We start from the raw sequence: 114,483 nt of genomic DNA, 5'->3' as shown, positions 1-114,483 counted from the left end.
AGTTGCGATACCTGCGCTTTCAAGCGGACACGGCGAAGGCGCCCGTGACCAGCCAGGGGATTGTCGCATGACGCATATGCATGGTGTCGCGCGCAATCCCCGTCTCCGTTCAAGCCTGCGGCGGATGGTTTGTCCGCCGCACACAGCATTTCGTGAGGAGTTCGATACATGACAGTCAACGGCGCCTTCGTCATGGGGCACCCGATCGCGCATTCCCGCTCGCCCATGCTGCATACCTACTGGCTCAAGCGCCTGGGGATCGAGGGGAGCTATGAGCGTCTCGACATTCCGCCCGAGCAACTGGGTGCGTTTTTCGCGGGCTTCAGGGAGGCGGGCTGGATCGGCGGCAATGTCACGGTTCCGCACAAGCTGGCCGTGATTCCCTATCTCGACGCGATCGATGACGACGCCAAGGCGATGGGCGCGGTCAACACGATCTGGTGGAACGACGGGGCTCTTACCGGCGGCAACACCGACTCGCTCGGCTTCATGGGAAACATCGACGAGCTGGTTCCCGGCTGGGACAGGACGGCGAAGCGCGCGGTGATCCTGGGCGCCGGCGGCGCCACGCGCGCGGCCGCCTACGGCCTGATGAAACGCGGACTGGACGTGGCGATCTGCAACCGCACGATATCCAAGGCGGAGGCGCTCGCGGAGCAATTCGGCAAGGGCGTCAGCGCGCACGGGCTTGATGCGGTGGGCGGCTTGCTGGCCGGTGCGGACTTGCTGGTCAACACCACGAGCCTCGGCATGATCGGTCAGCCGCCGCTCGAGATCGACCTGACGGGGCTTCAGGCCAGGACCGTCGTTTACGACGTGATCTACGCGCCGCTGGATACCGATCTCTTGAAGCAGGCCAAGGCGAAGGGCTGTCGCACCGTGGACGGATTGGGCATGCTGTTGCACCAGGGCGTGGAGGGGTTCCGCCGCTGGTTCAAGCAGACGCCTGAAATCACGGGCGAACTTCGGGCGCTGCTGATCGACGACATCCGCGCCAAGACACCTGGCGCGTAAACGATTTGAAGCGAAAAGCTTCGAACCCCCGGCTGTGCCGGGGACACTTGGGAGGAGAAAATGATGAACAGACGTACCATGCTCGCCGCTTCGGCGTTCTCGGTCCTGATGGCCGCGACCACCGTTCCTCAAATGACCGTCGCGCAGGAAACGGTCCTGCTGCCCTGCGTGTGCGAATTGTCCGGCGCGGGCGCCGTGTCCGGCACCAACTACCGTGACGGCGCGAAGCTCGCGGCCGCCGAGATCAATGCCGCCGGCGGCATTCTCGGCAAGCAGATCGATGTTCCGGACTACGACACGCAGACCGACCCGCAGACCTCGCGGGCTCTCGTTCAGAAGGCGATCGATGCCGGCGCCTACGCGATCATCGGCACGGTTTATTCCGGCTCGACCATCGTCAACATGATGGTGGCCAAACAGGCCGGCGTGCCGCAGATGACCGGCTCCGAGGCGCCGAACATCACCCAGCAGGGCAACCCCTACATCTTCCGCACGTCGTCGAGCTCGGCGCGCGGCATTCCCGCGCTGACCGCCTACTTCAAGGACACCCTCGGCGTGAAGACGATCGCCGTCTCATGGGTCAACAACGAGTTCGGCAAGGGCGGTCATGACGTCTTCATCGAGGAGATGAAGGACGCGGGCATCGAGGTCGTCGCCGACGTGCCGTCCGAACAGGGCCAGGCCGATTTCGCAGCCGACATTTCCCGGATCAAGGAGTCCGGTGCGGAAGCCGCCTTCGTCTATACCAACGAAGAGGAATCCGCCCGCCTGCTGCGCGAGGCGAAGAAGCAGGGCCTGGGCATACCGCTGGTAGGCGAAGTGACGCTGACCAGCCAGAAGGTCATCGACCTTGCCGGTGACGCCGCCAACGGCGCCTTCGCGCACGTCGGGCTCACCACGGAAGCCAGCGTCCCGTCGATCCAGGAATTCGCGAAGAAATTCAAGGATGCGTACGGCCGCGACACGGACCACAACGGTCTGAAGGGCTACATCGGCGTCTATGCGGTCAAATATGTGACCGAGATGAACGGCGCCTTCGATCAGGAAGCCTTCGCCAACAAGATGCACGGGCTGACCCTGGATGCCGCCGAGTATCCCGGCATGCTCCTGACCACGTCCTGGGACGACACCGGCGAGATGGCGCGCGAGAGCTTCATGACCGAGGTCCGCGAGGGCAAGCAGGTCGTGATCGGCACTGTGCCGGCCCGCTAGGTCGGCATGCCGCGGGGCGCCGGACGGGCCGGCGCCCCGCTTATACCAATGGGGCCGACAATCGCCGCCGCTGGTATTACTCTTTCAGGACGGAACGTATGGAACAATTCCTCCAGGTGATGCTGTCGGGTCTCTCGACGGGGTCGATCTATGCGCTTGTGGCGATCGGCTTCACCCTGATCTGGCAGGCCGCGCAGACGGTCAATTTCGGGCAGGGCGAATTCGTCATGCTGCCCGCCTTTTTCGTCCTGATCGCCATGAACCTCGGGCTGCCGTTTCCGCTCGCCATGCTGGCGGCGCTCGGCGTGTCCATGCTGGTGCTCGGCTATCTGTTCAAGCGCGTGATCGTCGAGCCGATGACGCGCGGCGGCCGTCCCGGCGGGCTGTCGCTGATCATTGCGACGATGGCGCTGGCGATCTTCCTCAAAGAGAGCGTCAAGGAATTCTATGGCGCCGAGGCCCAGCCCTACCCCGAGCTGGTGTCCGGCGGAACGCTCGATGTCTTCGGCGCCGTCGTGTCTCTGACGGATATCGCCCATCTCGTCATTTCGTTCGTGATCGTCGTGTCGCTGACACTGTTTCTCAATCGCACGCGGACCGGCCGCGCCATGCAGGCGACCGCGCAGAATCCCGGCGTGGCCGAGATTCTCGGCGTCGATACCAACCGCATGATCCTCTACACCTTCCTGATCAACGCCGCGCTCGCGGCGCTTGCGTCCTTCCTCATCACGCCCGTCTATCTCGCCAAATTCTCCAACGGCGAGTACCTCGGAATGATCGCCTTCATCGCGGCGATCGTCGGCGGCTTCAACCAGATCCGCGGCGCCATCGCCGGCGGGTTGCTGATCGGCCTGCTGGACAATTTCACAGCCACCTACATCACAGCCGAATACCGCGCCGCGGTGCCGCTGGTGCTGCTGATCGGCGTCATCATGTTCAAGCCCGAGGGCCTTCTGGGCACCGCGGAAGGAAGGGCGGTCTGATGCGCGCCGTTCCGAAATGGGTGTGGGTCCTTCTCGGTCTGTGCGTGCTGGTCGCCGCGCCGATCGGGCAGGGGAACTACATCAGCCTGATCCTGTGCTCCTGGCTGATCTTCACGATCGCGGCCATGGGGCTCAATCTCACTCTGGGCTATGCCGGCCAGATATCCCTGGCGCAGGCATCCTTCATGGCGATCGGCGCCTATATCACCGCGATCATGACGCTGAACGGCATTCCCTGGCTGATCGCCATGCCCGCGGCGGTGGCCGGCTGCTTTGTCGTGGGCCTGCTGGTCGGTTTTCCGGCGCTGCGGGTCAAGGGTCATTTTCTCGCCTTCGTCACGCTCGCCTTCAACACGCTGGTGGTGCTGGTGCTGCGCAATGAGGATTGGCTCACCGGCGGTTCCTACGGCAAGTTCAACATGCCGCGCCCGGACTTCTGGTTCGTCGACACCGCCTCGAAATCGACGTTTCTGTCCTTCCCCATCACCTCGAACCAGAAGATGTATTATCTCTGCCTGGCGGTCTTTGTGGTCTTCGCCGCGCTCATGTACGGGCTGGTCCGCTCGCCGTGGGGGCGCGCCTTCAAGGGGCTGCGCGAGAACCCGGTGCGCGCGGAGAGCCTCGGGCTCGACACGCGCCGCATCACCCTGCTGGCGTTCGCCATCGGCTCGGCCTCCGGTGGTCTCGCAGGGGCGCTTGTCTCTCCTGTCGTCCAGTTCATCGAACCGAACTCGTTTGCGTTGCTGCACTCGCTGCGCCTGCTGCTGATGGTGGTCGTCGGCGGCGCGGGCTATTTCTTCGGTCCGATGCTGGGGTCCGCGGTGGTGATCCTGCTGCCCGAGGTGCTGCGTTTCACGCAAGGCTACTATCTCATTCTCTATTCCGGCGCGGTGATCATCCTGATGGTCTATTCGCCGAGCGGCCTGATGGGGCTGGGCGACCGGCTCGTGTTGAAATTCCGGCCCGGCCGGGTTGCGCGGGCCGATCTCAAGGAAGGAGCGAAGCTATGAGCGACGTCGTTCTTTCCGTGCGCAACATCTCGAAATCCTTCGGCGGCATTCACGCCGTGCGTGACGTCAGCTTCGACGTTCGCAGGGGCGAGATCCTGGGACTGATCGGGCCCAACGGCTCGGGCAAGTCGACGCTGTTCAACTGCGTGCTTGGCCAGCTCAAGCCCAATCAGGGCGAGGTCTTCGTCAACGGCCGCCCGGTGGCGGGCATGCGCGCGTGCGATCTCAACAAGCTCGGTGTCGGGCGCACGTTCCAGCAGCTCTCGGTGTTCCCCGAGATGACGGTGCTCGACAACATCATCCTGGCCGGTCAGGAGCACCACGGCACCATGCTGTCGCGGCTGTTCGGCGCGCCTGATGCCGGGCTAACCGATGCGGCCGACCAGTTGATCGCGTTCTTCCGGCTCGGCCATTTGCGCAATGAGACGGCCGGATCGTTGTCCTACGGCCAGCAGAAACTGCTCGACGCCGCGATGGCCTTCATGGCCGGGCCGGACCTGGTGCTGCTCGACGAGCCCGCGGGGGCGTGAATCTCACGATGCTGGCCAACCTCAAGGACCGCCTGCTCACCTACAACCGCGAACACGGCAGCACCTTCGTGGTCATCGAGCACAATATGGAATTCGTCATGTCGCTGTGCACCCACATCATCGTGCTGGCCGAGGGCGCGATCATCGCCGAAGGCAGGCCCGAGGAGGTGCGCGCCAATCAGCAGGTCATCGATGCGTATCTTGGGGGCTGAACCATGCTGGAACTGAAAGACCTTTATGGCGGCTACGGCAAGATCACCATCCTCAACGGGGTCAGCTTCGAGATCCCGAAGGCCTCGATCACCACGGTGATCGGCCCCAACGGCGCCGGCAAGTCGACCGTGTTCAAGGCGATCTTCGGCCTGCTGAATATCAGTTCGGGAGAGGTCCTGCTCGACGGGCAGGCCGTGACGGGGCTCAAGCCGCGCGAGATGATCGCGCGCGGCGTCACCTATGTGCCGCAGGGACGCAACATCGTCCCCCAGCTCTCGGTCTATCACAACCTCGAACTCGGCGGGATCACGGCCCGCGACCAGACGAAGCTGCGCGACCGGATCGGGATCGTCATGGACCAGTTCCCGATGCTCAAGGAGCACAAGGACCGCAAGGCGATCGAACTGTCGGGCGGCCAGCAGAAGCAGCTCGAGGTCGCCCGCGCGCTGCTGCTCGATCCGAAGCTGATCCTGATCGACGAACCGTCGATCGGCCTGTCGCCGAACCTGGTGCAGGAAGTGTTCCGGACCTTGATCAGGCTGCGCGACCAGGGCGTCACCATCCTGATGGTCGAGCAGAACGCCAAGGCTGCGCTTGCGATGTCCGACTACGGGCTGGTGCTTGAGCTGGGCCAGACGCGCATGCACGACCGCGCCGACAAGCTCCTGGCGGATCCGCGTGTCGGACGCCTGTTCCTCGGCGGCCACATTGAGGAGGAGGTGGTGGAGTGATTCCGGATTTCCAAGTGTTCGCGAGTCGCACCTTGGCTGCGGACGCCTGAACCAGGTGCCATCCGAATTTGGCGCCGATCCTTCGAGACGGCCCTTCGGGCCTCCTCAGGATGACGTTATCGTGTTGATATTTTTATGAAATCACTACTCGCTCAACGTCGTCCTGAGGAGCCGCCGAAGACGGCGTCTCGAAGGATCGGCCCCTTGTTCGCAAGGGCCGCCGTCTCTTGAGGCGCGCGCCTCAGCTGCAGGCCGCGAGCATCTTCTGGCGAAGCCACATGTGTTTCGGGTCGGTGTCGAACCGCCGGTGCCAGATGAGGTCGTGCGAGATCGCTTCCATTTCCATCGGCACCGGATAGGTCGCCAGACCGAAATGGGAGGCGAAATAGTCGGCCGTGCGTTTCGTAAACACGCCGATCATGTCGCTGCGCTGGAGCAGGTTGGGTGCCATCGTGAAATTGGTCAGCGACATGGCCGACCGGCGCGTCAGGCCCTCGCGTTTCAGGATTGCGTCGAAGGCCGCCTGGCGGTCGCCGCTCGAGCTGACGACCAGATGCGGGAACGACAGGATCATCTCGATACTTGCGGGCTCCGACTGGTTGAGGATCGGATGATCCCTGCGGCACAGGCAGGTGAAGGCTTCGGTGTTGGCGTAGTGGCGGTTGATCGTTGGCGGCAGCTGGTCGAACCAGCCCAGCGCGACGTCGATCTCCTGATCCTCGATCAACTGGATGGCGTGGCCGCGGTCCGTTGTTCTCAGATCAATCGATATGCCGGGGGCGGTGTTCCGAATATCCTCGAGAAACGGCAGGATGACCGGGAGGCTCAGGCGGTCGGGAGCGCCGATCACGAAGCGGACGTTGGCGGTTTCCGGCGAGAAATCGGCTTCCTGGTAGAGGCAGTCCTGGGAAAGCCGGATGATCTCGGCGACCGACTTGTGCAGCTCGAGTGCCCGCGGTGTCGGCGCCAGTCCGTGCGGCGTGCGTACATAGAGCGGATCGTGGAACAATTCGCGCAGCCGTTTCAACGAGTTGGAAATGGCGGACTGGGTTCTGCCAAGGCGCTCGCCCGTTCGTGTCACACTGCGTTCGGCCATGAGCGTGTGGAAGACAACAAAGAGGTTCATGTCGAATGTGTGCAGGTTCATGCTTGAAACGTCCCAACATCATCTCTGATGATGTTTTAGAACACGAACATGAATTTGCATAATGTAATTCGTCTGATTAACGTTCGAGCGTCTCTTGCCGCCAGGAGGAGGATCGATGTCCGCATCGATCTCGGGCGGCGAGACGGGGAAGGCTGCCGAACAGCAAAAAGCCAAGAACAATCGGCGAGCGAGGGTGGAAATGCGCGGCTCTGCACACAATGGTTCACTGGTGAACGGCCTTGTCGCCGTTCTGGCGACGCTCATGTCCGTCGCCTGTATTCTCTGGAACATCGAGACTCCCACCCGGCTCGGTTTCGCGATTCTCGTTGAACAATATCTGGCGCTGCAACTCGGCCTCGCCCTGACGATCTGCTTCCTGCGTTTCGGCTGGAAGGGACAGGAAAAGACACAGCTCGGGCTGCTCGATGCGGCCATCGCCCTGACGTGTTTCGTGGTGCTGATGTATGCGGCCTGGGATTTCTCGTGGCTGTTGACCGAGCAATTCTACCGGCCCTGGCAGATCACCGTGATCGGCAGCGTCGTGACCATCGGGGTGATGGAGGGAATCCGCCGTCGCGCCGGATTGACGCTCTTCATCATCGTCGCGGTGTTCCTCGTCTACTCGCTTTTCGCCGACAAGATTCCCGGCGCCCTGATCGGCAAGGAACTGAGCCCGGTCCGGCTGGTGCAATATGTGGGCTTTGATCCGTCCGCGGTCTTCTCGACGCCGCTGCGGGTCGGCACCGTCATCGTCCTGCTGTTCGTCTTCTTCGGCAAGCTTCTCTTCGCCGCCGGCGGCGGCACGTTCTTCACCGATCTGGCGATGGCCGCGACCGGCCGCACGCGCGGCGGCAGCGCCAAGATCGCGGTGATGGGCTCCGCGCTCTTTGGCTCGATTTCAGGCTCCGCCGTCTCCAACGTGGTGACCACCGGCGTGGTGACGATCCCGCTCATGCAGCGCGGCGGCTATTCCAAAACCGATGCGGGCGCGGTGGAAGCGGTCGCCTCGACCGGCGGGCAGCTCATGCCGCCGATCATGGGCGCGGCCGCGTTCCTGATGGCCGAATTTCTCGATATCTCCTACATGACGGTGGCGGGCGCTGCGCTTGTTCCGGCGCTGCTCTACTACGTGTCGGTGTTCGTGCAGGTCGATCTGATCGCCGGCCGGGACAATGTTGCGCAGCCCGACGAAGAGCTGATGAGCGTCGGCGAGGTCATGCTGGCGGGCTGGCATTTCCTCATTCCGTTCGGTGTGCTGCTCGGCGCGCTGTTCTGGTGGCGCCTTGATCCCGAGGACTCCGCTCTTCTGGCGTCCATCGCCATCGTGGTCGTTGGTTTTGCGCGCGGCTATCGCGGCGACAGGCTGTCGTTCAAGACCCTGCGTCACGTGTTCGTGGACACGGGCATATCGATGGTCGATTTGATCCTCATTGTGGCGGCCGCGGGCTTTGTGATCGGAATTCTCAACATCACCGGTCTCGGCTTCGCCCTGACGCTGATGCTGGTCAATTCGATTGGTGAGAACGTGTTCCTGCTGCTGGCGACCTCGGCGATCATCTGCACCATTCTGGGCATGGGAATGCCGACGTCAGGCGTCTATGTGCTGCTCGCCGCGCTGGTCGCCCCGTCGCTCGTGCAAGCCGGGATCCCTCCTATCGCCGCGCATCTCTTCATTCTGTATTTCGGCATGATGTCGATGATCACCCCGCCGGTGGCGCTCGCCGCCTTTGCCGCGGCGACGATCACCAAGGCCGATCCTCTGGGAACGGGGCTCGCGGCGATGCGGATCGGCTGGGCCGCCTACATCATTCCGTTCATTTTCGTGGGCTCGCCGGCGCTCCTGCTGGAGGGAAGCCTTGTCGAGATCATCGCCGCCGCGGCGATGTCCGCTGTCGGAATCGCGGCGATCAGCGCGGCCATGGTGGGGTATCTGCACGAGCGGCTCGGCCTTGGGCTGCGCGTTGTCGTCGGCGTTCTGGGTTTCGGCGCCCTGCCGATCAGCTATCTGCCCGAAGAGCTCGAGTTGTTGCATCCCGCCTGCACGGTCGCGGTCGTGATGCTGACGATCGGATTGTTCGTTCTCAAGCGCGGTAGCGCACACAAGAAACAAGTCAACTAACGAAAACCAAGGGAGGAATTCTCATGAAACATGTCACGAAACTACTGATCGGCGGCCTGCTCGGCGGCCTGATGACAACCGGCATGGCCTCGGCGCAGGTCGTCTCCATCGCGACCGGCGCGCAGGGATCGCTTGCCTACAACTCCGGACAGGCCATTGCCAAGGTGGCCAATGACCACGGGATTACGGCCCGCACGCAGCCGCTCGTCGGCTATCTGCCGCTGATCGACAACGGCGAGGTCGATTTCGGCTTCTCCAACGGCGTCGAGGCGGAATTCGCGCTGACCGGCACCGGCAACTATGACCGCGCGCACCCGAACCTGCGGCTCGTTGGCGTGATGTTCCCGTTGACGACCGGCATCATGGTGCGTGCCGACAGCGGGATCCTGACCGTCGCGGACCTCAAGGCAAAGGCCTCGGAACTCAAGATAGCTTCGGAATACACCAAGTCCACGATCATTCCCTATTACATCGGCGGCGGCCTGGCCAACGGCGGCATGACCTATGACGACTTCCAGAAGGTCCCTGTGTCGAGCTTTGTCGCCGGCATCAACGCGCTCGGTGACGGGCTTGTGGACGTCGCGCTCGTCAGCCTCAACAATGGCGCAGGCAAGCAGGTCGAGGCCAAGCTCTCCGGCAGCGGTGGTCTGCAGTATGTCTCGCTGGACGACTCGCCCGAAGGCGTGGCTGCGTTCAAGAAGTTTCTGCCCGCCGGCAACATCATTGCCATGAAGGCCAACGAAAAGATTCCGGGCCTGAAGCAGCCCGCCAACATCATGCAGGTTCCGTGGATGATGCTGACGAGCGTCAATGCCTCGGATGAGCTGGTTTACAAGATGACCAAGATCGTTGCCGAGAACAATGATGCGCTGAAGGCGAGCTTTGGCGCTTTCGGAAACGCCAAGCCCGAGAAGATGGCGCCGGCCAACGGTGTGCCCTATCACCCCGGCGCGCTGAAGTACTACGAAGAGGCCGGAATCACCGTCGGCGAATGATCCACCGGGGCTGCCCGCGGTCGCGGGCAGCCCGATACCGTGCAACAAAGACAGGTAGCCTCATGAACGACACGCCCAAGGGAGACATGATCCGGATCACCGCCTCCGACGGCCATGAGTTTGATTGCTGGCTGGAGCCCGCGCGCGGCGAGCGCCGCGGCGGCATCGTGATCCTCCAGGAAATCTTCGGGGTCACCAATCAGCTCAAGGGCGTGGCCGCGCGTTACGCCGCCAAGGGCTATGACGTTGCGATTCCCGCGCTGTTCGACCGGCAAGCGCCGGGTACCGTGGTGCCTTTCGACAAGGGACTGATCGGCCGCGACCTGATGCTGACCGCTGATCTCGACAAGACGATGATGGACGTGGACGCCGCCGCGAAGATGCTCGCCTCCAGGGGCGGCAAGGTCGGCGTGATCGGATTCTGCTGGGGGGGCGGTCTCGCGCTGCGCGCAGCCCAGAAGCTCGACATCGGCGCGGCCGTGGCGTTCTACGGCACCCGGCTGCCGCAGTATCTCGACAGCCCGCTCAAGGCGCCGCTGCAGGGCCACTTCGGCATCAACGACAGCCATGTTACGCCCGAGATGCTGGCGGAAGCCCAGGCCTATCTTCCCGATTTCGAGGTCTACACCTACAAGGCCGGGCATGCCTTCGCCAATGACGCGCGTGCGGCTGAATATGTAGCCGATGTCGCGGAGCAGGCGCATGCGCGCACGGAAGAATTCTTCGCCAAGCACCTGGCCTGACCGCACGAGGCGGCCGGTCCCGCATGGGGGGCTCTGGCTGCTGCCCGGAAACACAACGGCGGACGATGAGATCCTCATCGTCCGCCGTATTGCGTTGCGATGTGGACGGGCAACCGCTCCCGCGCCGTGCTTCGTGCGCTCAGGCGAGGTCCGCGGCAAACGTCTGAAGAAGCGCGTGCTTGAGGATCTTCCCGGTCGAGGCGGCGGGAAGCGACGTGGTGAGGATGATGCGCGAAGGGCGCTTGTAGCTGGTCAGCCGTTGGTTGGCGAAGGCGCGGATGTCATCCAGATCGACCGCGTCCGGGTCCGCGCATTGCACAAACGCCAGGACCTCCTCGTTGCCGTCGTCCGTGCGGCGGCCGACAACCGCGCATTGCACCACATCGGGGTGGTCGTTGAAGGCGGCTTCGACTTCCGGCGGATAGACGTTGAAGCCCGAGCGGATGATCAGCTCCTTCGCGCGGCCGACGATGTGCAGGTTGCCGTCCTCGTCCAGGCGGCCGAGATCGCCTGTCCGCAGGAACCCGTCTTTGTCGAGCGCGCGGGCGGTCTCTTCCGGGTTGCGGAAATAACCGGCCATCACATGGGGGCCGCGGGTGAGCACCTCGCCCACGCCGTCCTGATTGCCGGCGGGCGTATCGATGCGCACCTCGACGCCGGGAAGCGGCTTGCCGACGCTGGTGTCCGGGGAGCCGATGGGATTCCTGGTGCTGCTGACGCCGGCCGTGGATTCGGTCATGCCGTAGCCGTTCTGCAGCGGCAGACCATAGAAGAGCTCCGCCTTGCGTTTCCATGCCGGGTCGAGCGGCGCGGCGCCGGAGGAGACGTAGCGCAGTTTCGATCCCGTCAGCCGGTCCTCGCCAAGGCTTGCCGTGTGCTGCATCAACAGCGCGTGCATCTGCGGAACGGCGGGGAACAGGGTCACGTCATGCTTGAGCGCGCTCAGCAGCTTGTCGGCCTTGAAGCGCGGCGCCAGTCGAACCGCCGTGCCCACGTGAGCGCTTGCCATCAGCATGGAGGCGAGGCCGAAAACATGGGTGAGCGGCAGCGCGCCGTAGATCACGTCATCGGGCAGCATGCCGCGCAGCCGGGCGGACGCGGCGCCGGCGAACAACAGGTTGCCGTGGGTCAGCATGACGCCTTTCGGCGTGCCCGTGGTGCCGGTGGTGTAGAGCAGTACCGCCACGTCGTCCGGGACGGTGTCGTCACTGTCCGCCGGGACGTCCCGCGCCAGGGCGATCCGGCCAAAACTGCACTCGACGGGCCTTGCTCCGGCATCATGCGCGCGTGCCTGAGCGTCGGCGGAGACATCGGTGGTCCAGATGGTCAACCGCGGCTCGGCGTGGCTTGAAATCCGCGCCAGTTCGGGCCCGCTCATGCGGGCGTTGACCGGGATCGCGACGGCTTTCACCGTGGTTGCAGCAAAGACGAAGGCCGCAAGTGCCGTGCAGTTCTCGCCGATGAGCATCACCCGGTCGCCGGGAAGAATGCCGTTTGAAGACAGGATGTCGGCTGCTTCGCGCACCGCGGTGGCATACTCCGTCCACGAAAACCCGCGCCCGTTGTGATCGACGATCGCGAGGCTGCCGCCGCGATCCTTCGCCGCCACCTGAACCAGGTCATGGATCCGCGCGATCGTCATGCCCTTACGTCTCCCTGTTCACCGTGAGTTGTTTGTAACTGGCGCAAGCGCTCGAGCGCGTGTTGCATCTCGTCTTCCAGAGCGCGGACGATCTCCGCGAGCGGGGCTATGGCATCCGTGAAGCCGAGCGCCTGGCCTGCGGAGAGCAGCCCATGCGACACGTCTCCCGTCTCATAAGCCTTGCGTCCAATCTTGCCGGACACAAGTGGCAGCAGGTCGTCGATCCCGATGTCGGGAGACGAAGCTTCCAGCTCCGTCACCAGACGCGTCGTTTCGTTGCGCAGGGTGCGAACGGTGTTGCGCACGCTCGCCATGGTCAGTTCCGTATCCGTCTCGCCGGCGGATATCAGCGCCTGTTTGTAACCGTCATGGGCCTGGATTTCCTCCGCCACGAGGAAGCGGGTTCCGATGACCACGCCGCTGGCGCCCGAGGCCAGCGCGCCGATGATCTGGCTGCCGCAGCCGATGCCGCCGCCGATCAGATAGGGAATGTCGAGGCGCCGCCCGGCCAAGGCCTGATTGACCATGCTGCCGATCAGCTCAAGCCCGGGATGGCCTCCGCATTCCGCGCCGACGATCGAGACCATATCGACGCCGGCTGTCTGCGCGCTCACGGCGTAGCGCACGCCGGGAACCTTGTGCAGCACGGTGATGCCGGCGTCTTTGAGTTGGTCCAGATAGGGCGCCGGATTGCGTCCCGATGTCTCCACGAAACGGATGCCTTCGTCGGCGATCAGCGCGAATGTGTCCGCGACCTTGTCGCCGGGCACGAGCTTGGGCAGCATCGACACATTGACGCCAAACGGATGTCCGTCGGCCAATGCGCGGCATTTTGCGATTTCGGCGCGCAAGGCGCGCGGTTCGGGAAAACTGGCGGCGGTGAGATACGACATGATGCCGGCGCGGGCGCCGGCCGCCACATAGGTGGCCTCCGACAGCCACATCAACCCGCCGGCGACGATCGGCAGGCGGGTGCCGAACATTCGGGTCACGGCGGTGTCAAACATTGGATCCGGACGCTTCGGCATCAGTCGTCCTGCGGGTTCTTGAAGTGGGGTCGGCGCTTTTCCAGAAACGCCTGTATGCCCTCGTGGGCTTCGGGTGCAGCAAATGCTGCGGCCATCGCATCGCGCTCCCGGTCAAGCTGGCTGGCGAAGTCCGCGTCCTGAGCGGCGTTCATCAGCGCCTTGATGCTGGCTTGCGCGGCGCGGGGGCCGGCGGCGAGGCGCCTGGCCAGACCTTCGGCGTGTGCGAGCGTTTCCCCGGTGCCACGCAATCGTTGATCAGCCCGAAACGGGCGAGCTCCCGCGCGTCGATGGGATCGCCGAAAAGCACGATCCGGCGGGCCGTCGCGGGCGGCAGGGATTTCGACAGGCTGTAGGTGAGGCCGCCGTCCGGCACCAGCCCCGCCTTCACGTAGGCGGCTGAAAACGTTGCCGTGTCGCTCGCGATCGCCAGATCGCAGGCAAGCGCCAGCGACAGGCCCGCGCCGGCGGCCCCGCCTTCAATCGCCGCGATGACGGGGCAGGGGCAGGCCTTGATGGCGCGCATGACGTCGTGCAGCGCCTCGATGCGGGCGCGCCGTTCGGCCTCCGGCAGATCGCGCCTATGGGCCAACTGGCCCAGGTCTCCGCCGGAACAGAAATAGCCGTCCGCCCCCCACAGGATCACCGCTGCGCAATCGCGGTTCGCGGCGGCCCGGGACAAGGCGCCCAGCAGGGTCTCGTAATACAGCGGAGAGAGGGCGTTGCGGCGGCCGGGATTGCGGTTGACGACGACGAGGTGATCGCCTGCGTCGCGCACATGCGGTCCGCGCGCGTCGCCCGCAATGATCGGATCTGACGGATCGGTCATTCCGTGCGGCCTTCCGGTTGCGTGCCGGGCAGGTGCTCCGCGGGGACGCGCTTGAAGACCCCTTGCGCTGTGGCGATCAGCCGGTCCTCGTTGTCGGTCAATCGGCCGTCCACAAACAGCAGAGACCTGCCGCCGCCGGTGATCCGTCCCGTCGCGGTGACGCGGCTGCCCTCGCGCGCGGGCGCGAGAAACTGCGTCGCCATCGAGATGGTCAGAAACGGACATTTTCCGGTCGCATCCACGCTCAAGCTGGCGGTCGCGCCCATGGCGTTGTCCAGCAACACCGCGCAGAAGCCGCCATGCAGAACGCCGTGCCGGTTGGTGTGCCGCGCATCGATATCCAGCGTGCAGCGCGCCGAGCCATCGGACCCGCTCACATCCAGCACGTAGCCGACCAGCCGTTGCGCGCCGGTCTCGCCTTCGATGATCCCGGTCTTGTCCAGCATGGTCAGGCCACCGCCTTGGCGATAAACCGGCCGAGGTGATACAGGCCGTCGCCGAAGCGGTGATCGACCATGGTCAGGCGCTTGGCGAGATGCCCGAGTTCGTACTCCATCGTCATGCCGATGCCGCCGTGCATCTGGATGCTCTCCTCCACGACGAGCTTGCCGGCGCGGGAGATAAGGTTTTTCGTCGCCGACACGTGAATGTCGCGCCGGGCGGCGGTACCATCCACGTGTCCGGCGAGGTTGATGACGGCAGAGCGGGCCTGTTCGATTTCGATCAGCATGTCCGCCATGCGGTGCTGCAGCGCCTGGAACTTGCCGATCGGCTGGCCGAACTGCTTGCGCGTCTTGAGGTACTCGGACGTCAGGTCGCGGATGGCGTCCATCAGTCCCACGGCCTCCGCGCAGATGGCGGTCGTCGCGCGCGCATGGGCGTGCACGAGCGCCTCGTAGGACTCGCCTTCCGCGCCGATGCGGCGGTCAGCCGCAACGGACATGTTCTCCAGGATCAGTTCCGCGCCGCGCCCGCCTCCCGACAGCGGATAGTCGCGCAGCTCGAGACCTTGCGTGGTGCGGTCCAGCCTGAACAGAGATATGCCGTCCGTATCGGCAGGCCCGCCGCCGGTTCTTGCGCTCACAAGGATGAAGTCCGCGGCGGCGGCATTGACGACGACGGATTTGCGGCCGTCGAGAACGTAGCCTTCGCCGGAACGCTTCGCGCGGGTTTCGATGCGGGCGAGGTCATAGCGGCTCGCGGGCTCCCCATGCGCCAGGGCGAGCTGGATGGAGCCTTCGATCACTTGTTCGATGAGGCTGCAGTGCTGCGCATCTCCCGCGAGAAGACCGCCCGCCAGCACGCCGGTGTCGAGAAGCGGCTCCGTGGCGCCGGCCCGGCCGAGTTCCTCGAACACCGTGGCAATATCGAACCCCGCGCCGCCGTATCCGCCCTGGTTCTCGCCAAACAGCGCGCCGATGACGCCGAGCTCCGCCAGCCCGGTCCAGATCCCGGGGAGAAGCCTGTCTCGGTCTGTTCGGCGGCTTCCCGGCTTGCGGGCGTGATGGAGTCGGCGAGGAAGCGGCGCAGCGAGTCCTGCATCATCCGCCGTTCTTCGGTGAGCTCGAAATTCATGATGCGCCTCAAAGACCCAGGATTGACTTGCTGATGATCGTGCGCTGGACCTCATTGGATCCGCCGTAGATCGACAGCTTGCGATTGTTGAAGTAGTTCGCGGTGGCCGGCATGGCGTATTCGGGGCCGATCGGCTCCTCGTTCCAGCCATCCTCCAGCGCCTCGGAAACAAACGGCATGGCGTAGCTGCCCACGGCCACGCGGGTGAGCGCGTTGATCTCCTGGCGGATCTGCGTGCCCTTGACCTTCAGCATGGAGCTTTCCGCGCCTGGCGCCTGTCCCGCGGCCGCTTGGGAGAGCACACGCAGGTTGGTCGTCGCCATGGCCATCAGATCGATCTCGACCTGGGCGATGCGGGCGGCGAAATGCGGGTTCTCGATGAGCGGACGGCCGTTGTCGAGTTCGCAGCGCGCGACATGCTTCAGGTGCTCCAGTCCGGCCTGCGCGAAGCCGACGCCGGCGATGTTGGTGCGTTCGTGGGTGAGCAGGTACTTGGCGTAGGTCCAGCCCTTGTTCTCCTCGCCGACGAGGTTGCCCACCGGCACGCGCACGTCGTCGAAGAAGACTTCGTTCACTTCCGGCTGGCCGTCGATGAGCACGACCGGGCGCACAGTGATGCCGGGCGACTGCATGTCCACCAGCAGGAAGGAAATGCCTTCCTGCGGCTTGCCGCCGGTCGCGGTGCGCACCAGGCAGAAGATCATGGTGGCGTGCTGGCCGAGCGTGGTCCAGGCCTTCTGCCCGTTGACCACATAGTGGTCGCCGTCGCGCACGGCCGAGGTGCGCACCGAGGCGAGATCGGATCCCGCGCCGGGCTCGGAATATCCCTGGCACCACCAGTCCTGGCCGTTGAGAATGCGCGGCAGATAGGTGTCCTTCTGGTCCTGGCTGCCGAAGGCCTGCAGGACGGGACCCAGCATGGCGACGCCGAAGGGCACGATCCGCGGCGCGTTGGCCCGGGTCATCTCTTCTTCGAAGATGTGTCGCTGCACGGCGTTCCATCCCGCCCCGCCGTATTCCTTGGGCCAGTTGCCAGCGAGCCAGCCCCTGTCGTTGAGAATGGCGTGCCATTCCTCGTGATCGGCCTTGGTCAGCGTCTTGCCGAGGCGGACCTTGTCCGAAAGGCGTTTGGGCAGGCGCTCATCCAGGAACGCGCGGACGTCGCTGCGGAACGCCTCCTGCTCGGGCGTGAAGGTCAGGTCCATCGGAAGTCTCCTCAGAATATCTCGAACAGGCCGGCGGCACCCTGGCCGCCACCGATGCACATGGTGACAACGCCCAGCTTGGCGCCGCGGCGGCGACCCTCAATCAGCAGGTGCCCTGTCATGCGGACCCCGGTCATGCCGAACGGGTGGCCCAGCGCAATCGAGCCGCCGTTGACGTTGCATTTCTCCGGGTCGATGCCCAGCTGGTCGCGGCAATAGAGCGCCTGGCTGGCGAAGGCCTCGTTCAGCTCCCACAGGTCGATGTCGTCGACCGTGAGCCCCTGCCGCTGCAGCAGCCGGGGAACCGCGAGAACGGGGCCGATGCCCATTTCGTCCGGCGCGCAACCGGCGACTGAAAATCCGCGAAAGCAGCCCAGCGGCTCCAGTCCGCGCCTTTCGGCCTCGCGCTCGCTCATGACGACCATCGCAGCCGCGCCGTCGCTGAGCTGCGAGGCATTGCCGGCGGTCACAGTTTCGCCCTCACCGCGCACCGGGGTGAGGGCCGCCAGCGCCTCAAGGGTGGTGGACGGCCTGTTGCATTCGTCGTTGGCGCAATGCGTCTCGAGCTGATGGATCTCGCCTGACGCATTGTCCTTGGAGGCCATGATCACGTCCAGGGGCACGATTTCCGCATCGAACAGCCCTTCGGACTGTGCCCTGGCGGTGCGCTGCTGGCTTTGAAGCGCCAGCGCGTCCTGCGCGTCGCGGCTGACGCCGTAACGCTTCGCCACGATGTCGGCGGTCTCGATCATCGTCATGTAGAGCGCGGGATTGTTCGCCTCGATCCATGCGTTGCGGGCGGGGCGGACCGGGGGTTGGACCATCGAGATGCTTTCGACGCCGCCCGCGATCGCGGCCAGAGCACCTTCGCTCGCCACCATGTGGCTGCTCATTGCGATGGCTTGAAGACCGGAGGCGCAGAAGCGGTTGACGGTCGTCCCCGCGATGCTGGCCGGCAATCCGGCGCGGATCACCGCCTGGCGCGCGATGTTGCCGCCGGTGACATATTCGGGATAGCCGCAGCCGAAAATGCTGTCCTCGATCAGATCCGGATCGATGCCCGCGCGCTTGACCGCATGCGAGACCACATGACCGGCCATGTCGGCGCCATGGGTCAGGTTCAGCGCGCCGCGATGCGCCTTGCCGACGGGGGTTCTCGCAACGGAGACGATGACGGCGCGGTTCATGCGGAGGCCTTTTCTTGAGCGACGGCGGTCTCGATGTCCGCGTCGAAGCGGGCGAAGCCGCGGCCTTCGTCGACGAGTTTTTCGAGCAGCGGCGCGGGGGACCAGTAATGGTCGTCCTCGCGCGCGAATTCGTTGATGTCGGCCAGCACCTTGTCGAGACCGTAGCTGTCGGCGAAATGCAGCGGGCCGCCGCGCCAGCGCGGAAATCCGTAACCCGAGAGGAACACGACGTCGATGTCGGAGGCGCGCTGGGCGATGCCGTCGTCGAGCACCCGCGCCGCCTCGTTGATCATCGCCGCCATGTAGCGGCGCTGGATCTCCTCGGCGGAGAAGGCGCGCGGGGTGATGCCGGCCCTGGTTCGTGCCTCCGACAGCAGCGCCAGTACCTCCGGATCCGGGCGGCCCTTCGGGCTGTCGGGATCGTAAATGTAGAAGCCGCGTCCGGTTTTCTGGCCGAGCCAGCCGTTGTGATAGAGCGTGTCGGCGACATCCACGACGCGCTCGCGCGGATGCCGCGAGGATGCCTTGCGCTGCCGGGCCGCATAGCCGATGTCGATGCCCGCGAGATCGGAAACCTGGAACGGTCCCATGGCGAAGCCGAAGTCGACCAGCGCCGCATCGATCTCGTAGGGGCTGGCGCCGTCCATCATCATGTAGTCGGCGGCGAGCTTGTAGTGGGCGAGGATGCGGTTGCCGATGAAGCCGTCGCAGACGCCGGCGGGCACCGCGATCTTGCCAAGCTTGCGCGCGAGCGAGAAGGCCCGGGCGACATGAATGGTGTCCGTCTTCTCCGCGATCACGACCTCGAGCAGGCGCATGACATGGGCGGGGGAGAAGAAGTGCAGGCCGATCACGTCCTGGGGACGGCCGGTGGCCCGTGCGATCTCGTTGATGTCGAGATACGATGTGTTGGTCGCGAGTGTCGCGCCCGGCTTGGCGATCCGGTCAAGCGTTTCGAAGACCTCCTTCTTGACGTCCATGCTCTCGAAAACGGCCTCGATGATCAGGTCGGCCTGCGCCAGGGACTCGTATCCGACGACAGTCGACAGGTTCTTCGCGAGAATGGCGTCGCGGTCGTCCGCGCTCAGTTTGCCGCGTTTGACGGCGCCCGCAAGATTGCGGGCAATCGTTTCCCACGCCTTTTCGGCGAAGGTTTCTTCCCGCTCCACCAGGGTGACCTTGAAGCCGGCCAGCAGCGCCGCGGTGGCGATGCCCGCGCCCATGGTGCCGCCGCCGATCACGCCGATCTCCTCGGTTGCCGGCGGTGTCACGCCCTTGATCTGCGGCAGGTGGCTGGCCTTGCGTTCGGCGAAAAACGCGTGGATGAGCGCCGCGCGCTGCGGCGTTTCCATCAGCGACAGGAACCCGTGGCGTTCCAGGACAAGACCCTCCGCCCGGTCGAGCCGGGTCGCGGCTTCCACCGTGTCGATGGCGCGAAGACGAGCGACGTCGCCGCGATGGCGGGCCTGAACCGTTGCGCGGGCGGTCTCGAACACCGCGGCATCGGCGTCCGGGCGCGGGCGCAGGCCGAGACGGTCCGGTGTGCCTCCGGCTTCCGCGAGCGCCCTGGCGCGGCTGATCGCCGTGGCGCGCAGGTCTTCGGGCGCGGTGATCCCGTCCATAATGCCAAGCTGGCGGGCTTCGTCGGCGGACAGGCGGCGCGCGCTGGTGATGATGTCGAGGGCTGCGGGTACACCGATGAGCCGCGGCAGCCGCTGCGTGCCGCCGGCGCCGGGCATCAGTCCCAGGGTGACCTCGGGAAGGCTCACGCTGGCGTTTGCCGAGGCAATCCGGGCATGCGCGCCAAGCGCGATCTCGAAGCCTCCGCCGATGGCCGCGCCGTTGACGGCGGCGACGACCGGTTTGTCGCAATCCTCGATGTGGTTGATCACATCCGGCAGCGACGGCGTCTGGGGCGGCTTGCCGAATTCCGTGATGTCCGCGCCTCCGACAAAGATCTTGCCGGCGCCGATGATCACGCCGGCGCGCGCGTCGGCGTCATCGGAAAGCCGGTCGACGGCCGCCTGCAGTCCGGCGCGGATGCTCTGCGAGAGCGCGTTGACGGGGGATTGTCGATGGTGATGACGGCCACGCCATCGCGAAGATCATAGCTCACGGATCCGGTCATCGGCCTGCTCCTCAGTTCCTGGCCGCACTGTGCAATGGGCCCTTGCATATTTCAATATGCAAAATTTAATTCCATTATGCGGAAATACGGCGCGCGCTATAGGCCGATCTGGCCGCGTCCCGGGCTTTGGCCCATGATCCGCTCCAGTTCCCTCACGGTGCTCTTCAACTGTGGTCCAACCTGCTCGATCATGCGCTCCATCGTGAGGTCGGCCGGGGTCGCGCCGCAGGTGAACATCACCGGCTCGCCCAGATCGCGTGAGTGGAAGGGCACCGATACGGCGTGGATATTGGGCGCGAAATAGGTGGCGGGATCCGCGATGACGAAACCGCGCGACATCAACTGGCTGTTGGCTTGCTTGCGGATCTCAAGGGCGCGGTCGTGCGCAAGTACGTCCTCTCCGGTTTCCGCGAGCAGCCGTTCGAAGGCTTCTTCCGACAGCGCCGCGAGAAGGGCGTGGCCGGAGGAGGAGCTTTCGAACGGCAGCCGGTGACCGACTTCCAGCCAGATCGAGGCGACGGTGCGCGGGCGCCAGGTTTTCACCAGCATCATCTTGTTCTGGTCTCTTACCGCTAGCAGCGCCAGGGTGCCCGTCTCATCGGCGAGCCGTTGCATCAGGGGCTCGGACAGATCCACGAAGGTGATCGCCGCGCTGGCGATGTTTCCAAGTGCCAGCAGGGCGGGGCCGGGGCGATAGCGGTCGTGGCGGCGGGTGTGGCTGAGGTAGCCGAGCGCCTGGAGCGTGAAGGTCAGCCGCGAGACGGTCGATTTCGGCAGGCCGGTGCGTTCCGAAATCTCCGCATTGCCCAGCCCGTCGTCGGAAACGCGGAACGCCCGCAGCACGCTGAGACCTCTGGAAAGGGTTGTGGCAAACCGGCGGTCGGTCTCGAATTCGCTCATTCTTCGATCCTCATGACAGACGACTCTCCTCTAGCGCATCGTTGCTGGAATGAGGATCGAAATGATCGGAAACAGAATAAGAAGCAGAAGGACGATCACATCCACCGCGAGAAACCGCATCACGCCCGCGAAGATCTTGTCGATGGACACTTCCTTGCCGACAACATTGCCGATGACGAAGACGTTGAGACCCACCGGCGGGGTTATCAGGCCGATCTCAAGCAGCTTGATCACCACGACGCCGAACCAGATCAGGTCGAATCCATAGCTCTCGACCAGCGGAATCATCAGCGGAAGCGTGAGCACCATGATGCCGATCGGGTCGAGGAACATGCCGAGCGCCAGATAGACCAGCGCGATCACCAGCAGCAGCACGCCGGGCGACAGGTTGGCAGCGGTGACGGTTTCGCCGATCGAGCCCGCGACACCGGTCAGCGCAACGAAGGCGACAAAGATCTTCGCGGACGCGGCGATGATGAAGATGGCGGCCGTCTGAAGCGCTGTTTCGCGCAGGCTGTCGATCAGGCCCTGGAGCGTCAGTTTCTTCTGCGCGAAGCCGAAAATCGTGGCCACGGCGACGCAGATGGCGGCGGCTTCCGTCGCGGTGAAGATGCCGCCGTAGATGCCGCCGATGATGATGGCGAAGAGGGCGAGGGCCGGCCATGCCTTGAACGCGGCGCGGCGCCTGTCGCCCCGGGCAAGCGTTCCCTTGAAGACGGGCGCCGCGGACGGATCGCGCTTCACCCAGACGAAGACCACGAACAGAAATCCAGCCAGGGTCAAAAGCCCCGGCAGGATGCCGGCGAGGAACAGCTTGCTGATCGAGGTCTCGGTGAAGATGCCATAGATGATGAACAGCACGGAGGGCGGGATCAGCGATCCCAGCGTGCCGCCGGCGGCGACGCTGGCCGTGGCCAGCCGCTTGTCGTAGCCCATGCGCAGCATTTCCGGCGAACAGATGCGTCCCATGGTCGAGGCGCAGGCGATCGAGGATCCGGTGATCGCCGAGAAGCCGCCGCAGCCGAGAATGGACGCCATGGCGACGCCACCGGGGACGTTCACCAGCCACACCCGGGCCGCGTCATAGATGCGGGTCGTGATCTCGGAGCGGTAGGCGATGTGTCCCAGAGCGACGAACAGCGGGATCATCGACAGATCGTAGGAATGGACCAGGTCGTAGAAGTTCGAAAACACCAGCGATGTGGTGGGATTGATGGCCCGCTCGGGGGTGAAGCTTCCCGTCCTGAACGCGAAGATCACGAAGGTGCCCACGGCGGCGACGCCCGCGAGCGCGAAGGCGATCGGCACCCGCAAGGCGAGAAGGCCCAGGACCGAGGCGAAAGCCACCAGGCCGACAGTGGTTCCGTCCATCAGTGCTCTCCCGAAGCGCCGGCCGCGCGGACGATATCGGCGAGGTTTTCTCCCCGGCGCAACCGGATGGCGTCGGTGATCACGAGATGGAGAAGCCGCAGCCAGCACACGGTGAGGCCGATGAAGAAGATGACGCGCCCGGGCCATTTCGGCAGTGAGAGCTGTCCGAAGTAGAAGGCGCCGTTGGTCAGCGTATGGGTCATCTCCCGCCAGCCGGAATAAAGCAGCGGAATCAGCGCCAGCAGACCGGCGATGCTGCCCAGCACGATCAACGCGCCCTGGGCCCGGGGAGACAGCATGTTGGCGACAAATTCAACGGCGATATGGCTGCGCGCGGCGGTTGCGGCGGCCAGCGGCAGGATGATCGCGAAGACCATGAGCTCGCGAACGATCACGACCGTGTCGGGGATGCCGGAGTTGAGGGTGGCCCTCAGGATCACGCTCGCGGTGATCAACAGGCACAGCCCGGCGATCGCGCAGACGGACAGGTCCAGCAGCAAACGTTCGATCCGTTGCAGCATCTGAAGCTCCGGAAAGTGAAGAAGAATATCTGGGAAAGGGCGTGGCGTCCCGGCCGGATGAACCGGCCGGAACGTTTCGGCGTCAGTGGCGGACGAAGACCGTCCGCGAAACCGTGCCTAGTTGCGCGTCCAGGGGTAGCCCTGTTCGGCTCTTTCGGTCTCGTACTTCTTCAAGAGTGCCCTGTACTGGTCCAGAAGCATCTTGCCATCGAGACCGGCCGCATCGGCGCGTTCGATCCAGGCGCTGACATACTTCTCACCGGCGGTGACGAGCTTGTCGCGTTCCTGCGCGGGAAGGGAGATGACCTCCACGCCGGCGGCCTTCATCTTCTCGATGGCCGCTTCGTTGTCGGCAGTGATCAGCTCGCCGAGCTTGTCGGCCATGGAGACGCCGGCCTTCGCCAGCGCTTCCTTCGCCGCGTCGTCGAGCGCGTCGTAGCTGTCCTTGTTCATGAACAGTCCAAGGCCGCCGACCTGACCCCAGTTCAACAGGGTGTAGCTGGTCATCACTTCCTGCTGCTTCAGGGCGGCAACCGCATAGGAATAGCCCTGCGAACAGTCGATGAGGCCCGTGTCGAGGCCCTGATAGGCGTCGTAGATCGACATGCTGACCAGATTTGCGTCGAAATCCTGGAAGGTCTTTCCGTAGGCGCCGACGCCGCGCACCTTGAGCCCGGCAATGTCGTCGACGGAGCGGATGGCCTTGCCCTTGCAGCCGATGTTGACCTGCGAGGTGGTGAACGTGCCCACGTAGACCAGGTTCTTGGCGGCGAGATCGGCCTGAATGGCGGGCGCGGTGCGCATGAGTTCGTCGGTGGCGCGCATGCCGACCCAGGGGTTCTCATTGAGAAGCGGCAGATCCGCGATGCCGTAGCCCAGCATTTCCTGCGGGAAGTAGACCGCGATCACCGTGCCGATGTCCGCGACACCGTCCGCGACGCCCTGAACCGCGCCGCCGGCCTTGAAGAGCGCGCCGCCCCACTGGACGTCGATCTTCAGCTCGCCTTTCGACTGGGTCTCGACTTCGCTGACAAAATGTTCGAGCGACTTGGCGCGGGCGCCGCGATTGGGGCCGGCTTCGCCGAGAATAAGCGTGGTTTCAGCGAAGGCTGCGCTGGCGGACAGGCTCAGCATCAGGGCTGTTGTAGCTGCGAGTATCTTTTTCATCGGGCCTCCCTTCCCATAATTCTACTATGCGGAACTATCGACCGCATGGCGAAATATATGCGAACGCACGCGGGCTGACAATCCCTCGCGTCCAAGTTTTCCGGGAGATCTGGCGCGGCCGGGCGATGACCGGGCCATGACCAAGGGGCATTCCCGCGGATATCGTCGGGTGGCGTCGCATGTGTCGCGGAACCGGGCGCGCGCCTTCACGGGTCTCGCTGTGGTGACCGGTCGTTGCAAGGGTGGCGTGTCGGGGGACCGCGTGACGCAGCAGCAATCCGCCCGGGTGGTGTGACCAGCGCGTGGCGGTCTTGGGTTATCGGAGGCGGGGCGCCCGCATCAATCCCGGATCATGTCACCATGAGGCGGGACACCGGCCCGGCGGACCCGAAGCCAGTTCTGTCCATCGAAGGCCGCACCGGGCACGAATGTCACACTGAGCGCGCGGCGCTCACACTGTTGCGAAATCCAGTCAAGGCTGTGGCGGATGACGCCGGCCTCTGACGATCTGTGGCTGGTGCCCACCCAGGTGTCGCCCTGGTAGTCATCCTCGGGCCCCGTCGCTGCCAGATAGGACGCGAGAAACGTGGCGTTTGGCGAAGCGTTGTCGACAAAGCCGTCAAGCATGGTTTCAATGTGCGCCTTGCTGCAGTGGGTCCAGATGGACCCGGCAAGAAACATGTCGAAGGTGGCTTGAAACACCGATGTGTCGAAGTCCTCGTTGAAGTCGAACCGCGGCGCCTTCTCCGCAAGCAGTTCTTTTGAGAACAGCGTTTCCAGGCCCCACTCGACGCGGCTGCGGAAGGGTTCGATCCCGCAATAGCCGTCCGCATCGAGGAACCGCACGAGCCAATACGCCGTGCGCAGGCAGCCGGATCCGATCTCGCAGACTTTCGTCTCGGGCGCCAGGCCTTCGCGCAACAGGGCGATGAATTGCCGCCGGCCGCCTTCATCAAAGGTCCCGGTCGGAACGCCCAGGAAGCCATGGGCCTCCGCCATCGCTTCGCCGAGGCTCTGTACCTTTGACATGGAATACGTCCCGAACTTCAATCATGCGGCAGTCCGCGCCGGGTCAGGCGCCGTTGTTGCCTTTATGGCCGCCCGGGACCGGGGATTGCAAGGTGCCACGCAACGCGCGCTGCTGGCGCAGTGGGGCTGGACCGGTCCATGCGCGGCTGCCGTGCGCGAGAGACATGGCCAGCGCCCGCTTTTCTCGCGCATCCGGGATCGAGGAATGGCGCGTTATGTCAGTGGCGCCGCGCAAGGCTTGATGATAGCTGCTATTGAAACGGGAAAATCGTTTCGACGCGCTGATTTGCCGATAGGGTGGGCGCGCGGTTCGCAATGCAAGGCGAGGATTTGATAATGCGGCTCGGCTTGACGGATCGGTTCCCCGACGTCGTGTTCTACAATCCCGACCTCACGGAGGTTCAGGACGACGTCGTGATCGGAGCGGGAGCCAGGGTCGGGTCGATGACGCTGATCCACGCCACGGCCCGCATCGGGTCCGGCACCACGATCGGCTCCCACTGCAACATCTGCGCCTGCGTCATTGGAAACAACGTCTCCATTCAGACCGGATGCCACATTACCCGTGGCGTCGTCGTGGAGGACGATGTGTTCATCGGACCGCACGTGGTGACCTTGAACGACAAGCTGAAGGGCGGTCCGCTGACCTTTCCCCACATCGGGAAGGGCGCGAAGATCGGTGGCGGCAGCCGCATCCTGCCCGGCGTGCGCATTGGCGCGGGCGCGGTCGTCGGCGCGGGCAGCGTGGTGGTCCGGGACGTTCCTCCCGGAGCGCTCGTCATGGGAAATCCGGCGCGGGTTCGCATGCCCGAGGACGCAGAGTAGGCCTGTCACATTGATGAAAGCAGTTTTGTTCTCCTATCGCGCAGTGCGGCCCCATAGTTTGCGACGAATACATGTCTGTGCCGCCGCCCTGGGGAGAATGCGGGCGATCTTGGTCCAAGCCGGTCCGGGAGCGCAAATTCATGGCTGATGCCGGGCGTCCACTGCGGATCCTGATGACCAACAATACGCTGGCATCGCGTGCCGGCTCCGAGCTTTACCTGCTCGATCTCGCGGTCGCGCTGATGAAAAAGGGTCATTTCCCGGTGGCCTATAGCCCCGAACTCGGCGAGGTGGCGGAGGAGCTGAGCAAACGCACCATCCCGGTGATTGACGATCTCCGCGAGATGACGGTCGCGCCTGACGTCATTCATGGCCAGCACCATCACGAAACCATGACCGCAGCGCTGCGCTATCCGCACGTCCCGGTTGTCTACATCTGTCATGGCTGGGCGCCATGGCAGGAAGCTCCGCCGGCCTATCCCACCATCATGAGCTACGTGGCGGTTGACGACCTGTGCCGCGAACGGCTGCTCACCACCCACGGTATTTCGCCTCAACGCATCACGACGCTCTACAACTTCGTCGATCTGCAGAAATTCCAGCGGATACGGACGCTGCCCGACAGGCCGAAATCGGCGTTGGTCTTCAGCAATCATGCATCGGAGGTTTCGGACGCGATCCGCTCCGCCTGTGAGCGATGCGGGATCGAGCGCATCGATGTCGTCGGCATCCGGTCCGGAAACCGGGTCGCCCACCCTGAGAAAATACTCGCTGACTACGACATTGTCTTCGCGAAGGCGCGGGCCGCGATCGAGGCCATGGCATCAGGTTGCGCGGTGATTGTGACGGACTATGCGGGTCTTGCCGGCATGGTGACGACAGACAACGTGGACCGGCTGCGCGGATTGAATTTTGGCGTGCGATCCATGCAGGCGAACGTATTGACGTCCGAAACCGTTCAGCGCGAGCTCGAGAGGTACGACGCGCGCGACGCGCGCCATGTCACGGACCGGATTCGCAAGGATGCTGATCTGGATCCGGTGGTCGATCGCTGGATCTCGATCTACCATCAGGTCGAAAGGACCTGGGCCGAGACGGGCGAATCCGTGACTGACGTCCGCAAGCTGCAGGCCGCCTCGGAGTATCTGCGTTCTCTCTCGCCGAGATTGAAATCGGCCATTCAGAATGAGCAGCTTCGGAACGCTCTGGAGAGCGAACGCAATTCCTTGACCCGTGAAGTGAAAGACTATCGCGCACGATCCGAGGCCCTCGCCGCCGAGATGCAGGCGTCGGCGCGGGGCGTTGTTGCCAGCATCAAGTCCTCCGCGCTTCGGGCGCCCGCCCGTTTTGTTCAAAGGTATAATCAGTGGTTTCGGAAGCAGTAGCCGGCAACAGCCAGCCGCGCAAAAGGGCGCTTGTGATCGGTCTGGGCAAAATGGGGCGGTTGCACTTGCGCACGCTCCTCGCCATGCCGTCGGTTCTGGTCACCGGGGTCGTGGATGTCGACGCAGCGGGGAAAGCCCTTGCGACTGCCCTGGGGCTTGATTTCGCCCATGCGGCGCGGGATTTCGCCACGCCGGTTGACTTCGCGATCGTCGCGACGCCGCCGGAAACCCATCGCGACGTCGCCGTGCCGCTCCTGGAGGCGGGCGTGCACTGCCTTGTCGAGAAACCCCTGGCGCTCCGGGCCCGCGATATCGAGGCGATGATCGCCGCGGCCGCATCCGGAGGGGCGGCGCTCGCGATTGGTCAGAACGAACGCTTCAACGCGAATATCGAACGCTGTGTTGCGATTCTCGATGGAGGCGCGGGCCATGTCGCCACCGAACGCGTGTCGCCGCTTTGGCCGGATGCCAATCAGCCCGACGCCATCGCGGATCTCATGGTCCATGATCTTGACTGGATCGTTCGAATGGAAGGACGCGCGGATTGCGACATCCGCATCCTTGAAAGCGAGTGGGTCGGGGAGAGGCTGCGCCACGTCACATGCCGCCTCGACTTCGGCGCGCGGCGCTTCGACCTCACGGCAAGCCAGTCCGGCCATGCGCGCAAGAGGACCATCGAAGTGGCCCCCCTTGGCGACGCGCTTCAGGCGTTCGACCTGACCGAAATGCCGACGGCTCCTGATGCCGATCCGTTGTCCCGCCAGGCGCAGTCCTTTCTGAACCTCTGCGACGGGCAGCCAGCCGGGGTATCGACCGGAGCCGAGGCGCTTCCGGTGTTTTGGCTGGCCGAGCGCATTCGCGGCTTCTGCATGCGTCCCGCGCTCGCCGCCCAAGGCGCCACATGACCAGGCCTGTGCCCTTTGTTGATCTGAAGGCCGAATGGGAGCCGTTGAAGCATAACGCACTGACGCGCATCGCGGCCGTGTTCGAACACGGGCAATTCGTGATGGGACCGGAGATCGCGGAGCTCGAAAGCCGGCTGGCGCGTGAAACGGGCGCCGCGCATGCCGTCTCCTGCGCCTCGGGAACGACCGCGCTGCTCATGGCCATGATCGCATTGGATATCGGTCCGGGCGACGAGGTTATCGTGCCGGCCTACACATTCGCCGCCCCCGTTGAATGCGCATTGCTCCTGGGCGCCGCGCCGGTCTTCGTGGATGTGTGCTGTCCCTCGGGGCTTGTCGATTCCCGGGCGCTGGACGCGGCGATATCGGCAAAGACCAAGGCCGTCGTCGCGGTGTCTCTCTACGGGCATCCTGCCGATTTCGCGGCGATCAATGCCTGCGCGTCACGCCATGGCGTTTCGGTCATCGAAGATGCGGCGCAGAGTTTCGGCGCGGAACGGAGCGGCAGGCGCAGCGGCTCCCTGGCGCGGATCGGGTGTACCAGCTTCTTTCCGACCAAGGTTCTGGGGGCGCGGGCGATGGCGGGGCGGTGTTCACCGATGACGCCGAACTGGCCCGCAGGTTGGCCGAAGTCCGCGACCACGGGCAAAGCGGCAAGTACCGGCACGAACGGCTGGGGCTGAACGGTCGCCTGAACTCCATTGCGGCGGCGGCCCTGCTGGCCCGTCTTGACGGACTGGACGCAGCGCTGTCGCAACGCCGTCGCATCGGCGCGACGTACGATGCGCTCCTGGAGGGCGCGCGGAGCGCCGGGCTGCTCGACTTTGCGACGGTTGTGGCGGACACGAAGAGCGCCCGCTCGCAATACGCCGTTCTCATTGAGGATCGCGATCGCGTCGCCGCGGATCTTCAACGCGCCGGCATTCATACCGCCGTTCACTATCCGGCCCCGCTGCATCTTCAGCCGGCCTATGCGCATCTCGCGAGATCGGGGCCGCTGTCGGGCGCGGTGGCGATGGCGGAGAAGGTTTTGTGCCTGCCGATCTATCCCCGCCTTGCGGACACGGACGTCCGGCGCGTGGCCGCGACGCTGTGCGATCGTCTGCGGCGCGCATGACGGCGATCGGGTCCGGAATCACGCAGCACCCCGCGACACCGCTGTTCGATGCGGAGGATAGGCAGCGCTCGGCGCCGTTTGCGCGCGCGGTTGCGAGCGGTGATTTCGCGGTGGCGATACGGATGCTTGGCAAACCGGTGCGAATTTGGTTTGGTGGATCAAGTCCCTTCCTCTTTTTCGCTTGTCCTGCATGAACCGGTCCGAAAAAATCTGCGCGGCCCTGCGCACCGCCATTCTCGAGCGGGCGCTGTCGCCGGGTATGAAGTTGCCCGAGGACTCGCTTGGCGAGCGCTTCGGCGCGAGCCGGACGATTGTGCGCCAGGCTCTGGAACGGCTGGCGGCGGAAGGGCTGGTGGAACTCCGGCGCAATCGCGGCGCGGTGGTGGCGACTCCCAGCCTGGAGGAGGCGCGGGACCTCTTCGAGCTGCGGTGTCAGATTGAGGATCTGGTGGTCAGCCGCCTGATCGCGGACTTCACGCCCGCGCATTTGAAGGCTCTGAACGCCCATCTGGACAAGGAAATCGCGGCGGAGGACGGCCCGGAGCCGGTGTCCATTCGGCTGGCCACCGAATTCCACATTCTGCTGGCGCAACTGACCGAGAGCCCTGTTCTGGCGCGCTATGTGGTGGAGGTGGGCTACCGGTGCGGCCTGACGCTGGCGCTTTATTCGCGGCCACATTCCGCCAATTGCGGCATCCAGGAACATCGCGAGATTATCGACGCCCTGTCCTCGGGAGACGAGACGCGGGCGCGGGATCTGATGCGCGGCCATCTTGGCGCGGTCGCGGACCGCGCCTTGATCAAGTCCGAAACCAAGGGCCAGTCGATCTATCTCGACGCGCTGGAGCCCTATGCCCGCTCGGTCCGCGAAGGCAAATAGCGCTCTACGCCTCGATATCCATGCGGATCAGAATGCGCTCGGCGCTGTCGTTCCACACGTCCATCTTGGTGATCTTGCCGTTCTCGACCTCGAAGCGGTCGACATAGCGGTTGCCTTCGAAGGGCGTTCCGTCCGGCCATTCGCCATAGAGTGTTCCCACGGAATAGACCACGGTGCCGTTCGGCCCTTCTGCCACGTCGAACGTGTCCATCCGTTTCTTCACCCACTTGTAGCGCTTGGCATTGAAGCCCGTCGGCCCGGACGGGTGGTCGAACGTGCGGCCGCCGGTGAAGGTGATCGTCACCGTGTCGGCGACATACGTGGCGGCCAGATCCGGGTCCGGCTTCATCGATGCTTCCAGATAGTCATAGACGATGCGCGCTTCCGGGCTGAGACGGTCGGTGGTGTTCGTCGCGGTCATGTAATCGGTGCCCCGTTCGTGATGAGATCGCTTTTGGCCATGATAGATGCCTGCCGGCAATTTTGTATGCAAATTTTGTATGCAATAATTGCATGCAATTTGGGCGAGGCAGGTGTTAAAGCGCCGGTGTGAGGCAGGCATTTTCATACAACGATTTGTTATTAAACGATTTTATGACTCTGGCATCCCGCTTGCTTTGACAAGGGTATCGGATCGATCGAGCTGAAATCCAGAGGAGCACAGCATGCAGTCTTCCCGTTCTTTTCCTAAAATGACGCGTCGCGTCCTGATGTCGGGCGTGGTCAGCCTCGCGGTTGCCACCGGCTTCCCCGCGCTGGCCGCGGACACCGTCAAGATCGGCCTGGTCGCGGCGCTGTCCGGCCAGTCCGCGAAGTCCGGCCAGGCGATCACCCGCGGCCTGACCATCGCCATCAATGAGATTAACGCAAAGGGCGGCGTGCTGGGCAAGCCGATCGAACTCGTCAGCCGCGACGACGAAAGCAATCCGGGCAAGGGCCTAGTCGCCGCGCGCGAGCTGGTGCAGCGCGAAGGCGTCGCGGCCCTGATCGGCGGTCTCGACACGCCTGTGTCCTTCGCCATCGTGCCGTTCGCCAACCAGTCGAAAGTGCCCTTCGTCGGTCCTTGGGCGGCAGGCACCGGCATCACCAAGAACGGTGCGGAGGAAAACTACATCTTCCGCGTCTCCGCGGTGGACGAATACGTGGATGAGGCGATCACCGAGTATCTGGTCTCCAACTACGGCTCCAAGAAGCCGGGCATGATCCTCATCAACAACCCTTGGGGCGAGTCCAACGAAAAGGGTCTGATCAAGGCGCTGGAGAAGCGCGGCATGGAACACGCCGGCATCGAGAAGTTCGAATCCAACGATGTGGACGTGGTGCCGCAGCTGACCCGGCTGAAGGAAAACGGCGCGGACGGCCTGTTCGTCGTCGCGAATGTGGCGCCCACCGCCCAGGTGGTGAAGTCGCTCGACCGCATGGCCTGGGACGTGCCGATGGCGTCGCACTGGGGTCCGGCCGGCGGCCGCTTCACCGAGCTGGCGGGCAAGAGCGGCGAGAAGCTGCATTTCATCCAGACCTATCTCTTCACGGAAGGCGACGCGAAGGGCCAGGCCATGTTCGCCAAGCTCCAGGAGACGTTTCCGGAAATCGAGACCACGGCCGATGTGACCCCGGCCACCGGCATCGCCAACGCCTATGACGCCATGCTGCTGCTGGCCGCGGCCATCGAGAAGGCCGGTTCGACCGACGGCCCGGCGATCCGTCAGGCCATGTACGACATCGAGAATGTCGAGGGCCTGATCAAGACCTACACGGACCCGTTCTCGCCGGAAGACCAGGACGCGATCGGCCCGGAAGACTATGTCTTCGCGCATTTCGTCGAAGGCGAAATCATTCCGTTGAAGGACTGATGACCTGCGGCCTCCCGCGCGCCGCCGGCGCGCGGGAGGCCCTTTCCCAAAAGCGGGCTCCGGACCCGAAAAACACCAATCGCACTTGAACGGGAAACGCGCATGACCCTCTTGATCGCCGCGCTTGTCACTGGCATCGGGCTTGGAAGCATGTACGGGCTCATCGCCCTGGGCTTTCAGATCACCTATTCGGTCTCCTCGACCGTCAATTTCGCGCAAGGGTCCGTGGTCATGCTCGGCGCCGTGCTGGGCTATGTGTTCGTCGAACGCGTCGGTCTGCCCTGGTTCGTGGCCTATCCGTTGGCGATCCTGTGCTGCGGGTTGTTCGGCTGCGTGGTCGAAATCCTGCTTGTGCGCCCCTTCGTGATCCGCAATTCCGAGGCCTGGCTGATGGCCACGGTGGCCGGCGGCATCTTTCTCGACAACGCGGTGCTGTTCACCTTCGGCAATGAGCCGCGCGCGCTGTCATCCGCGCTGACCCAATCCACCTGGCAATTCGCCGGCACCGGAATCTATCCGCAACAGATCCTCATTCCCTTCGCCGCCATCGGCGTGGCGCTCGCTTTGCATTTCCTGTTCCGCAAGACGCTGCAGGGCCGCGCGCTGCTGGCCGTGGTGCAGAACCTCCAGGCGGCGCGGCTTATGGGCATCAACACCACGGCGATGGTCACCGGCTCCTTCGCCATGTCCTCCATGCTGGCGGGCTTCGCCGGTCTGCTGATCGCGCCGCTGTTCTCGGTCCATTCGGAAATGGGAACCCTGTTCGGGCTCAAGGCTTTCGCCGTGGCGATCCTCGGCGGCATGACATCCGCCTCGGGCGTCATGCTCGCGGGCTTCCTCTACGGTCTGGTCGAGGCGTTGGTGACCACCTACCTCGGCTCGTCCTCCACGCATATCGTCGTTTTCGCCCTGGTGATCCTGGCGCTCATCTGGAAGCCGGACGGGCTGTTCGGCCGTCCGGCTGTGAAGAAGGTCTGAGGGTCCACACCAATGCAAACATTCATGTCCCGGGCGGCGCTCGATCTTCTCATTCTGGCTTTGACCATCGGCGGCGCGGCGGTCGCCGCAACGGCCGGAGGCTACATCCAGTTCATCATGGGCCTTGTGGCGCTGACGACCATTCTCGGCGTCGGTCTCAATGTCCTGTACGGCCTGACGGGCCTCGTCTCGCTCGGTCAGGTCGGCTTCTTCGCCATCGGCGCCTATGCCAGCGGCGTCCTGACGCTTGCGGGCGTCAGCTTCTGGCTGGCGCTGCCCTCGGCGGCGCTTCTGGCGGGGCCGCGGGATGTCTTCTCGCCATTCCCGCCGCCCGCATGGCGGGTCCGTTTCTCGCCATGGTGACCATCGCGTTCGCCTTCATCGTCGAGCACGGCGCGGTGGAGTGGCGCTCCATGACGGGCGGCCAGAACGGTCTCATGGGCTTTCCGATGCCGCAGATCGGCGGTTACGTTTTTGCGGAACGCGATCTGGTGCTTCTCGGCATTTTCCTGGCCGGTCTGTCGCTCTATCTGTACCGGCGGCTGGCCGATAGCGGCTGGGGCATGGCGATGACGGGCATCCGCGACGCCGAGATCGCCGCGAGTTCTCTTGGCTACAAGCCGTTTGTCGTCAAATCCGCCGCCTTCGCCATTGCCGCGGCGATGGCCGGTCTGGCCGGCGGGCTATTCACGCCGCTGATGATGTTCATCGCGCCGAGCAATTTCCCGTTCTCCCAGTCGATCCTGTATCTCTTCGCCATCCTGATCGGCGGCGCGGGAACGGTGCTGGGGCCGCTGGCTGGCGCGCTGGTGACGGTTCTGCTGCCGGAGTTTCTCTCCGCTCTCGCCGAATACCGGCTGCTGTTCTTCGGCGCGCTTCTGGTGGTCGTGCTGCTGATCGCCCCGCGCGGGCTGGTGGGCACGGTGACCGCCTTTCTGCCGCGCCCGAAACGCGCCATCACGCCGATCGATGCGGATGATGTCGAGGCGTTCATCGCCGCCGCCAGGCCGCAGGTTCTCGAGATTGCCGATCTGGGGATTTCCTTCGGCGGTGTGCGGGCGGTGGAAGACGTCTCGCTTGCGTTCCAGCCGGGGCAGGTGACCTCCATCATCGGCCCCAATGGCGCGGGAAAGACGACGATCCTCAACATGGTCAGCGGCTTCTACAAGCCGACGGACGGGACCATTACGCTTGGCGCGGTGGATCTGACCGGATTGCCGGCGCATGAGGCCGCGCGCCACGGCATCGCGCGCACCTACCAGACCACCAAACTGTTCGAGAAAATGTCGGTCGTGGCCAATGTGGTGTCGGGCATGCCGCGCGGCGCGCTGCTGGCGCCGTTCCGGGCCATCGAGTCCGCTCAGAACCTTTCGCGGGCCGCGGGGTTTCTTCGCTACTGCGGCTATACCGGCGATCTGGACAAGCGGGCGGGTGATCTGCCGCATGTGGACAGGCGTCTGGTGGAGATCGCCCGCGCGCTCGCCCTGCAGCCGGGGATCCTTCTGCTGGACGAGCCGGCGGCCGGTCTCATGCGCGCCGACAAGGATCAGCTCTCGGTCCTGCTGCGCAAGATCGCGGATCTCGGCATCGCGGTCGTTCTTGTCGAGCATGACATGGAGCTTGTCATGGGCATCTCCGACCGCATCCAGGCCGTGGACGCGGGCAAGCCCATCGCCTTCGGCACGCCCGCCGAGATCCAGTCCGACAAGACGGTGATCGCCGCCTATCTCGGCGACGGCTCCGCCCCGGCGCTGCCGCGGGCCGAACCGCTGGCGAAGGAGGAAACGCCGGTGCTCTCCACCCTGAAGCTGACGGCCGGCTACGGCGCGGCGCCGGTGCTGCAGGATGTCTCCATGAAGGTGCGCCCCGGCGCCATGGTGGCGCTTCTGGGCGCGAACGGTGCCGGCAAATCAACGTTTCTGTCTGCCGTTTCCGGCCTGCACCGCCCGGTTTCCGGCAGCATCATCCTGAACGACGAGCCCGTGCAGGAACTGCCGCCGCATGCGCTCGTCAGCCGCGGCCTGGTGCTTGTGCCCGAGGGGCGTCAGGTGTTTCCGGAACTGACCGTTCTGGAGAACATTGAACTGGGCGCCTACAAGCGCCGCGGGACCTCGGACCCCTCGGAGATCCCTGCGCTGCTGGACCGGTTCCCGCGCCTGAAGGACCGGCTGACCAGCCGCGCCGGGCTTCTGTCGGGTGGTGAGCAGCAGATGATGGCGATCGCCCGCGGGCTGATGGCCCGGCCGAAGGTGCTGCTGCTGGACGAGCCGTCGCTCGGTCTGGCGCCGGCCATGATCAATGAGCTTTACGCCATTCTGGCCGAGCTTCGCGACGAGGGTACCACGATCCTGCTGGTCGACCAGATGGCCTCCCTGGCCCTGGGCGTGGCCGATTACGGCTACGTGCTGGAGCAGGGACGGATCGTCATGGAAGGCCCCGCCAAGACGCTGGCGTCAGACCCCCGCCTCACCGCCGCCTATCTGGGCGGTGACGCCCGGGACGACCGTTCGGAGGTGGCTCGATGAGCGGCTTTCTCATCAGGCAGGTGCGCGTCGCCGGCTCCGAGGGGCTTGTGGATGTGGCTGTGCGCGACGGCGCGATCGCGGAAATCGGGCCGGGACTCTCGGCGCCGGGCGAGGAGATCGACGGGGCGGGCGCCCTGCTCATTCCCGGGTTTGTGGAAAGCCATATCCATCTGGACAAGGCCTGTATCCTCGACCGGTGCCGCAACGAGACCGGCACGCTTGAGGGCGCCATCGCGTCCGTCGTCCAGGCGAAAGCCGGCTTCACCGAGGCGGATGTCTACGCGCGCGGCAAGGGGGTGCTGGAGAAGGCCATCGTGCAGGGCACCAACGCGCTGCGCACCCATGTGGAGATCGACCCCGTCATCGGGCTGAAAGGCTTTGAGGCGGTGCTGCGTCTGAAACGTGACTTCGCCTGGGCGCTGGATCTGCAGATGTGCGTCTTCCCGCAGGACGGTCTGACCAATCTGGCGGGCACGCGCGAGCTTCTGGAACAGGCGCTGGACATGGGGGCGGATCTCCTCGGAGGCTGTCCCTACACCGATGCCGATCCGCAGGCGCAGATCCGTATACTGTTCGAGATGGCCCGCGCCCACGACGTGGATCTGGATTTTCATCTGGATTTCGATCTGGACCCGAGCTGGCGGCATCTCGATGAAATCGCCCGCCAGACGATCGCCTTCGGATGGCAGGGGCGGGTGGCCATCGGCCATGTGACCAAGCTCTCCGCCCTGCCGCCCGATGACCTGGCCCAGGCGATCGGGCTGATGCGTGAGGCGGGTGTCGCGCTCACCGTGCTGCCCGCGACGGATCTGTTTCTGATGGGACGCGGATCGGATCATCTGGTGCCGCGCGGCGTGGCCCCTGCGCACCTGTTTCACGCGCAGGGCGTGTGCTGCACCGTGGCCACCAACAACGTGCTCAACCCGTTCACGCCCTATGGCGATCTGTCGCTGCCGCGCATGGCCAATCTCTATGCCAACGTGCACCAGCTCAGCACGAAGGCGGAACTGGAGGCCTGTTTCGACATGGTGACCGATGCTCCGCGCCGGCTGATCGACATGGCCCGCCGGATCGCCGTCGGCGAGGAGGCGACCTTCGTGGCGCTGCCCGCGACCAGCGGCGGCCAGGTGGTGGCGGAGATCGTGCGCCCGCTGTGGGGCATGAAGCGCGGCCGGATGACCTTCGAGCAGGCGCCGGCGCGGCTTTTCGCGCCGTGAACAAACCCGCCGGATGAAGTCCTGAATTCGGGGGCGCACCAGCACTGCAATTCGGTTAGGAATGATCGGGTGTTCCGCGAAGCGGTCTGGGGATAGCGCCCGATATGGCCTTCAAGCTACGGCAGTTGCAGTTCTTCATCGCGGTGGCCGACGCCAAGTCGATCTCCGGCGCGGCGCAGCAGCTTGCCGTCTCGCAATCCACGGTGACCACCGCCGTGCAGGATTTGGAGGCCGACCTCGGATTGCAGCTCATCGAGCGCACCCGGCGCGGCGTCATGCTGACCCACAAGGGGCAGCTTTTCCTGCGCCATGCCAGCCGCATTTTGGAGACCGTCGCCGACGCGCGCCGGTCGCTGGCGGTGGAAGGCGAGGGCGCCACCGGCGAGCTGCATGTCGGCGTCACCTCGCTTGTTGCGGGCTATGTGTTTTCCGATCTGCTGGCGCGATACCGGCGCGCCAATCCGGCGGTTACAGTCTCCGCCGTTGAGGACAACCGCGAATATCTGGAGCATCTTTTGATCAACGGCGAGCTCGACGTGGCCGTCATGGTGGTGCCCGACCAGCGGGTCGACCAGGCCTTGCGCATGGAACTGCTCGGGCGGATGGAATACCGCGTCTGGCTGCCGCACGGCCATCCACTGACGGCTTCGGACACCGTGTCCCTGTCCGATGTGGCCAAGGAGCCGCATGTCATGCTGTCGCTGGACGAGGTCGAGGAAGCCACCCAGACGTTTTGGTCCGAGCACGGATTCCGGCCCAAGGTGGCCTTCCGCACCCGGTCGGTGGAGGCCGTGCGCGGGCTGGTGGCCACGGGCGCGGGCGTCGCCATCCTGCCGGATCTGGTCTACCGGCCCTGGTCGCTGGAAGGTGACCGCATCGAGTCCCGTCCCGCCACCGAACCGCTGCCGTCGGTGCACGTGGGCATCGTCTGGCGGCGCGGCTCCGGGCTGCCGGCCAACGCCAGCGATTTCATCGGTATCAGCAAGATGCATCGCGCCCGGTAGAGCGTCTGCCGGGCCTGCCGTAACGGTTTCGGGTGGTACTCATCTGTCTGGTATCGGAAAAATCGATATTGGCCTTCTGAATTTTGCATTGGCGAAAGATCGACGCTGCGAGTCATGCTCCTGTCAGAAGTCGCATGGGCCGAGAAAAACCAGGGGGGTCTGTGCCGGACTTCGGGCAACAGGGAGACTTCCATGCGCAGCATTCGACGCACAGCCGCCACGCTTCTCGCGGCCAGCCTTGTCGTGCCCCATGCGGGAACCGCATTCGGCGCGGAGATGAAAACCGAAATCGGCCCCGGCGAAGGGGCCGTCGATATCGTCGCGTGGCCGGGCTACATCGAGCGCGGCGAAACCGACAAGGCCTACGACTGGGTCACCTCCTTCGAGGCGGACACCGGCTGCAAGGTCAACATTAAGACCGCCGGCACCTCCGATGAAATGGTCGCCTTGATGAACGAGGGCGGCTTCGATCTCGTCACCGCATCGGGCGACGCCTCACTGCGGCTGATCTCCGGCAAGCGCGTGCAGCCGATCAACACCGATCTGGTCCCCAGCTGGGGCAAGGTCGACGACCGGCTCAAGGACGCGCCGTGGCACACGGTCGGCGGCACGCACTACGGCGTGCCCTACCAGTGGGGCTCCAACGTGCTGATGTACAACACGGAGACCTTCAAGGAGCCGCCCGCGAGCTGGAACATCGTGTTCGAGGAACAGACGCTTCCCGACGGCAAGTCCAACGTCGGCCGGGTGCAGGCGTTCGACGGGCCGATCTACATCGCGGACGCGGCGCTCTACCTGATGCACAACAATCCCGATCTCGGCATCAAGGATCCCTATGAGCTGAACGAGGATCAGTACAAGGCGGCGCTCGAGCTGTTGCGAGGTCAGCGCAAGGTCGTCGCGCGTTACTGGCACGACGCCTTCGTGCAGATCGATGACTTCACCAACGAGGGCGTCGTCGCCTCCTCCTCGTGGCCGTTCCAGGTCAATATCCTGAAGTCCCAGGACCAGCCCATCGCCAGCACGATTCCCGTGGAAGGCGCCACCGGCTGGGCGGACACCACCATGATGCATGCGGATGCCGCCCATCCCAATTGCGCCTACATGTGGCTCGAGCATTCGATCAGCCCGAAGCTGCAGGGCGACCTCGCCGCCTGGTTCGGTTCGGTGCCGTCCAATCTCGAGGCCTGCAAGGGCAACGCGTTGCTCGGCGACGAAGGCTGCGAGACCAACGGGTTGGGCAATTTCGAGCGCACCCACTTCTGGCGCACGCCGGTTTCCAGTTGCGGCAGCCAGGAGGCTTGCGTGCCCTATTACCGCTGGGTCTCGGACTACATCGCTGTGCTCGGCGGCCGCTGAGGTTGATGTGGGGACGGCCCGTGCGCGGGTCGTCTCCATTTCGCGCACCCGAATACATCAAGCATCAGGATCCGGAATGACCAGTGCGGTGCGTTTCGAAAACATTTCGCGGCACTTCGGCGCGGTGAAGGCCGTGGACGGCGTCAATCTCGATATCGCCGAGGGCGAGTTCTTCGCCATGCTCGGCCCCTCCGGTTCCGGCAAGACCACCTGTCTCAGGCTGATCGCCGGCTTCGAGCAGCCGACGTCCGGGCACATCGAGATCTTCGGCGAGACGGCGGAGGGCGTGCCGCCCTACCGGCGCAGCGTCAACACGGTGTTCCAGGATTATGCGCTGTTCCCGCACATGAACGTGGAGGACAACGTCGCCTACGGGCTGATGATCCGGGGCGAGGCGCGAGCCGCGCGCAGGCGGGCGGCGCAGGAGATGCTGGCGCTCGTCAAGCTGGAGGGGTTCGGCGGCCGCAAGCCCGCGCAGCTCTCGGGCGGCCAGCGCCAGCGCGTGGCGTTGGCGCGCGCGCTGGTCAACCGGCCCAAGGTGCTGCTGCTCGACGAGCCCCTCGGCGCGCTGGATCTGAAGCTGCGCGAACAGATGCAGATCGAACTGAAGGCGCTGCAGCGGACGCTCGGCATCACCTTCGTCTTTGTCACCCACGATCAGGGCGAGGCCCTGTCGATGGCGGACCGTGTCGCCGTGTTCAACGCGGGCGGCATCGTCCAGACCGGCACTCCGGGCGACATCTACGAGCGGCCGCAGAGCGCCTTCGTCGCCGATTTCGTCGGCGGGTCGAACGTGCTCGCTCCCGCGCTGGCGAGGCGTCTCGGCATGCCCGAGGGCTTCTGGAGCCTGCGGCCGGAAAAGATCACTGTTTCGCAGGGCTGCGGGCTGGACGGGCTCCCCGCGGTCGTCGAGAGCGTCCAGTATCAGGGCGCAAGCCACCGTTACGCGCTGGCGCTCGGCGAGGACCGGCTCACCGCGCTCGTGCCGGCGGCCGCCGCGCCCTTCGAGGCCGGCACGTCGGTGGTGCTGAGCTGGCCCGGGAGCGCGCCGCACAGGATGCACGGCTGATGCGCGCGGTGCAGGCCCACACGGAGCACGAGAGCCTGTCGCGGCGGTTGTCCGACGTGCTGCTGCGGCGGCCGAGGCTGCTGCTGGCGCTGTTGCTGGCGCCGCCGCTGGCTTGGCTCGGCGTCGTCTATCTGGGCTCGCTGTTTGCGCTGCTGGCGCAGAGTTTCTTTTCCATCGACGAGTTTTCCGGCGTCATCATCCGCGAGTTCACGCTGAAGACCTACGGCGAGCTGCTGCGCCCGTCCAACATGGACATCATCGTGCGCACGGTGACCATGGCGGCGCTGGTCACCCTGTCTGCGGCGGCCATCGGCTTTCCCATCGCCTATTACGCGGCGCGCTACGCCTCCGGCCGCGTCAAGGCGGCCTTCTACCTCGCCGTGATGCTGCCGCTGTGGTCGAGCTATCTGGTGCGGGTTTACGCGTGGAAGCTGATCCTGGCCAAGGAGGGGGCGCTCACCTGGGTGATCGAGCGGCTGCATCTGTCCTGGGCGCTCGACGCGGTGCTCGGGCTGCCGGTGATCGGCGGGCCGTCGCTGTCGATCAGCTACATCGGCACCTTTCTGGTGTTTCTCTACCTGTGGCTGCCGTTCATGATCCTGCCGGTGCAGGCGGCGCTCGAGCGGGTGCCGGGCTCCTTGATCGACGCCTCGGCCGATCTCGGCGCCGCGCCCGGGCAGACGTTCCGAACGGTGATCTTCCCGCTGGCGCTGCCGGGCATCGTCGCGGGCTCCATCTTCACCTTCTCGCTGACGCTGGGCGACTACATCGCGCCGCAGATCGTCGGCTCGTCACGTCTGTTCCTCGGCCAGGCGGTCTACACGCACCAGGGCACCGCCGGAAACATCCCGCTCGCCGCGGCCTTCTCGGTGGTGCCGATCCTGATCATGGGCGTCTATCTCTGGGCCGCGCGGCGCATGGGAGCCTTCAATGCGCTCTGACCGCGCCCCGCTCAGGCTGAAGATCGCCGCCGCCGCCGGGCTGCTGTTTTTGCACGTGCCGCTGGCGATGATCATCCTCTATGCCTTCACCACCGAGGAGAAGAGCTACCAGTTCCCGCCGCCCGGACTGACGCTGAAATGGTTCTCCGTCGTCTGGGACCGGCAGGACATCTGGGACGCGCTGCTTCTGTCGGTGAAGGTGGCGGCAATCTCCACCGCCATCGCCCTGGTGCTCGGCACGCTCGCCGCCGCCGCCGTCACCCGATCGCGGTTCTTCGGCCGCGAGACCGTGTCGCTGCTGATCATTCTGCCGATCGCGCTGCCGGGCATCGTCACCGGCATCGCCCTGCGCTCGGCGTTTTCCCTGGCTGAGATCCCGTTTTCCTTCTGGACCATCGTGCTCGGCCACGCGACCTTCTGCGTTGTCGTGGTCTACAACAACGCCGCCGCCCGACTGCGCCGCACCTCCGGCTCGCTGGTCGAGGCGTCGATGGATCTCGGCGCCGACGGCTTCCAGACCTTTCGCCACGTGGTGCTGCCCAATCTCGCGACCGCGTTGCTTGCCGGCGGCATGCTGGCCTTCGCGCTGTCCTTCGACGAGGTCATCGTCACCACCTTCACCTCCGGCCAGCAGACGACGCTGCCGATCTGGATGCTCAACGAGCTCGTGCGGCCGCGTCAGCGGCCGGTCACCAATGTTGTCGCCGTTTTCGTGATCGCGGTGACGTTCCTGCCCATCATCGCCGCCTATTACCTGACCCGCGACACCGATGCCGTGTCGGGTCAGGGCAAGTGAGACCCGAGGGAGATCCGCAATGCCCAGCAACGCAACGCATGTGAACGACACGGAAATGTTGATCGGCGGCTCCTTTGTCGCCGGAACCGAACAGGCCGAGCAGGTGCTGGCACCCAGGACCGGCGCCACCATCCTGGAGATGCCGGAGGCGTCGGCCGCGCATATCGACGCAGCCGTCGCGGCGGCCGAAAAGGCCTTCGCCAGCTGGTCGCGCACGACGCCGGGCGAACGCTCCGGCTATCTGCTGAAGCTCGCCGACGCCATCGAGGCGGAGGCGGAGGGGTTCGCGGCGTTGGAGGCGCTCAACTGCGGCAAGCCGTACCACGCGGTGCTGGCCGACGAGATCCCGGCCGTGGTCGATGTGTTCCGCTTTTTCGCCGGCGCCGCGCGCTGCCAGATCGGCAGCGCCGCGGGTGAATACCTGCCGGGCCACACCTCGATGATCCGACGCGATCCCATCGGCGTCGTGGCCCAGATCGCGCCGTGGAACTATCCCCTGATGATGGCGTCGTGGAAGATCGCGCCGGCGCTGGCCGCCGGCAACACCGTGGTGCTGAAGCCGTCCGAGCAGACGCCGCTGACCACCTTGAAGCTGGCGAGACTGGTCGCCGATATCCTGCCCGAGGGCGTGCTCAACGTGATCGTCGGACGCGGCGAGAGCGTCGGCAACACGCTGATCAACCATCCCAGGGTGCAGATGGTGTCGCTGACCGGCGACATTGCCACCGGCAAGAAGGTGCTGACGGCGGCCGCCAAGTCGGTCAAGCGCACCCATCTGGAGCTCGGCGGCAAGGCGCCGGTCATCGTGTTTGACGATGCGGATGTCGATGCGGTGGTGGAGGGTATCCGCACCTTCGGCTACTACAACGCGGGCCAGGATTGCACCGCCGCCTGCCGCATCTACGCGGGCGCGAAAGTCTACGAGAGGCTGGTGGCGGACCTGACCTCCGCCGTCTCCTCCATCGCCTACGACCAGGCGGACGACGCCGCCAACGAGATCGGGCCGCTGATCTCGGCGCGCCAGCGCGACCGGGTCGCGAGTTTCGTCGAGCGCGCCTCCGAGCAGAGCCATATCGACATCACCACCGGCGGTAAGATGGCGGGCGGCTCCGGCTTCTTCTACGAGCCGACGGTCGTCGCGGGCGCGCTGCAGGACGACGAGATCGTGCGCCGCGAAGTGTTCGGCCCCGTGGTCTCCGTCACCCGGTTCTCCGATGTGGACGAGGCGGTCGGCTGGGCGAACGACAGCGACTATGGGCTCGCCTCCTCGGTCTGGACGAAGGACGTCTCCAGGGCGATGGAGACCGCCGCGCGGCTGCAATATGGCTGCACCTGGGTGAACTGCCACTTCATGCTGGCCAACGAGATGCCGCACGGCGGCGTCAAGCAGTCCGGCTATGGCAAGGACCTGTCTGTGTACGCGCTGGAGGATTATTCCGTCGTCCGCCACGTGATGGTGAAATTCGCCTGAGGCCGTCGTCCTCGGGGCGGCGGATGCTGGCTAGTCCGATGCCATGGCCGGCCAGTTCCGCGCCCACGGGGATGCCGCCTCGATCTGCCTGGCGAGCCGCAGGAGCAGCCAGTCGCGGTTGTGGCCGCCGACGAGCTGGACGCCCACCGGCATGCCGTCGGGCGCCGGTGCCGCCGGCAGATTGACCGCCGGATGGCCGATCGCGTTGACCCAGGCGGTGTAGATCGCATGGCCGCGCGGGCCAACGGGCTGGCCGTCGATCTCGGGCGGAAAGTCGGTTCCGATGGCCCAGGGCATGGCGGCGGACGAGGGCGTCAGGATCACGTCGACGGACCGGAATGCCCGGGCGGCCGCCTCGCGCAGGCGGGCGATCAGGTCGACGATGGCGAAGAGGCGGTCCGAGCCGATGGCCCGGCTGCCTTGCGCCATGGCGCGGTATTTCGGGCTCGCCTTGTCGAAGGTGATTTCAGGCGTGTCGAGCAGCGCGCCGAGCCCGGCCGGACCGATGCTGGTCCAGGCGGCGTTCAGCGGTCCGATGTCGAAGGGCATGCCGCCCGGGGTCACCGTGTGGCCGAGAGCCTCCAGGCGTGTGGCGAAGGCGCGGGTGCTCTCCGCGATCACCGGGTCGAGCGGCGCTTCCGCGAAGCGTTCAACGTAGAGTATGCGCAAGGCTGAAGGCGCTGTCTCGAGAGGCGTCTCCCGGCCGGGCTCGGCGGGCAGCCATGATCGCGGGTCGCCGGGATGCGCGCCTTCGATCGCGGCAAGCAGCATCGCGGCGCTTGTCACGTCCCGCGTGATCGGTCCGACGACCTCCATGTCGATGAGCACCTGCGGCAGCGTGTGCGTCCGCGCGACCCGGCCGATCGTCGGCTTCAGGCCAAACAGGCCGGTGTATCCACACGGCCGGCGGATCGAGCCGCCTCCGTCGGTGCCAAGGGCTGCGGGAAACAGCCCGCTCGCGACGCCCGCAACCGAGCCGCCGCTGGATCCGCCCGGCGTAACGCCAAGATTCCACGGATTGCGGGTCGGACCGAAAAGCGGGTTGTCGGTAAAGCCTTCCAGCGTGAACTCCGGCACGTTGGTCTTGCCCAGCACGATCATGCCGGCCGCCTTCAGGCGCTCCACGGGCGTTTCGTCCTCGCCGGGCAGGAAATCCTCATAGACCCGGCTGCCCCAGGTGGTGCGCAGGTCCTTGGTGAGGATGTTGTCCTTGACCGCGAAGGGGATGCCGTCGAGCGGCCCGAGCGGACTACCCGCCGCGCGGCGGGCGTCACTGGCGCGTGCCTGCGCGAGCGCCGTGTCATCGGCGGTGACAAGCGCATTGATGCGCGGGTTGAGCCGCTCGATGCGCTCGAGAAACATCGACACGAGGTCGACCGAGGAGATTCGTCCACTCGACAGCGCGTCGCCGAGCTCAGCCACCGTCTTCTTCCAAGGCTCACTCATCCGTACATCGTCCTTGGCAGCCACAGCACGATTTCAGGGAAGGCGATCAGCAGCAGGGTGAACACCAGCATGATCAGCGCATAGGGAATGGCGCCCCTGACCACATCGGAGAAGGGGCCGCCGTCCAGCCGCACGCCGTGCACCACATAGAGGTTCATGCCCACCGGCGGCGTGATCAGGCCGAGCTCGCACATCAGCACCACGAAGATGCCGAACCAGACCGGATCGATGCCCACGGCGGTGACCACGGGGACCGCGATGGGGATCGTCAGCACCTGCATCGACAGCACGTCCATGAACATGCCGAGCACCAGATAGAAGACGATCAGCGCCAGCAGCAGGCCCGTGGGGCTCAGGCCGAGCGAGGTGATCCAGCCGGTCATCGCCTGGGCGACGCCGGTCAGCGACAGGGTGACGTTGAGCACAAACGCGGTGGTGACGATCAGCAGCACCATGCCGGTGGTCTTCGCGGTCTGGGTGAAGCAGCGTTCGAGGAAGTCCAGCGACAGGCGCTTGTGGAGGATCACAAAGACCAGCGCGGTCATCACGCCGAGGGCCGCGGACTCCGTCGGCGTGGCGATGCCCATGTAGATGCTGCCGATGACGATCACGAAGATCACGATGGGCGGGATCAGCGCCTCGAGCGCCGCAATCTTGACGCGCAGGGGCACGGCCTCCGCGGGCTTCTCGTAGCTGCGCCAGTGGCTGAGCGCGATGTAGATCATGAACAGCCCGGTGAGCAGGGCACCGGGCACGATGCCGGCGACGAAGAGCTGGCCGATCGACTGCTCCGCCATCGAGCCGTAGATCAGCAGGTTGACGCTGGGCGGAATGAGGATGCCGAGCGTGCCGCCGGCGGCGAGGCTGCCGAGCGATCTGGCGCTGTCGTAGCCGCGCGCGCGAAGCGTCGGCATGGCCACCGTGCCGACCGTCGCGGCGGTGGCGACCGAGGAGCCGGAGGTGGCGGAAAACAGGGCGCAGCAGCCGATGTTGGTGTGCAGCAGGCCTCCGGGCAGCCCGCCGAACCACAGTGACAGGGCGCCGTACATCCGGTCGGCGATGCCCGAGCGCAGCAGCAACTCGCCGAGCAGGATGAACAGCGGGATGGCGGTCAGCAGGTTGGCGTTCTGCACGCCCCAGACCACGGGGCCCATGCTCTGGACCAGCGGCCAGCCGAAGGCCAGCACGCCGCCGACGATGCCCGCGAGCGCCATGACCACGGCGATCGGCATGCCGATCAGCATGATCGCCAGCATGAGCGAAAAGGCGATGAAGATGGTGGATACAGCCATGGTGCGCCTACCGGTTGCGGAAGTCGCTGAGTTCCTCGCTCAGCTCTTCCATGGCGCCCTTGGGGCCGTTGAGGCGGTTCACGACGCCGAAGCGTCCGCGCGCGATATTCCAGGTGGCGCCGGCAAGCAGCCCGAGGCTCACGAGGAAGAAGATCACCAGCGCCGCGTACCACAGCGATTGCGGATAGATCAGCGGCGTCGCCCAGGGCGTGGGCGCGGTGCTGCCGTAGTCCAGCGTGTCGCGGATGACGCCGTAGCCGTAGCGCGCGAAGAACAGCCCGAGCAGCGCCATGAACAGGGCGGAGAACCAGTTCAGCACTGCCTGAAAGGGTTCGGGCAGGCGGTCGTGCAGAAAGTCGATGCGCACGTGGCCGCGCTCGATCAGCGCCACGGTGAAGGCGAGCGATCCGCAGATGGCGAGGATGTAGCCGCCCAGCTCATCCGCCCCCTGGAAGGAGAAGTTGAACAGCTTGCGGCTGACGGTTTCCAGGGAGACGAAAATCGAAAGGCCGATCAGCAGAAGCCCGAAGGCCCAGCTCACCGCCCGCGTGAACAGGTTCATGGGTGTGGTCCGGTGGATCGTTGACGCGGCGAGGCCCCGGCGCGTGCTGTGCCGGGGCCGATGGTTCTACATGCCCAGGCGCTTGCCGACGGTGGCTTTCCAGTCGGCGGAGCAGCTCGGGTTGGTCTTGTCGCAGGTCTCGGCCCAGGACGGGTAGGAGAGTTCCTTGACCGCGTTCTGCACCAGCGCCAGGTCGCCTTCGGAGATCGGCACCTCGACCAGCTCGTAGGGCTTGTTCAGCTCACACGGCGTCTTGCCGACGTTGCAGCGCATGGCGTCGTCGAAGAGTTCCTCGGAATAGGTCCAGATCTCGTCGATCAACCCGTCGAAGGCGGCCTGGATCTTGGCCTGGTCCTCGGCGGAGAACTTGTTCCATGTGTCGAGGTTGATGCCGTAGCCGTTGACCGCGACCTGGAAGGCGAGCGGCAGCACATGGGTGGTGACTTCCGGCCAGGCGGCGGAGTTGGCCGAGCTCGGACCGGTCACGGCGCAATCGACCACGCCGCGCGCCAGCGACTGCTGCACTTCGGAGAAGCCGAGCGGAACGGGGATGCCGCCGACGGAGGCGATGAAGTTGGCCAGGTTCTGATCGTAGACGCGGACCTTGTAGCCCTTCAGGTCGGTGAGGGTCTTGATCTCGGGCTTGCAGAACAGCACCTGCGGGCCGAAGGGCCAGACGCCGAGCAGCTTGGTGTTGAACTTCTCCTGCAGGCGTTTGTCGACGATCGGCTCGAACGCGCTGATCGACTTCTTGGCATCGGCATAGGTCGGGTTCAGGCCGACGAGATCGAGGCCGAGGATGGTGGGCTCGTCGCGGCTGATCTGCGACAGGCGCAGCGAGACGACGTTGAACAGCCCGCCCTTGATGACGCGCAGCTCCTCCTCGCCCTTGATGCCGGTGACGTCGAGCGGCTGGAAGTTGACCTTGACGTCCAGCCCGGTCTTCTCGGCAAAGGTTTCGAAAAACGGCTGTTCCTTGTTCTTCTGGATCAGGCCGGTGCTGCCGGGCTGGCCGAGCACGTTGAATTCGATCGTCTCGGCCTGGGCTGTGCCGGCGAGCAGGGCGGCCAGGGTGATGGCTGCGAGTGAGGTGCGCATGAAGCTCTCCACGGTGGTTGACGGACCCTTCATGAGCAAGGGGCGTGCCACGTGGCCGGTCAGAGCGTCAGGATGGAGGCCTCGACCACCGCGGCGGTGCGTGCGACGTGGTCCTTCAAAAGCCTGCCGGCCAGCTCGCTGTCGCCGCTCTCCAGGGCTTGCATGATCGCCTCGTGCTCAGCCATGGCCTCGTTCCAGCGATCCTGACCGGCGAGCGCCTGATAGCGGAAATGCCGCGCCCGGATCATCAGCGCGGCATGGGTTTCGATCAGGATCGGATTGCCCGACAGCTCGACGATCTTCAGGTGGATCTGGTGGTTTCGGGCGAAATACTCGCGCCGCTCGCCCGCCTGGAAATGTTGCGCCATGCGGTCGTGCAGGGCGCGCAGGCGCTTGATCTCAATGGGCTTTGCGTCTTTGGCGACGATTTCCGCTGCGAGCCGCTCGAGGCTTGAGATGACTTCGAAGAGCTGGCGCATCTCCGCCGCGCTCACCTTCGCCACCTTTGCTCCGCGGTGCGGCAGCAGCTCCACCAGCCCCTCGCGCGCCAGCATGCGGATCGCCTCGCGCAAGGGGGTTCTGGAGACGTTGAGCTGCTCGCTCAGATCGGCCTCGATGATGCGTTCGCCCTCGGCCAGATCGCCATCGATGATCAGCTGGCGCAGGTGCTCGGCGACCTCCGTGTGCATCGGCGCGCGGCGGATGCCGGGGCTGCGGATTTTTCTCGTGTGCTCGCTCATGGCGCCGATTCTATCTGTTCCGGAGACAATTCTATCGGGAAACTTTGCCTAAAAATCAATCTCCTATGCTCAAATTGGATACAAAATACAGTATTTCATATCGAATGAACACCGCATGGCGCCGCCATGCCGCCGGCAGCGGTCCGGAAAACGTAGGAATTTCAAACGGTTGGAGTTGCGCTCTTGCCGCCGCAACTGCTTGGCACGGCCATTGCGATGGCAATGCGCACAGCCGGAATTCGGCGCGTGCGTCGGCGCACGGAGGGTGGAATGCACGGATCGCAGGGGACATTGTCAATCGCGCAAGGCGCATCGGCGCACGCCGCGCCTGCGCCGTCAGGTGTGTGTCTGACCCGTGACGGACGCGAAGACGGCGTCCAGATCGCTGGACGGGCTGTCGTGCGACACCAGCCGCATGCGCTGTTCGATATGTTCGAAATGATGCCGCGACAGATCGATGGCATGGGCCGCGTCGCGCGCGCGCAGCGCCTCGACGATGGCGCGGTGTTCCTCCACCGCGCAGATCGACTGGCTCGCCGGCTCGTAGACGGAGACCATCACCGAGGAGCGGCTGAGCAGGTCTCTGAGAAAGCGCGACAATTCGGGATTGTCGAGCGCGTCGACGACGTGGAGATGGAAGGCGCCCGACAGGCGCACGGAGGCCGCCCGGTCGCCGCTTTCCGCCGCCGCGCGCTCCTCCAGAAGGTGGGCGTCCAGGCGCGCCAGCATGGCGTCGTCGAGGACCCGCACGAGCTGCACCAGCGCGCCGGCCTCGAGGACCCGGTGCGCCTCGTAGACGGCGCGGATTTCGTCGAGCGAGGGGCGGGGAACCCGCGCGCCGCGATTGGGAATCATCTCGATGCGGCGTTCTGCTCCGAGCCGGTGCAGCACCTTGCGGATGCGCTCCCGCGAGACACCGAAGATCGCCGCCAGCCGATGCTCGGCCAGCTTTGTGCCAGCCTTCAGCCGCCCGTCCATGATCGCCTCGGAGATCGCCAGATACACCGCCTCGTCCGTTTCCGGGTCGGCCTTGCCGGCGCGTGGTTTGCGTTCGCTCACGGTGAATCCTGCAAGGTTGGCGAAATAATGTGCACATTACTGCAAAAAAATGTGCACAAAAAATCGGAATCAGCGTTGCAACGAGTATCGGCCAGCTCCCCAACGCATTGCAATGAAGCCGAATTCATAAATGTGCACATTATGGCCCGCGCATTGCATTGATCCTCCCAAGTCCGTCCACGAAGTAGAGAGAGCAAAGAGCAGATGACCCAGAAAACGCTTATCACACGCCGCAACGCCATCAAGCTTGGCGCCGGCGCCGTCGCCGGCACGCTCGCCATGCCGTCCATCCTGCGTGCCGCGCCCAGGGAAATGGTTGTCGGCTGCGCCGGCGGCCATGTCGGCTGGATGGAAAAGGCCGTGCTGCCACTGTTTGAAGCCAAATACGACTGCAAGATCATTCTCGAGGGCACCAAATCCTCGGTGAACCTGGAGAAGATGCGGTCGAACAAGGACAAGCCGTATCTCTCCGTCGTGATGATGGACGATCCGGTGCTCATTCTCGCGGTCGAGGAAAATCTCATCGAGAAGCTGGAGCCGGGCAAGATCGCCAACATGTCCGCGATCAAGGGCGGTGCCGTTCACATGGACGGCATGTGGGCGAACTACCAGCAGCCGTGGTGCGGCATCGCCTTCAACACCGGCGCCGCCTCGGACGTCCCCTCGTGGGAAGCGCTCTGGGATCCCGCCTACAAGGGCAAGGTGATCATTCCGTCGCTGCAGAACACGGAAGGCCTCTGGACGCTGTTCTTCGCGGCCCACCTGGCGACCGGCAAGCCCTTGGAAGAGGCGCAGTACGACATCGACGCCGCCTTCGGCAAACTGGCCGAGCTCAAGGACAATCTTCTCACGATCTACACGAAGATGCCGCCGAGCTTCAATCTGCTGGAGCAGGGCGAGGCATCGCTGCTGGCCGGGTCGTTCTCGTCCATCGCGATCCCGCGCAAGCTCGAGGGCGCGCCGGTCGATCTGGCGGCGCCCAAGGAAGGCATCGGCGCGATGCCGTCGGGCATCGCCCGCGTGCTGGGCGGACCGGAAGAGGAGCTGGCCGCGGCGTTCATCAACGAGATGCTCGGCCCTGATCTCCAGGCGGCGATGATCAAGGAAACCTTCGCGCTGCCGACCAACACATCGGTTGTCGCCGGTGAGGGCGTGCCGACCGACGTCAAGGCGTTCTCGCCCGACTGGGCGGCCGTGTCGAAGAACCGTCGCGAATGGATCGAGCGGTTCGACCGCGAGATCGCGGCCTAGATCCTGACTGCGCCCCTTCTGATTTTGGATATGCTGCATGACATCCTTGCGTGACGAGCCGGATTATCTAATCGCGAAATCGGTCTCCAAGAGTTTTGGGGGCACCCGTGTCCTGGAAAATCTGGATCTGCACATCGGAAGGGGCGAGTTCGTCTCCCTGCTGGGGCCCTCGGGCTGCGGCAAGACGACCCTGTTGCGCATGATCGCCGGGCTTCTGCCCGTCGATGACGGGTCGATCACCCTGGGCGGCAAGGTGATCTCCGGATTGCCGCCGCATCAGCGCAACGTCGGCGTGGTGTTCCAGAACTACGCCCTGTTTCCGCATCTCACGGTGCGCGACAACATCGCCTTCGGCCTGCGCGCGCGCGGCGGCAAGAGCGCCGACGTGGAGAAGACCGTCAGCCGGTTCCTCGACCTGATCAAGCTGCCGGACATTGCCGATCGCTACCCCTCGGGGCTCTCCGGCGGCCAGCAGCAGCGCGTCGCCGTGGCGCGCGCGCTGGCGCCGCATCCCGACATCCTGCTGCTCGACGAGCCGTTCAGCGCGCTCGACCGCAAGCTGCGCGAGGGCATGCAGATCGAGCTCAAGGCGCTGCTGCGCGACCTCGGCATCACCTCCGTGTTCGTCACGCACGACCAGGACGAGGCGCTGGTCATGTCCGACCGCATCGCGGTGATGAACGCCGGCGTCATCGAACAGTTCGGAACGCCCTCGGAGATCTACCGCACGCCGCGCTCGCGCTTCGTTCTCGACTTCATCGGCGCCTCGTCCCAGCTCGCAGGCACCGTGTCGCGCGGCGAAGGCGGCAGGCTCGCCGTCTCGGTCGGGGACGCGATGGTAACGGCACCGGGCCATTTCCGCACCGGCGCGGATGTCGTCGTCGCGGTGCGGCCCGAGGACATTTCGATCCGCGCCGCCGGAGATACGCCCGACGGTCTCAATGCCGTGCCCGTCGTGCTCAAGGACCGGATCTACGTCGGCGCGCGGACGCTGGCGCATTTTTCAACCAGCCGCGGCGAGCGCCTGTCGATCGAGCTGGCGCCGGATCAGGCCGACGGTCTTGAGCCGGGCGGCACCTTCGCGGCGGTGTGGAACACGGACAAGACGTTTGTGTTTCCCGGAGAGCGTCCATGAGCGCGCCGAAGACCGATCGTGCGGACCGGACCTGGCTGCTCGCCTTGCCGGGCGTCGGCTATCTCGTCGTCCTCTACGCCGTGCCGCTGGGGCTGTTGCTGCTCGCCAGCTTCCGGATCCCGGAAGCCTTTACGGTTTCCGCCTATGTCGAGTTCTTCTCCGACTCCTTCAACTGGTACGTCATCTGGAACACCCTGCGCTCGGCGCTGCTGACCACCGGCTTCTGCCTGCTGATCGGCTATCCCGCCGCCTTCGCGCTCGCCTGGGCCAAGGGGTGGGTTCAGGGCGTGTTGCTGATCTCGCTCATCCTGCCGCTGTCCGTCGGCATCGTGGTCAAGGCCTTCGCCTGGACGATCGTGTTGCGTAGCGACGGGGTGCTGAACCAGGCGCTGATGGCCATCGGCCTGACGGATGAGCCGATCCGGCTGATCTTCACCGAAACGGGCCTGATCTTCGGCGCGGTCAACGTCTTCGTGCCCTTCATGATCATGCCGATCTATTCGGTGATCCGGCTGATGGACCCGCGTCTGCCCGAGGCCGCCCGCACGCTCGGCGCGGGGCCGTTCTATGTGTTCTGGAAGGTGGTGGTGCCGCTGACCATCCCGGCGTGATCGCCGGTATCGCCTTCGTCTTCTCGATGGCGCTGGCCATGTACGTCATCCCGACGCTGCTGGTGGGCGAGCGCTTCATGACGCTGTCGCAGCAGATCGCGCGATCCTATCTCTACCTGCGCAACGAGACGCTGGGCTCGACCGTCGCCGTCGTCCTGCTGGTCTTCTCGCTGTTCGTCATCATCGCCAGCCAATGGCTGGCAAGAAAGGTGAGGGCGAACACATGACCTGGACCGAACGCATCGCCAGGGCGCTGGTCTGGGTGATCGGGGTGGCCGTGTCCATCTATCTGATGGCGCCGCTGTTCGTGACCATCGCCGTGTCCTTCTCCGACTCGTCCGTGTTCAACCTGCCGCCGCCAAGCTGGTCGCTGCGGTGGTACGAGGCGCTGGCGCACAAGCGCGGATTCCTGCCCGCGCTCGGTCTCTCGGTGCAGATTGCGCTGATCTCAACGGGCATCTCCCTGGTCTTCGGCACGCTCGCGGCCATCGCAGTGGTGCGCGGCCGGTTTCCCGGCAGGGAGGCGATCTCCACCTTTGTCGTCTCGCCGCTGATGATGCCCGGGCTCGTCATCGGCATCGCGCTTCTGCAGTTCCTGCGCGAGATCGGCTTCCGCGATGCCTACACCGGGCTCATCCTCGGGCACGTGATCGTGACGCTGCCGTTTGTGATGCGCACTGTGCAGGCCAGCCTGAGCCTCTTCGACTTCACGCTGATCGACGCGGCGCGAACGCTCGGGCTCAGCTATCCCAGGGCGCTCATCAAGGTCCTCGTACCGGTTCTCAGCCCGGCCTACCTGAGCTCCGGCCTGTTCGCCTTCCTGGCATCGATGGACAATTACCCGATTTCCATCTTCCTCACGGATGCGCGCAACAAGACCCTGCCGATCCAGATCCTCGAGTATCTGGAGGTGCGGCCCGATCCCACCATCGCGGCGATCTCCTCGCTGCTGATCCTGCTCACCATCATCGTTCTTCTCATCTCCGACCGGCTGGTCGGATTGCGCCGTATGGCGGACTTTTGACCTGAAAGCGAACCCTCAATGACATCCAAGAAACGCCACCTCCTGGGAATGTTGACGCCGTCGTCGAATACGATTCTCGAGCCCGTGACATCCGCCATGCTCTCGGGAGTGGAGGACACCAGCGCGCATTTCGGCCGCTTCCGCGTGACCGAGATCTCGCTCGGCGACGCAGCGCTCGGGCAATTTGAGAACGAGCCGATGCTGGCGGCCGCCGATCTTCTCGCCGATGCCCTTGTGGGCTGCATCTGCTGGAACGGCACGTCGGCCGGCTGGCTCGGGTTCGAGCGGGACGAGGAACTCTGCGCGGCCATCACCGGGCGCACGGGCATTCCCGCCTGTTCCTCGGTCCTGGCGATCAACGAGATTTTCGAGCGCACCGGCGTCAAGACGTTCGGCATGGTGACGCCCTATCTCGATGACGTGCAGCAGAAGATCGTCGAGAACTACGGCCGCGCTGGATACACCTGCACCGCCGAACGCCACGAGGGGCTCAAGGTCAACTACGCCTTCTCCGACGTCTCCGAGGAGCGGATCGCCGAGATGGTCCGGGAAGTGGCGGCCGAGGGCAAGCCGGACGCCATCATCATCTTCTGCACCAACCTGATCGGGGCGCCGGTGCTCGCGGAGCTGGAGCGCGAACTGGGCATTCCGATCTATGACACCGTGCAGACGGCGGTGTGGAAATCCATGAAGGTCTGCGGGGCCGATCCGTCCCGTGTCACGGGCTGGGGCCGCCTCTTCCAGGATCTGGACTGAGGGCCCGGCAATGACAAGCTACAAACGGGACTATCTCGGCTACGGCGCGACGCCGCCCAGGGTCGTGTGGCCGGGGGATGCCCGTGTCGCCGTTTCCTTCGTGATCAACGTGGAGGAAGGCTCGGAATATTCGGTCCGCCGCGGCGACGCGGTCAACGACCGCATCTTCGACATGACGGCGGACCCCTTTCCCCATCCCGATGTGGCCATGGAAAGCCATTTCGACTTCGGGCCGCGCGTAGGTTACTGGCGGATCGCGCGTCTTCTGGAAAAGCATGGCGTTCCGGCGACCCTCAGCGCCACCGGCGAGACGGCGGGCTTCTATCCGTGGCTGTTCCGCGATGCGGTGGATCGCGGCCATGAGATCGCCGCGCACGGCTGGCGCTGGGAAGGGCATCAGGGCCTGACCGAGGCGGAGGAACGCGAGCGCATCGCGCGCACCGTCGACGCGCTGGGCGCCGTTGCCGGTGTGCCGCCGGTCGGCTGGCACACCCGCACGGCCGCCAGCCCCCGCACCCGCGATCTGCTCATCGAGCATGGCGGGTTTCTCTACGACAGCGACGCCTATGATGACGAATTGCCGCGGATCGTCGAGGCCGGGGCGACGCCGCATGTGATCATGCCCTATGCGCTCGACACCAACGACATGCGCTTCCAGTTGCCGAACGGCTTTCGCGACGGCGCGGAGTTCGGCCGCTACCTGATCGCCGCCTACGACTGGCTGCACGAGGAGGGTACGGAGACGCCGCGCATGATGAGCGTTGGCCTGCATCTGCGGATCATCGCGCGGCCCGCGCGCATTGGCGGGCTGGCAATGTTCCTCGAGCACATCGCCGCCAGGCAGGGCGCATGGGTCGCGACGAGGCGGGACATCGCGCGGCATTGGCTTGAGACGGTTGGACAGCAGGAAGACGCCTTATGAGCACCTTCGACACCATCGTGAAAGGCGGCACGGTCGTCACCGCCTCCGACACCTATCGCGCCGACGTGGGCATTGGCGGCGGCAGAATCGTCGCCATCGCCGACGCCCTGTCGGATGCGCGTGAGGTCATCGACGCGGCCGGTAAGCTCGTCATGCCCGGCGGCATCGACAGCCATGTGCACATCGCCCAGCCCTCGGCGAGGGCGTCGTCATGGCGGATGATTTCGACAGCGCCACGCGCTCGGCCGCCTTTGGCGGCAACACCACCGTGATGCCCTTTTGCTTTCAGGAGCGCGGTCAGAGCCTGCGCGACGCGCTGAGCTGGTATCACGGGCTGGCCGACGGCCAGTGCCACATCGATGTCAGCTTTCATCTGATCGTCTCCGATCCCACGCCGCAGGTGCTGGGGCAGGAGCTGCCGGCGCTCGCGGAAGAGGGCTACACGTCGTTCAAGATGTTCATGACCTACGAGGGCCTGAAGCTGAGCGACCGCGAGATCCTCGACACCATGACGGCGGCGAAGCTCTCTGGCGCGCGCGCCATGATCCACGCGGAAAACGACGATGCGATCAGCTTCCTGCGCGATCGCGCGGAGCTGGCCGGCGACACCGCGCCGAAATTCCACGCTTCCACCCGTCCGATCCCGGTCGAACGCGAGGCGACGCACCGCGCCATCAGCCTTGCGGAAATCGCGGGCGTGCCGCTGGTCATCGTGCATGTTTCCAACCGGGAGGCGATGGAGGAGATCGCGCGGGCGAGAGCCCGGGGCTGAAGATCTTCGGCGAGACCTGTCCGCAGTATCTGGTGCTCACCGCCGAGGACCTCGACATCCCGCAAGGCGCCAAGAACGTCTGTTCACCGCCGCCGCGCGACACCGCCAGCCAGGCCGCCTGCTGGGAGGGCATCGAGCAGGGGATTTTCGACGTGTTCTCCTCCGACCACTGCCCCTTCCGCTTTGATGACACCGCGGGCAAGAAGCACCCCAAGGGCGAGACGAGCTTCCGCTGGATTCCAAACGGCATTCCCGGCGTCGAGACGCGCCTGCCGATCCTGTTCTCCGAAGGGGTCAAAAAGGGCCGCATCGATCTGCAGCGCTTCGTGGCGCTCACGTCCACCAACCACGCCAGGCTTTACGGGCTTTATCCGCGCAAGGGCACGATCGCCATCGGGTCGGACGCCGATATCGCCCTGTGGGACCCGGAGAAATCCGTCACCATCTCCCAGTCATGCTTGCATCATGGCGCGGACTATACGCCCTACGAGGGGATCGAGGTCACCGGCTGGCCGGTCCTGACCATGGTGCGCGGCCGCACGGTCGTGCGTGACGGCGCAATGGTGAGTGCCGCAGCATCCGGCCGTCACGTGCCGCGCGCCAAGCCGGTCGCCTGAGCCCCTTCTCAGCCGGCGTCGCGGGTGCTCTGCCAGCCGCGCCACGACTGGCTGACCGGCACGATCACAAGCGAATTGATGTTGAGGTGCTTGGGCGGCCTCAAACCCGGCGCCCCTCGGTGGCGCATCCGGCTCGGGGAGCTTCGGTCCCAGGACCGATTGGCTCTGTAATGCGCGCCTCTTCGCTTTCCTGTATCGGCCGGCCCGGATATGCATGGGGCGGTCCGGCGATGGCGCTGGCGGGAAGGGTGTCGCGCGATGCGGGGTTTTGCCGAATACGAGACGTTTGACGCCATCGGCCTTGCCGGGCTTGTCGCCAGGCGCGAGGTCAGCGCGGCGGAACTGCTCGACGCCGCGCTGGCACGCGCCCATGCGCTGAACCCGCAGCTCAACGCGTTGACCATGCTGCAAGAGGACGCGGCGCGGCGTCTCGCGGTTTCCGGTGCGCCGGAAGGACCGCTGTCCGGGGTGCCGTTCCTGTTGAAGGATCTCGGCGGCGAGGCAGTCGATTTTCCCGCAAACAACGGCTCCGTCCTGCTGAAAGGTATCCGGTATCCGCGAAACTCCACCCTGATCGACCGGCTTCTGGCCTCCGGCCTGGTTGTCTTCGGTCGCACCACGGCGCCGGAAGGCGGCGTGGGGGCTGCAACCGAGGCGGCTGTCTATGGCGGCCCGACACGCAACCCGTGGAATCTCGACCGCACGCCGGGCGGCTCGTCAGGCGGTTCGGGCGCTGTGGTGGCGGCCGGGATCGTTCCGGCTGCGCATGGATCCGATGGCGGCGGCTCGGTCCGCATTCCGGCCTCCTGCTGCGGGCTGTTCGGTTTCAAGCCGACCCGCGCGCGGCTGCCCGAGGGGCCCTATGCCGGCGAAGGCTGGGCCGGAATGGCGACGGAAGGCTTTCTCACCCGCAGCGTCCGTGACACCGCGTTGCTGCTCGATCTCACCGCTGGCGGCGATCTCGGCGCGCCCTATTGCGCGCCGCCGATGCGCGACAGCTTCATGTCCGCCGCCAAGACATCCTGCGCGCCGCTCAGGATCGCGCTGTGCACGACGACGCTGACCGGCGATCCGATCGATCCCGAGTGCCGCGCGGCGGTCGAGGATGCGGCGCGCCTGCTGGAAAGCCTGGGGCACCATGTGGAGTCGGCCCGTCCGCTCAACGCGAACACCAATGGTATGATGCGTGCATGGACCGACATCGTCGCCTGCGGCACCACGCTTTGGGTGCGTCAGGCGCTGGCCGCCAAGGGCCGCGCGTTGCTGCCGGGCGATCTCGAGAATGTGGCGCTGAGCGCCTGCGAGCACGCGAAGACGATCTCGGGCGACGCCTATCTCGAGGCGATTGAGAAGATCCACATGTACGGCCGGGAGATGGCGGAGTTCTTTGTCGATTACGACGCGCTGCTCACCGCGACGCTTGCCGAGCCGCCGGCCCGGATCGGCCGGTTTGCCCACACCCGCGAGAGCTATCTCGATTACCGGCTGGGTCCGGACGGCATCTTCAACTATTCGCCCTTCACCGCCTCGTTCAACGCCACCGGTCAGCCGGCGGCGTCCGTGCCGCTGCACTGGAGCGCGGAAGGGCTGCCGGTGGGTGCGCATCTGGCGGGGCGTTTCGGCGAGGACGAGATGCTGATGTCGCTCTGCGCCGATCTCGAGCGCGCGCGCCCCTGGTTCGGCCGGCGTCCGCCGGTGCCGGTCCGCACTGATGCGCGTTAGGCCGAGCCGCGCCGGATGATCTGAAAGCCGAGGTCGACCATCGCCGCGGGGGCTTCTCCGCCTTCGATGCGCTCCAGCAAGGCGTCCGCCGCCGCGTGCCCCAGCCGCTCGCGGTCGACGAGAACCGTGGTCAGCGGCGGCTCCAGATGGGCGGCGAATTCCTGGTCGCCGAAGCCGATGAGCGCGATCTCGGAGGGAACCGCGATGCCGCGGGCCTGGGCCTCGATCAGTACGCCGTGCGCCAGCGCGTCGGAGCTGCAGAAGATGACGCCGGAGGCAAACCCCTTCTCATCGACGAGCGCCTTCAGCGCGCCGCGCCCCGCCGCGATGCTGGCCGGCCCGTCGCAATCATACGCCTCAACACTCTGTCCTCCGGCCTGCAGGAAACGCTGGGCGAAGGCGTCGCGCCGCCGCGCCGCCCGTTCGTCGTTGGCGGTGACCGTGGCGGCGCGCTCGACTCCGAGCTCGCGTGCGAAATCCGCCACGGCCCGGCCGGCCTCGACATGGGAGAAGCCGACGCACATGTCGATGGGCGTGCTTGTCATGTCCCAGACCTCGACCACGGGAATGTCGGCGCCCAGCAGCATCTGGCGCGAGCGCGCGGAGTGGTGAATGCCGGTCAGCAGCATGGCGTCCGGCCGCCGGGACAGGTGGGCGGCGATCAGAGTTTCCTCGTCGCGCGGATCGAAGCCGGTTTCCGACAGCAGGATCTGATAGCCGAATTCGCGCATGCGCTCGCTGAACGTCTTCACGAAGGACGAGTAGACGATGTTGGTCAGCGAGGGCACCAGCGCCGTCACCAGGTGGCTGCGTTTGGAGGCCAGGGCTCCGGCGATCGCGTTGGGCACGAAGCCCGTCGCCTCGATCGCCTGTTGGATCTTCTTAAGCGTCGCGGGCGACACCTTGTCGGGTTCGCTCAGCGCGCGTGAAACCGTGACCTGCGAGACACCCGCGATGCGGCCGACGGTCGCCATGGTGACCCGGCCGCTGGTGCGCCCGCCTTTCGCCCGCCGTGGTTTCACTTGTTCCATGCGCACTACCGGTTGTGGATCGGACTTCCCTTACAGGCGGGTATCGGGTTTGGCCAGCCCGACTATTCGGCACCCTTCGTCTTGCTGGAGATGAAGGCGGAGCCGGCGACAGAGCCGATGATCAGGACCCACAGCACACCTGCGATCCAGCTCTTGGTGAAAAAGACCGTCAGGTCGCCGAAGGATTCCAGGCTCTTGACGAAATAGACCTCGGCGGAAGGTCCCAGGATGAAGCCGATGATGAAGGGCGCGACCTCGAGCCTCAGCTTCATGGCCAGCCAGCCGAATAGGCCGAAGATGGCCAGCGTCCAGACATCGAACATGATGCCGTAGTTGATCGTGTAGGCGCCGATCACGCACATCATCAGGATGACCGGAAACAGGATGTACTTGGGGACGGTGACGATCAGCGCCACATAGCGGATGGCGTAGAACATCATGACGAACATGGCCACATTGGCGACGATCATCGCGAAGATCATCGCGTTCCAGGTTCCGGGGTTGTTGCCGATGAAAAGCGGCCCGACCTGCACGCCCTGCAGGGTGAAGGCGCCGATCAGCAGCGCCGTCGTCGAGTCGCCGGGAATGCCCAGCGACAGCAGCGGCACCAGCGCGCCGCCGGTCAGTCCGTTGTTGCCCGATTCCGACGCGATGATGCCCGCCGGCTCGCCCTTGCCGAAGGCTTCCGGGGTTTTCGAGAAGGTCTTCGCGCTTGTGTAGGCCAGGATCGACGCCGCCGATCCGCCCACGCCGGGCAGGATGCCCACGAACGTGCCGATGCCCGACGAGCGGATCAGGTTGACGATCTGTCCCTTGAAGACCGAAAGCGAAAACCGCGAGCTCTTGCCGATGCGCACCTCGTCGCGCGACAGACCCTTGGGCACGCCGAGCTCCGCCTCGCACAGGATCGCGGTGAGGCCGAACAGGCCGATCAGCACCGGCAGCAGCGAAAAACCGCTGTCGAGCCAGTAGTCGAGGCCGGGCGGGATCAGCCGGTGCTTGCCATTGCCGCCGGACGATACGTCATAGGCGCCGATCAGGCTGATGAAGATGCCGAGAAAGCCCGAGAAAATGCCGATCAGCATGTTCGAGGACAATGCCCCCATGACGCTGAGCGCGAACAGGATGATCAGGAATTTCTCGACATAGGAGAAACGGATGGCGAAATCGGCGAGCGCCGGGGCAAAGAGATAAAGCGCGATCAGCGACAGGATGCCGCCGACAAACGACGAGCATATGCCGATCTTGAGTGCCCGCTCTCCCTCGCCCCTTTGTGTCATCGGGTAACCGTCGAATGTCGTGGTGATCGACGAGGGGGTGCCGGGAATGTTCAGCAGGATCGCCGGAACCAGACCGCCGGAAATGCCGCCCACATAAAGACCCAGAAGCAGCGCCAGCCCGTTTTCGAGGCCGAGGGGATAGGTCAGCGGCAGGCAGACCGCCACCGCCATGGTCGCCGTCATGCCGGGAATGGCGCCGAAGACGATGCCGACCAGGGTTCCGCCGATGGCCAGGGACAGGAAAAGCGGGGAGATGAATTCGAAGAATTCCATCAGCGTGGACCTCAGGGGAGCGTGAGGAAGAAGATTTCGGTGAACAGCCACCAGACGAAGCTCGGGACGATCAGGGCCACGGCCGCAATGGAGGCCAGCTCGCGCACGCTGCGCTCATGAAGAAACAGGACGCCGGTCAGGAAGACGAAGGGAACCGAGCACAGCAGGAAACCGAGCCCGGTGTTCGGCCAGACGTCGCCGACCGGCACCATGAGCGAGAAATACGCGAGCGTCAGGCCGATCGTTCCGAAGAAGCGCGCCTTGTCCATGTCCGCGAAGATGCGCCCCCAGTAGGGCGCTGCGCCGGCGATGCGCACCTGCTCGCGCAGCACAATGGCGGCGCCGAGGGCCACGAGTATGCAGGCGATGATGATCGGAAAAAGCAGATGTGACGTTTCGAAATCGATTGTCACTTTCGTGAAGTCGCCCATTGATCCCTCCCTGACATTTGGGCCTCCCTGAGATCAGGGCAGAAGGCGCGGCCCCTGGGAGCCGCGCCCGATAGGGTCGTTGCCGTCAGTTTCCCGAGGTGATGTCGCTGATCACCTTCTTGTAGGTGTCGGCCTTGGCTTCAAGGTGCGCCTTCGCCTCGCCTGAGGGGAGGAAGTTCGGAATGAAGAACGAGGCCTTCTGGCGCTTCTGGATGTCGCCTGCGGCAAAGACGTCTGCCAGGGCACCGTCGATCTGCGCGACGATCGCGTCGTCCATGTCCTTGTTGTAGAGAAAGAAGAACTCCTTGTCGAAAGTGAAGCTCTCGGATCCGTCGAGCGTCACGTCGACGGCAGGGGCCGCGTATTTCAGCATGTCGTCGCGCGTCGTGTTGCCCATGCCTTGCTCGGGGGCCTGCTCCAGCGTGGCCGGCCGCGCGGTGATCCAGATGAAGCGCATCGCCTTGAGGTCGTCGGCCGGCAGTTGCGTGAACTGCTCGTTGGCCTGGATGGAGCCGTTGATCACATCGGCGAGGCCGTCCCACATGGCCTGGTTCTTGTCGGACTGCGAGCCGGTGTTGACCGCGACGATGTTCTCCTCCGATCCCGGGGATCGCACCTTGGCGGCATTCTTCATCGCCGAGAAGCCGATTTCGGAAACTCCGCCGGGCTGGATCGCGACGCGCACCTTCTCGCCGGCCGCCGCAGCGGCGAAAATGTCTTCCATTGACTGGTATTTGGAGCTTTTCGGAACGAGATAGGCGTTGCCCGGATTGATGGCGACGGTCGGGCCGATCTTGTAGGTGGCGAAGGGATCGTCATAGCCCTCGCGGCCATACAGGACGCCCAGGTAGGACTGGTCGTGGAAGATCATCAGTGTGTTGCCGCGGCTGTCGCGCTGCAGCGCCTTGAAGGCCGCCGTGGCGCCGACGGCATCCACCTTTATGTTGATGCCGAGCTTGTCCGCCAGAGCCTCCGCGACGATCGCCGAGTTCTGGTAGGTGTCGCCGCCGGTCGACTTCGAGCCGATCACGAGGCGAACATTGCGCGGCAGTTCCTGCGCCATTGTGGCGAAGCTTGTTGCCGTCAGCGCGGCCGCGCCGACCACGGCGACAATGAGCTTGCTGGTCAAATTCATGGTTTCTCTCCCGATTGGGCCGGCAGCGCGCCGGCCAGCCGTCTCCCACGGCCGTGTTCCGGCCGCCCAATTAATGTATGCGCATACATTTAATGACATGCAGAGAGAGTTGCTGTCAACAGGGCTTGTTGCGGCGAAATTCGTCCACGAAACAATTTCGATCCTAGGATTGACAGAAATTTATGAATACGCATACATGAATGAAAGTTTGCATCAGTCAGAGAGACACTCATGGAACGAGACCGAATGAAGGCGCCCACCGACTTACGCAGCGCACGCTGGTTTGCCCCGGACGATCTTCGCTCCTTCGGTCACCGGTCTCGCATGATGCAGCTCGGCTATTCGGAAGAGGAGTTTCGCGACAAGCCGCTGATCGGCATTCTCAATACATGGTCGGAGCTCAATTCCTGCCACGGCCATTTTCCCGAGCGCGTGGAAAACGTCCGCCGCGGCGTGTTGCAGGCCGGCGGCTTCGCGGTCGAGATGCCGGCTTTGTCGGTCGACGAGAGCTTCACCAAGCCCACCTCCATGCTCTACCGCAACATGCTGGCCATGGAGACGGAGGAGATGATCCGCGCCCATCCGCTGGACGGCGTGGTCCTGATGGGCGGCTGCGACAAGACCACGCCGGGCCTCATCATGGGCGCGATCACCGCCGGCGTCCCGTTCATCTTCATGCCCGCCGGCCCGATGCTGCGCGGCCACTACGCCGGCCGGGTTCTCGGATCCGGGTCGGACGCCTGGAAATTCTGGGACGAGCGCCGTGCTGGAAACATCTCCGACGAGGAGTGGCTCGGAATCCAGGGTGGCATCGCGCGTTCGGTCGGCACCTGCATGACCATGGGCACCGCCTCGACCATGACCGCCATCGCCGATGCCATGGGGCTGACGCTTCCCGGCGCCTCGTCGATACCCGCGCCCGATTCCGGCCATCAGCGCATGGCGAGCGATTGCGGCCGGCGGATCGTCGAGATGGTCTGGGAAGATCTGACCCCGGATCGGATCCTCAACGACGCGTCTGTCCGCAATGCGGCCATCGTCGCCATGGCGACCGGCTGCTCCACAAACGCGGTGGTGCATTTGATCGCGATGGCGCGCCGCGCCGGCGTCGACTTCACGCTGGACGATCTCGACGAGCTCGGCCGAACCACGCCGCTGATCGCCAACATCCGCCCGGCGGGCAAGGACTACCTGATGGAGGACTTCTACTACGCCGGCGGCCTCCGCGCCCTGATGAAGCAGATCGAGGAACGACTGGACACCTCGGTGATCACGGTCACCGGCAGGACGCTGGGCGAAACGCTCGAGGGCGCCGAGGTCTTCAACGACGACGTCATACGGCCGCTGTCCAACCCGGTTTATCGCGAAGGCTCACTGGCGCTGCTGCGCGGCAACCTGTGCCCCGACGGCGCGGTCATCAAGCCCGCCGCCTGCGACCCGAAATATCATGTCCACGAAGGCCCGGCGCTCGTGTTCGACAGCTATCCGGAGATGAAGAAGGCGATCGACGACGAGAACCTCGACGTGACGCCGGATCATGTGCTCGTGCTGCGCAATGCCGGTCCGAAAGGCGGGCCCGGGTTTCCCGAATGGGGCATGCTGCCGATCCCCAAGGCGCTGATCAAGCAGGGGCACCGGGACATGCTGCGGATCTCCGACGCGCGCATGTCCGGGACCTCTTATGGCGCCTGCGTGCTGCACGTGGCGCCGGAGAGCTACATCGGCGGGCCGCTGGCGCTGCTTCGGACCGGCGACATCATCCGCCTCGACCTGCCCAACCGCCGGCTCGACATGCTGGTGGACGACGACGAGCTTGCGCGCCGCAAGGCGGCATGGACGGAGCCCGCGCCTCGGTTCGAGCGCGGCTGGGGCTACATGTTCTCGCGTCACGTCACCCAGGCCGACAAGGGCTGCGATTTCGATTTCCTTGAACGCGGCTTCGGACAGGCCGCCGGTGAACCGGATATCTTCTGATGACACATGATCTCGACACGGCGCTGGCCGGCATCTCCGGCATTCTCGTCACCCCTATGATGCCCACGGCGAGATCGCGCCGCAGCGGCTGGCGCCGGTCATCGACCGGGCGCTGGGGGCGGGGGTTCACATCCCGGTGGTGAACGGCAACACGGGCGAATTCTACGCGCTGACCACCGATGAGGCCTGCACGATGGTGCGCGCCGTCGCCGAGCTGGTCGACGGCCGCGCGCCGCTGCTGGCCGGCGTCGGCCGCGGTGTCCGCGATGCCTGCCGGCTGGCGAAGGCCTCGGCGGAGGCGGGCGCCGCCGCCCTGATGATCCACCAGCCGCCGGATCCCTTCGTCTCGCCGCGCGGCACGGTGGACTACGTCAAGGCCGTGAGCGACGCCGGCGGCGGCCTGCCGATCATGCTCTATCTGCGCAACGACGCGATCGGCACCGGCTGGATCGCGGAACTCTGCGCCCTGCCGGGGGTAAAGGGCGTGAAATGGGCGACGCCCAATCCCCTGAAGCTGGCGGCGGCGATCGCCGCCTGCGATCCGTCGATCGTCTGGGTCGGCGGCCTCGCGGAGGTCTGGGCGCCGCCGCTCTACGCGGTGGGCGCGCGCGGCTTCACCTCCGGTCTCATCAACGTCTGGCCGGAGCGCTCCGTGGCGATCCACGCCGCGCTGGAGGCGGGCGATTACGCGGCGGCCAACACGCTGATCGAGGGCATGCGCGCGTTCGAGGATATCCGCGCCGAGGAGATGAACGGCGCCAACGTGACGGGCGTGAAGGCGGCGCTGCAGGCGCTCGGCATCGATTGCGGCCCGACGCGCCCGCCCTCCGCCTGGCCCCTGACCGCTCCCCAACAGGCCAAGCTGGACCAGTTCCTCAACCAGATCATGCCCGGCGCCGTTCAGCGTGCGGGAAAGAAGTAGGGAAGAAATCGATGAACACCGAAACGCATGACAAACTGATGGGCGTCTCCGTGGCGACGCTCGCCACCGCGCTGTTCAAGCGCGGCCTGCGCCATCAGGTCATCCAGGGCGTCAATCCGATCGCCCGCAAGGGCCGCAACATGGTTGGCCCGGCCTACACGCTGCGCTACATGCCGGCGCGCGAGGACCGCAACCAGCTCGTCGAGTTCCGTAACCCGAAGCACCCGCAGCGCGTCGCCATCGAGGAATGCCCCGAAGGCCACGTGCTGGTGATGGACAGCCGCAAGAGTGCTGCGGCCGCCTCCGCCGGCGACATCCTGGTCACCCGGCTGATGATACGCGGCGGCGCGGGCATCGTGACGGATGGGGGCTTTCGCGACGCGGCGACCATCGCCACCCTCGACATGCCCGCCTACCACACCCGCCCGTCGAGCCCGACCAACCTCACCACCAATGAGGCCATCGATCTCAATGTGCCGATCGGCTGCGGCGACGCGCCGGTGTTCCCCGGCGACATCATCGTCGGCGACGACGACTGCGTGATCGTCATCCCTGCGGAGATCGCGGACGAAGTGGCCGACGAGGCGGTGGAAATGACGGCCTACGAGAACTTCGTGCTTGAGCAGGTCAAGGGCGGTGCGACGATCATCGGTCTGTATCCCTGCACCAAGGACGAGAACCAGGCGCTGTTTCAGCAGTGGCGCAAGCAGAATAGCCGCTAGGCGCGCGGGACTCTGAGAGAACCAGGCCAACGCTCGGGACCACGGCGGTCATCCGCCGTGGTGTCGGTCCGGTCAGGAGCGCGGTTTGAGGTTCTCCGGATCGTAGAGCGGCTGATAGCCGACGCCGGCGACTTCGACGGGATAGATCTCGTCGAAATACGATACGTTCAGCGTCCGTCCGAGCTGGCAGTAGTCCCAGGGAAGGTAGGCCAGCGCGATGTTCTTGCCGATGCTGGGGCCGTAGGCGATCGAGGTTGTGTAGGAGCGGCGGCCCAGGGCGTCGACCAGGGTCTCGCCGGTCCCGCGATCGAGCACGGGCAGGGTGCCGACGGGGTATCGCGCGACGCCCTTGCTGTCGGTGTGCTCACGCATCACCAGCGTGCAGAGCATGGCGGCCTGGTGCTCCATTGCGCGATATTCCAGGTGCTTGTCCTTGCCGCGGAAATCTGCCTCCTTGACCTTCGGCCGGGCGAGCGCCGCCTCGTAGAGGTTGTACTGGGTGTGCAGGTCGGCATTCTGCAAGCGGAGGGATTTTTCCAGCCGCCGCGAGTTGGCGTAGGTCTCCACACCGACGGCGATCGCGCCGGTCGAGCGCAGCGCGTCCCACACGGCCAGCCCGTCCTCATAGGACATGTGCAGCTCCCAACCCTGCTCGCCGACATAGGAGATGCGGAAGGCCGCGACCCGCTTGCCCGCAATCGTGATCGGGCGGATGGCCGCGAAGGGGAAGGCGTCGGGCGCGAGCGCCTCCGGGTCCTCGACCACCTTCTGCAGGTTCTCTCGCGCGTCGGGCCCCAGATGCCGATGGTCACGTATTTTTCCGAAACGTCCGTGAGGGTGACGTCGAGGCCCTTGTCCTGGGCCACGCGGCGCATGTAGTGGAAGTCGCGCGGCCCGGCATCCGCGCCGTTGATCAGGCGGCAGCGGTCCGCCATCCGCAGCACGGTGAAGTCGGCCCGCACCATGCCCTCGTCATCAAGGAAATGGGTATAGATGCCCTTGCCGATGTTGGCGTCGCCGCCGATCCTCGCCGCGCACAGCCATTCCAGCAGGGCGACGTGATCGGGCCCCTCGATCTCGGTCATGTGGAAATGCGAGAGGTTGATGATGCCGCAGGTCTCGCTCATCTCCAGTTGTTCGGCGTTGGATACGCGCCAGAAATGCCGGCTGTCCCACTCGTTTTCGCGCAGCGGCACGCGGTCGGCGAATTTCTCCAGAAGAGCTTCGTTGGCGGCGTAGCCATGGGCGCGCTCCCAGCCGCCAAGCTCCATGAAATATCCGCCGAGCTCGGCCTCGCGCTCATAGAACGGCGAGCGCCGCAGGCCGCGGCCGTTGGCGAAGGGTTCGCGCGGATGCACCGGGGGATTGTAGATTTTCGCCGCCGTCTCCTCGCAGCGGCCATGGATGTAATCTTCATCGAGCTGGAACGTGTTGAAGCGCGCGAAATCGACCCCGTGGTGGTCGACCTCCGTGCGCCCGTCGGTCATCCAGTCGGCGATCAGCTTGCCCATGCCCGGGCCGTCCTTGACCCAGATGCCGACCGCGTACCACAGCCCGCGCACATTCTGGCTTTCGCCCATCGCCGGGCCGCCGTCGATCGACGTCTGCAGCAGGCCGTTGAAGGAATGGCTTTCATTGAAGCCGAGCTCGGCGAGGATCGGGGTCAATTCCATGGCGCGCTCGAGCGGTTCGATCACGTCTTCCAGTTCCAGATCCCGCTGCGAGGGCGACAGCCGGGCCTGTTCCTTTTCCAGAATGTCACGCGGATGCACCAGGCGCGGGTTGGTCTCGTAGTAGTAGCCCCATTCGATCTGGCCGCCCTCGGTGCTCTTGGGGTCGCCGGTGTCGCGCATGTAGGCGGAGTTGCCCTGGTCGCGCAGCAAAGGCCGGCCGATTTCAAGGCCGGTGCCGGCGAACTCGTCGTAGGGGCCGAAGAAGGTCAGCGGATGGTCCACCGGCATGACGGGCAGGTCCTCGCCGGCCATTCCGGCGATGAGCCGGCCCCAGAGACCCGCGCAGACCACCACGTGATCGGCATGGATCGTGCCGCGTCCGGTCACCACCCCGGTAATCCGGCCGCCCTCGATGATCAGCGACAGGGCGGAGGTGTTGGCGAACATCTTCAGCTTGCCCGAGGCCTCGGCCGTGTCGACGAGCTTGCCCACGACGGTCTGCGAGCGCGGGGTGACGAGGCCCGCGTCCGGATCCCAAAGCGCGCCCTGGATCAGCTCTTCCTCCAGCAGCGGGAACTTTTCCTTGGCCTCCGCCGCCGAGATGATCGTGGCGCGGGTGCCGAAGGCCTTGCCGGAGTCGACCCGGCGCTTGAGCTCCTCCATGCGCATGTCGTCGCCGACCCGCGCCACCTCGATCCCGCCGATACGCGAGTAGTGTCCGAGCTTTTCGTAGAAATCGATGGAATACATCGTGGTCCAGCACGAGAGCAGATCGTGGCTGGTGGCGAAGCAGAAATCGGAGGCGTGCGCCGTCGAGCCGATGTCTGTGGGAATGCCGGACTTGTCGATGCCGACGATGTCGTCCCAGCCGCGCTCGATCAGGTGGTGCGCCACCGACGCGCCGACGATGCCGCCCAGACCCACGATGACCACTTTCGCCCTGTCAGGAAATGCTGACATCGATCATTCCTTTTCAGATACCGGAAGCGCCGGTCGCGCTCCCTGCGTCGCACATCCGGTGCGCCAGCGCGGATATTCGGGATTCGTGCCGGCCAGTATGGCGGCAGTCGGCAGGTCGAAATAGTATGATTGCGCCATCTCGCCGGTACCACCCCGACACGGCACGGCAAAATCTGTCGTTCGGGAACCGGGGGCTCGGGGCTTTCGGCGGCGCCGGGCCGAAAGCCTCCTTGCAGATCCGGACAGCAATGCCCACCGCTTGACCCCGCCTCTTGGCTCAGAGGTTCATCGCCTGGATGCGCGAATAGAGCGTGGTGGGCTTCATGCCGAGCAATTGAGCCGCGCCCGCCTTCCCGGAAACCTTGCCGCCGCAGGCGTCCAGCGCCTTGCGGATGTTGGCTTTTTCAAGCTCGTTCAACTCGTCCATCGTCAGGATGCGCTGCGCTGCCTCCGGCAAGGCGGGCGGCGGAATGTCGCGCCTTTCCGCCCGGAGGCTCCCGTCCACGCTCGGTAGGTTGAAGCTCAGCTTGCCGTTGCGCGCCAGGATGGCCGCGCGCTCGATGATGTTCTGCAACTCGCGTGCGTTGCCGGGCCACGGATAGCCGCTCAGTGCCGCGATATTGGCCTTCGTCAGCTCCAGTTTCTTCAAGTTGAGCCGCGAGCAGCAGGTCTCCAGGAAATGATCGGCCAGGATCGGAATGTCCGAGGCGCGGTCGCGCAGGGGCTGGCATTCGATCGGAAACACGTTGAGGCGGAAATACAGATCCTCGCGGAACTTGCCTGCCGTCACCTCCTTCTTCAGATCGCGGTTGGTGGCGGCGATCAGCCGGATGTCGACCTCGCGGGTGCGTTCCTCGCCGACGCGCTCGAACTTGCGCTCCTGCAGCACGCGCAACAGTTTCGACTGCAGATCGAGCGGAATTTCGCCCACCTCGTCGAGAAAGATCGTGCCGCCGTTCGCCAGTTCGAACCGGCCGATGCGGTCGCGCAGCGCGCCGGTGAAGGCGCCTTTGACATGACCGAAGAACTCGCTTTCGAACAGTTCGCGCGGGATCGCGGCGCAGTTGACGCGGATCAGCGGCCGGTCGCGCCGGTCCGACGCCTGATGGATGGCGCGCGCCACCAGTTCCTTGCCGGTGCCGCTTTCGCCCGAAATCAGCACATTGGCGCCGGTCGGTGCGACCAGTTCGATCTGTTTCAGGGTGTTGATGATCGCGTCCGACGTGCCGAGGATGTCGTAGTGGTTGGCGTGGCTGCGGATTTCTTCCTGCAGATAGGCGTTCTCCATCTCCAGCCGCTCGCGCAGCCGCGCGTTGTCCTCCAGCGCCGCCTTCAGCCGCTCCTCGTTTCGCTTGCGCTCGGTGATGTCGCGAAACACGATCACCGCGCCGACCACCGCGCCGGAATCGCGGATCGGCGTGGAGGTGTATTCCACGCGGATCGGCTTGCCCTGCTTGGTCCAGAACACCTCGTCGTCGACGGTCTTCACCGTACCCTGGCGGAAGGCGTTGTAGATCGGGCAGTCCGAGTTGGCGTAGGGCGTGCCGTCGGGCTTGTGGTGATGAATGACGGAATGCATGTCCTTGCCGACAAGATCCGATGCCGCATAGCCCAGCATCGTTTCGGCCGCCGGATTGAGAAACGTGGTGACGCCGTCGACATTGACGCCGTAGATGCCCTCGCCGGCGGCCGCCAGGATCAGCTGGTTTTCGCGCTCGATCTCGCGGAAGTAGCGCTCAGCCCGCCGCCACTCCTCCAGGCCCTTGCGATGGTAGCTGTTGGCCTCCTCGTCCACGGCACGGCGGCTGGTCTGGTCAAGGTCGACCACGCTCAGCACGACGCAGGCGCGGCCCTGCCATGAGGCGAGGACGGCGGCATGTTCGAGCCGCAGGGGTTTGCCGTTGGCGCCCGAGAGCATCAGGTCCCGTGTCCAGGCGTGGCCGCGTTCCAGCGTTTCCTCGGTGAACACATGCAGCAGGCCGCGCGCGTCGGGATAGAGCTGGTCGATGGTCTGCCCGGCGATCTTCACGCCGCTTCCGGTGTACAGGCCATTCGCCGCACGGTTGGCGTGCAGGACCTGGCCAGAATAGGGATCGATGATCAGGCCTGGGTCCGGTGACCGGTCGAAGGCGGCGTGCAACAGCTCGGCCATGAACGCACGCCCCACAGGCACTCCCGATCCCTCGGCGACGACGTGTTTCATGGTGACGCAAGCCCTTTGTTTACGAAATCTCGTGAAGGAACGTTACGAAAAATAGTCATTTTTGAAAACTCGTAAATTTCAGATTGAGCGAGAAAAGTCACAAGATATTGAAGGGAAAAGAGAATTTAAAATTATCTCCCCTGGCACGGCCTTTGCGATGTGAAAGACGAGCGCGACAGCCGCTACCGCAGAACGCGAAACCAGGACAGGGGATGAGGATATGGCGTCAAAGAGCCTAGGCAATCCATACGACGGAGACAGTGACCTTCGGCACGGAGCGGCGTGCGCCTGCGCGACCTGCCAGTCCGCCGGCACGTTTCAGGCGCGGGCCGTCGACAGCGGTCCGCAGACAAGCGACGAGGCGATGGAACGGGCTATCGAAAGCGCCATCGTGCGGTCCGTATTCGGCCACAACGAACTCTCCCGCCGGTCCTTCGCCAAGATGCTCGGCAGCACCACGCTGGCGGCCGCGCTGGCCTCCGTCTTCCCGATGGACAAGGCCAAGGCGGCGATCCTCGACAATCTGGGCACGCCGGAAAAGAGCAAGCTGAATGTCGGCTTCGTGCCGATCACCTGCGCCACGCCGATCATCATGGCCAAGCCCATGGGCTTCTATGAGAAATACGGCCTCGATGTGGACGTGATCAAGACCGCAGGCTGGGCGGTCGCGCGCGACAAGTCGCTGAACAAGGAATACGATGCGGCGCACATGCTCACGCCGATGCCGCTCGCCATCACCATGGGCGCCGGCTCGACCGCCGTGCCGTTCCTGATGCCGGCGGTCGAGAACATCAACGGCCAGGCGATCGTCCTGCACGTCGACCACATGGACAAGAACGACGATCCGAAGAAGTGGAAAGGCTTCAAGTTCGGTGTGCCGTTCGAGTACTCCATGCACAATTTCCTGCTGCGCTACTACGTGGCGGAGCATGGCCTGGATCCGGACACCGACATCCAGATCCGCGTCGTCCCGCCGCCGGAGATGGTCGCCAATCTGCGCGCCGGCAACCTGGACGGCTACCTGTCGCCCGATCCGTTCAACCAGCGCGCCGTTTGGGAGAAGGTCGGCTTCATCCACAAGCTCACCAAGGACATCTGGGACGGCCATCCGTGCTGCGCCTTCGCCTGCAGCCAGGAATTTGCCGAGACCCTGCCCAACACCTATGGCGCTCTGCTCAAGTCGCTGGTCGACGCCACGCAGTTCGCGCACAAGGCGGAAAACCGCAAGGAGATCTCCGCGGCCATCGCGCCGGCCAACTATCTCAACCAGCCGGTGCCCGTCATCGAGCAGGTGCTCACGGGCCGCTACGCCGACGGCCTGGGCAACATCAAGGATGTGCCCGACCGCATCGATTTCGATCCGTTCCCCTGGCACTCGATGGGCGTGTGGATCCTCACCCAGATGAAGCGCTGGGGCTATGTCGAGGGTGAGGTCGACTACAAGGCGGTGGCCGAACAGGTGTATCTTGCGGGCGACTGCGCGAAGATCATGAAGGATCTGGGCATCACGCCGCCGGAAGAGACCTACAAGAGCTACACGATCATGGGCAAGACCTTCGATCCGGCCGAGCCGGAAGCGTATGTCGAAAGCTTCGCGATCAAGCGGACCTGACCATGACCGCCTCGCTCAACGTCAGGGCTCTGTTCCTGTCGCTCGTCCTGCTCGTGCTCGGGCTGGGCTTGTGGGAAGTGTCAACGCCGGCGGTCAAACCCGCCGGCGAGATGACCGAATACGAAAAGCTGATGGGCGGCGCGGACCAGGAAGCCCGCGTTCCGCCGCCCTCCGCCGTCATCATCCGCGCTGTCGAGGAACTGTCGCATCCGTTCTACGACAACGGCCCCAACGACAAGGGCATCGGGATCCAGATCGCCTATTCGTTGTATCGGGTTCTGACCGGCTATTTCCTGGCGGCCGCCATCGCCATACCGGTCGGCTTTCTGATCGGCATGTCGCCCTTGGCGTACAAGGCGCTGGATCCATTCATCCAGATCCTGCGGCCGATCTCGCCGCTGGCCTGGATGCCGCTGGCCTTGTTCATCATCAAGGACAGCAACGCCTCGGCGGTCTTCGTGATCTTCATCTGTTCGATCTGGCCGATGCTGATCAACACCGCGTTCGGCGTGGCCGGGGTCCGCAAGGACTGGGTCAACGTCGCGCGCACCCATGAACTCGGCGCCCTGCGCACGGCGCTCACCGTCATCCTGCCGGCCGCCGCCCCCACCATCCTCACGGGCATGCGGATTTCCATCGGCATTGCCTGGCTGGTGATCGTTGCCGCCGAGATGCTCGTGGGCGGTACGGGCATCGGCTACTACGTCTGGAACGAGTGGAACAACCTGGATCTCACCAGCGTCATTTTCTCGATCCTGGTCATCGGCGTGGTCGGCATGCTGCTGGATGCGATCTTCGCCCGCGTGCAGCACGCCGTGCAGTATCAGGAGTAGGACAAGCCCATGACCGAAAAACCGTTTTTGGAAATCGACGGGCTCACCAAACGCTTCCCGCGCCCAAGGGCGGGGAACCCCTGACCGTGTTCGAGGACGTCAACTTCGACATCGAGAAGGGCGAATTCGTCTGCATCATCGGCCATTCCGGCTGCGGCAAGTCGACCATCATGAACGTGCTCGCCGGTCTCGATACCGCCACCGGCGGCGCCGTGACCATGGACGGGACTGAGGTCGCCGGCCCAAGTCTTGATCGCGGCGTGGTGTTTCAGAACTACTCGCTGCTGCCCTGGCTGTCGGCGCTGAAGAACGTCACCTTCGGCGTCGCGGCGCGCCATCCGACGTGGTCAAAGGCGCAGGTGCTCGAGCACTCCAACAAGTATCTGGAGATGGTGGGGCTGACCGGCGGCGCCGAGCACCGCAAGCCCTCGCAGCTTTCCGGCGGCATGCGCCAGCGGGTCTCCATCGCCCGGGCCTTCGCCATCCAGCCCAAGCTGCTGCTGCTGGACGAGCCCTTCGGCGCGCTCGACGCCCTGACCCGCGGCACCATCCAGGACGAGCTGACCCGGGTGTGGTCGGGCTCGGATCAGACGGTGTTCATGATCACTCATGATGTCGACGAGGCCATCCTGCTCGCCGACCGCATCCTGCTGATGACCAACGGGCCCTACGCCCGTGTCGCGGAGAGCGTGGTGGTGGATATCCCGCGTCCCCGGGTGCGGGCCGAGATCATCCATCACGACGGCTACTACAAGATCCGAAACCATCTGGTCGAGTTCCTGGCCCGGCGGTCGCAGGAGATGGCGGGGCAGATTCCGGGCGGGGGCAACGGCCCGACACGGCCGGCGACCATTCGTCCCGCCTTGTCCGAAACCGTGGCGCCGGCCAGTCAGGTCCGGGCCGTGTGATGCACTCAAATCCAGCGCGAATTTGATTCAAATTTGAATCAAATCCGTCTCGAATTTCGTCAAAAACCACTCAACTCCGCACGCCTTTTGTCGCGCGATTTGAACAGACTCTCGAAAGGGAAGCCCATGAAGAAGATCGACGTCACCGAGATGATTTTCGAGAAGAAGAAGACCGCCGGCGTGAGCTGGGCGAGCATGGCCGAGGCCATCGGCATGTCGGAAGTGTTCACCACCTCGGCGTGCCTGGGCATGAACTCGCTGCCGCGGGAAAAGGCTGACCTGCTGGTGGGTTACCTCGGCCTGCCGCAGGAAGCGGCCGTTGTTCTGGCCGAATATCCGACCAAGATATTCCCTCAGACGATCCCCACCGATCCGTGCATCTATCGCTTTTACGAGATCATGGGCGTTTACGGCGACACGCTGAAGGAACTGATCCAGGAGAAGGGCGGCGACGGCATCATGAGCGCCATCGATTTCGACATGAGCGTCGAAAAGATCCCGAATCCGAAGGGCGATCGCATCGAAGTGAAGATGAGCGGCAAGTTCCTGCCCTACAACGCCTGGTAGCACCCCTTACCCGCACGCAAGGCCCCGTGCGGATGCCCAAACTGGCGTCCGCGCGGGGCGCTTTTGTATTATATATTGAAAACACAAGAAAATTTGGCGTCGACCTCGGTGGTGTCGGCAGCGGCATGTCGCGCGCAAAGCTCTCGACTGCAGGTGCTGGTAGGAAGCCGCGCTGGTAAAACAAATTTCGGATGGGAGTGATCCGATCGCCGGCTGACTGCGTACTTGAGCTGAATGCAAAAAGGTGCAGACATGCGGGCGGCCTTACGAGCGATTTTTGATCCGGACTGCGCGGTGCCCGACTTGACGATGGAAGACCACCGAATGCTCATCGCCCGGGTTGCGTCTCATCACGACCGCGACGCATTCCAGTCCCTGTTTCTTCACTTCGGACCGCGCGTGAAATCCGTGATGGTGAAGGCCGGGGCGGATCCGGATCTCGCCGAGGATCTCGTCCAGGACGTGATGATGACGGTCTGGCGTAAGGCGGGCCTCTATGCGCCGGAACGCGGCGCGGTCAGCACCTGGGTCTACACGATCGCCCGAAACGCCCGAGTCGATCGGCTGCGCCGCGCGTCGTCGCAACCCTATCGGGATCTGGAAGGGCTGGACCTGGCCTCCGAGGATGCGGACGGCGAGGACGAGGCTTTTGCCAGTCAGCGCGCCGAACATGTCGCAAAGGTTCTGGATGAGCTGCCCGACGAGCAGCGCCGCATCATCGAATACGCCTTCATTCACGACATGGCGCAAAGCGAAATCGCCGCGAAACTCGACCTGCCGCTGGGAACCGTGAAGTCACGCATGCGCCTTGCCTATATGAAACTGAAGGGAAAGCTGGAGGTCCTGAAATGACCATCCTGCATCATCTCGACCACACCACGCTGCTGCGCCACGCCAGCGGCGATCTCGACGAGCCTTTCGCGGCGATCGTCGCGGCCCATCTCGCCATGTGCGAAGACTGCCGCCGGGGTCTGCGCATTGCCGAGGACCTCGGCGGGAGCTTGCTGGAAGACGGCGAGACGGTTTCGCTTGCCGACGATGCATTGGCGCGGATCATGCGCTGTATCGATGAAGGGGACGGCGCGGGTGAGCCAATCCGGGCGGAGCAATCAGCCGCTCCTGAAGGCAGGGCGCGCGACGTGCCCGTGCCGCTGCGGCGCTACATCGGACCGTCGCTTGCGGACATCCCGTGGAAGACCGTCGCGCCAGGCGTTCGCCGTCACAAGATCGCCTTGACGACGCCGACGCGCTCCGCGTTCTACATGCTGAAGATCGAGCCAGGAAAGGCCGTGCCCGAGCATGGTCACGGCGGTGCGGAGATAACCCTGATCCTCTCGGGGGCCTATCGCGACGAGTTGGGCCGGTTTGGGCCGGGCGATGTCGCGGATCTCGATGAACACGTCGAGCATCAGCCGAAGGTGGACCCCGGCGAACCGTGCATCTGCATCGTCGCGACAGAAGCGCCGACACGATTCAAGGGGCTGTTCAGCCGGTTGCTGCAGCCGCTGGTCGGGATCTGAGACCGGTGACACACCCCCGCCCGCCCTGGAAGACCGTCTGGATCACGGGTGCGAGCTCCGGCATCGGTTTGGAGCTGGCTCGTCTGCTCGACAGTCGTGTCGATCACGTCGCCGCCTCGGCCCGGTCGCAGGACAAGCTGGATGCTCTCGCCGCGCAGGCGGCGACTGTTCACAGCTATCCCCTCGATGTGACGGATGCCACGGCCGTGTCCGCCTGTGTTGCGGAGATCGAGGAACGCGGCGACATCGATCTGGCGGTGCTGAACGCCGGCGCCTGGGCGCTGATGAGCGTCGACGAATTCGACCTTGCCGCCATACGCACCGGCGTGGAGGTCAACGTCATGGGCGTCATGAACGCGCTCGACGTGCTGCTGCCGCGCATGCTTTCGCGGGGGCGCGGCCACATCGCCATCGTTGCGTCGGTCGCCGGTTATCGCGGACTGCCGCGCTCGCTCGCCTATGGGCCGACCAAGGCGGCGCTGATCAATCTGGCGGAAACCCTGAAGACGGAACTGGCGCCGCGCGGCATCACCGTGTCGGTGGTGAACCCCGGGTTCGTCGACACGCCGATGACACGCGACAATCCGTTTCCCATGCCGGGTCTGATGAGCGCGAAAGACGCCGCCGAACGCATGCTGGCGGGGCTTGAGCGCGGATCATTCGAGATTGCCTTCCCGCGCGGGTTCGCCGCGCAGATGAAACTGCTGCGCCTGCTTCCCGACGCGCTCTATTTCTGGCTGATAAGAACGTTTGTCCTGAAAAGCTGACGCGCTGATTGTCTCAGGGCGATTTTCTCAGCCGGTAGAAGCCAACGTCGACAGCCCTTTCCAGGAATCCGGCCTCGCAATAGGCAAGATAGTAGCGCCAGCGCCTGCGGAAGGGCTCGTCAAAACCCAGCTTCGCAATCTCGGGCCATGCGGCCTCGAACCGCCGGGCCCATTCGCGCAGGGTTGCGGCATAGGAAAGCCCGAAGCGCTCGCTCAGATCGAGCGTCAGGCCGGCGCGCGCCGCCTGCTCCTCGATGATGCCGGGCGTGGGCAGCATGCCGCCGGGAAAGATGTAGCGCTGGATGAAATCCGTCGAGCCGCGGTAGTGCTCGAAACGCTGCTCACTGATGGTGATCGCCTGGATCACGGCGGTGCCGCCGGGCGCCAGCCGGTCGCTGAGAACGCGGAAGTACTGCGGCCAATAAGCCTCACCGACGGCCTCGATCATCTCGATCGACACGACCCGGTCGAACGTGCCGGTGACGTCGCGATAGTCCTGAAGCCGGAAGTCGCACGCCGCGTCGAGATTTGTCTCGCGCGCGCGTTCCCGCGCATGAGCGAGCTGTTCGTGCGACAGGGTGAGGCCCGTGACGCGCGCACCATGAGTTGCGGCCGCCTCAAGAGCGAACGCTCCCCAGCCGCATCCCACTTCCAGGATGCTTTCACCGCCGGAGAGGTCGAGGAGATCCAGGATACGGTGCAGTTTCGCTTCCTGGGATGCTTCCAGCGAGGTGACGCCCTGCTGGAAGAGCCCGCTCGAATAGAGCATCGTCGGGTCGAGCCACAACTCGTAGAAGGCGTTTCCGAGATCGTAGTGCTCGGCAATGTTGCGGCGGCTGCCGCGGCGCGAATTGCGGCGCATCAGATGGGACAGGCGATCGGCGATCCGCGCTCTTGAGAGCCGGCGGCCGTTGCGCTCGAAATCAGCCCGGTTGCGCAGGAAGAAGCGGAACAGTCCGGTGAGATCCGTGCAGTCGATATCGCCGTTCATGTAGGCTTCCGCAAAGCCGATCGTTCCGCCGCGGATGATTTTTGCAAACGCGAGATGGTTGCGGAAGCGCAGAAATGGCTCCGCCTCGTCCCCCGGCCGGCCGAACCGCACCGTCTCGCCGGACGGGAAGGCGAGGACAATCGATCCCACAGGGTTCCATCGCAGGAACCGGATGATTCTCCATTTGAGAATGCGGTCGAGTGGGTTGCGAAGCACGTGACGGCGCGCGGCCGTGTCCACGGTCAGGTCTTCAAGCATGTCTTCAGGAGCCTTCCCTTGGAGTCTTGGCGAAGGTTACGGGTGTCTCGGGAGCCGGCGGGCGGGGGACGAGGCGCAGCCCCTTGAACCAGAGCCGGGCTGCCTCGTAGTGGATTCCGATCATGACCTTGATGGTCATCCAGCCTGTGCGAGCCAGGGCGCGCAGCAGGCTGCGGTCGCTCAAGGCGTCTCGGTGCGCGCGGAAATGGGTCTTGAGCACCGGGCCGGATGTATCTCTCAGCGCGACGCCAACGGTGATCGTCTCGGCGGGCGGCGTGACGCGGAAACTGTAGCTGCCCACGGGCGGGTTGAAGGGCGAAACGTGGAGTTCCTTCCGGCACCTCTGGAAGATCAGACTTTTCTCGCCGGCGGCGACCGGGATCACATAGGTCTTTCGCTCGCCGAAGGTGTTGTTGACCTCGTAGACGACGAGGCGCGGATCACCCTCCGCGTCGAGGCCGAAATAGACCGTCAGCGGATTGAAGGCATACCCGAGGATGCGCGGGTAGCAGAGCATCGCAAAGCGGCGAACGTCCCCTCCGTGCCCGGATTGCGCGGCGAGACCGTGCAGGTAGGCGCGGAGCGGCGTTCCGTCGCCGTGGTCGCGATCATACAGCGAGAACAGGTTGAACCGGTTGTAGGAAAACAGACGGAGCCGCCCGCCCAGCGCATCGATGCGGTCGCAGTCAAACAGCAGGGCGAAGACGCTGTAGCGCAGCGTGTGGACACAGGGACGCAGCCGCGTGTGCACCACGGTTCCGCTGTAGAGGGCTTCGGCCGTCATGCTCATTCCGCCGCCTCGATGGTGGCCGGACGCTGGGCGGCAATACGGCCCGAGGCGTTCGGGACCTGCCACGGCCGCTGCAAGCCGCCCAGGTCCTCGGCCACGGCCAGGCCGCTCTGAATGCCGTCTTCATGGAAGCCGAAGCCGAAATAACTTCCGCAGAACCACGTTCGCCGCTGGCCCTGCAAGGCCCACAGGTCCTTTTGCGCCGTCATGGCCGTGGTGTCGAACACCGGATGGTCGTAGGAATACTCGCGTTCCACCGTCTTGGGATGGATCTCGTCATAAGGATTGAGCGTCACGAACAGATTGGTGTGCGCCGGCAGGCCCTGCAGGCGGCTCATCCAGTAGGTGACGCACAGCTCGCTTTCCGCGCCGCTGTCGCGTTTGAGGTAGTTCCAGCTCGACCACAGCCGTTTGCGGCGCGGCATCCAGCGGACGTCGCGGTGCAGAACGGTGCGGTTGGCCTGATAGGAAAACGCTCCGAGAAGATTTTGCTCGAGCGGATCGGGGTTCTCGATCAGCGCCAGCGCCTGATCCGCATGCGTCGCCATCACCACCTGATCAAACGGCCGGATCGCGCCTCGTCCATCCACCACATGCACAAATCCGGGATGCCGGACGATCCGCTTGGCCGCATTGCCGCGCTGGATCTCGAAATCGCCGTCTTCGACCAAGCGCTGCACATAGTTTCTGCTGCCGCCTGCGACAGTTCGCCAGTTCGGGCGATCCTTGAACTGCAGCATGCCGTGGTTGGCATAGAAGTCGACAAAGCTGCGCGCCGGGAAGGCGAGCATCTCCGTCATGGAGGTCGACCATATGGCGGCCCCCATCGGAACGATGTGGTCGTCGACAAAGGTTTCCGAATAACCCTCTGATGCCAGGAAGGCGCCAAGCGTCATGTCGGGGGCGCAGGCCGACACCGCCCGCTGGGCGGTTTCGAAAAAGCGGGAAATGTCGCGCAACAGGCGCCAGTGCGTCGGACGGGCGAGATTACGGCGCTGTCCGAAGAAGCCGCCCAGCCCGGCGCCCGCGTATTCGTAGGCCCCGCCGTTGAACGACAAGGCAAAGCTCATCTCGGTCTCGTTGCTGGCGACGCCGAGGTGCTCGTACAGGGCAACGAGATTGGGATAGTTGCGCTCGTTGAAGACGATGAACCCCGTGTCCACCGCGATGGGGCCTTGCGGTGTGTCCACGTCCACGGTGTTGGCGTGGCCGCCGAGATGGTCTCCGGCCTCGTAAAGCGTCACCTGATGGCGCCTGGAAAGCAGCCATGCGGCTGACAGGCCCGATATTCCCGAACCGATGACGGCGATCTTCTGAGTGCTCATGGCGCTTCCCGCTTGGTGCATGTACGGAATACGCAGGCATGCGCCAAACGGATCACTGCGCAATCATGTCCGATGCGGGGTCCGGGATCTTTTTTGACGCCGCGACCCTGGCCGGGTGATCCGCGGGACATGCCACGGCGTATCCGTCTTGTCTCATCACGGCAGGATCATCATGCTTCAGTATTTCATCGCATACACTCTGACGGCGCTTGTTTTCCTCGGGATCGATTTCCTGTGGTTGTCCCGCGTGGCCAAGACCTTCTATTTCTCACGCCTGGGCGATCTGCTGCTCGACTCGCCGCGGATGGGCGCCGCCGCGGCGTTCTATGCGGTCTATGTGGTGGGCATCGTCATCTTCGCGGTTGCCCCGGCCCTGCGCGCGGAATCGGTTGGCCCGGCTCTGATTTACGGGGCGCTGTTCGGCTTTTTCACCTATGCGACCTATGACATGACCAACTACGCCACGCTCAAAAACTGGCCGGTCTCCATTGTTATCGTCGATATCGTGTGGGGGACCTGCCTGACCGCGGTCTCGGCCACGATCGGCTATTGGGCGACGCGGCTTGTCGTGCACGGCGGATAGGATCCCTCGCAGACCCGCCGGCGAGACCTTGTGAGAGCTCACAGCCAGCCGCCGTCCGCTCACGCCGCACCGGGATCTGGTTGACAAGGCTGATGCCTGCCATGCCCAAGGCAAACCAGCCTGCAATCGCCGGCGCGATCCACGCTCAAAACCGCCAGGAACAGGATGAATACACCATCGAACCGACGACCAGAATGAACAACAGATAGAAGACATCGGAGAAGCGGAAGCTTAGCTGGCCTGGGCTGAACAGCATCTTTCGTGCGCCACCGTGATTGCGCGCACCCTGCAAAAACGGTTTCAGAAAACACTAGGCAAATTTCGCCGAAGAATCCGCGCGCGTTCTGACCCATATCAATACTCCGCGCCTGAAATCGAGGTACGCCAATTGTGCAAGGCAAACGGAATCTGATCCAAAGGAAACGAGAAAGTCATGCCCGACACCTCATCCGAAGCCGTGAAGTCCGACAAGGATCCCGATCCGCAGTCGCGTTTCCCGACGGCCTACACGATCCTCTTCCTGCTGATCATCCTGGTGGCCGCGCTGAGCTGGATCATTCCGGCGGGGCAGTATGAGCGGCGGATGAACCAGGAAATCGGCCGTGAGGTCGCCGTGCCCGGCACCTACCAGACGGTCGAGTCGAATCCGCAAGGCCCGGTCGAGGTGCTTCTGGCGCCCATCGGCGGCTTCTACAATCCCGAGAGCAACATGGCGAACGCCATCGATGTGGCGCTCTTCGTCCTGCTGCTGGGCGGCTTTCTGGGCGTGGTCAACGCCACAGGCTCGATCGACACGGGCATGCGATCGGCGATGCGCGCGATGGGAGGGCGTGAAATCTGGATGATCCCGATCCTGATGGCGCTCTTCGCCATCGGCGGCACGACCTACGGCATGGCGGAGGAGACGCTGGCCTTCTATGCCATTCTTCTGCCCGTGGCGCTGCGCGCGGGTTTCGACGCCGTCACCGGGGTCGCGATCATCCTGATCGGCGCGGGGATCGGCGTGCTCGGCTCCACCATCAACCCCTTCGCCACGATCATCGCCTCCAACGCCGCCTCGATCCCCTTCACCGACGGCATGATCCTGCGCTTCGTGCTGCTGATCGGTGGCCTGGCGATCTGCGTCGCCTACGTGATGCGCTATGCGGCGCGGGTGAAGGCCGACAGCGCGCGCTCCGTCGTCGCCGGCCAGTGGGATGCGCACAAACGGCATTTCCTGAAAGACGGTGAGGGCGGGGAGGGGACGACGCGCTTACCGGCACGCAGAAGGTCATTCTCGTCATCTTCGCTGCAACCTTCGTTGTGATGATCTGGGGTGTTTCCAGTCAAGGCTGGTGGATGGCGAAAATGGGAGCGCTTTTCCTCGGGGCGGCAATCGTGACCGGGCTGGTCGGCCGGCTGGGCGAGAAGCGGCTGACCGGCGCGTTCGTCGACGGGGCGCGGGACCTTCTGGGGGTCGCGCTGATCATCGGCCTGGCCCGCGGCATCGTCGTGGTGATGGAACAGGGGCGGATTGCCGACACGATCCTGCATGCCTCGGAGCAGACGCTCGGCGGGCTCTCGGACGTTGCCTTTATTTCGACGATGTTCGTCATCGAGCTCGGGATGAGTTTCTTCGTGCCCTCATCGTCCGGTCTCGCGGTGCTGTCGATGCCCATCCTCGCGCCGCTCGCGGATTTCGCCGGCGTGGGGCGCGACCTTGTGGTCACGGCCTATCAGTCGGCCAACGGCCTCGTGAACCTGATCAACCCGACCTTTGCGGTGGTGATCGGCGGGCTGGCCATCGGACGCGTGCCCTATGAGCGCTGGATCGTCTTCATCTGGCCGCTGCTGCTGATCCTGACGGTCTTCATCGTGAGCACACTGGCGGTGGGCGCCTGGATGAAGGGAGCCGTGGTATGAGCGACCAGACCCTTGGCGTTCATTCGGAGACCGGGCGATTGCGGCAGGTGATCGTCTGCAGGCCGGGCCGCGCGCACCGGCGGCTCACGCCCCAGAATTGCGAGGCGTTGCTGTTCGACGACGTGTTCTGGGTGCGCCAGGCACAAAAGGACCACGACGTCTTTGCCGAGCTCATGCGCGGCGAGGGGGTGGAGGTGCTGGATACCGGGGTGTTGCTGGGTGAGACACTCGACATCCCCGAGGCTCGTGCATGGGTGCTCGACCACCGGATCACGCCCCAGGCGATCGGGGTCGGGATGTTGGCGGACCTGCGCGCCTGGATGGATGAGATGCCGGGGGTGGAGCTTGCGGATTTCCTGATCGGCGGGCTGACGGTTGACGACTTGCCCTTCGAGGCGGCGGGCATGTTCGGTGCCTATCTGGGGCATCTCGGCTTCGTCCTGCCGCCGCTTCCCAACACGCTCTTCACCCGCGACAACAGCGCGTGGATCTACTCCGGCGTCATCCTCAGTCCGATGTACTGGCAGGCACGGCGGCCCGAAACGCTGCTGACGGCCGCGATCTATCGTTTCCACCCCAAGTTCGCGGGGCGGGTCGAGGTAGTGTGGGGCGATCCAACCCGGGATTTCGGCCTGGCGACGCTGGAGGGCGGCGACGTGATGCCGGTGGGCAACGGCGTCGTTCTCGTAGGCATGGGTGAACGCTCCTCGCCGCAGGGGTGGGACTTCTGGCCGAGGCGCTGTTCGACCAGGGCCGCGCCACGCGGGTGCTTGCCTGTCAGCTGCCGAAGTCGCGGGCGGCGATGCACCTCGACACCGTGTTCACCTTCTGCGGCGGCGAGGTGGTGACCAGCTTCACCGAGGTCGCCGCCGAGATGACCGTCTACGACCTCCACCCCGGCGAGGGACGCGCGCCCCTCGATATCCGCCGGATCGACCGCCCGCTTTTCGACGTCGTGGCCAAGGCGATGGGCTTCAAGAAGCTCACCGTGGTGCCGACCGGCGGCACGGACAGTTTCGAGGCCTCGCGCGAGCAGTGGAATGACGGTAACAACGTGCTCGCGCTGCGCCCCGGCGTGGTGATCGGCTACGACCGCAACGACGACACCAACGCCGCGCTGCGCGCCGAGGGCATCGAAGTGCTCGAGGTGCCGGGCGCCGAGCTCGGCCGCGGCCGCGGAGGTGGCCGCTGCATGAGCTGCCCGACGATCCGCGACCCGGCCTAGGAGGACCGCATGGCCTACAATCTCAAGAACCGTCATTTCCTGAGCCTTCGCGATTTCACGCCCGCGGAGATCGGCTTTCTCCTCAAGCTGTCGGCCGATCTGAAGGCGGCGAAATACGCGGGCACCGAACAGCCCCTGCTGAAGGGCAAGGAGATCGCCCTGATCTTCGAGAAAGACAGTACCCGCACCCGCGCGGGCTTCGAGGTCGCCGCCCACGACCAGGGCGCGAACGTCACCTATCTGGGGCCCTCGGGCTCGCATATCGGCCGGAAGGAGACGGTGAAGGATACCGCGCGCGTGTTGGGCCGGATGTTCGACGGGATCGAATATCGCGGCTTCGGCCAGGCCGTGGTGGAGGAACTGGCCGCCCATGCCGGCGTGCCGGTCTGGAACGGACTCACGGACGAATTTCATCCGACCCAGATCCTGGCGGATTTCCTGACTATGCAGGAACATGCAGGGAAACCCTGGCGCGACATCGCCTACTGCTTTCTTGGTGACGCCGGCAACAACATGGGCGACAGCCTTCTGATCGGCGGCGCCAAGATGGGGATGGACGTGCGGCTGTGCGCCCCGCGCGCCTGCTGGCCCGAGAAGGAGATCGAGGCCGAGGCGCGCGCGATCGCAAAGGAAACCGGCGCGAAGGTGCTGATATCCGAGGACGTGGCGGAGGCGACGCTGGGTGCCGATTTCCTCTACACCGACGTCTGGGTTTCCATGGGCGAGGCGAAGGACCGCTGGGCGGAACGCATCGGGCTGTTGAAGCCCTACCAGGTGACGGCGGATGTCATGGCCAATACCGGCAACCCGCGCACCCGCTTCATGCATTGCCTGCCGGCCTTCCACAACGCCGAGACCGAACTGGGCGCGCAGATTCAGAAGGACTTCGGCATCTCGGAGATGGAGGTGACGGACGAGGTCTTTGAAAGCGCCGCCTCGATCGTCTTCGATCAGGCCGAGAACAGGCTTCATACGATCAAGGCCGTGCTCGTCGCGACGCTGGGAGCGTGAGGCGATGCTGGTGGTGGCAGCCCTTGGTGGCAACGCGCTGCTGGCGCGCGGACAGGCGCTGACGGCCGGGCATCAGCGCGAGAACGCCCGGATCGCCGCAGCAGCCTTGGCCCAGATCGTGGAGGCCGGACACGACCTCGTCATCACCCATGGCAACGGCCCGCAGGTGGGCCTGCTCGCCCTGCAGGGCCTCGCCTACAAGCCCGACGAGATCTATCCGCTCGACGTGATGGGCGCCGAGACGGAAGGCATGATCGGCTACCTGATCGAGCAGGAGCTGGAAAATGCGCTCGCTCACACGCGCCCCGTCGCCACGCTGCTCACACAGATCCGTGTCGACCCCGAGGATCCGGCCTTCGACAAGCCGACGAAGTTCGTCGGCCCCGTTTACGACAAGGCGCAGGCGGAGGAGATGGCGCAGCGCCACGGCTGGAGCATCGCGCGCGACGGCGACCACTGGCGCCGCGTCGTGCCCTCGCCCGCGCCGGTGGAGATTCCCGACCTGAAGGTGATCCGGCTGCTGTTGCGGCACGGCACCATCGTGATCTGCGCCGGCGGCGGGGCATCCCGGTGATGGCGCGCGCCGACGGGAGCCTTACCGGCGTTCAGGCGGTGATCGACAAGGACGCGGCGAGCGCGCTTCTGGCCGAGAACCTGGACGCGGACGCGCTGCTGATGCTGACCGATGTCGAGGGGATCCTGCGCAACTTCGGCACCGAGAAGGTGTCCCGGATCGAGCGGCTCAGCCCCGCCGAGGCCGCCGCGCTGGGCCTGCCGGCGGGCTCGATGGGACCGAAAGCCGAAGCCGCGGCGCGTTTCGCGGCTGGCGGTGAGGGTCGCATGGCCGGGATCGGACGGCTGGGCGAGGCGCTGGCGATCCTCGAGGGGCGCGCGGGAACCGTTGTTGCGTTTGGAGCGGTCGTTTGAGCGTGCTGGTACGCGGACGCTCAGTCTGCCGAACTGACGGCCTCAAAGCCCGAGACCACGTCCAGAAATTTCCGGGTGATCGTGTGGCGCTGGCGGTGCGCAACAGTCGAGACGAGTGCGACCCGGTGCAGGTCATCATCCAGGCTCCCATTGATCTTTCGCGTGACGACGATCTTCTGCGGCGCTGCGACCAGGGCCCGCGTCAGGCCATCTTCGATATGGACGTGCTGGGACGGTTCTCGTCGTGGAGGACTGATGGCGGACGGACTGTTCCGCTGCGGCACACGCACCTTCTATCCGGTATCTTGAAGCGTATCAGCCGAATTGCGCTATGTATTACAGTAATGTTCCGGCTTTTTGTTGTTCTCTTCCGCAGCGCCAACGCGATATCGACTTGTCAACTCTGATCGTACAGATTACTATTCAATATTGATGAGTTTCTACGGTATATTTTGATATTCTGACAGCGCATGGTGACTGGTGACTGTCTAGTTGCATATTCAACCCCGGCGCTGCGGCACGGAGAATTGGAATTTCACGCGCGCCGTTCAGTGGACTTGCTGCAGACTGTTCCAGCCGGCAATGAGGAAAGCGAAAATGGTTCGAGCTAGCCCGGAGCAATGCGCGATCCTGAGAGCGGCAATTGTGCTTATGCTCGGCTTCGTGCTCTCCACCATCGCATCGACCGCGCGCGCCGACTCGCTGCAGATGTGCCTTGATCAATGCGAGGATCAGAAGGCCGACTGCGACAAGACCACCCAGACCAACCACGCGACTTCGGAAAGGTCCTGCAAGGCGGACTTGAGCCGCCGCACTTCCGACTGCTCGGAGTACAAGAAGGGGACCGCCGGCTACAGAAGCTGCATGGCAAGCGCGAACAGCCAATTCGCCAATTGCACGGTCAGCTCCGATCGCCGCTTCGACAAGGACAAAGTCGGCTGCGAAAAATCGAACAACGCATGTGAAGCCGCCTGCCGAAAGAGTTCTGGCAATGGAAACCGGACCGGCGAGGCCGGCTACCGGCTGGAGCCCTGTCCGGACGGCAGCCAGCCCGGGCCGTCCGGCCTGTGCGGGGTCACGTTCACGCTGAAACCGCAGCGCCCCGGCGAGGGCGGGTGCCCTCCGGGCCAGATCCCGGGCAAGGACGACCGGTGCGTGCCGGACATCAAGATCCTGCTCGTCCCGGTTCCTGACGGTTATCTCATCGCATGTCCCAACGGAATGCGGCCAAGTCCGATCGACGGCGGCTGCGTGGCCGGCGATATCGGGCCGGTGACGCCGGAGGTCGAGCCGGGCCGTGGTGGCCGGGTCTGTCCGCCGGGCCAGGAGCCGGGCGAGGACGACGGAATCTGCGTGCCGAAGGGTATCCGCTACGGTACGGACGCATCGCTGGCGAGATTGCTCGGGTCGATTGGGCATATGGTTGCCGTGACGCGGCGTCAGCTCCCCTACGAGCCCACCCTGCTGGACGATCAGTTCCTGCGGACAGACGACATCGACTCTGCGCTGGCGCGAACCGCCGAAGCATTGGAGGCAGACAGGGTGCACACCGAGCCGCGTTGATCGACGCTCTGCGTCACGTCAGTGTGGCGCGGAGCCGAATTGACGGCCATCGCCCTTCAAGCCCCACAGAAGCGGGTGGCGAGTGACATTGGGGAACACGCTGGAGGGGACATGCGTCTGGACAGCGCGCTGGCGATCTTCACGCCGTGGGCGCGCAGAAGATGGTGGCGGCAATGACCAGCGCGGCGCCAAGCGGGCGGTGATGCTCAATCCGCCGAGCTGACGGCCTCAAAGCCCGAGACCACGTCCAGGAGCTCCCGGGTGATCGATTCCTGCCGGCGCTGGCGGTACAGCTGGCGCAGGTCGTCGCGCCGCTCCTCGATGTTGCGCTCGGCGGCCTGCATCGCGGCCAGCCGGGAGGCGTGTTCACTGGCCGACGCCTCGGCCAGGGCGCGGTAGAGCATCACAAACAACCGCTGCTGCACGAGCCATGACATCAGCCGGTCGGGATCCATCCGGAACAGTGGCAGGGACCGTCCGGGCCAGTCGACCTTCGCCAGTTTTTGCAGATAGCCGTCAGGCAATGGCAGCAACCGGTGAGTCTGCGGCTTCGCCGTGCTGCGTCCCTCGCGGCGATTGTGGACGAGCCAGACCTGTCTGACCCCTTCGAGCCGTGTCCAGCGGTCGATCCCGAGGATCACCGATTGGACCAGCCGCGACAGTCCCTCCACCGAGCCGGGCAGGGTATGGACCGTATCCACGCGCCGCCCATCCGCCTCGAGCCTGGCCGCCACGCGCGTCCCGATGACGCCCAGCACCATGGGCTGGTCCCCCATCCGCGAGAGGGCGGCGCGTGTGACCTTGTCGTTGTATCCCCCGCACAGCCCGCGATCGGACCCGATCACGATCAGCGCCTCGCGCCCGGCCGCGCTGTCGGCGCCGGGCAGGAGCAGACCGGCGGATCCTTGTTGGCGCAAAACCGCCATCAGACCCAGTTCGACGGTGCGGGCATAATCCGCCATCGCCGCTTCGGCGTGTTCGTATTGCCGGATGCTGACTGAGGACAGCGCCTTCATCGTCCGCACGATGGATTGAATGTCGCCCGTGGTCTCCAGCGCGTCCGCGAGGCTTTCAAGCGTGTCCATCGTCCGCCTCCGTCTGCGATTCCGACAGCGCGTCGCGCATCACCTTGATCAGCGTTGCACGATCGGCGTCGTCCAGCTTCTCTCCCGCGTCGATCCGGTCGCAGACATCGCCAGCCCGCGCGCGCACGGCTTTGCGCACCGTCTGTTCGGCTCCGGCCACGGCGTCGGGCTCGAGGTCGTCGAACAGGCCTTCCGTCGCGGCGAGCAGCGCCGCGATCTGCTCGGGCACGTCCAGATGATCATGCTCGCGCTGTTTCAGCACCTCGCGCACGCGCAGCCCGCGGGTCAGCTTGCGCCGGGTTTCGGCGTCAAGCTGGGTGCCGAACCGGGCGAAGGTCTCCAGTTCCTCGAACTGCGCATACATCAGCCGCAGGTTGCCCGCGACGGCGCGAAACGCCGGCAACTGCACCTTGCCGCCGACGCGGCTGACGGAGGTGCCGATGTCAATGGCCGGCAAATGTCCCTTTTCGAACAGGGAGGGCGACAGATAGACCTGCCCGTCGGTGATCGAGATCAGGTTGGTCGGGATGTAGGCCGAGATGTTCTGCGCCTGGGTCTCGACCACCGGGAGCGCCGTGAGCGAGCCGCCGCCGTATTCCGGGCGGAGCTGCGTGGCGCGTTCCAGCAGCCTGGAATGGATGTAGAAAATGTCGCCCGGATAGGCCTCGCGCCCCGGCGGGCGCCGCAGCAGCAGTGAAAGCTCGCGGTAGGCGCGGGCATGGCGGGTCAGGTCGTCGTAGACGATCAGCACATCGCGCCCCTCGGCCATGAAATGTTCCGCCATCGAGGTGGCGGCATAGGGCGCGACGAATTGCAGCCCCGGCGCATCCTCGCCGCTGGCTACGACGACGATGGTGCGGTCCATCGCGCCGCCTTCGCGCAGGCTCTGGATGACGCGCGCCACCGCCGAGGCGCGCTGACCGATGGCGCAATAGATCGACAGCACGCCGCTGTCGCGCTGGTTCAGGATCGCATCGACGGCGATGGCGGTCTTGCCGGTTTGCCGGTCGCCGAGGATCAGCTCGCGTTGGCCGCGGCCGATCGGAATGGCCGCGTCGATGGCCTTGATCCCGGTCTGCAGCGGCACCTGCACCGGCGCGCGGTGCATGATGGGTGGCGCGGGCTGCTCGACCGGCAGGAATTCTCGTGCGCCGATGGCGCCGCCGCCGTCGAGCGGGCGGCCAAGCGCATCCACCACCCGGCCGATCAGCCCCGTGCCCACGGGCACATTGACAACGCGGCCGGTGCGGCGCACCGGATCGCCGGGGCGCAAGCGCTCGGTTTCGCCCAGAACAATGACGCCCGCGCGGGCCTCGCTGAGGTTCGAGGCGATCCCCATCACGCCGCCGGCGAAGGTCAGAAGCTCGTCCGCATGCAGGTCGGTAAAACCCGCAACTTCCGCCACGCCGTTGCCGACCGACAGGATGCGGGCGATTTCGGCCCTCTCGAGTGCGGGGCTGACCCGTGCGAGCGCGTCCTCGAGCGGAGCGAAAAGATCGTCGTGCAGATCGCCGAAGGTCATCGTGTCCCCTCAGCCGGTGACCGGCGCGCGGCCGGAACTGCGGTGAGCGCCGTGCTCCATCACCTCGTCAAGCGTTGTCTCGAGCCGGTGCAGGAACCGGGAGGCGGACCATTCGACCGTCTGCTCGCCGATGGTCAGGCGGATGCCCAGCAGCAGATCGTCGTCCTCGCGATACTCGACCTCGATATCCTTGGCGACGCATTCGTGGATCGCGCGGGTAATCTGGCCTCGCACACCCGGCTTGAGCGCGACGCTGCTTTCCACGCGGGCGGGCCCCTGTGCCCGGTTCGCCGCGGCCGACAGCTTTTCGCGCTCGTCGCCGTCAAGGGCGGCGAGGCGATCCGCGAAGGTGCCGGCCACCTGTCCGGCCAGGTCGCTGCCGGTGTAGTCCTCGAGCACGCGCCCGACGATGTCGATCACCTGATGGCCGGCGCGCTGCCGCAGCTTGTCGGCAAAGGCCTCACGCTCCTCCTCCAGATGCGCCTGCCACGTGCTGCGCTTGGCGTCCATCTCCTTGCGGATGTCCTCCTCGAGCCGGGCGCGCAGGGCGTCGGCCTCCTGCCGGGCCTCGTTCAGCATCGCCTCCCGGTCGGCCTCCAGCGCCCGCTGCTGTTCGCGCAGATCGGCTGCCTCTGCGTCGACCGCTTCGCGCGCGGTCTTCGCCTCGTACAGCCGTGTTTCGATGCGCTCCTCCCGCCGCGCCATGGCCTGAGTGATGGGGCGGTAGAGGAACCGTTGCAGCAGCCAGACGAGAACGAGAAAGTTGACGATCTGCGCCGCCACGGTCAGCCAGTCGATCTGCATGCGATCAGCCTCCGGCGGCCTGCGTGGCGGTTTGGGCGGCGAGGTTTGTGAACGGATTGGCGAAGATCAGGATCATCGACACCACGAAGCAGTAGATCGCCGTCGATTCGATCATCGCAAGGCTGACGAACAGCGTCCGGGTGATCGTGTTTGCGGCGTCGGGTTGCTGCGCGATTGCCTGAAGCGCCTGCGACGCGGCGCGCCCTTCGGCCAGCGCCGGACCGATTGAACCGATGGCGATGGTGAGCCCGGCGGTAAAGATCGAGATCACGGCAATCCATGTTGCTGAATCCATGCTCAGTCTCCTTTTGCTTCGGTTTCTTGTGCCGCGGCCGGATTGTCGGACCCGCGGCGGCCGCGGCTTGCAGAGCCGATATAGACCATCGCGAGAATGGCGAAGATGTAGGCCTGGATCAGACCGGTCAGCAGGCCCAGAACCTGCATCACGACCGGAAAGAAGAACGGAGCGACGCTGATCAGGATACCCACGATGACGGTACCACTCATCATGTTGCCATACAGCCGCACGGCCAGCGCAACGGTGCGGGACACTTCGCTCACCAGGTTGAATGGCAGCATGAACGGCGTCGGCTGCAGATAGGTGCGCAGGTAGCCACGCAGCCCGCGCTCGCCGATCGAAAACAGCGGCACCGCCACCAGAACGCAGATCGCCAGCGCCGCGGTGGTGGAAAGCGAGCCGGTGGGCGCCTCGTATCCCGGTACCACCGCCAGCACATTGGCCGTGGCGATGAACAGGAAGAGCGTGCCGATGAAGGGCAGGTAGCGGCCGGGTGTGTCGGCGCCGACCTCAGCGATCTGGTCGCGGATGGTGGAGACGATCACCTCCAGCATCACCTGCCAGCGGGACACGGTTTCCCCCTCGCTCAGCCGTGCGGTGACCGCCCACGAGCCGAGGACGAGGATCGCCATGACGCCCCAGGTGAAGACGATGGTGGCGTTGAGCCGAAGATCCCGCCATTCATAGAGGACCCAGGCGTCGGGGCTTATTTCCATGCGGCGTCTCCGGGTGTTCCGCGACCCGAAAGGCGCGTCGCGGCGAACCGCACGGCGACGAAGCCTGCGAGCGCCGCGACCAGTCCTTCCGCCGGCGTTCCGAGCGTGGCCGCCGCCGCCAGCGCGCCCACCAGCACCGCCATCCGCGCAAGTGCAAGTCCGAGGAAAACGGGGACGCCCCGCTCCCGCGGCAGATGCCGCACGCCCAGCCACAGCAGGCCGAGGTAAAGCCCTCCGATGAGGACGCCCGCCCCGCCGGACAGCAGGATGATGGTAGCGCTCATTGCAGCTCCTCGAGTCGTTGCCGGTCTCCGTCAATCATTGCGTCCCTCCCGCTGGATCCAGTACCAGGCGTTGAGAGCGCCCAGCGCGGCGCCGGCGATCAGCAGCGTCAGCGTCCATGACACCTCTCCCGGCCAGCGCTCGTCGATCCAGACACCCAGCGCGATGCCCGCGACGATGGGAACCGCGACGGACCAGCCCACCAGCCCGAACATGCCCAGGCCGTACCACGCGCTTTCGCGGCGGCGCTTGCGGGCCTCTTCCATTCGCTTTGCCTTGCGCGCGATGGTTTCCGTCTCCGTTTCTGCATTGTGCTCATCGGTCATGGGCCTGGCTTCCCCAGGTCGCGGAAGCGGCGGATCATGCTGGCCTCGAGCCGCGCCAGCGCTGCGCGGCCCGCGCGCTCGTCCTCGTCGCGCCGGCGGAAATCCGCCTCGACCCTTGCGCGCAGCTCGGACAGGTCGTCGCCCTCGATCGCGCCGCGCACCGCCACGCGCACCTCGTCGCCGCATTTCACCAGCGTGCCGGCATTGACCGCGACGAAGCGCTCGGTGCCGTCCTCGGCCTCGTAAAGCAGGATGCCGGGCACCAGTTCACTGACGAAATCGACATGGCCCGGCAACATCCCGAAATGCCCCTCGGGCGCCTCGGCCACGATGCGCCGCACGGTGCGATCCACGCAGATTGCCATGGGCGTGATGATCTCAAGCCGCATCGGTCGCCTCCGCCGGCGCGTCGAGATCCGCGATCGATCCGATCATGTAGAAATCACCCTCATCGCGGTCCGCGAGATCGCCCGACAGGATGCGCTCGCAACTGTCCAGTGTTTCCTCCAGAGGGACGAAGCGCCCCGGATTTCCGGTCATCGCTTCGGTCGAAAAGAACGGCTGGGTCAGAAAGCGCTCCAACTGCCGGGCCTGACGGACGGTCGCGCGGTCGCGCTCCGACAGCTCCTCGAAACCCAGCATGGCGATGATGTCCTTGAGATCCTCGTATTCGGCCAGCGTCGTGCGCACCGCGCGCGCGATGCGGTAATGGTCTGCGCTGACCGTGCCGGGCGTCAGCATCCGCGAGTAGGAGCGCAGCGGGTCGATCGCGGGATACAGCCCCTCGGAGGCCTTCTTGCGCGACAGCACGATCGAGGCCGAGAGATGCGCGAAGGTGTGCGTGGCCGCGGGGTCGGTGAAATCGTCGGCCGGCACATAGACCGCCTGGATCGACGTCATCGTGCCCCGGTCGGTTGAACAGATCCGTTCCTCCAGATCGGCCAGCTCCGTGCCCAGCGTCGGCTGATAGCCCACCCGGCTGGGGATGCGACCCAGAAGGCCCGACACTTCCGATCCCGCCTGCACGAAGCGGAAGATGTTGTCGATCAGCACCAGCACGTTGCGGCGCAGGTCGTCGCGGAAATACTCGGCCATGGTGAGCGCGGCGTGACCCACGCGAAACCGCACGCCGGGGCTTTCGTTCATCTGGCCGAACATCATCACCGTGTTGTCCAGAACGCCAGCCTGACCCATCTCGCGATACAGCTCCTCGGCCTCGCGCGAGCGTTCGCCGATGCCGCAGAACAGGCTGACCCCATCGTATTCGGCGACCATGTTGTGGATCATCTCGGTGATCAGCACCGTCTTGCCCACGCCGGCGCCGCCGAAAAGCCCGGCCTTGCCGCCGCGTTCCAGCGGGCTCAGCAGGTCGATCGCCTTGATCCCGGTCTCGAAGATCGCGCCCTCGACCCTGCGTTCGGACAGGGGAACGGGCGTGCGCAGGATCGAGCGGCGGGGCAGGTCGCCCAGGGGCGGGCCGTTGTCGATGGTCTCGCCGAAAAGGTTGAACATCCGGCCCAGCACCGCCTCGCCCACCGGCACGTCGATAGGGCCGCCGGTATCGCGCACGGCCAGGCCGATGCGCAGGTCGGACGTGGGGTTCATGACGAGCCCGCGGGCCAGGCCCTCGCCTGGCAGGCCGGCGACCTCGATGACGATCTCGGGATCGCTGAGCGTGACGAGCCGGGTCGAAATCGCGGGCACCCCCCATCGAACCGGATGTCGGCGATTCCGCCTCCCAGCCGCACGATATGGCCAATGCGCGTGTCGCGGTCCATCATTCCCTGCTTTCGCTGCCGATATTCTTTATCACCCTACTGCATGTCCGGTAAGCAGGTCTTGATTTGGATCTAACGGCCGGAATGGCGCAGATCGAGGTGCCCTGAAGCGTGCGGAACGATGAACGCACCCTGGCCCAATGCTGATCTCGGCGTGCCGGCAAGGGCCATGATGCGCGCGCCGCTGGTCCATGAGCTTTCAGACCTCCGGACGCGATGTCAATCGGGACCGTTGCGGCGCGAGCTGCCGCTCCAGATGGCGCGTGATGGTTCCGGCCGGGGCGTCGACGGTCTGGGGAGTGAACGATGATCCGCGGGTGCCGCAACGCGCGGTGCGTCCGCTCCGCCGTCGCGCGCTGCTGCGCAAGGCGCAGGTCATGGCGGCCGCCGAACGGGTCCGCGCGATCCGGCTAAGGGGCATCAAAACATTGTCCTGGAAGAATGCTTCCTCACAATCCCGACCCGCGCGCTTCGGAAGAAGGGCGATCCATGCCCGGCAGTGTCACCCCAAAGCAGCTCCGCGCCGAACTGAAGCTCGATCCGCGTGAAGCCCACGAACGCCTGCGCTCGGCCGCCCGCGACCCGAAGAAGCACCCCGAACTGGCGAAGCTGCATAAGCAGCGTACGCCGTGGAGCTGGGTCAAGGGATTGGCTGGCGAGAAGGAGGCGCGAGGCGTACTTGAAAAACAAACCTTGGTGACCGCCACGTGTTTTCAACGTCGGATCGAGAGACGCGCAACGCATTCAGTTTTGCCAAATGTTCCATCGCATTGTGTCGCCAACGTTTGGCGGCACGGCGCGAGATAAGAACCCTCTCTGATTTTTATTGCCCCTTTTCAGCGCAAATTCGACATCTATCTTCCGTAGTTCGGCACGAATGTAACTGATATCTTTATCGCTCAGGGCGCTTTTGTTGACGTCACTCTGGATCGCAAATCCCGCAAAGTCTGGTCGAATTAAATTGGCTACTATGATCAAATCATCGATCTGCCTTTTGTTTATCCCGGCAAAGCTCCGCTTCACCTCGTAGAAGTAAACTTTTCCATCCACACATGCCAGAACATCTAAGTCTGTTCCTTGAGGCAGCGCGATCTTGTCCCTGATGTCCAAGGTCGGTGTGAGCATGAATGAATGGCGCGCCCCGTCTAGCAACAAAGACAGGCACCAAATTATCGAGTCTTGAGCTGATGTGGGAGCGAATGCAGCGCTCACGAACGGATTCAGCTTGAAGTGAAAGTTGGCGTCCCCACCAACTGGCGCATTTTCCGGAAAGTCGCAGATTGCACATTCAAGCGAGTTGGTTATGTCCGTCAAGCCAACCCAGTTGGAATGCTGACACCTTCTACATTTCCAGCCAAATCCTTGAAGCAAAAAATTTTGATTTCTCAAATACTTGAGGCAGTCGTCTAGCTCATTTCGATTTGCCTTGCCTTGAACGTCCTCTTTCAACTGCTGCCACAGTCCCGCATAGTTGGCGTACTCATTTTCCTTCATGTCCTTTTGCAGCCCACGCGCAGCAAGTTCCAGCACACGTCTTGCAGCTCTTTCGAAATCGCTTTCGGTGGGCTGCTGATCCTTCAGGCGCTCGATGAGTTCTCCCTTCAACTTCTGAATTCTGCCCGAATTTTCAGCAGGGTCAGTGGGCGACAATTTCGCGATAAGGGACAGAATAAATGGGTTTGTAAGGAATGTTATGGCTTCGTTGAGATTGCCAAAGAATTTCAGGACACCCAGCAAATCGCGGCCTTTATCAGATAGCTTGACGTCTTCAATTCGCGCATGCGGCATCCCCTCACCACGGGAGCCACGCTCAGCTATTGTATTGGGGTGATGCATGGCAAGCGCTTGACGGAAAGCGGTAACGTCTTGAGGTAAGCTCAAAGTTGGGCGTTGCCATAGAGGACTATCCCAAAGGGACAGACACCCACGCTCTGTGGGCCTGACCGGTGGACGCAGCGCCATACGGCTTTCGCCATAGTTTTCAATTTTTACAGATCTGTGAAGCGCTAACCGCCGCGGAAACATCCAGTGATGGATGATATTTGAATAGCGGCTATGGTCTTCCGCACGCTCGATTTTTAGGTCGTTTAGCCATGCGCCAACTGTTGTAGGCCCAAGCGGGAACTCATTTGTATGCCCAGGCTTTATGCAAGGTAGATCGATCTCACGATTTTCCACTCGGACCATTTCGGCAGTTTTGGTATCGGGCCAAATCCAAGCTGGCCAGAGATTTTGGCTGTGCTCATAATCTCTCCTGGGATCGTTTTCAACAAGCGGATCAAAAACATCTGAAACCGCAAGTTTTCCAAAAGAAGATATTATATGCCTGTCCCCGGCTACTTGTCTTGAGATTTCCCCAAGCCGCTCCGCTTCAACTGAACACGAAACAACGTGGACATTGGGTGCGCCGTTTCCATCAAAACGACGACAATTTCTTACTCCGCCACATAGATGCCTTATCCATGCAGGCAGGCCATCCTTAAAGCGATCTACGCTAAATCGAAATATTTGATTGTTTCTGAAAATATCGAGGCTCGCGTAGCGGTGGATCGCGTTCCAAAATAGCAGCCTATCGTCAGCGTCATCGCCGATTATAACAGTAAGTTGTTCTTCCCAGCTATTTTTATACTCCCTAAGCGCATTTAAATTAGGACAAAACATATCCGACATTTGGGTGGGGAACAGGAGTCTACCGTCTTCTGAAAGGCGGCTTTCGAGTTCGTCGATATCTGAGAGGTAAGAGATCACATTTTCGCCAGTAAAACGCGGCGCATATTTCTCGTGGCCAACCTCCCTGAAGCTTAATCTTCTTGCGTATGGAGTTATGCTACGGTCAACGGTGCAGTTACTCAAAAATCCGAAAGAGTCAGCCAAGTCGCGCTCAACATGACTACCTCTTTCTTTATCTAGAACTTCAAAAATTGGCTCTCGTCGAATTTCCTGAAGTCTGGCCACGCGGGGAAGGACGGATATTGACTTCAATGACCATTCCAAGCCGTCAGACGAAGGCCGGAATGCCCGACTGTTAGCAGGCTCATCAACAGTCTTATGAGTTTCTATCGCGTAGGGACCCAAGCAATATGCGATCCGGTCGTGAAGATCGTCTTGCAATGGTACATAGCTGTAAATTAAGTCAGCATCCCATAGGTCGAGAAACATCCACTCAGCATCGCTGATCGTTGCGCCATCAGTCACAACTATCGGCGTTCGACGGCCGCCCCACCGAGACATCGCCTCGTCGAAAATTGCGTCAAGAAGAGCGTGACTTGGTCTGAGTGGTACAAGGTAAGCGACACGCAACGGGCGAGGAAAAATATGAGCTCGACGAGTTTTCTCGGTAGTCCACATAGGAGAGATTTCCGTATTCCCTTTTCCTTCACAGGAATTGGGCTATGCATTTAGCAGACAGACTCCTGCCGAACGTAGTGAAGTTACACTCTTGAATATCACTCGGCCATACAATAACTCTTAGGTATAAAACAAACCGTCTTATTCCCTCCTATCCATCCCCAGGCTTTTGAAACACAGAATGCCAACCCCGGGCTTTCCACGCGCAGACGCGCTCGGTGCGTGCGAGATCTAACCATCAGCAATTTCAAGGGAAATTTGGTAGCGGAGGAGGGACTCGAACCCCCGACACGCGGATTATGATTCCGCTGCTCTAACCAGCTGAGCTACTCCGCCATCGCGCGCGTGTTCGTGGATCGCGGCTTTGGGGCCGGCGGGCGAACCGTCGGCGTGGGCTGCATATAGGGGAGCGGCGCGCGGCCTGTCAAGCGCGGGCTGCGGGCGCGGCAAAAGTTCTCCACCGCGCGCGGCACCCCGCCCATGGCCGGGGCCGTTCAGGCCTCGGGCTTGCGAAAGCTCAGCAGCGTGAACAGGCCGAACGGCGGCAGGGTTTCCTCTTCCTCGAGCTCCAGGCGGGAGCGGCCCAGGATGCGGCTCTTGGGGAACTCCGGGTTCCATCCAAGGCGGCTGGAGAAGCGCTCCAGCGCCGTTTCCACGCGGGCGCGGATGCCGTGGGTGGCGGAGAAATGGTTGACCAGGATCACCGTGCCGCCGGGCCTGGTCACGCGTTCGAGCTCGTGCAGCACCTTGAGGGGGTCGGGCACCACCGTGATCACATACATGGCCACGGTGACGTCGAAATGGTTGTCGGGAAACCCGAGCGCGCCGGCGTCCATGGCGATCAGCTGGTCGACGCCCGGCAGCTTCTCCGCGCGCCACCGCGCGCGCTCGAGCATTTCCTCCGACAGATCGATGCCGGTGACGGTGAGGTGCGGCTTGTAGTTGGGCAGCGACATGCCGGTGCCGACGCCGGCCTCCAGCACGCGGCCTTCCAGTTCGTTGATGCGTTTGACGGCGGCGCGCCGGCCCCAGTAGAGCGGCGCGCGAAACACCATGTCGTAGAACGGCGCCCAGCGCGCATAGGCCAGGCGCACGGCGTTCTCGTCCAGCCGGGCGGCGTCCCGGGTCAGGGATTCCGCGAAGGACCGCACGCGGCGGGTCAATTTGCGGACGCGATCGGGGATGGGCTCGCTGCGGTTCATGCGTGCGTCACCGCGGCCTTGGGCTCGTCGAGCCGGGCCAGCGCGGCTTCGGCCGAGCCGGAGCGCTCGGTGCGGTCGATCCAGCCGCCGCCGAACACCCGCGCGGCGTCGCCGTCGGTATCATAGAAGACGCAGGCCTGGCCGGGGGCCACCCCGTGCTCGCCGTCGGCAAGCTCGACCACCACGGCGCCGTCTTCCACCTTGAGCAGCGCCTGGCGCGGCGGCCGGGTGGAGCGCACCTTGGCGTAGATCTCCACGCCCTCGGCCGGCAGGTCGGCCAGAGCCGTGTCGCCGAGCCAGTTGACGTCGCGCAGATGCAGCCGGTGGGTCATCAGCGCGTCGCGCGGGCCGACCACGACACGGCCGCCTTCGGCGTCCAGATGCACCACGTAGAGCGGCTCGCTGGCGGTGATGCCGATGCCGCGGCGCTGGCCCACCGTGTAATGGATGATGCCCTCGTGCCGGCCCAGCACCCGGCCGTCCACATGCACGATGTCGCCGGGTTCCGCAGCGCCGGGCTTCAGCCGGGCGATGATGTCGGCGTATTTCCCGGTGGGAACGAAGCAGATGTCCTGGCTGTCGTGCTTGTCGGCGATCTCCAGGCCGAGCTCGCGGGCGATCTCGCGGGTCTCCGGCTTGGTCAGTCCGCCGAGCGGGAAGCGCAGGAAGTCGAGCTGCTCGGGCGTGGTGGCGAAGAGGAAATAGCTCTGGTCGCGGTCCAGGTCCACGGGCCGGAAAAGCTGCTGGGCTCCGCTTTCGCCGCGGCGCGAGCGCACGTAGTGGCCGGTGGCCAGCACGTCGGCGCCCAGGGTCTTGGCGGTTTCCAGAAGGTCGTGGAATTTTACGGTCTGATTGCATGAGACACAGGGGATCGGCGTCTCCCCGGCGATGTAGCTTTCGGCGAACCGGTCGATCACCGCTTCGCGGAAGCGCTCCTCGTAGTCGAGAACGTAATGCGGGATGCCGAGCGTCTCGGCTACGCGGCGGGCGTCGTGAATGTCCTGGCCGGCGCAGCAGGCGCCCTTGCGGTGGACGGCCTCGCCATGGTCGTAGAGCTGCAACGTCACGCCGACCACGTCGTAGCCCTCGCGCTTCAGCAGGCCGGCGACAACGGAGGAGTCGACGCCGCCCGACATGGCGACGACGACGCGCGTGTCTTCCGGCCGGCCGGGCAGATCCAGGCTGTTGAGCATCCCGTGCTACTCCGTGAATGTGCACCGTCTGTCCGGGTCTGTCGCGGCCCGGGCCTGATGGATGTCCGATGCGGTTGTTTGCGCTGGTGTGCGGCCACGCAATGTTTCCCATGCATTTAAGTGAAACAGGGCGGCTTCACAATGGTGCAGGTCGATCCACTGTCACTATAGCCGATGCGGCCGCGCAGGCCAATTGTCCCGCCGCGCCCGCGATCCGCCGGACCAAATGCCTGCCTCGCGGTGACCCGCCGGCCGTGTGATGGGCGGCAAGCTTTGCCGGGTTGGCAATGTTTTCCGGGTCCGGCGGACGGCTCCGATGCGCAGGCCGCGCCGAGATCGTCGGAAAGCCGCCGTTTCCCGCGCGCCGGACGTTTGGCCCCGTGCTTGCACATGTCTTTGTGAATTCGCGTGCCGGATGGTGTCCGCGCTGGACGACTGGAAAGAGCGAGGCGGTTTTGCAGATTTACGACATGAACATCTCGGGAGATGCGGTTGGGCTGGCAGGCGGTGGGCTTGCGGGCGCGGCCGGCGGTACGGTTCGCGCCGGTCTTGCCGTCTCGGGCGCGGCGGGCGTCGCGGCCCCCGCCGGTGGGGCGGGCGGGCTGTCAGGCGTTCCCTCGCTCTTCGCCAGTCATCTCGATGTCGCCACGGGCGCCGCGCCGGCTGCTCCCCTTGCGCCGATGGTGGAGGGCATGAGCGTCTCCGCGGCGGCGCTGATGGATGGCCTGTTCGGCGCGACGGCGCCGGTGCTGAATTTCTCGCTTGTGTCAGAAGGCGCCGACGGCGTTGCGGCCTCGGATGTGGCGCCGGACGCGCAGATCGATCCATTGCTTCTTGTGGCGGACGAACCGTCCGCTATTGACGCGGACGAAGTCACTCTGGCTGCGGCCGAAGGCGCGCTCGTGCCGCCGCCCGTCGTGGCGCCTGTCATGTTTCCCGCGCTGCCGGATGGAATTGTGGAGACCGCATCGTTTGGCACGGACGGTGATCTTGCTGGCGACCTTGCCGGCAACCTTGCTGGCGATCTCGCTGATGATCTTGCCGGCGATTTTGCAACGCCTCCCGCCGCCCCAGACGCGGGCTCGGACGAGGGCAATGCCGATCGCCCGCCGGTGGTTCGGAGTGCAGGCACGACGGACGCTCCCGGTTTCTTCCCCAGTGTGGCGGACACGCCGGCTGGCGGTCAGCCTGTGGCTGAGCCCGCAGCGCCGATGGCGCCTGCGCCTTCCGCTGGTCTTGCCGCGGCTACGGTGCCGCTGACCGAGCCAGGTCTCGATGCGGGGCTCGTGGTCCGGTCAACTCCCGGCGCGGCTGAGCCCGTCGTGAAACCTGTGGTCGGCGCGCCGGGAGCCCCGGCGGTTCAAGTGGGCGCCGGGCCCGTCGCCGCAGCGCCGGAAAGCGCCGTTGCTGCGGATGATGCGGATGTGCCGCCGTTGAAACGCGAAGCCGCCCTGCCGCAAATGCCCGTGGGTGCATCCGCGACCCGGCCCGTCGCGGCTGCGCCGGCCGGCCCCAATGGCGCGCAGGCCGCGCCGCTGCAAGCGGTCCAGCCGGTCGCGACGGCGCAAGTGGCGCCCCTTGTCATCGGCGATGTCGCACAGGCGGTTGACGCGGACGGTGTTCCTGCAACCGAGGTTGCGAAGTCTCCCGTGGATCCCGCCCAGCCGCTGCGCGCGGCAACGACTGCTCCGGCCGCCGCACAGAACAACGCTGCGCAGGCGCCGGTTGTCGCAGCCGGGGTCCAGAACACAGCCAGCCAGAACACAACCAGCCAGAACACGGCCGGACAGAACATGCTCGGGCAGACATCGCTCGACGGAGAGGGCCAGCCGGGCGGCGACGCGGGTGATGGCGCCGAGAGTGCAGACGCGGATGGCGTGGTTCGTCCCCAGACCAATGCGGCGGCCACTGAGCCCCGCAAGCCGGTCGTCTCGTCCACGATGACCGTTCAGGCTGCCGCCGCTCCGGCGGTCGCTGTCGGGGTCGAGGTGCTTGGTGGCGATCTCGCCGACGGCGGTGACGGCTATGAGGCCGTCGCCGGCAACACCGCGCGTTCGGGCCAGCCTTTCGTGACGCCTGCGTCCAACGGCGCGCCCGCGGCGCAAACCCTGCCCATGGCCCTGATGGCCATGGAAATCACCCGCAATGCCCAGCGCGGCCAGACCCGGTTCGAGATCCGTCTTGATCCGCCGGAACTGGGTCGGGTGGATGTCCGGTTGAAGATCGGTGACGATGGCCAGGTGCGGGCGCATTTGATCGTCGAACGCCCTGAGACGCTCGACATGATGCAGCGCGATCAGCGTGGCATGGAGCGGGCTTTGGAAAATGCCGGGTTGAAGACGGCGAGCGATGGCGGGCTGTCCTTCTCGCTGAAGGATCAGGGCGGGCAGGCATCTGCCGACGGCGGCAATGAGCATCGAGAGACGAACGGTTTCGGCGAAGCCGTCGCCGGCGATCAGCCGGTCGACCAGCAGGCGGCGCTGGAACGGGTCGCGGCCTATACGCGTGGTGGCGCGAGCGGGCTGGATATACGTGTGTGAGTAAACCCGCGGCCGGCGCGACTGCGCGGGCTGCCGGGACCATCCTCCGGCCAAACGGCCGCTGGTGTGTTCCCGAGCGACAGTGGAGATTGAAAGATGGATGTTTCGGGCGCTTCCTCAACGACGAAGACCACGGGCGGCGCGAGCAACGATTCCGCGACGCTGTCGTCCAACTACGAGATGTTCCTGACGCTGCTCACGACCCAGCTGAAGGTGCAGGATCCGCTTGATCCGATGAACGCTGACGATTTCACCAACCAGCTGGTGCAATATTCGGCCATCGAACAACAGATCAAGACCAACGCCAATCTGGATGAACTGATCTCATCGGTGCAATCCCAGAGCGCGGCTGGCCTGGTCTCCTATCTCGGGACGAAAGTGGTCGCTGATGGCGTTCAGAGCGTTCTGGAGGACGGAGAGGCCGTTTGGGGCTTCACGTCAGGGGCCGGCGCCGAGACGGCGGAAATCTCGATCCGCAATTCCGATGGCGCGGTGATGTTCACGGAGAAGATCGAGATCACGGAAGGCTCGTCCGCCTATGTTTGGGATGGCCGGACCAACAGCGGCGTCGACGCGCCGGACGGCACCTTCTCGATTTCGATCGCAGCAAAGGATGGCAGTGGCAATGCGGTGTCCGTGGACACGCAAATGTCCGGCGTGGTCGATGGCATCGATCTGAGCGGGACCGAGCCCATCCTCAAGGTTGGCGGCGCTCTGATCCCCTTGTCGTCGATCCATTCCGTCAGCAGGTCGCTGTAGCCTCGGGAATCGACTGGAAGGCCGGGGCTGTCGAGAATCGGGCATATGGGCGCCCAAAGCGCCTCGCGCCGCATCTCGCGGAGGCCGTGCCTGCCGGTTTCGGGCTCCTCGCAAGCCCGCAATCATTCCCGAAATTGCATTTTCAGCCGCGCCGGAGCCATCCGGTGCGGTTATTTTTTGCCGTGTACGCGGTGTCGGCAACCGGTCATGTATGACCGTGGCCGCCAGGGCTGCTGCGTCGGCGTCCTTGCGCGCCAGAGCGCGGTTTTCTCACGTTTTTTTCACAATCCTGACAACTTTCAGCGCCGCGTGTCCCCTGTGCGCTGCCCGTTTGGCCCGCGGGTTGCTGCCGATTTCGGGCACATTATCGAAGAGGTTTCCAGACTAGGGACAATTCTTACCGAATTCTTGCCAAGGGTTTAGGTAAATTTTAAATCGGACCGGCTAATCTCTCCCCATACCGAGGTCACGTTTAGTGTGAGAGTACGATGACCGAGCAAGTTCGTTCTCGTGTCAAATATGTAATCGGGCCCGACGGCAGCCCATTGACGATTGCCGATCTTCCGCCGACGTCCACTAAAAGGTGGGTCATTCGGCGCAAGGCTGAAGTGGTCGCCGCTGTTCGCGGCGGGCTGCTTTCCCTCGACGAAGCATGTCAGCGATATACGCTGACAGTCGAGGAATTCCTGTCGTGGCAAAGTTCCATCGACAGGCACGGTCTTGCGGGCTTGCGCGCAACGCGGGTTCAACAATATCGGTCTTGATCGCCGATCCCACCTCGGGGTCAGAGGGCGTGATTGATTTTACGAAAGCGGGCCCGGGATTCCGGGCCCGCTTTTTTCCGTACTCGCGTCGCTGTGCCCGGAAATCTCAACGCCTGGCCAGCTCGAATCGTTGGCGCGGATTCAGATCCGCGTGTCGTGAGCAGTCGCTTTCGTTCCGATTTCGGATTCCGGATGGGCAATCCACGTCGCGTTGGTTAACGCGCTAGGCGGATTTTGCCTGCCTGGGTAAAGAGCCGATTGGCCAAAACCCTAGAAAAATCATATGGGCAACTGCGCATTTGTTCATTTGTTAACGTCTTGTTTACCATCTCGGGGCAATTTTTGCCTAGCGAGCCGTTCGGGAGGCGTTCCACCATCCTCATGTCCTCACTCTCTCTCGGACGGCTCGATCTCTGAAGCGCTGGATTGGAAGACAAACGCACCGTGAACGGCTTTTTCGAATTCATGCGCGCATTGGGGTCCGCCCGGCTTGCGGCTATGGGCGCCGTCGCCGCGATTTTGATCGGGGTCTTCGCCGTTATCATTCTGCGCGTGACGTCACCCGTCATGACGCCGCTCTACACAGAACTGACGTTCGATGACTCCTCACAGATCATCAATCAGCTGGAAAGCCTGGGCATTGCCTACGAGGTGCGCAGCGACGGCGCAGCCATTCTGATCCCCAAGGCTGATGTTCTGCGCACCCGCATGCGATTGGCTGAGCAAGGGCTGCCGACGGGTGGGTCCGTCGGCTATGAGATTTTCGATCGCTCCGACACGCTGGGCGCCACAAGCTTCGTCCAGAACATCAATCATCTTCGCGCGCTCGAGGGAGAGCTCGCCCGCACCATTCAGGCCATCGGCAAGGTGGCGACAGCCCGGGTTCATCTGGTATTGCCCGAACGGCAGCTGTTTCAGCGCGACAGGGAAGATCCGACCGCCTCGATCGTTCTGAAGGTGCGGGGGCACCTCGATCAGGGTCAGGTGCGCGCCATCCAGCACCTCGTGGCTTCGGCCGTCGAGGGGTTGAGCCCGTCGCATGTTTCCATCGTCGACGAGACCGGCCAGTTGCTGGCCAGCGGCATGGAGGGCGATTCAGAAGGCATGCTCGCCACGTCCCTGCAGGAGCGCACGGTCGCCGTCGAACGGCGGCTGCGCCAGCAGGTGGAGGAAATCGTTTCGTCCGTTGTGGGGCCAGGACGCGCGCGGGTGCGTATCGCCGCCGAAATCGATTACAACCGCATCACAGAGACCTCCGAGATTTTTGATCCTGATGGCCAGGTGGTGCGGTCGACCCAGTCGCGCGAGGAAAGCGCGTCTAGTCAATCCGGCGAGGATGGGGTCACGGCCGGCAATCAGTTGCCCAATGCCGAGACCAATCCGGCCGGCACGGGTGACCGGGATGCGTCGAGCACGACCGAGGAAACCGTCAACTACGAGATTTCGCATTCGACCAAGACCGAGATTGTCGAGGCGGGCGGCATTCGCCGGCTGTCGATCGCTGTCCTTGTCGACGGCGTGTATGAGACCAACGCCGATGGCGATCGTGTGTATACGCCGCGCACCCAGGAGGACCTCGACCGCATCGGCGCGCTGGTCCGCTCGGCTGTCGGCTATGACCAGACCCGTGGCGATCAGATAGAAGTCGTCAACCTGCGCTTCGCCAATGCGCCGGGCATCGATATTCCGGAAAACGAAAACAACCTTTTCGACCTCACCAAGGATGACATTCTGTATGTCTCCGAATTGGGCGTCCTGCTGGTGATCACGCTATTGTTGATGCTCTTCGTTGTCCGTCCGCTGGTTCGCAAGATTGTCGCGCCTGAGGAAGTGAAGGCAGCGCTCACGGCGACGGAGGCGCGTGATCAGGCCATGATCGCGGCGGACGGTTCCCTGATCCCCGTCGAGGCTGTCAGCGAAGCCAGCAAGTTGGAAAGCCAGACCATCCAGTGGCTGAGCGATGCAAAGGCCGCTGGTTCCGAGCACGCCCAGTCGGTGAAGCAGATCGGCGAGATCGTCGAAGAGTACCCCAATGAAGCCGTGTCGATCATCCGCGGCTGGCTGAACGAGGCGGCATAGGACATGGGAGCGACAACAAGAAGCCTGACCATCTCCACCGAGCACGAAGACCGTGAGTTGGTCGGCGTCGAGCGCGCGGCGGTGTTGCTGCTCGCGCTTGGAGAGGAGCACGGCCGGCCGGTATGGGAGCGTCTCGATGAAATCGAGATTCGCCAGATTTCGGCAACGCTTGCCAAGCTCGGACCGGTCACGCCGACCATGCTTGAATCCCTGATGGTCGACTTTGTCACCAAGCTGACGTCGCAGGGCGCATTGACGGGCAATGTGGACGCCACGGAGCGTTTGCTCGGCTCCTTCCTGCCTTCCGACCGCGTCTCGCACATCATGGAAGAGATCCGCGGCCCGGCTGGGCGCAACATGTGGGAGAAGCTGTCGAACGTTCAGGAGAACGTCCTCGCCAATTATCTCAAGAACGAATATCCGCAGACCGTGTCTGTCGTGCTGTCGAAGATCCGGGCCGATCACGCGGCGCGGGTATTGTCGATCCTGCCGGAGGAATTCGCGCTCGAAGTGGTCAACCGCATGCTGCGCATGGAAGCGGTGCAGAAGGACGTGCTCGAGAAAATGGAGCAGACGCTGCGCACCGAGTTCATGTCCAATCTGTCGCAGACCAGCCGTCGCGACTCCCACGAGCTGATGGCTGATATCTTCAACAACTTCGACCGCCAGACCGAAGCCCGATTCCTCTCCGCGCTCGAGGAGGAAAGCCGCGAGTCGGCGGAGAAGATCAAGACGCTGATGTTCACCTTCGACGATCTGGCGAAGCTGGATGCCGCGAGCGTCCAGACGCTGTTGCGCAACGTCGACAAGGGGAAGATGGGCATCGCGCTGAAGGGTTCGAGCGAGGCCGTTCGCGAGTTCTTCTTCTCCAACATGACGGCGCGTGCGGCCAAGATGCTGCAGGACGACATGAATGCGCTTGGCCCCGTGCGGCTGCGCGATATCGACGATATTCAGTCAGAGATGGTCAACGTCGCCAAGGATCTTGCTGCGCGCGGTGAAATCATGATCACCAAGAACGGCAGCGATGATGAACTTGTCTACTAATCAAGCGACGGGGCAAAAAATGGCATCCAGACCTACCCCGGAGCGCTTCCTGTTCAACCAGGAGCTGTTGGCGCCGAAGAAGCCGGAGAAAGTGGAACCCGAGGTTGCCGCCGAGCCGACGATCACCGTGCGTGAACATCAGAAGCTGCTCGCAGACGCCGAGAAGCGCGGCCATCAGAAGGGGCTCGCCGCGGGCCGCGCCGAGGTGGTCGACAAGGAGGCCGATCGGCTTGCCGGCGAAGCGGACAGGCTCACGAGTTCCGTGGATGCTTTGCTGAAGGGCATCGAAGGCGAGCAGGAACGGCTGGAAAAGGATGCCGTCGGATTGGCGTTTCTCGCCGCGCGGCGGTTTGCGGCGCATCTGATCGCTCGCGAGCCGCTTGGCGAGGTGGTGGCCTTGCTGTCGGAGTGCCTGGGGCCGCTGCGCCGCCAGCCGCATGTGGTGGTGCGGATCAACGAGCGCGACAGCGACCGGCTCAAGAACGCCGTTGACGGTTTGGTGTACGAGAAGGGGTTCGAGGGGCGCCTGGTGATCCTTGGCGAACCCGACCTGGAGCGTGGCGATTGCCGCATCGAATGGGCCGACGGAGGCCTGCTGCGCGACCGCAAGGCGCTTGAGAAGCAGATAGAGGCGCTTGTGCGGCGCTATTTCACGGCGCGTGATGATGTTCGCAAGGCCAGCGCGCGCGCCGCGCCGGCCAGCGACACGACGGGAGCTTGATGCAATGAGCGAAACAGAAGAACGCGGCGGAATGCCCCTTGAGGAACTCTCGGTGCCAACGCTCGACCGCGCCGAGACCCCGGCGCCCACCGCCAAATCGGCTTCCGATCTGGAGGCTGTCTTTGACGTTCCTGTCCGGGTTTCGGCCGTTTTGGGACACTCCAGGATGCATGTGTCCGACCTGCTGAAGCTGTCGTCGGGCACCGTGCTCGAGCTCGACCGGAAGGTCGGCGAAGCGATCGATATCTATGTCAATGACCGTCTTGTGGCGCGCGGCGAAGTGGTGCTCGTGGAAGACAAGCTCGGCGTGACGATGACGGAAATGATCAAAACGGACCGGTAGGTGGAACGGATTTCCCTGCACGTGTCTGGTGCCATTCGATGGCGACGAGGTGACCAATGCAACTCCTGATTATCGGCACTCTCGGCGGGCAACTCACCGCGGCGACCAAAATCGCCATGGACCGTGGCGCGGGTGTCATTTACGCGGAAAACGTCAATGATGCGCTGAAGGTCCTGCGCTCGGGGCGCGGCGCCGATCTGATCATGATCGACGTCAATCTCGATATCGGCGCCCTGATCGAACGGCTGCAGGCCGAACGTATCCATGTTCCTGTTGTTGCCTGCGGCACGGAGACCAATGCGCGCGCCGCGGTCGAGGCAATTCGCGCCGGCGCGAAGGAATATATTCCGCTGCCGCCGGATCCCGAGCTCATCGCGGCGGTTCTGGGCGCGGTCGCCAACGACCAGTCCGATATCATCTATCGAGACGATGCCATGGCCGCCGTCGTTCGCCTGGCAGAACAGGTGGCGCCTTCGGAAGCATCGGTGCTGATCACCGGCGAATCGGGCACCGGCAAGGAAGTTCTGGCGCGCCACGTTCATCGCAAGTCCAACCGCTCCAACAAGACCTTCGTCTCGGTCAACTGCGCGGCGATCCCCGAAAATCTCCTGGAATCCGAGCTGTTCGGACATGAAAAGGGGGCCTTTACCGGCGCCATCGCCCGTCGTATCGGCAAGTTCGAGGAAGCCGACGGCGGTACCTTGCTGCTCGACGAGATCTCGGAGATGGACGTGCGCCTGCAGGCGAAGCTGCTGCGCGCCATCCAGGAGCGGGTGATTGATCGCGTTGGCGGCACGCGCCCTGTGCCGGTCAACATCCGGATCCTTGCGACCTCCAACCGCGATCTCGCGGAAGAGGTGCGCGGCGGACGGTTCCGAGAGGATCTGCTGTACCGGCTGAACGTGGTCAACCTGAAGATCCCGCCTTTGCGCTTGCGTCCGGCCGATATCTCGGAACTGGCGCATCACTTCATGCGCAAATACTCCAAGATCAACGGTGTTCCGGAGCGCGAGATCAACGCCGAAGCGCGGCGTGCCCTGATGTCCAATCCGTGGCCGGGCAATGTGCGCGAGCTGGAGAACACCATGCATCGCGCGGTGCTTCTGGGTGCGGATGACGAGATCGGCCCCGAGGCAATCCTGACGCCCGATGGAAGCCCCGCCAACTCCGGCGGCTTCCTGGGAGCGGGCGACCCGGCCGCGCATGCGGCGCTGGCCGCGCAGGCCGTCACCCGCACGATGGTCGGCCGCACGGTCGCCGAGGTTGAGCAGGATCTGATCCTCGACACGCTGGATCATTGCCTTGGCAATCGCACCCACGCCGCGAAAATCCTGGGCATCTCGATCCGCACGCTGCGCAACAAGCTCAACCAGTATTCCGATGATGGCGCGCAGATCCCCGCACCGGGCGAAGCCCGCCATGCGGGGTATTGACCATGCCTAGATCCTTTTGCCGCCTGGGACCGTGCCGCTCATGACCGATGTGCCCGTGACGACACCCGCTGCTCCCGTGACCCCCGGTGACGGGGCAGGCAAGGTGATGCTGACGGATCTGTTCCATTTCCTGCGCCGCGGCGACATTGGCCTGGCGATGGGGGTCATGACGATCCTGGTCGTGCTGATCATGCCGATGCCGGCGTTCATGCTCGATCTGTTCCTCGCGATCTCGATCATCCTCTCGATCTTGATCCTGATGACCTCGCTGTTCATTCAGACGCCGCTGGAATTCTCGGTCTTTCCCACCGTCTTGCTGATCGCCACCATGCTGCGGCTGGCGCTGAACCTCGCCTCGACCCGTCTGATCCTCGCCTATGGGCATGAGGGAACGGGCGCGGCCGGCCATGTCATCGAGGCCTTTGGCAACTTCGTCATGGGCGGCAACTTCATCATCGGCCTGATCGTCTTCGCGATTCTGGTGATTGTGAATTTCGTGGTCATCACCAAGGGTTCCGGCCGTATCGCCGAGGTGGCCGCGCGATTCACGCTTGATGCGATGCCCGGCAAGCAGATGGCGATCGACGCCGATCTCTCCGCGGGTCTGATCGAGGAGGCCGAGGCGCGCACCCGCCGTCAGGTTCTCGAGGACGAGTCCTCGTTCTTCGGCGCCATGGACGGTGCATCGAAGTTCGTGCGCGGTGACGCCATCGCCGGGCTTCTCATCACCTTCATCAACATCGTCGCGGGCATCATCATCGGTGTCGCGCAGCAGGATTTGTCGTTCGCGGACGCCAGCAGAACCTACACGCTGCTGACCATTGGCGACGGTCTGGTCTCCCAGATCCCGGCGCTGATCGTCTCCACGGCCGCGGGCCTTCTGGTTTCCAAGGCCGGCGTCAAGGGCGCCGCCGACAAGGCGCTGATGAAGCAGCTCTCCGGCTATCCCAAAGCCATGGGCATGTCGGCCTTCGTGATGGGCGTAATGTCGCTGCTGCCGGGCATGCCGATGATCCCGTTCCTCGGGATGGCGGGCCTTGCGGGATGGATCGCCTACCGCTCCAATCTCACGCAGAAGGCTGTGGTCGTGCAGGCGGCCGTCAGCCACGCGGAGGCGATCAAACCGCCGCCGCCGCAGGAACCGCCGATCACCGACGCGTTGAAGATGGACGATCTGCGCATCGAACTCGGTTACGCGTTGCTGCCGCTGATCAACTCCGATCAGGCCGGAGGCGATCAGTTGACCGAGCAGATCAAGGCGCTGCGCCGCCAGCTCGCCACCGATCTCGGCGTGCTGATGCCGGCCGTCCGCATCCTCGACAACGTTCAGCTTCAGGCCAACGACTATCTGATCAAGGTCAAGGAAGTGGAGGCCGGAAGGGGCCAGATCTATCCCAACCAGTTCATGGTCATGGACCCGCAGGGCGGCCAGGTGCAATTGCCGGGGACGCACACGGTGGAGCCGACCTTCGGGCTTCCCGCGACCTGGGTGGAGGCGAGCCTGCGCGAGGATGCAAGCCTCAAGGGGTACACCGTGGTCGATCCGGCAACGGTCATGTCGACGCATCTGACCGAGATCCTGCGCGCCAACGTGTCCGAGCTTCTCTCCTACGCCGATGTGCAGAAACTGTTCGCGGAGCTTCCCAAGGAACAGTCGAAACTGGTGGAGGACATCGTCCCCGGGCAAATCAGCTTCTCCAGCATCCAGCGCGTGCTTCAGATGCTGTTGGCCGAACGCGTCTCCGTCCGCGATCTGGGAACCATCCTGGAAGGCATCGCGGAAGCCTCGTCGTTCTCGCGCAATCCGCAGGTCATCGCCGAACACGTGCGCGCGCGGCTCGCCCGGCAGATCTGCGCCGCCAATCTGGCGCCGGGCGGCTATCTGCCGCTGCTCAGCCTGTCGCCGCAGTGGGAGCAGGCGTTCGCCGAATCCATCGTCGGGGAGGGCGATGATCGTCATCTGGCGATGGCGCCCAGCAAGCTGCAGGAGTTCGTTGGCCTGGTACGCGACGGCTTTGAAAAGGCGGCGCTCTCCGGCGAGGCGCCGGTGCTGCTGACCTCCGCGGGCGCGCGTCCCTTCGTACGCTCCATCGTGGAGCGGTTCCGGGCCCACACCACGGTGATGAGCCAGAGCGAAGTCCATCCGCGCACCCGGCTGAAAACCATCGGTTCTGTCTGATATGCCGTGCGAGACACGTGCGGGATCGTCCTGCGTCACGCTCAATCTCGACGGCTATACGCCGGTGCCCGCGGGCAAGACCGCGTCCGTGGTCACGTATCTGGAAATGCGGGCGCGGCCGGAACCGAACCCGCGCGACGCGACAGGTCTTTCCCTGCATCGTGTGGATGCGGCGGAATCCGATTGGTATCGCGGGTTGTTTCGCCGTATCGGAGCCGATTGGCTGTGGTCCGAGCGGCTGGCGATGAGCGAGGCGGACCTGAAGGCTATTCTCGCCGATCCCGCGGTCGAGATTTACTCACTGATCCGCCGCGGGCGGGAGGCCGGCATGGTGGAACTGGACTTCCGCGATCCCGAGAACGTCGAACTGGGCTATTTCGGTCTCGTCCCGGAGGCGATCGGTTCGGGCGCGGGGCGCTGGATGATGGAGCAGGCGTTGGATGAGGTTTGGGCCCGTCCCCGGACGCGCCGGTTCTGGGTGCATACCTGCACGCTCGATGCGCCAGGCGCCTTGGGTTTCTATCAGGCGTGCGGTTTCACGCCCTACAAGCGGGCGATCGAGGTGTCGGATGATCCGCGTCTGGCCGGTCTGCTGCCGCGAGACGCAGCGCCCCAGGTTCCCGTGCTTTGACGAACCGTTTGTGGAATGGGCGGACGATCCGGCGCGCAAGCGCCGCGGGCATGTTGGCGCTTGGATTTCCGTGATTTTCAGACGCTGATGTCGAGGGACGAGGACAACGTGTCGAGCTTCTTCTCGCGCTCGTCGGCCTTGGCGCTCAGTTCCGCCTGGAAGCGCTCTGTGACCCGCTGGTATGTCAGCTCGATCGCGGTCGCGGCCGCATTGCTGTTCACCGTGAAGATGTTTGTCAGGTTCGCCTGGTTCGCCCGGTACTGTTCGTTCGCGGCTTGGCGCTTTTCGCGCCATTTGGCGTTGTTCTCGACGAACGAAAATTTCTGGTTGGCTTTGATGCCTACCACGGGTCCGGCTCCTGAGGGCGTGCTTAGCGGATCGCTCGAATGCCATCGGCCTTGACTGCGCGCCTTCATCGTCGCCGCAAAGGTTTAATCAATTGTAAACGACTGCCGTCCCGCCGCGTGCCGCATTACAGCGCGCGAACGCGTCCGTGCTCGCCAGTGATGGTGCGGCACTGTCTGTCGCGACCTCAGACGGTCTTGTCGAGGCCCCCATACAGTTCGTCGAGCTTCGATGCACGCTCCTCGGCTTTCGCGCTCAGCTCCTGCTGAAAGCGCGCGGTCATCTGCTGCATGGTCAGTTGCACCTGACCAGCCGCCTTGAGGTTGCCGACGTTGTAGATATTGGCTGCCGTGTACTGCGCGGAGTAGAAGCGCTCGTTGGACGCCTGTCGGCGCGCCTTCCAAGCTGCGTTGTTGTCCTTGAAGCTGAACTTGCGGTAGCTCGTCAAGGCATACCGTTTGGTATTGCCGGAAACACTGGTCACGATTGCTCCTCCACGACCCGTCGTGCCGGCGCCGCTGAAGCGGCGCAAGTGAGCGGTGTCGAAACATGTCGAAAAAGGTATTCAGCAGACGGCGCAATGCGCACAAATGGCGCACACCTATCGCTGAGAATCACCGCGATCTGCTAAAGTTCTGTTAATTTTTGACGCGTTTCAGCGCCTGAAGGGCGATTGTTCAGACGCCGCCGCTGCGTTCTGGAAAGGCCGCGGCGATCGCTTCGCGGTTCGCCTCAAGCACCCCCGCCTCGGTAATCAGTCCGGTCACGAGGCGCGCGGGCGTCACGTCGAAGGCATGGTTGGCCACGGGCGAGCCATCGGCGACGATCGTCACCGTCTCGATGCGCCCGTCGCGGGTCAGTCCGGTCATGCGCGAGACCTCGGCGCCGGGCCGCTCTTCGATGGGGATCTCGCGAAGTCCGTCGCTGATCGCGAAGTCGATGGTGGGAGAGGGCAGAGCGACGTAGAACGGCACGTCGTTGTCCTTGGCGGCCAGGGCCTTCAGATAGGTGCCGATCTTGTTGCACACATCGCCGGTGGCCGTCGTGCGGTCTGTGCCGACGATGACCATGTCGACCTCGCCGTGCTGCATCAG

Annotated in this window: 102 protein-coding genes, 1 tRNA gene and 8 pseudogenes (1 of these 111 only partly in view); 62 read left to right on the top strand and 49 right to left on the bottom strand. The window is 64.6% G+C overall.

What is annotated here, in order from left to right; genetic code table 11:
- The first annotated feature begins 168 nt into the window (after window positions 1-168).
- From D1F64_RS18030 to D1F64_RS18005, 6 genes and pseudogenes are all read left to right on the top strand, one after another.
- Entirely contained in the window at window positions 169-1,014 is an 846-nt protein-coding gene (locus tag D1F64_RS18030) for a shikimate dehydrogenase (RefSeq protein ID WP_117413542.1), read from the top strand.
- Between the two features lie 63 nt (window positions 1,015-1,077).
- Window positions 1,078-2,226, top strand: a complete 1,149-nt coding sequence (locus D1F64_RS18025) for an ABC transporter substrate-binding protein (protein WP_117413541.1) — start codon at window positions 1,078-1,080, stop codon at window positions 2,224-2,226.
- 98 nt (window positions 2,227-2,324) lie between these two features.
- Window positions 2,325-3,209: a branched-chain amino acid ABC transporter permease gene (locus D1F64_RS18020; RefSeq protein WP_117413540.1), complete on the top strand. Its 885-nt coding sequence runs from the start codon at window positions 2,325-2,327 to the stop codon at window positions 3,207-3,209.
- A complete protein-coding gene (locus tag D1F64_RS18015) occupies window positions 3,209-4,219 on the top strand; it encodes a branched-chain amino acid ABC transporter permease (RefSeq protein ID WP_162901633.1) in 1,011 nt (336 codons plus the stop codon). Before D1F64_RS18020 ends, D1F64_RS18015 begins: the two co-directional genes overlap by 1 nt.
- Window positions 4,216-4,961: pseudogene (locus D1F64_RS18010) on the top strand (ABC transporter ATP-binding protein). The gene D1F64_RS18015 and the pseudogene D1F64_RS18010 overlap by 4 nt, the downstream one beginning before the upstream one ends.
- Before the next feature lie 3 nt (window positions 4,962-4,964).
- A complete protein-coding gene (locus D1F64_RS18005; RefSeq protein WP_117413538.1) occupies window positions 4,965-5,693 on the top strand; it encodes an ABC transporter ATP-binding protein in 729 nt (242 codons plus the stop codon).
- A 241-nt stretch (window positions 5,694-5,934) separates the two neighbouring features.
- Here the strand turns inward: D1F64_RS18005 and D1F64_RS18000 are convergent, their stop codons facing one another.
- The gene (locus D1F64_RS18000; RefSeq protein WP_117413537.1) at window positions 5,935-6,840 is read right to left on the bottom strand and encodes a LysR family transcriptional regulator; all 906 of its coding nucleotides are present in this window, start codon (window positions 6,838-6,840) and stop codon (window positions 5,935-5,937) included.
- 199 nt (window positions 6,841-7,039) lie between these two features.
- Between D1F64_RS18000 and D1F64_RS17995 the strand changes: the two genes are divergently transcribed.
- The 3 genes from D1F64_RS17995 (at window position 7,040) to D1F64_RS17985 (ending at window position 10,697) form a co-directional block, all read left to right on the top strand.
- Entirely contained in the window at window positions 7,040-8,959 is a 1,920-nt protein-coding gene (locus tag D1F64_RS17995) for a TRAP transporter fused permease subunit (RefSeq protein WP_162901632.1), read from the top strand.
- 23 nt (window positions 8,960-8,982) lie between these two features.
- Window positions 8,983-9,954, top strand: coding sequence for a TAXI family TRAP transporter solute-binding subunit (locus D1F64_RS17990; RefSeq protein ID WP_117413535.1), 972 nt, complete (start codon window positions 8,983-8,985; stop codon window positions 9,952-9,954).
- 62 nt (window positions 9,955-10,016) lie between these two features.
- Complete coding sequence (locus D1F64_RS17985) at window positions 10,017-10,697, top strand: dienelactone hydrolase family protein (protein WP_117413534.1); 681 nt, start codon at window positions 10,017-10,019, stop codon at window positions 10,695-10,697.
- A gap of 139 nt (window positions 10,698-10,836) precedes the next feature.
- Here the strand turns inward: D1F64_RS17985 and D1F64_RS17980 are convergent, their stop codons facing one another.
- The 15 genes from D1F64_RS17980 to D1F64_RS17920 form a co-directional block, all read right to left on the bottom strand.
- Window positions 10,837-12,339: a class I adenylate-forming enzyme family protein gene (locus D1F64_RS17980; protein WP_117413533.1), complete on the bottom strand. Its 1,503-nt coding sequence runs from the start codon at window positions 12,337-12,339 to the stop codon at window positions 10,837-10,839.
- Window positions 12,336-13,346, bottom strand: a complete 1,011-nt coding sequence (locus tag D1F64_RS17975; protein ID WP_117414698.1) for a nitronate monooxygenase — start codon at window positions 13,344-13,346, stop codon at window positions 12,336-12,338. The genes D1F64_RS17980 and D1F64_RS17975 overlap by 4 nt, the downstream gene beginning before the upstream one ends.
- A gap of 20 nt (window positions 13,347-13,366) precedes the next feature.
- Window positions 13,367-13,615 (bottom strand): enoyl-CoA hydratase-related protein, encoded by a 249-nt coding sequence (locus tag D1F64_RS25185; protein WP_205470531.1) that lies wholly within the window; start codon window positions 13,613-13,615, stop codon window positions 13,367-13,369.
- A complete protein-coding gene (locus tag D1F64_RS17970; protein WP_205470530.1) occupies window positions 13,519-14,193 on the bottom strand; it encodes an enoyl-CoA hydratase-related protein in 675 nt (224 codons plus the stop codon). Before D1F64_RS17970 ends, D1F64_RS25185 begins: the two co-directional genes overlap by 97 nt.
- The gene (locus D1F64_RS17965; protein ID WP_117413532.1) at window positions 14,190-14,639 is read right to left on the bottom strand and encodes a PaaI family thioesterase; all 450 of its coding nucleotides are present in this window, start codon (window positions 14,637-14,639) and stop codon (window positions 14,190-14,192) included. Before D1F64_RS17965 ends, D1F64_RS17970 begins: the two co-directional genes overlap by 4 nt.
- 2 nt (window positions 14,640-14,641) lie before the next feature.
- Complete coding sequence (locus tag D1F64_RS17960; RefSeq protein WP_205470529.1) at window positions 14,642-15,550, bottom strand: acyl-CoA dehydrogenase; 909 nt, start codon at window positions 15,548-15,550, stop codon at window positions 14,642-14,644.
- 226 nt (window positions 15,551-15,776) lie between these two features.
- A complete protein-coding gene (locus D1F64_RS17955; RefSeq protein WP_117413531.1) occupies window positions 15,777-16,973 on the bottom strand; it encodes an acyl-CoA dehydrogenase family protein in 1,197 nt (398 codons plus the stop codon).
- 11 nt (window positions 16,974-16,984) lie between these two features.
- A complete protein-coding gene (locus D1F64_RS17950; protein WP_117413530.1) occupies window positions 16,985-18,160 on the bottom strand; it encodes an acetyl-CoA C-acyltransferase in 1,176 nt (391 codons plus the stop codon).
- Window positions 18,157-20,190: a 3-hydroxyacyl-CoA dehydrogenase NAD-binding domain-containing protein gene (locus D1F64_RS17945; protein ID WP_248304796.1), complete on the bottom strand. Its 2,034-nt coding sequence runs from the start codon at window positions 20,188-20,190 to the stop codon at window positions 18,157-18,159. The genes D1F64_RS17950 and D1F64_RS17945 overlap by 4 nt, the downstream gene beginning before the upstream one ends.
- The gene (locus tag D1F64_RS24805) at window positions 20,136-20,288 is read right to left on the bottom strand and encodes a hypothetical protein (protein WP_248304503.1); all 153 of its coding nucleotides are present in this window, start codon (window positions 20,286-20,288) and stop codon (window positions 20,136-20,138) included. Before D1F64_RS24805 ends, D1F64_RS17945 begins: the two co-directional genes overlap by 55 nt.
- 96 nt (window positions 20,289-20,384) lie before the next feature.
- On the bottom strand, window positions 20,385-21,188 hold the full coding sequence (locus tag D1F64_RS17940) for an IclR family transcriptional regulator (RefSeq protein WP_117413529.1): 804 nt from the start codon (window positions 21,186-21,188) through the stop codon (window positions 20,385-20,387).
- Between the two features lie 30 nt (window positions 21,189-21,218).
- On the bottom strand, window positions 21,219-22,559 hold the full coding sequence (locus tag D1F64_RS17935; protein ID WP_117413528.1) for a TRAP transporter large permease: 1,341 nt from the start codon (window positions 22,557-22,559) through the stop codon (window positions 21,219-21,221).
- A complete protein-coding gene (locus tag D1F64_RS17930; RefSeq protein ID WP_117413527.1) occupies window positions 22,559-23,080 on the bottom strand; it encodes a TRAP transporter small permease in 522 nt (173 codons plus the stop codon). The genes D1F64_RS17935 and D1F64_RS17930 overlap by 1 nt, the downstream gene beginning before the upstream one ends.
- 117 nt (window positions 23,081-23,197) lie before the next feature.
- Complete coding sequence (locus D1F64_RS17925) at window positions 23,198-24,247, bottom strand: C4-dicarboxylate TRAP transporter substrate-binding protein (RefSeq protein ID WP_117413526.1); 1,050 nt, start codon at window positions 24,245-24,247, stop codon at window positions 23,198-23,200.
- 339 nt (window positions 24,248-24,586) lie between these two features.
- The gene (locus D1F64_RS17920; protein WP_117413525.1) at window positions 24,587-25,276 is read right to left on the bottom strand and encodes a hypothetical protein; all 690 of its coding nucleotides are present in this window, start codon (window positions 25,274-25,276) and stop codon (window positions 24,587-24,589) included.
- Window positions 25,277-25,612: 336 nt separating this feature from the next.
- Here D1F64_RS17920 and D1F64_RS25260 point away from each other — a divergent pair, with 336 nt between their 5' ends.
- Entirely contained in the window at window positions 25,613-26,101 is a 489-nt protein-coding gene (locus tag D1F64_RS25260) for a DapH/DapD/GlmU-related protein (RefSeq protein WP_117414697.1), read from the top strand.
- A 140-nt stretch (window positions 26,102-26,241) separates the two neighbouring features.
- Window positions 26,242-27,486 carry a glycosyltransferase gene (locus tag D1F64_RS17910; RefSeq protein WP_162901630.1) on the top strand — a complete coding sequence of 415 codons (1,245 nt, stop codon included), beginning with the start codon at window positions 26,242-26,244 and terminating at the stop codon, window positions 27,484-27,486.
- Here D1F64_RS17910 and D1F64_RS24790 read toward each other — a convergent pair.
- Entirely contained in the window at window positions 27,465-27,992 is a 528-nt protein-coding gene (locus D1F64_RS24790) for a hypothetical protein (protein WP_248304502.1), read from the bottom strand. The genes D1F64_RS17910 and D1F64_RS24790 overlap by 22 nt on opposite strands.
- On the opposite strand from D1F64_RS24790, the gene D1F64_RS24785 reads away from it, so the two are divergent.
- The 3 genes and pseudogenes from D1F64_RS24785 to D1F64_RS17895 all read left to right on the top strand — a co-directional run bounded on the left by D1F64_RS24785 (window position 27,984) and on the right by D1F64_RS17895 (window position 30,388).
- A complete protein-coding gene (locus tag D1F64_RS24785) occupies window positions 27,984-28,391 on the top strand; it encodes a hypothetical protein (protein WP_248304501.1) in 408 nt (135 codons plus the stop codon). The genes D1F64_RS24790 and D1F64_RS24785 overlap by 9 nt on opposite strands.
- Window positions 28,388-29,508 (top strand): annotated as a pseudogene (locus D1F64_RS24780) (DegT/DnrJ/EryC1/StrS family aminotransferase). Before D1F64_RS24785 ends, D1F64_RS24780 begins: the two are co-directional and overlap by 4 nt.
- Before the next feature lie 190 nt (window positions 29,509-29,698).
- Window positions 29,699-30,388, top strand: coding sequence for a GntR family transcriptional regulator (locus tag D1F64_RS17895; protein ID WP_117413522.1), 690 nt, complete (start codon window positions 29,699-29,701; stop codon window positions 30,386-30,388).
- A 4-nt stretch (window positions 30,389-30,392) separates the two neighbouring features.
- On the opposite strand, the gene D1F64_RS17890 is transcribed toward D1F64_RS17895, so the two are convergent.
- Window positions 30,393-30,809, bottom strand: a complete 417-nt coding sequence (locus D1F64_RS17890) for a nuclear transport factor 2 family protein (protein WP_117414696.1) — start codon at window positions 30,807-30,809, stop codon at window positions 30,393-30,395.
- 289 nt (window positions 30,810-31,098) lie between these two features.
- Between D1F64_RS17890 and D1F64_RS17885 the strand changes: the two genes are divergently transcribed.
- The 11 genes from D1F64_RS17885 to D1F64_RS17840 all read left to right on the top strand — a co-directional run bounded on the left by D1F64_RS17885 (window position 31,099) and on the right by D1F64_RS17840 (window position 43,601).
- On the top strand, window positions 31,099-32,241 hold the full coding sequence (locus D1F64_RS17885) for an ABC transporter substrate-binding protein (RefSeq protein WP_248304795.1): 1,143 nt from the start codon (window positions 31,099-31,101) through the stop codon (window positions 32,239-32,241).
- 102 nt (window positions 32,242-32,343) lie between these two features.
- A complete protein-coding gene (locus D1F64_RS17880; RefSeq protein WP_117413520.1) occupies window positions 32,344-33,219 on the top strand; it encodes a branched-chain amino acid ABC transporter permease in 876 nt (291 codons plus the stop codon).
- Window positions 33,220-33,231: 12 nt separating this feature from the next.
- Entirely contained in the window at window positions 33,232-33,582 is a 351-nt protein-coding gene (locus tag D1F64_RS25530) for a hypothetical protein (protein ID WP_346432266.1), read from the top strand.
- Window positions 33,483-35,744 (top strand): ATP-binding cassette domain-containing protein, encoded by a 2,262-nt coding sequence (locus tag D1F64_RS17875; RefSeq protein WP_346432330.1) that lies wholly within the window; start codon window positions 33,483-33,485, stop codon window positions 35,742-35,744. The genes D1F64_RS25530 and D1F64_RS17875 overlap by 100 nt, the downstream gene beginning before the upstream one ends.
- Complete coding sequence (locus D1F64_RS17870) at window positions 35,741-36,961, top strand: amidohydrolase family protein (protein WP_117413519.1); 1,221 nt, start codon at window positions 35,741-35,743, stop codon at window positions 36,959-36,961. The genes D1F64_RS17875 and D1F64_RS17870 overlap by 4 nt, the downstream gene beginning before the upstream one ends.
- Window positions 36,962-37,065: 104 nt before the next feature.
- Window positions 37,066-37,965, top strand: a complete 900-nt coding sequence (locus D1F64_RS17865) for a LysR family transcriptional regulator (protein WP_117413518.1) — start codon at window positions 37,066-37,068, stop codon at window positions 37,963-37,965.
- A 192-nt stretch (window positions 37,966-38,157) separates the two neighbouring features.
- Window positions 38,158-39,324, top strand: a complete 1,167-nt coding sequence (locus D1F64_RS17860) for an ABC transporter substrate-binding protein (protein WP_117413517.1) — start codon at window positions 38,158-38,160, stop codon at window positions 39,322-39,324.
- 76 nt (window positions 39,325-39,400) lie between these two features.
- On the top strand, window positions 39,401-40,393 hold the full coding sequence (locus D1F64_RS17855) for an ABC transporter ATP-binding protein (RefSeq protein WP_117413516.1): 993 nt from the start codon (window positions 39,401-39,403) through the stop codon (window positions 40,391-40,393).
- Window positions 40,393-41,334 (top strand): ABC transporter permease, encoded by a 942-nt coding sequence (locus tag D1F64_RS17850; protein ID WP_117413515.1) that lies wholly within the window; start codon window positions 40,393-40,395, stop codon window positions 41,332-41,334. Before D1F64_RS17855 ends, D1F64_RS17850 begins: the two co-directional genes overlap by 1 nt.
- Window positions 41,324-42,130, top strand: coding sequence for an ABC transporter permease (locus D1F64_RS17845; RefSeq protein ID WP_117413514.1), 807 nt, complete (start codon window positions 41,324-41,326; stop codon window positions 42,128-42,130). The genes D1F64_RS17850 and D1F64_RS17845 overlap by 11 nt, the downstream gene beginning before the upstream one ends.
- 19 nt (window positions 42,131-42,149) lie before the next feature.
- Complete coding sequence (locus D1F64_RS17840) at window positions 42,150-43,601, top strand: gamma-aminobutyraldehyde dehydrogenase (RefSeq protein ID WP_117413513.1); 1,452 nt, start codon at window positions 42,150-42,152, stop codon at window positions 43,599-43,601.
- A 30-nt stretch (window positions 43,602-43,631) separates the two neighbouring features.
- Here the strand turns inward: D1F64_RS17840 and D1F64_RS17835 are convergent, their stop codons facing one another.
- The 6 genes from D1F64_RS17835 to D1F64_RS17810 all read right to left on the bottom strand — a co-directional run bounded on the left by D1F64_RS17835 (window position 43,632) and on the right by D1F64_RS17810 (window position 49,798).
- Window positions 43,632-45,047 (bottom strand): amidase, encoded by a 1,416-nt coding sequence (locus tag D1F64_RS17835; protein WP_117413512.1) that lies wholly within the window; start codon window positions 45,045-45,047, stop codon window positions 43,632-43,634.
- Window positions 45,044-46,339 carry a TRAP transporter large permease gene (locus D1F64_RS17830; protein WP_117413511.1) on the bottom strand — a complete coding sequence of 432 codons (1,296 nt, stop codon included), beginning with the start codon at window positions 46,337-46,339 and terminating at the stop codon, window positions 45,044-45,046. Before D1F64_RS17830 ends, D1F64_RS17835 begins: the two co-directional genes overlap by 4 nt.
- A 7-nt stretch (window positions 46,340-46,346) precedes the next feature.
- Window positions 46,347-46,901, bottom strand: a complete 555-nt coding sequence (locus tag D1F64_RS17825; protein ID WP_117413510.1) for a TRAP transporter small permease — start codon at window positions 46,899-46,901, stop codon at window positions 46,347-46,349.
- Between the two features lie 66 nt (window positions 46,902-46,967).
- Entirely contained in the window at window positions 46,968-47,999 is a 1,032-nt protein-coding gene (locus D1F64_RS17820; protein WP_117414695.1) for a TRAP transporter substrate-binding protein, read from the bottom strand.
- 59 nt (window positions 48,000-48,058) lie between these two features.
- Window positions 48,059-48,739: a GntR family transcriptional regulator gene (locus tag D1F64_RS17815; RefSeq protein WP_117413509.1), complete on the bottom strand. Its 681-nt coding sequence runs from the start codon at window positions 48,737-48,739 to the stop codon at window positions 48,059-48,061.
- Between the two features lie 336 nt (window positions 48,740-49,075).
- The gene (locus D1F64_RS17810) at window positions 49,076-49,798 is read right to left on the bottom strand and encodes a GntR family transcriptional regulator (protein WP_117413508.1); all 723 of its coding nucleotides are present in this window, start codon (window positions 49,796-49,798) and stop codon (window positions 49,076-49,078) included.
- A 204-nt stretch (window positions 49,799-50,002) separates the two neighbouring features.
- On the opposite strand from D1F64_RS17810, the gene D1F64_RS17805 reads away from it, so the two are divergent.
- The 9 genes and pseudogenes from D1F64_RS17805 to D1F64_RS17770 all read left to right on the top strand — a co-directional run bounded on the left by D1F64_RS17805 (window position 50,003) and on the right by D1F64_RS17770 (window position 58,608).
- Window positions 50,003-51,049 (top strand): extracellular solute-binding protein, encoded by a 1,047-nt coding sequence (locus tag D1F64_RS17805; RefSeq protein WP_117413507.1) that lies wholly within the window; start codon window positions 50,003-50,005, stop codon window positions 51,047-51,049.
- 37 nt (window positions 51,050-51,086) lie between these two features.
- Window positions 51,087-52,184, top strand: a complete 1,098-nt coding sequence (locus D1F64_RS17800) for an ABC transporter ATP-binding protein (RefSeq protein ID WP_117413506.1) — start codon at window positions 51,087-51,089, stop codon at window positions 52,182-52,184.
- The gene (locus D1F64_RS17795) at window positions 52,181-52,795 is read left to right on the top strand and encodes an ABC transporter permease (RefSeq protein WP_205470525.1); all 615 of its coding nucleotides are present in this window, start codon (window positions 52,181-52,183) and stop codon (window positions 52,793-52,795) included. The genes D1F64_RS17800 and D1F64_RS17795 overlap by 4 nt, the downstream gene beginning before the upstream one ends.
- Window positions 52,792-53,022: a hypothetical protein gene (locus D1F64_RS23935; protein WP_205470524.1), complete on the top strand. Its 231-nt coding sequence runs from the start codon at window positions 52,792-52,794 to the stop codon at window positions 53,020-53,022. Before D1F64_RS17795 ends, D1F64_RS23935 begins: the two co-directional genes overlap by 4 nt.
- The gene (locus tag D1F64_RS17790; protein WP_117413505.1) at window positions 53,019-53,819 is read left to right on the top strand and encodes an ABC transporter permease; all 801 of its coding nucleotides are present in this window, start codon (window positions 53,019-53,021) and stop codon (window positions 53,817-53,819) included. The genes D1F64_RS23935 and D1F64_RS17790 overlap by 4 nt, the downstream gene beginning before the upstream one ends.
- 18 nt (window positions 53,820-53,837) lie before the next feature.
- A complete protein-coding gene (locus D1F64_RS17785) occupies window positions 53,838-54,575 on the top strand; it encodes an aspartate/glutamate racemase family protein (protein WP_117413504.1) in 738 nt (245 codons plus the stop codon).
- A gap of 10 nt (window positions 54,576-54,585) precedes the next feature.
- The gene (locus D1F64_RS17780; RefSeq protein ID WP_117413503.1) at window positions 54,586-55,497 is read left to right on the top strand and encodes a polysaccharide deacetylase family protein; all 912 of its coding nucleotides are present in this window, start codon (window positions 54,586-54,588) and stop codon (window positions 55,495-55,497) included.
- Window positions 55,494-56,886: pseudogene (gene hydA / locus D1F64_RS17775) on the top strand (dihydropyrimidinase). The gene D1F64_RS17780 and the pseudogene hydA overlap by 4 nt, the downstream one beginning before the upstream one ends.
- A gap of 258 nt (window positions 56,887-57,144) precedes the next feature.
- The gene (locus D1F64_RS17770; protein ID WP_117413502.1) at window positions 57,145-58,608 is read left to right on the top strand and encodes an amidase; all 1,464 of its coding nucleotides are present in this window, start codon (window positions 57,145-57,147) and stop codon (window positions 58,606-58,608) included.
- Here D1F64_RS17770 and D1F64_RS17765 read toward each other — a convergent pair.
- The 4 genes from D1F64_RS17765 to D1F64_RS17750 form a co-directional block, all read right to left on the bottom strand.
- Entirely contained in the window at window positions 58,605-59,639 is a 1,035-nt protein-coding gene (locus D1F64_RS17765) for a LacI family DNA-binding transcriptional regulator (protein WP_248304500.1), read from the bottom strand. The genes D1F64_RS17770 and D1F64_RS17765 overlap by 4 nt on opposite strands.
- 62 nt (window positions 59,640-59,701) lie before the next feature.
- Window positions 59,702-61,192, bottom strand: coding sequence for a tripartite tricarboxylate transporter permease (locus D1F64_RS17760; RefSeq protein WP_117413501.1), 1,491 nt, complete (start codon window positions 61,190-61,192; stop codon window positions 59,702-59,704).
- An 11-nt stretch (window positions 61,193-61,203) separates the two neighbouring features.
- A complete protein-coding gene (locus D1F64_RS17755) occupies window positions 61,204-61,623 on the bottom strand; it encodes a tripartite tricarboxylate transporter TctB family protein (protein WP_117413500.1) in 420 nt (139 codons plus the stop codon).
- Window positions 61,624-61,708: 85 nt separating this feature from the next.
- Window positions 61,709-62,758, bottom strand: coding sequence for an ABC transporter substrate-binding protein (locus D1F64_RS17750; protein ID WP_117413499.1), 1,050 nt, complete (start codon window positions 62,756-62,758; stop codon window positions 61,709-61,711).
- A 246-nt stretch (window positions 62,759-63,004) separates the two neighbouring features.
- Between D1F64_RS17750 and araD the strand changes: the two genes are divergently transcribed.
- The 3 genes and pseudogenes from araD (at window position 63,005) to D1F64_RS17735 (ending at window position 66,376) form a co-directional block, all read left to right on the top strand.
- A complete protein-coding gene (gene araD, locus D1F64_RS17745; protein WP_117413498.1) occupies window positions 63,005-64,732 on the top strand; it encodes an L-arabinonate dehydratase in 1,728 nt (575 codons plus the stop codon).
- Window positions 64,732-65,654, top strand: a pseudogene (locus D1F64_RS17740) (dihydrodipicolinate synthase family protein). Before araD ends, D1F64_RS17740 begins: the two are co-directional and overlap by 1 nt.
- Before the next feature lie 11 nt (window positions 65,655-65,665).
- Window positions 65,666-66,376, top strand: coding sequence for a ribonuclease activity regulator RraA (locus tag D1F64_RS17735; RefSeq protein ID WP_117413497.1), 711 nt, complete (start codon window positions 65,666-65,668; stop codon window positions 66,374-66,376).
- 72 nt (window positions 66,377-66,448) lie between these two features.
- Here the strand turns inward: D1F64_RS17735 and D1F64_RS17730 are convergent.
- Window positions 66,449-69,009: pseudogene (locus D1F64_RS17730) on the bottom strand (FAD-dependent oxidoreductase).
- Between the two features lie 277 nt (window positions 69,010-69,286).
- On the bottom strand, window positions 69,287-71,212 hold the full coding sequence (locus tag D1F64_RS17725; RefSeq protein WP_346432265.1) for a sigma 54-interacting transcriptional regulator: 1,926 nt from the start codon (window positions 71,210-71,212) through the stop codon (window positions 69,287-69,289).
- Window positions 71,213-71,576: 364 nt separating this feature from the next.
- Here D1F64_RS17725 and D1F64_RS17720 point away from each other — a divergent pair, with 364 nt between their 5' ends.
- From D1F64_RS17720 to D1F64_RS17690, 7 genes are all read left to right on the top strand, one after another.
- Window positions 71,577-72,824 carry a CmpA/NrtA family ABC transporter substrate-binding protein gene (locus D1F64_RS17720; RefSeq protein ID WP_248304793.1) on the top strand — a complete coding sequence of 416 codons (1,248 nt, stop codon included), beginning with the start codon at window positions 71,577-71,579 and terminating at the stop codon, window positions 72,822-72,824.
- A 2-nt stretch (window positions 72,825-72,826) separates the two neighbouring features.
- Window positions 72,827-73,657, top strand: a complete 831-nt coding sequence (gene ntrB, locus D1F64_RS17715) for a nitrate ABC transporter permease (protein WP_117413494.1) — start codon at window positions 72,827-72,829, stop codon at window positions 73,655-73,657.
- An 86-nt stretch (window positions 73,658-73,743) separates the two neighbouring features.
- Window positions 73,744-74,565: an ABC transporter ATP-binding protein gene (locus D1F64_RS17710; RefSeq protein WP_248304499.1), complete on the top strand. Its 822-nt coding sequence runs from the start codon at window positions 73,744-73,746 to the stop codon at window positions 74,563-74,565.
- A gap of 126 nt (window positions 74,566-74,691) precedes the next feature.
- The gene (gene cynS, locus D1F64_RS17705) at window positions 74,692-75,132 is read left to right on the top strand and encodes a cyanase (RefSeq protein ID WP_117413493.1); all 441 of its coding nucleotides are present in this window, start codon (window positions 74,692-74,694) and stop codon (window positions 75,130-75,132) included.
- Window positions 75,133-75,426: 294 nt separating this feature from the next.
- A complete protein-coding gene (locus tag D1F64_RS17700) occupies window positions 75,427-75,984 on the top strand; it encodes a sigma-70 family RNA polymerase sigma factor (protein ID WP_162901629.1) in 558 nt (185 codons plus the stop codon).
- Window positions 75,981-76,652 (top strand): ChrR family anti-sigma-E factor, encoded by a 672-nt coding sequence (locus tag D1F64_RS17695; protein ID WP_117413491.1) that lies wholly within the window; start codon window positions 75,981-75,983, stop codon window positions 76,650-76,652. The genes D1F64_RS17700 and D1F64_RS17695 overlap by 4 nt, the downstream gene beginning before the upstream one ends.
- A gap of 5 nt (window positions 76,653-76,657) precedes the next feature.
- Entirely contained in the window at window positions 76,658-77,419 is a 762-nt protein-coding gene (locus D1F64_RS17690) for an SDR family NAD(P)-dependent oxidoreductase (protein WP_117413490.1), read from the top strand.
- A 13-nt stretch (window positions 77,420-77,432) separates the two neighbouring features.
- Here the strand turns inward: D1F64_RS17690 and D1F64_RS17685 are convergent, their stop codons facing one another.
- The 3 genes from D1F64_RS17685 to D1F64_RS17675 are packed head-to-tail and all read right to left on the bottom strand — an operon-like array spanning window position 77,433 to window position 80,783.
- Entirely contained in the window at window positions 77,433-78,668 is a 1,236-nt protein-coding gene (locus D1F64_RS17685) for a cyclopropane-fatty-acyl-phospholipid synthase family protein (RefSeq protein WP_117413489.1), read from the bottom strand.
- A gap of 4 nt (window positions 78,669-78,672) precedes the next feature.
- Complete coding sequence (locus D1F64_RS17680; RefSeq protein ID WP_117413488.1) at window positions 78,673-79,452, bottom strand: DUF1365 domain-containing protein; 780 nt, start codon at window positions 79,450-79,452, stop codon at window positions 78,673-78,675.
- Window positions 79,453-79,454: 2 nt separating this feature from the next.
- Window positions 79,455-80,783, bottom strand: coding sequence for an FAD-dependent oxidoreductase (locus D1F64_RS17675; protein ID WP_248304498.1), 1,329 nt, complete (start codon window positions 80,781-80,783; stop codon window positions 79,455-79,457).
- A 172-nt stretch (window positions 80,784-80,955) separates the two neighbouring features.
- Here D1F64_RS17675 and D1F64_RS17670 point away from each other — a divergent pair, with 172 nt between their 5' ends.
- From D1F64_RS17670 to D1F64_RS17640, 8 genes and pseudogenes are all read left to right on the top strand, one after another.
- Window positions 80,956-81,366: a DUF2177 family protein gene (locus D1F64_RS17670; RefSeq protein WP_117413486.1), complete on the top strand. Its 411-nt coding sequence runs from the start codon at window positions 80,956-80,958 to the stop codon at window positions 81,364-81,366.
- Between the two features lie 433 nt (window positions 81,367-81,799).
- Window positions 81,800-82,672, top strand: coding sequence for a hypothetical protein (locus D1F64_RS25180; protein ID WP_256372878.1), 873 nt, complete (start codon window positions 81,800-81,802; stop codon window positions 82,670-82,672).
- Window positions 82,672-83,268, top strand: a complete 597-nt coding sequence (locus D1F64_RS25175) for a hypothetical protein (protein ID WP_256372901.1) — start codon at window positions 82,672-82,674, stop codon at window positions 83,266-83,268. The genes D1F64_RS25180 and D1F64_RS25175 overlap by 1 nt, the downstream gene beginning before the upstream one ends.
- Window positions 83,265-84,493, top strand: a pseudogene (locus tag D1F64_RS17660) (arginine deiminase). Before D1F64_RS25175 ends, D1F64_RS17660 begins: the two are co-directional and overlap by 4 nt.
- Before the next feature lie 9 nt (window positions 84,494-84,502).
- Window positions 84,503-85,504, top strand: a complete 1,002-nt coding sequence (argF, locus tag D1F64_RS17655) for an ornithine carbamoyltransferase (RefSeq protein WP_117413485.1) — start codon at window positions 84,503-84,505, stop codon at window positions 85,502-85,504.
- A 4-nt stretch (window positions 85,505-85,508) separates the two neighbouring features.
- Window positions 85,509-86,431 (top strand): annotated as a pseudogene (locus tag D1F64_RS17650) (carbamate kinase).
- Window positions 86,428-86,838, top strand: a complete 411-nt coding sequence (locus tag D1F64_RS17645) for a hypothetical protein (RefSeq protein ID WP_162901628.1) — start codon at window positions 86,428-86,430, stop codon at window positions 86,836-86,838. The pseudogene D1F64_RS17650 and the gene D1F64_RS17645 overlap by 4 nt, the downstream one beginning before the upstream one ends.
- A gap of 190 nt (window positions 86,839-87,028) precedes the next feature.
- Complete coding sequence (locus D1F64_RS17640; RefSeq protein ID WP_162901627.1) at window positions 87,029-87,994, top strand: hypothetical protein; 966 nt, start codon at window positions 87,029-87,031, stop codon at window positions 87,992-87,994.
- 206 nt (window positions 87,995-88,200) lie between these two features.
- Here the strand turns inward: D1F64_RS17640 and D1F64_RS17635 are convergent, their stop codons facing one another.
- The 13 genes and pseudogenes from D1F64_RS17635 to mnmA form a co-directional block, all read right to left on the bottom strand.
- A complete protein-coding gene (locus D1F64_RS17635; RefSeq protein WP_117413482.1) occupies window positions 88,201-89,079 on the bottom strand; it encodes a F0F1 ATP synthase subunit gamma in 879 nt (292 codons plus the stop codon).
- On the bottom strand, window positions 89,066-90,601 hold the full coding sequence (locus D1F64_RS17630; protein WP_117413481.1) for an alternate F1F0 ATPase, F1 subunit alpha: 1,536 nt from the start codon (window positions 90,599-90,601) through the stop codon (window positions 89,066-89,068). Before D1F64_RS17630 ends, D1F64_RS17635 begins: the two co-directional genes overlap by 14 nt.
- A gap of 9 nt (window positions 90,602-90,610) precedes the next feature.
- Window positions 90,611-91,405 carry a F0F1 ATP synthase subunit delta gene (locus tag D1F64_RS17625; RefSeq protein WP_117413480.1) on the bottom strand — a complete coding sequence of 265 codons (795 nt, stop codon included), beginning with the start codon at window positions 91,403-91,405 and terminating at the stop codon, window positions 90,611-90,613.
- Between the two features lie 4 nt (window positions 91,406-91,409).
- On the bottom strand, window positions 91,410-91,700 hold the full coding sequence (locus tag D1F64_RS17620) for a F0F1 ATP synthase subunit C (RefSeq protein ID WP_117413479.1): 291 nt from the start codon (window positions 91,698-91,700) through the stop codon (window positions 91,410-91,412).
- Window positions 91,701-91,702: 2 nt separating this feature from the next.
- Window positions 91,703-92,419, bottom strand: a complete 717-nt coding sequence (locus tag D1F64_RS17615; protein ID WP_117413478.1) for a F0F1 ATP synthase subunit A — start codon at window positions 92,417-92,419, stop codon at window positions 91,703-91,705.
- Window positions 92,410-92,703, bottom strand: coding sequence for an ATP synthase subunit I (locus tag D1F64_RS17610; protein ID WP_117413477.1), 294 nt, complete (start codon window positions 92,701-92,703; stop codon window positions 92,410-92,412). The genes D1F64_RS17615 and D1F64_RS17610 overlap by 10 nt, the downstream gene beginning before the upstream one ends.
- A gap of 30 nt (window positions 92,704-92,733) precedes the next feature.
- A complete protein-coding gene (locus D1F64_RS17605; protein ID WP_117413476.1) occupies window positions 92,734-93,027 on the bottom strand; it encodes an AtpZ/AtpI family protein in 294 nt (97 codons plus the stop codon).
- Complete coding sequence (locus D1F64_RS17600; protein ID WP_117413475.1) at window positions 93,024-93,416, bottom strand: F0F1 ATP synthase subunit epsilon; 393 nt, start codon at window positions 93,414-93,416, stop codon at window positions 93,024-93,026. The genes D1F64_RS17605 and D1F64_RS17600 overlap by 4 nt, the downstream gene beginning before the upstream one ends.
- Window positions 93,406-94,808, bottom strand: a pseudogene (gene atpD, locus D1F64_RS17595) (F0F1 ATP synthase subunit beta). Before atpD ends, D1F64_RS17600 begins: the two are co-directional and overlap by 11 nt.
- Before the next feature lie 741 nt (window positions 94,809-95,549).
- On the bottom strand, window positions 95,550-98,153 hold the full coding sequence (locus tag D1F64_RS23540) for a hypothetical protein (RefSeq protein WP_162901626.1): 2,604 nt from the start codon (window positions 98,151-98,153) through the stop codon (window positions 95,550-95,552).
- A gap of 259 nt (window positions 98,154-98,412) precedes the next feature.
- A tRNA-Met gene (locus D1F64_RS17580) sits at window positions 98,413-98,489 on the bottom strand.
- 158 nt (window positions 98,490-98,647) lie between these two features.
- Window positions 98,648-99,355 carry a methyltransferase domain-containing protein gene (locus D1F64_RS17575; RefSeq protein ID WP_117413473.1) on the bottom strand — a complete coding sequence of 236 codons (708 nt, stop codon included), beginning with the start codon at window positions 99,353-99,355 and terminating at the stop codon, window positions 98,648-98,650.
- Complete coding sequence (gene mnmA, locus D1F64_RS17570) at window positions 99,352-100,548, bottom strand: tRNA 2-thiouridine(34) synthase MnmA (protein ID WP_117413472.1); 1,197 nt, start codon at window positions 100,546-100,548, stop codon at window positions 99,352-99,354. The genes D1F64_RS17575 and mnmA overlap by 4 nt, the downstream gene beginning before the upstream one ends.
- A 470-nt stretch (window positions 100,549-101,018) precedes the next feature.
- Between mnmA and D1F64_RS17565 the strand changes: the two genes are divergently transcribed.
- The 10 genes from D1F64_RS17565 (at window position 101,019) to D1F64_RS17525 (ending at window position 113,044) form a co-directional block, all read left to right on the top strand.
- Window positions 101,019-103,088, top strand: a complete 2,070-nt coding sequence (locus D1F64_RS17565) for a flagellar hook-length control protein FliK (protein ID WP_162901625.1) — start codon at window positions 101,019-101,021, stop codon at window positions 103,086-103,088.
- A 96-nt stretch (window positions 103,089-103,184) separates the two neighbouring features.
- Entirely contained in the window at window positions 103,185-103,847 is a 663-nt protein-coding gene (locus D1F64_RS17560; protein ID WP_117413470.1) for a flagellar hook capping FlgD N-terminal domain-containing protein, read from the top strand.
- Window positions 103,848-104,335: 488 nt separating this feature from the next.
- On the top strand, window positions 104,336-104,611 hold the full coding sequence (locus tag D1F64_RS17555) for a DUF1153 domain-containing protein (protein ID WP_117413469.1): 276 nt from the start codon (window positions 104,336-104,338) through the stop codon (window positions 104,609-104,611).
- 498 nt (window positions 104,612-105,109) lie between these two features.
- A complete protein-coding gene (gene fliF / locus D1F64_RS23930; RefSeq protein ID WP_248304792.1) occupies window positions 105,110-106,690 on the top strand; it encodes a flagellar basal-body MS-ring/collar protein FliF in 1,581 nt (526 codons plus the stop codon).
- Between the two features lie 3 nt (window positions 106,691-106,693).
- Window positions 106,694-107,737, top strand: a complete 1,044-nt coding sequence (gene fliG, locus D1F64_RS23925) for a flagellar motor switch protein FliG (RefSeq protein WP_205470522.1) — start codon at window positions 106,694-106,696, stop codon at window positions 107,735-107,737.
- 19 nt (window positions 107,738-107,756) lie between these two features.
- Window positions 107,757-108,458 (top strand): FliH/SctL family protein, encoded by a 702-nt coding sequence (locus D1F64_RS17545; protein WP_117413468.1) that lies wholly within the window; start codon window positions 107,757-107,759, stop codon window positions 108,456-108,458.
- A 4-nt stretch (window positions 108,459-108,462) separates the two neighbouring features.
- Window positions 108,463-108,801, top strand: coding sequence for a flagellar motor switch protein FliN (gene fliN / locus D1F64_RS17540; RefSeq protein ID WP_117413467.1), 339 nt, complete (start codon window positions 108,463-108,465; stop codon window positions 108,799-108,801).
- Between the two features lie 56 nt (window positions 108,802-108,857).
- Entirely contained in the window at window positions 108,858-110,234 is a 1,377-nt protein-coding gene (locus tag D1F64_RS17535; RefSeq protein ID WP_117413466.1) for a sigma-54 dependent transcriptional regulator, read from the top strand.
- Window positions 110,235-110,340: 106 nt separating this feature from the next.
- Window positions 110,341-112,413 carry a flagellar biosynthesis protein FlhA gene (gene flhA / locus D1F64_RS17530; protein WP_248304791.1) on the top strand — a complete coding sequence of 691 codons (2,073 nt, stop codon included), beginning with the start codon at window positions 110,341-110,343 and terminating at the stop codon, window positions 112,411-112,413.
- A gap of 1 nt (window position 112,414) precedes the next feature.
- Entirely contained in the window at window positions 112,415-113,044 is a 630-nt protein-coding gene (locus tag D1F64_RS17525; protein WP_117413464.1) for a GNAT family N-acetyltransferase, read from the top strand.
- 77 nt (window positions 113,045-113,121) lie between these two features.
- Here D1F64_RS17525 and D1F64_RS17520 read toward each other — a convergent pair whose 3' ends face one another.
- The 3 genes from D1F64_RS17520 to mtnA all read right to left on the bottom strand — a co-directional run.
- On the bottom strand, window positions 113,122-113,391 hold the full coding sequence (locus D1F64_RS17520; protein WP_117413463.1) for a hypothetical protein: 270 nt from the start codon (window positions 113,389-113,391) through the stop codon (window positions 113,122-113,124).
- Window positions 113,392-113,576: 185 nt separating this feature from the next.
- On the bottom strand, window positions 113,577-113,873 hold the full coding sequence (locus tag D1F64_RS17515; protein ID WP_162901624.1) for a hypothetical protein: 297 nt from the start codon (window positions 113,871-113,873) through the stop codon (window positions 113,577-113,579).
- Between the two features lie 193 nt (window positions 113,874-114,066).
- On the bottom strand, window positions 114,067-114,483 hold the 3' end of the coding sequence (gene mtnA, locus D1F64_RS17510) for an S-methyl-5-thioribose-1-phosphate isomerase (RefSeq protein WP_117413461.1). Its footprint extends 687 nt past the window's final position; only the last 417 of its 1,104 coding nucleotides appear in the window; the start codon falls outside the window, past its right edge; the stop codon is at window positions 114,067-114,069.

The organism is Breoghania sp. L-A4, from assembly GCF_003432385.1.
Classification (GTDB): Bacteria; Pseudomonadota; Alphaproteobacteria; order Rhizobiales; family Stappiaceae; genus Breoghania.
This window is presented reverse-complemented; position numbering and strand designations above follow the sequence as displayed.

Coding starts and splice junctions, on each gene's coding strand:
- D1F64_RS17755 (WP_117413500.1), bottom strand. CDS start 61,623: ATGGGCGACTTCACGAAAGTGACAATCGATTTCGAAACGTCACATCTG.
- D1F64_RS17685 (WP_117413489.1), bottom strand. CDS start 78,668: ATGCTTGAAGACCTGACCGTGGACACGGCCGCGCGCCGTCACGTGCTT.
- D1F64_RS17610 (WP_117413477.1), bottom strand. CDS start 92,703: ATGAGCGCTACCATCATCCTGCTGTCCGGCGGGGCGGGCGTCCTCATC.
- D1F64_RS17795 (WP_205470525.1), top strand. CDS start 52,181: ATGAGCGCGCCGAAGACCGATCGTGCGGACCGGACCTGGCTGCTCGCC.
- D1F64_RS17925 (WP_117413526.1), bottom strand. CDS start 24,247: ATGAAAAAGATACTCGCAGCTACAACAGCCCTGATGCTGAGCCTGTCC.
- D1F64_RS25260 (WP_117414697.1), top strand. CDS start 25,613: ATGCGGCTCGGCTTGACGGATCGGTTCCCCGACGTCGTGTTCTACAAT.
- D1F64_RS17725 (WP_346432265.1), bottom strand. CDS start 71,212: ATGAAACACGTCGTCGCCGAGGGATCGGGAGTGCCTGTGGGGCGTGCG.
- flhA (WP_248304791.1), top strand. CDS start 110,341: ATGCTGACGGATCTGTTCCATTTCCTGCGCCGCGGCGACATTGGCCTG.
- D1F64_RS17910 (WP_162901630.1), top strand. CDS start 26,242: ATGGCTGATGCCGGGCGTCCACTGCGGATCCTGATGACCAACAATACG.
- D1F64_RS17615 (WP_117413478.1), bottom strand. CDS start 92,419: ATGGAAATAAGCCCCGACGCCTGGGTCCTCTATGAATGGCGGGATCTT.
- D1F64_RS17625 (WP_117413480.1), bottom strand. CDS start 91,405: ATGCAGATCGACTGGCTGACCGTGGCGGCGCAGATCGTCAACTTTCTC.
- fliG (WP_205470522.1), top strand. CDS start 106,694: ATGGGAGCGACAACAAGAAGCCTGACCATCTCCACCGAGCACGAAGAC.
- D1F64_RS17855 (WP_117413516.1), top strand. CDS start 39,401: ATGACCAGTGCGGTGCGTTTCGAAAACATTTCGCGGCACTTCGGCGCG.
- D1F64_RS17920 (WP_117413525.1), bottom strand. CDS start 25,276: ATGTCAAAGGTACAGAGCCTCGGCGAAGCGATGGCGGAGGCCCATGGC.
- D1F64_RS17620 (WP_117413479.1), bottom strand. CDS start 91,700: ATGGATTCAGCAACATGGATTGCCGTGATCTCGATCTTTACCGCCGGG.
- D1F64_RS17965 (WP_117413532.1), bottom strand. CDS start 14,639: ATGCTGGACAAGACCGGGATCATCGAAGGCGAGACCGGCGCGCAACGG.
- argF (WP_117413485.1), top strand. CDS start 84,503: ATGGCCTACAATCTCAAGAACCGTCATTTCCTGAGCCTTCGCGATTTC.
- D1F64_RS17785 (WP_117413504.1), top strand. CDS start 53,838: ATGACATCCAAGAAACGCCACCTCCTGGGAATGTTGACGCCGTCGTCG.
- D1F64_RS17865 (WP_117413518.1), top strand. CDS start 37,066: ATGGCCTTCAAGCTACGGCAGTTGCAGTTCTTCATCGCGGTGGCCGAC.
- D1F64_RS17800 (WP_117413506.1), top strand. CDS start 51,087: ATGACATCCTTGCGTGACGAGCCGGATTATCTAATCGCGAAATCGGTC.
- D1F64_RS17560 (WP_117413470.1), top strand. CDS start 103,185: ATGGATGTTTCGGGCGCTTCCTCAACGACGAAGACCACGGGCGGCGCG.
- D1F64_RS17635 (WP_117413482.1), bottom strand. CDS start 89,079: ATGGACACGCTTGAAAGCCTCGCGGACGCGCTGGAGACCACGGGCGAC.
- D1F64_RS25180 (WP_256372878.1), top strand. CDS start 81,800: ATGCCCGACACCTCATCCGAAGCCGTGAAGTCCGACAAGGATCCCGAT.
- D1F64_RS17790 (WP_117413505.1), top strand. CDS start 53,019: ATGACCTGGACCGAACGCATCGCCAGGGCGCTGGTCTGGGTGATCGGG.
- D1F64_RS17695 (WP_117413491.1), top strand. CDS start 75,981: ATGACCATCCTGCATCATCTCGACCACACCACGCTGCTGCGCCACGCC.
- D1F64_RS18020 (WP_117413540.1), top strand. CDS start 2,325: ATGGAACAATTCCTCCAGGTGATGCTGTCGGGTCTCTCGACGGGGTCG.
- D1F64_RS17565 (WP_162901625.1), top strand. CDS start 101,019: ATGAACATCTCGGGAGATGCGGTTGGGCTGGCAGGCGGTGGGCTTGCG.
- D1F64_RS24790 (WP_248304502.1), bottom strand. CDS start 27,992: ATGGACCATGAGATCCGCGATGGCGTCGGGCTGATTGGCATCCGGCCA.
- D1F64_RS17820 (WP_117414695.1), bottom strand. CDS start 47,999: ATGCGCACCTCACTCGCAGCCATCACCCTGGCCGCCCTGCTCGCCGGC.
- D1F64_RS17760 (WP_117413501.1), bottom strand. CDS start 61,192: ATGGAATTCTTCGAATTCATCTCCCCGCTTTTCCTGTCCCTGGCCATC.
- D1F64_RS18000 (WP_117413537.1), bottom strand. CDS start 6,840: ATGAACCTGCACACATTCGACATGAACCTCTTTGTTGTCTTCCACACG.
- D1F64_RS17935 (WP_117413528.1), bottom strand. CDS start 22,559: ATGGACGGAACCACTGTCGGCCTGGTGGCTTTCGCCTCGGTCCTGGGC.
- D1F64_RS17575 (WP_117413473.1), bottom strand. CDS start 99,355: ATGAACCGCAGCGAGCCCATCCCCGATCGCGTCCGCAAATTGACCCGC.
- D1F64_RS17995 (WP_162901632.1), top strand. CDS start 7,040: ATGCGCGGCTCTGCACACAATGGTTCACTGGTGAACGGCCTTGTCGCC.
- D1F64_RS25175 (WP_256372901.1), top strand. CDS start 82,672: ATGATCTGGGGTGTTTCCAGTCAAGGCTGGTGGATGGCGAAAATGGGA.
- D1F64_RS25530 (WP_346432266.1), top strand. CDS start 33,232: ATGCAAACATTCATGTCCCGGGCGGCGCTCGATCTTCTCATTCTGGCT.
- D1F64_RS17735 (WP_117413497.1), top strand. CDS start 65,666: ATGAACACCGAAACGCATGACAAACTGATGGGCGTCTCCGTGGCGACG.
- ntrB (WP_117413494.1), top strand. CDS start 72,827: ATGACCGCCTCGCTCAACGTCAGGGCTCTGTTCCTGTCGCTCGTCCTG.
- D1F64_RS18005 (WP_117413538.1), top strand. CDS start 4,965: ATGCTGGAACTGAAAGACCTTTATGGCGGCTACGGCAAGATCACCATC.
- D1F64_RS17970 (WP_205470530.1), bottom strand. CDS start 14,193: ATGACCGATCCGTCAGATCCGATCATTGCGGGCGACGCGCGCGGACCG.
- D1F64_RS17850 (WP_117413515.1), top strand. CDS start 40,393: ATGCGCGCGGTGCAGGCCCACACGGAGCACGAGAGCCTGTCGCGGCGG.
- D1F64_RS17750 (WP_117413499.1), bottom strand. CDS start 62,758: ATGAATTTGACCAGCAAGCTCATTGTCGCCGTGGTCGGCGCGGCCGCG.
- D1F64_RS18030 (WP_117413542.1), top strand. CDS start 169: ATGACAGTCAACGGCGCCTTCGTCATGGGGCACCCGATCGCGCATTCC.
- mnmA (WP_117413472.1), bottom strand. CDS start 100,548: ATGCTCAACAGCCTGGATCTGCCCGGCCGGCCGGAAGACACGCGCGTC.
- D1F64_RS17890 (WP_117414696.1), bottom strand. CDS start 30,809: ATGACCGCGACGAACACCACCGACCGTCTCAGCCCGGAAGCGCGCATC.
- araD (WP_117413498.1), top strand. CDS start 63,005: ATGAAGGCGCCCACCGACTTACGCAGCGCACGCTGGTTTGCCCCGGAC.
- D1F64_RS17885 (WP_248304795.1), top strand. CDS start 31,099: ATGTCGGGCGTGGTCAGCCTCGCGGTTGCCACCGGCTTCCCCGCGCTG.
- D1F64_RS17805 (WP_117413507.1), top strand. CDS start 50,003: ATGACCCAGAAAACGCTTATCACACGCCGCAACGCCATCAAGCTTGGC.
- D1F64_RS17675 (WP_248304498.1), bottom strand. CDS start 80,783: ATGAGCACTCAGAAGATCGCCGTCATCGGTTCGGGAATATCGGGCCTG.
- D1F64_RS24805 (WP_248304503.1), bottom strand. CDS start 20,288: ATGACCGGATCCGTGAGCTATGATCTTCGCGATGGCGTGGCCGTCATC.
- fliF (WP_248304792.1), top strand. CDS start 105,110: ATGGGCGCCGTCGCCGCGATTTTGATCGGGGTCTTCGCCGTTATCATT.
- fliN (WP_117413467.1), top strand. CDS start 108,463: ATGAGCGAAACAGAAGAACGCGGCGGAATGCCCCTTGAGGAACTCTCG.
- D1F64_RS17545 (WP_117413468.1), top strand. CDS start 107,757: ATGGCATCCAGACCTACCCCGGAGCGCTTCCTGTTCAACCAGGAGCTG.
- D1F64_RS17600 (WP_117413475.1), bottom strand. CDS start 93,416: ATGCGGCTTGAGATCATCACGCCCATGGCAATCTGCGTGGATCGCACC.
- D1F64_RS17840 (WP_117413513.1), top strand. CDS start 42,150: ATGCCCAGCAACGCAACGCATGTGAACGACACGGAAATGTTGATCGGC.
- D1F64_RS17930 (WP_117413527.1), bottom strand. CDS start 23,080: ATGCTGCAACGGATCGAACGTTTGCTGCTGGACCTGTCCGTCTGCGCG.
- D1F64_RS17950 (WP_117413530.1), bottom strand. CDS start 18,160: ATGAACCGCGCCGTCATCGTCTCCGTTGCGAGAACCCCCGTCGGCAAG.
- D1F64_RS17525 (WP_117413464.1), top strand. CDS start 112,415: ATGCCGTGCGAGACACGTGCGGGATCGTCCTGCGTCACGCTCAATCTC.
- D1F64_RS17535 (WP_117413466.1), top strand. CDS start 108,858: ATGCAACTCCTGATTATCGGCACTCTCGGCGGGCAACTCACCGCGGCG.
- D1F64_RS17680 (WP_117413488.1), bottom strand. CDS start 79,452: ATGACGGCCGAAGCCCTCTACAGCGGAACCGTGGTGCACACGCGGCTG.
- D1F64_RS17770 (WP_117413502.1), top strand. CDS start 57,145: ATGCGGGGTTTTGCCGAATACGAGACGTTTGACGCCATCGGCCTTGCC.
- D1F64_RS17990 (WP_117413535.1), top strand. CDS start 8,983: ATGAAACATGTCACGAAACTACTGATCGGCGGCCTGCTCGGCGGCCTG.
- D1F64_RS17845 (WP_117413514.1), top strand. CDS start 41,324: ATGCGCTCTGACCGCGCCCCGCTCAGGCTGAAGATCGCCGCCGCCGCC.
- D1F64_RS17985 (WP_117413534.1), top strand. CDS start 10,017: ATGAACGACACGCCCAAGGGAGACATGATCCGGATCACCGCCTCCGAC.
- D1F64_RS17780 (WP_117413503.1), top strand. CDS start 54,586: ATGACAAGCTACAAACGGGACTATCTCGGCTACGGCGCGACGCCGCCC.
- D1F64_RS17815 (WP_117413509.1), bottom strand. CDS start 48,739: ATGAGCGAGCACACGAGAAAAATCCGCAGCCCCGGCATCCGCCGCGCG.
- D1F64_RS17720 (WP_248304793.1), top strand. CDS start 71,577: ATGGAACGGGCTATCGAAAGCGCCATCGTGCGGTCCGTATTCGGCCAC.
- D1F64_RS17895 (WP_117413522.1), top strand. CDS start 29,699: ATGAACCGGTCCGAAAAAATCTGCGCGGCCCTGCGCACCGCCATTCTC.
- D1F64_RS17630 (WP_117413481.1), bottom strand. CDS start 90,601: ATGACCTTCGGCGATCTGCACGACGATCTTTTCGCTCCGCTCGAGGAC.
- D1F64_RS17605 (WP_117413476.1), bottom strand. CDS start 93,027: ATGACCGATGAGCACAATGCAGAAACGGAGACGGAAACCATCGCGCGC.
- D1F64_RS17640 (WP_162901627.1), top strand. CDS start 87,029: ATGGTTCGAGCTAGCCCGGAGCAATGCGCGATCCTGAGAGCGGCAATT.
- D1F64_RS17765 (WP_248304500.1), bottom strand. CDS start 59,639: ATGGAACAAGTGAAACCACGGCGGGCGAAAGGCGGGCGCACCAGCGGC.
- D1F64_RS17825 (WP_117413510.1), bottom strand. CDS start 46,901: ATGAACCTGTTCACGCGGGCGGTGAGCTGGGCCTTCGGGCTTCTGCTG.
- D1F64_RS17870 (WP_117413519.1), top strand. CDS start 35,741: ATGAGCGGCTTTCTCATCAGGCAGGTGCGCGTCGCCGGCTCCGAGGGG.
- D1F64_RS17975 (WP_117414698.1), bottom strand. CDS start 13,346: ATGTTTGACACCGCCGTGACCCGAATGTTCGGCACCCGCCTGCCGATC.
- D1F64_RS17880 (WP_117413520.1), top strand. CDS start 32,344: ATGACCCTCTTGATCGCCGCGCTTGTCACTGGCATCGGGCTTGGAAGC.
- D1F64_RS17955 (WP_117413531.1), bottom strand. CDS start 16,973: ATGGACCTGACCTTCACGCCCGAGCAGGAGGCGTTCCGCAGCGACGTC.
- D1F64_RS17980 (WP_117413533.1), bottom strand. CDS start 12,339: ATGACGATCGCGCGGATCCATGACCTGGTTCAGGTGGCGGCGAAGGAT.
- D1F64_RS17555 (WP_117413469.1), top strand. CDS start 104,336: ATGACCGAGCAAGTTCGTTCTCGTGTCAAATATGTAATCGGGCCCGAC.
- D1F64_RS17835 (WP_117413512.1), bottom strand. CDS start 45,047: ATGAGTGAGCCTTGGAAGAAGACGGTGGCTGAGCTCGGCGACGCGCTG.
- D1F64_RS17940 (WP_117413529.1), bottom strand. CDS start 21,188: ATGAGCGAATTCGAGACCGACCGCCGGTTTGCCACAACCCTTTCCAGA.
- D1F64_RS17860 (WP_117413517.1), top strand. CDS start 38,158: ATGCGCAGCATTCGACGCACAGCCGCCACGCTTCTCGCGGCCAGCCTT.
- D1F64_RS18025 (WP_117413541.1), top strand. CDS start 1,078: ATGAACAGACGTACCATGCTCGCCGCTTCGGCGTTCTCGGTCCTGATG.
- D1F64_RS24785 (WP_248304501.1), top strand. CDS start 27,984: ATGGTCCATGATCTTGACTGGATCGTTCGAATGGAAGGACGCGCGGAT.
- D1F64_RS17670 (WP_117413486.1), top strand. CDS start 80,956: ATGCTTCAGTATTTCATCGCATACACTCTGACGGCGCTTGTTTTCCTC.
- cynS (WP_117413493.1), top strand. CDS start 74,692: ATGAAGAAGATCGACGTCACCGAGATGATTTTCGAGAAGAAGAAGACC.
- D1F64_RS18015 (WP_162901633.1), top strand. CDS start 3,209: ATGCGCGCCGTTCCGAAATGGGTGTGGGTCCTTCTCGGTCTGTGCGTG.
- D1F64_RS17830 (WP_117413511.1), bottom strand. CDS start 46,339: ATGGCTGTATCCACCATCTTCATCGCCTTTTCGCTCATGCTGGCGATC.
- D1F64_RS23540 (WP_162901626.1), bottom strand. CDS start 98,153: ATGTGGACTACCGAGAAAACTCGTCGAGCTCATATTTTTCCTCGCCCG.